The sequence below is a fragment of the Dyella sp. S184 genome (genome assembly GCF_009766065.1).
Lineage (GTDB): Bacteria > Pseudomonadota > Gammaproteobacteria > Xanthomonadales > Rhodanobacteraceae > Rhodanobacter.
Genome location: NZ_LMUE01000009.1, coordinates 339,500 through 452,801, shown reverse-complemented (window position 1 = coordinate 452,801; position 113,302 = coordinate 339,500). Strand labels below are relative to the sequence as shown.

The window sequence follows — 113,302 nt, the reverse complement described above, 5'->3', positions numbered from 1 at the left end:
CGCGTTCGGGTTCTGCGTCAACAGGGCGGGCGTAAGGCCCTGCACGGCTGGCGTCGATGGCTCTGCGGTGAATACCGGTTCGCCAGGCGGGTTCTGAGCCACCGGGTAGGTGCCGAAATAATGATCGAACGAGCGGTTCTCGCCAAAGATGACCACCAGATGCTTGATCGGCGTGGCAGTAGGTACGGCATCCTGGGGAGTGATGTGCGGCATGGGCCCGGGGATCACCTGGCCCGGGGAAAGAACCGTGCCCGCAGGTGGTGCCACCTGGGCGGAAACTGCGAATGCGAATCCCGTCGAGGCGATCGAAGCGCATAGCAATGTCTTGTGGAATAGATGAGGGCGGGACATACGAGAACTCCTGTTGATAGATGCAACGAGGACAGGGCTGACCGGAGAGGGCGAGCCGTAGCGAATTCAATGAATCGCCTTGTGGTTACGGCAAACCATTGCAGGGACGCGCGCGGCGAAGGCGATTTCACCATCCGGGTATGAACATTCCGAGACAGTTCGGCGCTTGAATGGCGTCCGTTTCAAATGGCGGAGTGAAACAGGCCATGCCGGTTCACCCGCAGCAAGAAACGGCGATGCACCCGGACACGTTGCTGGCAGTGAACATCCTGTCGCACGCTGCGCGACTACAAGATGGGTTCGCATCTCGCCCGGCTGCTGCGCGAAGCCGGCCACGACATACTGGCCCGTTTCTGCCGCCATCCCCCACTACCCGTCATCCCGGCGAAGACCGGGATCGCTTTTGTGCCTTCGTCGTGTATTTATGTCGAGCCAAGAGCTTTTAGACGCTAAATTGTGAAATGGATGGCGAAGGGCGCATCTTTCCTTCCGACGGCTAGAGTGAAGTAGACAGGCGGCATGCGCGAAGCAGCTCCTTGGTGCATCCGCAACAACAGGGGATATGGGACATGAAGATCAGTAGACGCTCGACCCAGGCCATGGTCGGCATGGCCACGATCCTGGCAACCCTGTGCGCGTCGCCGGCAATGGCGACCCGAGCAGACGATGTCGCTCTGGCTGCGCGCGTCGATCGTGTGCTCGCGAAGACGCCGTTGATCGATGGCCACAACGATCTGGCGTGGGAAATCCGCGAACGTTTCGGCAATGCGGCCGGCGTGGACCTCGGCGTCAGTACCGCAAACCTTCCGTCGAAACCGGAAGACGGTGAAATGCCGGCGCCGCTGATGACGGACATTCCGCGCCTGCACCAAGGCCATCTCGGTGCGCAGTTCTGGTCGGTGTGGATTCCGCCTACGGTCACCGGCCCGGCGGCGGTGAAGATGACGATCGAGCAGATCGATATCGTGCATACCATGGTGGCGCGCTATCCGAAGGAACTGCAGATGGCCTATTCGGCGGACGACATCATGCAGGCATTCAAGGCCGGCCGCGTGGCGTCGCTGATCGGCATCGAAGGCGGTCACCAGATTGACGACTCGTTGCCGGTGCTGCGCCAGATGTACGCCCTCGGTGCACGCTACATGACGCTGACCCACACGCTGGACAACGATTGGGCCGATTCCGCGACGGATGCACCGAAACATCATGGACTGACGCCGTTCGGACGCGCGGTGGTGCACGAGATGAACCGTCTCGGCATGCTGGTCGATCTCAGCCATGTATCCCCGGATACGATGCGCGCCGCCCTGAATGCCTCGGTCGCGCCAGTGATGTTTTCGCACTCCGGTGCGCGCGCGCTGGACGATCATCCACGCGACGTGCCGGACGATGTGCTGAAGATGGTGGCGCGCAACCACGGCATCGTCATGGCGACCTTTGCGCCATCCTATGTTTCGGCCGCACGCGCACGCTGGGAAGCTGATCGTGCTGCCGAGCAGACGCGCTACAACGCGCCACCTTACGCCGGCCTCTACATCGGTCAGCCCGAGCGGGCGCAGGCGGCGCTGGCCGAATGGGACCGCCAGCATCCCAAACCCGTCGTCACGCTGGCGATGGTTGCCGATCACATCGAACACCTACGCCAGGTGGCCGGGATCGACTGCGTCGGGATCGGTTCCGATTTCGACGGCATTCCCGACACGCCGCAGGGCCTGGAAGGCGTCGACAAGTACCCGGCTCTGCTCGTGGAGCTGGCACGACGCGGCTGGACCGACGAGGAACTCGGCAAGCTGGCCGGCGGGAACATGCTGCGGGTGCTGCGCGAAGCCGCCGCCGTGGCCACGCAGCTGCAGGCAAGCGAGCCGCCATCATCGGCAACGATCGGGCAACTGGATGCCGCTGCCACGAAGAAACCCTCCTGAAGCAATCCTCATGAAGCGACAGGCGGAGGCACCCTGCATGACCTTCGGCATATCCGGCGCCACGCCGCACGGTCTACGCTCGGGTATCTTCCGGGGAGGTGCATCCATGTTCAAACCACTGATCGCAGGTATTGCGTTGGCACTCGGCGGCGCTGTCGCCGCACAGGCTGCGCCCGCCAGTCCGACCACTACCGCTTCCGCTCCCATGGCCGCGCCGGCGTGGGTGGCCAAGAGCAACGCCGACGCCCAGCCACTGCTGAAGGTATTGGCCGATTTCAATCCCGAGTTCGCCTCGCAGTTCGGCTTCCCGGGCTATGACGACAAGGTCGTTGACCTGAAGCCGGACGTAGAGCAGCGCTCGCGTGCCGCGATGACGGCAGCGCGCGATACCTTGAAGAAAAAGCTGGCTGCGGAAACCGATGCGGACGTGCGCCAGGATCTGCAGATCATGATCAAGGCGGCCGATCGCAATATCGATGGCAGCCAGATCAACGAGCAATACCTGCTGCCGTACACCGATATCGGCCAGACGGTGTTCCAGGGCGAGTTCAGCCTGCTGCAGGACCAGGTCGCTGCCGCGCGTCGGCCATCCGCGCTCAAGCGCCTGCAGTGCTACGTCGGCATGACCGCCGGCTGTACGCCGGTGACCAAGGAGGCCGAGGCGCTGTTCCAGGCGAAGCTGGACAACCCGAAGCTGATCGGCCCGTACAAGGCCGAGGTCGAGCAGAACCTGGCCAATACCGCGCGCTATGTCGATGGCATCCGCAAGCTGTATGCCAAGTACAAGATCGACGGCGCCGGCCCTGCACTGGATGCCATGCAGAAGCAGCTGGACGACTACGACGCATGGGTCAAGACCACCGTGTTGCCGCATGCGCGTACCGACTTCCGCCTGCCGCCGGCGGTATACGCCAACAATCTCAAGCAGGTTGGCCTCGACATCAGCCCGCAGGAGCTGATCAGGAAGGCCGAGCTGGAGTTCATGGAAACCCAGGCGCAGATGCAGATGATGGCGCCGGATGTGGCGAAGGCCGAGGGCATCGATGCCACCGACTATCGCGGCGTGATCAAGGGTTTGAAGAAGCAGCAGCTCGACCGCGATTCGATCGAGCCGTATTACCACCAGGTCATCGGCAAGATCGAGGACATCATCCGCCAGCAGGGTATTGTCTCGCTGCCCAATCGGCAGATGATCATGCGCCTCGCCTCGGAAGCCGAGAGTGCACAAGAACCCGCACCGCACATGGACCCGCCACCGCTGATCAACAACCATGGCGAGCGCGGCAGCTTCGTGCTGCCGCTGGGCAATCCGCCGAACGGGAAGGGCGACAACCAGGCCTATGACGATTTCACCTGCAAGGTCTGCGCGTGGACGCTCACCGCGCACGAGGGTCGGCCGGGCCACGAGCTGCAGTTCTCGGCGATGGTTGAGCACGGCGTGTCGCTGGCACGCTCGCTGTTTGCCTTCAACAGCGTCAACGTGGAAGGCTGGGCGCTGTATTCCGAATACATGATGATGCCGTACGAGCCGAAGGGCGGTCAGATGATTGCCCTGCAGCTGCGCCTGCTGCGCGCGGCGCGTGCGTTCCTCGACCCGATGCTGAATCTCGGGCTGATCACGCATGACCGTGCGCACGACATCCTGGTCAACGATGTGGGCTTGTCCGAAGCGTTTGCCCGTGAGGAACTCGACCGTTTCACGTTCCGCTCGCCGGGTCAGGCGACGGCCTACTTCTACGGCTACTCGCGCTTGCTGGAACTGCGCGCGCACACGCAGATCGAACTGGGTAGCAACTTCAACCTGAAGCAGTTCAATGATTTCCTGATCGCCCAGGGCCTGCTGCCGCCGGACCAGCTGGCCGAGGCGGTGGATACGCAATTCATTCCCGCCCACGGCGGCAAGCAAGCGCAGTAAATCCGTCGGCATGGCGGCCCACCGAACTTCGGGTGGGCCGTCATGGATGGCTGTTGGGAAAGGCTGGGTCAGGCCATTTTCGCGCAACGACTCGACCTGGCCATTCGTGCCCGTGGTTCAGTTGAGTGTTGAACTGGCTTAAAGCCGGTTGCCAAACCTGCCTTCAATACTTTCCGTGGACAGTGGCAGGCGATGCGTGTGGGGCAGGTCTCGACGGCGTCCCATGCGGCGGCGGGGGGTGACCATGGTCATGATCATGGCCGCGACTGCGATTCCAGTACGACGGTAGGCCGCCCCAGTAGACAGGTGCATAGCCGTAGACAGGCTCGTCCTGCTGATCGGCGTACTGCTCGTTCTGCTGCAGTAGCGCATCGTTCTCGCCCTGCAGGCGGCCATTGTAGGCAGCCTGGTCGATGAGCGCCTGTTGCCGTGCTTCGATGTCGAGCTGCTTCGCTTCGTTGGCTTGCAGCATAGCTTCGGCCTGCATCTTTTCCTGGTGGGCTTCGAGAAGATCCGTGTAAAGCACGTCCAAGTGATGCGAATCCGCATAGTTCTTGGCGAGGCCATCCTGGCCCAGGTCGATATACTGGTGGATGATTTCGCTGTCGCTGGCCTGATGGATCAACTCGCTTTTGCCGCTGCGGCAGACATGATCGGTGTATTCGATCTGCCCACCGGCCTTGGTGCATTTGTAGATGCTTTGCGCACCGACCACGGGTGCTGCGGCCAGCAGCAGGATGGCAATGCACACGAGACGCTTTCGGGTGAGCTGAGTCTTCATGATGATGGCCATTCTGCGCCGATTAAAGCGATGCTGCGTGAGGAAAATGTTGAGGGAATCAGGCGGCCGGGTTGAGTTTCTGGATGGTTCAGCCTGCCACGGCTTGCCGTCCGCAGGTAGCTTGCTACTCTCGTCAAAGTCGGACGGACCCGGGATGGGATAAGCCTTCTAGCCGCATTCTGCCCTTTCTTGCCAGCGCCGGCGATCTCCACTAGCTTGCGGCGATTGTGGTTCGCAGGCCGACACGCTTGAAGGTTTCCATTGGCCACCGCTTGTTCTTTGCCGTACTGCTGTCCTTCCTGGCGGTGGCCGCGGTTGGCGTGGAACTGGTTCGCTGGAAGTTGTCCGACAATTTTTCGCAGAGCGCACCCAATACCGAACTGGAGCATGTGGGCGGTTTGGTCAGCACGCTATCGGCGCAATATAGGCAGCATCGCGATTGGTCGTTCCTGCCCGTCGATACCACAGCGCGCGAGGCGTGGTTGCGGGAAGCGTTGCTGCGTTCACAGCAGGATCAGCCGGGGATGCCTGGCGCCTTGTCATCTTCGCCAAGTCTGGCTTACCGGATCGGTTTGCTGGATCCGGACCGGCGCTACCTGGCGGGTGCCGTTGCCAGTCCGGCTCTGATCGCGGCGGCTTCCATCGATACAATTCAGCGGCCTCTCGTGGTCGACGGCAGGACGGTCGGATACCTCGTTCTTGCCAAATCACAAAATCCCGACGATGAGCTAGCGGTTGCTTTTCTGGTCGAGCAGCAAGGAAACCTCTTCGTCATCGCGCTCATCGGCGTTTTATTGAGCGCGCTGGCGGCAGCCTTGCTGGCTGGGCACTTTCGCAAGCCGGTCAGGCACCTAGTCGAGGGTGCGCGACGCCTTGGCAAGTCGCAGTTCGATACCCGCCTGAACATCAGCCGTAGCGACGAACTGGGCGAACTGGCCGATACCTTCAATCAGCTCGCCGCGAAACTCGAAGACACGGAACGTTCGCGCCAGCAATGGGTTGCCGATACATCGCACGAATTGCGCACACCACTGACCGTGTTGCGCGGGCAGATCGAGGCCTTGCAGGACGGCATCCGTACCGCCACACCCGAAAATATCGCGCTGATGCTGCGGCAAGTGTTGTCGTTGACGAAACTGGTCGATGAGCCGCATGAACTCGCGCGCGCAGACGTCGGGCAGTTGCCATACCACATGGTCGCCAGCGACGCATGGCAACCAGTGCAGAACGTATGGGACGGTTTTTCAGAAAAATTTCGCCTCGCCGGGCTGACCACAACGATTGGCGCGCCACCCACCCGGTCGATCGTGCACTGCGATGTCGACCGGATTGGCCAGGTTGTGACCAATCTGCTGGAAAACAGCGTGCGCTACACCGCTACGGGCGGCCGCATCGGGGTCGCCGGCGTAGTCATCGGCGATGAGCTGCACATTGTGATCGAGGATTCCGCGCCGGGCGTACCCGCGCCGTCGCTCGATCACCTGGGCGAGCGGTTCTTTCGCGTTGAAGCGTCACGCAACCGGCAGCTGGGTGGTGCCGGGCTGGGGCTTGCGCTCAGCCGGCAGATTCTCGAAGCGCATGCAGGCCGTCTGGAGTTCGGCCCATCGCCGCTAGGTGGCCTGCGGGCCACCATCATCCTGAAGCTGGAAGGTTGAGATGGTTGCAACAATACTCATCGTGGAAGATGAAAGCGATCTGTCAGCCATCGTTGCCGATTACGTCACAGCAGCAGGCTACCAGGCCGAGGTCGTCGCAGATGGCCGCGAAGCGCTAGCCGGCATTCAACGCAAGCCACCGGATCTGATCGTGCTGGACATCATGCTACCCGGCCTGGATGGTGTGGCGTTATGCAAGACGGTGCGCGAATTTTCCGAGGTGCCGATCATCATGGTCACTGCCAAGGTGGAGGAGATCGACCGGTTGCTGGGCCTGGAAGTCGGCGCTGATGACTATTTGTGCAAGCCTTTCAGTCCGCGCGAACTGGTCGCACGCATCAAGGCCATTCTGCGCCGCTCGCGCAAACCGGACGACGATGCGCGGCTGGTCGAGATCGACGATGCCGCACGCAGCGTTCGCATCCACTCGCAGTTGCTGGACCTCACGCCGACGGAATACAGCCTGCTTGCCGCGATGGTGAAGCGTCCGGGCACCATCTATTCGCGGGCGCAACTGCTGGACCTGGCCAGTCGTGACAATCTGGATGTTGCCGACCGCGCGATCGACAGCCACATCAAGAATCTGCGCCGGAAACTCGCCGCGGCGATGCCCGATGTCGAGGTCATCCATTCCGTCTACGGACTCGGCTACCGGTTCGAGCTGTAAGGCATCGCTGCATCCCCACAATGTCTCCACATTCCTTTGTGACGCTGGACTCATCGGTTACCGATGAAGATCCCAACGAGGAGTGCGCAGATGGATACAAAGCGAAAGACCAAGACGGCACGCGTCGCCATTCTGGCCGGTGCCGGTATGCTGGGTGTGGCAGGGTTCGCGCTGTTCGGCATGCCCGGCCATGCCCAGTCGGGGCCGCCGCAGAAAGACATGACCGTGGACAAGTCCACACGCAGCGAAGTGATCGACGGCATCATTGTCAATCTCGATCGCGCCTACGTCTTTCCCGACAAGGCCGCGGTGATGGGGAAGGACTTGCGCGCACAACTGCTGCACGGTGATTTCGACTCGGTGACCAGCGCCGAGAAATTCGCCGACACGCTCACCGACGCGCTGCAGCGCGATAGCCACGACCAGCACCTGGTGGTGCGCTACTTCGAAGACGCGATATCGCCGAAGTCGGATCAGGACGATTCGCCCGTCGACAAGGCTGCGGAACTGGCCGACGAGAGCCATTTCAATTTCGGCTTCAGCGGCGTCGACCGTCTCAAGGGCGATATCGGCTATATCGACCTGCATCAGTTCGGTCGGCCGCAGGGGGTGGCTACGCGGATCGCCGCCGCCATGACCTTGCTCGGCGATACCAAGGCCCTGGTCATCGATCTGCGTCACTGCAGCGGCGGAGATCCGGAATCCGTGATGCTGTTTGCCAGCTATCTGTACGACAAGCCCACCCACCTCAACGACGTCTACTGGCGCGACGAGAACCGCACCGAACAACGCTGGACCCAGGCCAGCGTGGCGGGCACGAAGTATGGCGAGGCGCGCAAGCTCTATCTGCTGACCAGCAGCGATACGTTTTCCGGTTGCGAAGATTTCGCCTATGCGTTGAAGAACAACAAACGTGCGACCTTGATCGGCGAGACGACCGGCGGCGGTGCGCATGCGGGCAGCCCGCATCGCCTGGATGCGCACTTCATGATGTTTGTTCCCTCCGGTCGACCGATCAACCCGATCACGCATACGGATTGGGAAGGGGTGGGCATCGTGCCGGATATCAAGGCTTCAGCGAAGAACGCACTCGACATCGCGCAGATAACCGCCTTGAAAGCTCTTATTCCCGCCGAGAAGGATCCCGACTGGAAAAAGAAACTGCAGGAGCGGCTGCACGAGCTGGATTGAAGCGCAGGGTAGTGCTCAAGCGACCTCTTGCGATGAAGCTCTGATCCTGCGCAAGCGCGGGTCAGAGCTTCGCAGGAGGGCTGAGTTCACTGATCGGGATAGGCCTGGCAACAGCCTGCTTCCAGCTGCGCAAGCCGATCACTGCCAGCACGATGAAGCCGGCATACAGCACCGAGGTGATCAGCAGCGACTTGTAGACGTACTCGCCCACATAGATCACGTCGACCACGATCCATAACCACCACGCGGCGATATGCCGGCGCGCCTGCCACCATTGTGCGACCAGGCTGTAGGCGGTCAGCGCCGCGTCCAGCCAGGGCAGGGCGGCATCGGTCCAGCGGTGCATGGCGAAGCCGAGCGCGAGCGCGCCAGCGGCACCTATCAACAGATGCGCGCTGGCCTGTGCGGTCGGCAGCGGCGCGACCTGGACCAGGCCGTCGTCGTCCAGATTCTGCAGCCAGCGGACCCAGCCATAGACGATCAGCACGCCGAACGCGACCTGCAGCAGCGCGTCGGAATAGAGCTTCGCGTCGGCGAAGATCCAGGTGTAGATCACCACCGACAGCAGGCCGATCGGCCAGCACCACGGCTTGCGCTTGGCGGTGAGCCAGACGGCCCAGGCGCTGATCAGGGCGCCGATGAGTTCGATCCAGGACATCAGAGGTCGAAGCTCACGGAGAGCCGTGCCAGTCGTGGCGCACCCGGGAACAGATAGCTGTCGCCTTCGGAGGTGCCGGTGTCGCGCCAGTAGAAATGGTTGAACACGTTGTCGATGTTGAATCGCCAGGTCATCGCGTGGCCGTTCCACGAAGTGACGTAACGCAGGCCGGTATCGAACACGTTATAGGCCGGCACGCTGACCAGGCCGTTCGGCGTGGCGGGATTGGAGCTGCTGTAACGCCAGCCACCGAGCAGGCTGAGGTCCGGTGCGAACGGCAGGCGGTAGTCCAGGTACGCCGACGTGCGCAGGCGTGGCACGTTGACGATCTGGTGGCCTTCGTAGCTGGGTGTGCCGGTGTCCTCGGCGCGGGCCTGGATCAGGTTGGCGCTGGCGGTGAGGCGCAGGTTTTCGCTTAGCTGGCCGGCGGCGTTGAGTTCCAGCCCGGTATGCACCTCGTTGCCCTGCTGCACGAAGGTGAAGCCCTCCGGGGTGTTGTCCGGTTGCGCGAACTGGTACGGCTGACGGATGCGGTAGAGCGCGGCCTGCAGGCTTAGTGTATCGCTCCATTCGTACTTGACGCCGGCTTCAGCCTGGCGCGCCAGCAGCGGCGCCAGCACGTCGTTGCCGTTGGATGCCCACCACGGCGCCTGGCCACCCAGTGACAGGCTTTCGCTGTAGCTGACATAGGCCGTCAGCGCGGCGGTCGGCTGCCACAGCACCGCCGCCTGCGGCAGCAGCTTGTTCTCCACGGTGTGGCGTTGCAGTGCGCCACTGTCGTCGAAGGCGCTCTCATTCAATGCCACATAGCGACCCCCGGCGAGTACCTGCCACTGCGAGCCGAGGTGCAGACGATCGAGCGCGAACAGCGAGCGCTGCCAGCTGTCCAGCCGGCGTGCCGATGGACCGGGCTGGTTCGGTGATGGTGCGAAGTAAGGCGGGTTGACCTCGTCGATGTTGGCGGTGCCGACGTAGTCGTAGACGTAGGGACGCTGGTTGAGCGTGCGGCGGAATGTGCTGGCGCCGACGCTGAGTTCATGCGTGAATGCGCCGGTGTCGAAAGTGCCCTTGAGTACCGCATGCAGCTCGTCGTTCTCGCGGTTGTCGTTGGGGCTGCGATAGTCGTAGACGTCGTAGTCGCCGTTCGGGGCGAAGAACCAGCTTGGGGTGGCACCGCTGGCGCAGTCCGGCGAGTACGCGCAGCCGTAGGCGAAGGCGACGTTGTCGTCGATCACCACATGACTGTGGCCGGCCGATACCTGCGCCTGCCAGTTGTCATCGAACTGGTAGTTGAAGCGCAGCGTGCTGTTGCTGGCGTGGATGCCGACCGGTTGCTGCCACGGCTCGAAGCCGAGCATGCGGCTGCGGCTGGGGTCGGGCGGAATCACCGTGCCGCCGAGCAGCTGGTAGCCGGAGACCGAGCGTTGCCCGCTGGTCTGGTAATCGGTGTCCAGCTGCAGCGTGGCGTTCGAGCTGATCATCCAGTCGGCGGCCAGCGAGAGGAAGCTGCGGCGGCCATCGGCATGCTGCACGTAGGAGTTCATGTCCTCGTGGGCGGCGTTCACACGCACGCCGAAATCCGGTGTCAGCCACGTGCCAACATCGAGCGCCTCATAACGCGAACCTTCCGAATCGGTGCCGACGGTGACGGTGTGCACATCGGCCGGGCGCTTGCTGACGTAATTCACCAGGCCACCGGGCTCGACGACGCCTGCTTCAAGACCAGCCAAACCTTTGAGGATTTCCACCTGCTGCTTGTCTTCCAACGTCATGTACTGTTCGCCGGCCATGCTGAGGTCGTTGAAGCGGAAGCCGCTGGCCAGATCCAGCGCGAAGCCGCGGATCGCGATCTCCTGGTAGTAGCCGACCGGCGCGTAGTTGTCGCCAAGGGCGGCATCGGCATGGGCCAGTTCGCTCAGCGTGCGCGGCTGGCGATCGTCGAGCTGGTCGCGGGTGATCACGGTGACTGCGGCTGGTGTGTCGTGCAGCGGCGCGTTGCCGAGGCCGCCAAGTTCTGCGTTGTTGGCGTGATAGCCCTGCGTGCTGCTTGCTTGCACATGGACCGGCGCCAGCGGCGTGGCTTGTGTCTGGGCAGTGTTCATGGTGGTGGCATTGTCCTGCGCATGGGCAATCGCCATGAGTGACAGGCAGGCAAGAAACAGGGAAGTGCGGGCGTGGAAAATACGGAGTGAAGCCATCGTCAATCGTCTTCTGTAATGCGGACGAAGCGACGGCGATCCGCACGTCCGGACGGACGTGCTGGATCAGCAAGCTCCCTACGCCGGTACTAACCGGATCAGGTTCCAAGGGACTCTCTCAGCCCGGCAGACACCGGGCACCCCCGCTTCAAGAACGTGTATTGAACCACGAATGGTTGTTGGCTGGGTCAGGCACTGTCGCGGATGGCTTGCAGCAGGGCCTGTCCCGGCGGCGTGCCAAACCATGCTGCATGGCCGATCAGGAAGTTGTCGTAGGCCACATCGGCGTTGGCGCGTGAGTGGGTAATGGTGTGGAAATACTCGACCTCGGACAGCGCGAAATCCACGTGCACCAGCGGCAGCAGGCCAGCCAATAGATGAATGTCTGCGGCATCCAGCCGCCGCTGTTGCCGATAGCCTTCGATCAGCGCGCGGGCGATGTCGAGGTGCACGGCCGCATCGCCGGTATCCAGCGCCAGCCATGCGATCGCGTTCCGCTCGATCGCGGTGGCCAGATCGAACAGCGCGTAGTTGGCGGCGGCGAGACCGAAGTCGAGCACGGCGGAAATACGTGCGTCTGCGCGGTCGTCACTCCAGCACAGGTTGGAGACATGCCAGTCGCCGTGCGTCCATAGTCGAGGCTGTTGCGCCAGCCGCTGTCGTGCAGCGGCATGCCAGGGCACGAGCAGTTGGCTTAGATCCGTTCTCCAGTCGCGATCACCAAGATAATCGGCCAGACCAGGTCGTTGCGGCAGTTGCGCCTGCAGCGTGGCGACCGGGTCGGATGAGGTGATCAGTTCGCTGCGTGCGACCAGCAGGTGGGTGTCGCGCTGGGTGGCCTGGTAGTTCGCTGCTGCGTCATGCAACGCAGCCAGCATGCGGCCAGCGCTGAGCGCGTGTTCACGGTTCGGCAGCGGCGACCATGAGAACGCCTCGCGATACAGATCGATGCCAGCGGCATGTTCATGTACCTCGTAGATCCAGTCGCCGATCGCCACCGCGGTTTGCCCTTGCACATCACGCAGCACCATCGGTATCGGCATGCCGTTTGCACGCAGGTGGGCGATGAAGTTGTGCTCCTCGCGGAGTGTGGCGACCGAACGCACGCTGTGGTGATGGCGCTTAATGAAGACGACGCCACGGGTCGTCTCAACCAGACAGGCGGCCGACAGCGGACGCGGGCTGTGCCAGTCGATGCGCGTGGGTGCGCCGAACTGCGGATAGCCGCGCAACAGCGTGTCGACCTCGGGGGTGGTCAGCGTGGGCCAGTCCGGTGGTGTGTTGTCACCGGCCAGTCCGTGCGCGAGGTGGATGGGATCGTTCATCGGCTGGCGGCGAGGGGCGGATAGCGATTATCCCCGAAAGGATGCAGGGCACGCTTCCGGACAAGTGTGGCATCGCGTCTAATGGGGTGCCTTTCCAACGGTGTGCTGTGTTCGATGAGTGCAATGCTGCTGCTGTTCGTCTGCCTGATCCTGGGCGTGCTGGTGGCGCGCTTTGCGAAGCCGCCATCGGGCATCGTGGCGGGGATCAACTGGTGGGTGATCAACGTGGCGCTCCCAGCGCTGGTGCTGGATCTGATCCCAAAGGTGAAGTTCGATCCGCAGCTTTGGTTTCCGGTGGCGGCAATGGTGCTCACGTTCGGCGGTGCATGGATGCTGTTCGGCCTGCTCGGACCCCGGCTTGGCTGGTCGAGGCAACGCACCGGCGCGCTGATCCTGGTCTGTGGTCTGGGCAATACCTCGTTCATGGGTTACCCGCTGATGCAGGCGCTGCACGGCCAGCAAGGACTTGCGCTGGCAGTAGTGGCCGACCAGCTCGGCGCGTTTCCGCTGCTCGCCTCGGCCGGTATCGTGGTGGCCTCGATCTATGCGGGACGCAGGCCGGAGCCGTTGCTGATCCTGCGGCGCATCGCGACCTTCCCCGCCTTCGTCGCGCTGATCGTCGGCATCGTGGCGGGTGCCTGCGGTGGCTGGCCGGAACTGTTGCACGGGGTGTTTGCGCCGATCGGCGCCACGCTGACGCCGCTGGCGCTGTTCTCGGTCGGCTTGCAGTTCAAGTTCCATCCCGGCGGGCGCCAGCTGGGCGCGCTCAGCTGGGGACTCGGCTGGAAGCTGCTCCTGGCGCCGTTGCTGTGCTGGGCGATGGGCGTGGCGACTGGCGTGGGCGGCCTGGTGCTTACCGTCGGCGTGTTGCAGGCGGCGATGGCGCCGATGGTCTCTGCGGCGATCCTGGCGGACGAGTACAACCTCGAGCCGGCACTGGCCAATACCGTGCTGGGCGCCGGGATCGTGCTGTCGCTGCTGACCATACCGCTGGGCAATCTATGGCTTGGGCAATAGGAACAATGCCAGCTTGCGCCGGATCGCCAGTACGCCGAGACTAATCGTCATCTCATGAACGGGTAAGGGGATCCTGTCATGGCAGGTTTTGAACTGATCCGGCGGCTCTTCGGAAATACCGGGCCCGCTGACCGCCGCGCGGCGCCCCGTCCGGGTGTGCCCAAGGGGGCCTGGGTGCTGGTAGTGGATGATTCGGCCACGATCCGCGCGGTGCTCGGCAAGATGCTGACCCAGGACGGCCACGTGGTGTCCAAGGCACCTGATGGCGAAACCGCGATCGAACTGGCGCGCAAGGAATGCCCCGACCTGATCTTTCTGGACATCGTCCTGCCTGGCATGAACGGTTTTGCGGTATTGCGCACGTTGCGACGCGATCCGCTGACCCGGCACATTCCGATCGTGATGATCAGTGGCAACCTGCAGGCGACCGAGCAGTTCTATGTACAGCGCTTCGGTGCCGACGACTTCATGAAGAAGCCGTTCGGTCGTGGCGAGGTGTTTGCGCGCATCCAGCACCTGACGAAAACCGGTCGCCTGGTGGTGCAGGAGCGTGCGTTGGAAGTGGCGCTACCGAGTGAGCCGGAACACACCGAGGCCGAGCACGCGGCGATCCCGGACATCGCCATGCCGGATCCGCATGACCTGATCATGCCGCCGCCCGGAAATTCCTGATCTGGCCAGCCAGCCGGATCCGGGCAAGGTGAAGGCTGATCCGATTTCGGAGCTGCGTGTCGATGTCTGGCTGTGGGCCGCACGCTTCTTCAAGACGCGCAGCCTCGCCAAGCAGGCAATCGACGGTGGCAAGATCGACGTCAACGATGCCGGCTGCAAGCCGGCGAAGATGCTGCATGCCGGTGATCGCCTGAGGATCAGTCGCGGCGAGGAACGGCTGGAAGTCGAAGTGCTGCTGTTGTCGGACCGGCGCGGCCCGGCCAGCGCCGCGCAAGGACTGTATTGCGAGACCGAAGTGAGCCGCATGGCTCGCGAAGCCGCACGTGAGCAACGTCAGCTGATCGGCATGAGCGGCCCGATCAAGCGCCCGGACAAGCATGCGCGCCGTCAATTGCGTCGGATGAAAGACTCACGCTGAGCAGTGCATCCCAGAATACCGGTCGGATCTGCGGGAGCATTGGCGCAAATCCACTGGTCGCGCCGGTTGCGCGACCTTCAACGACATGGGGGCTGACATGGACGGACTCGCACTGAGAAACGGCATCGGCTTCTTCAAACGCCTGCTCGGCGGCAAGAGCGACGAGCAGCGAGTGAATTTGCGGTTGCAGATGGCATCGGGCTCCCGAGTACTGGTCGTCGACGATTCACCCACCATCTGCGCCGTGCTGGGCAAGATGCTGGGCCAGGACGGCTACAGCGTGACCAAGGCACCGGATGGCGAGAGCGCGATCGAACTGGCACGCAACGAGCTGCCGGCGTTGATCTTCCTCGACATCGTATTGCCCGGCATCAACGGTTTCTCCGTGCTGCGCTCTCTGCGTCAGGATCCGCAGACCCGGCCTATTCCAATCGTGATGATCAGCGGCAACCCGCAGGCGACTGAGCAGTTCTACGTGCAGCGCTTCGGCGCCGACGACTTCATCAAGAAGCCGTTCGGGCGGAACGAGGTGGCCATTTGCATCGATCAGCTGATTCGTTCGGGTCGTCTGGCAGCCCGCGATATCGCGTTCGAGCAGATGCTTGCGCTCGCCATGATGCATGACGTCAAGCCAGGCAGTCTGCAAAGTCTGGCAATCTGAGCGATGCGTGTTTAGCCGACGATCCATACCCGGATCGTCGACGTGTTTCCATCCAGTCGCGTGGATCAGGGCCGATGCCCAGTGCCTTGGCCACACCCGCCGCGTAGGTCGGGTCGGCCTTGGCGAAGTGACCAAGCCGACGACGCACGATTTCTTCCGTCTTCCGGTACGCCCTGCATCGCGGCGGCGATATTGCCGAGCGGTGGCTGTTTCTGACTATCACTCATCAGCCGGAACGGCTCGTCGGGTCGCATGCAGCCGTGTGGATGCTTCCGATAGCAGTGACTATCGCCGGCCTGCCGCCTGCATCAACGGTGGCTGAACAGGCACCGGGGCAGTCGAGGTGGCGGTCAACGCGATTCAAGGTCACGCCGTTCCCCTTGTTGTGCCAGCCAGATGACTCGACTGTCTGGATCTACGCGGGGGAAGGGGTTCTCGGTATTCGACCGCGGATGATTCAGTCTGAGCTTGAGGCAAGGTACACGGATGCCGTATTTCCATCGGGGCGCCGATGCAATTCTCTTCGATACATGTCCAATCCTGCCAATTAACATGAACGAGGGTGTTACTCATGAATACAAAGACGACTTTGCGCTTCAGCTTGATGGGTCTGCTGGTGTCCGCCGCGTTTGCTTCCAGTGCGGCCATGGCGCAGGCGACACCGGACGCCACGGTTCCAGGGCATCCGCGGGTGAATGAGGTCAATCAGCGCCTCGACAACCAGCAGAACCGCATCCAGAACGGCGTGAAAGATGGCCAGATCAACGCGAAGCAGGAAGCGCGCGACGAAAAGCAGGACTCCAACATCGCACAGCGTGAGAGTGCCGATGAGGCCAAGCACAACGGCCACCTGACCAAGCAGGAGCAGAAAAATCTCAACAAGTCCGAGAACCACGACAGCCGCCGTATCCATCGGCAGCGCAAGGCGGGTTAACCTGCTGACCTGGAAGACGCGTAGGTTTATCCGCTGGTCTGAGCCTCCTCGTGCCTGCACGAGGAGGCTCATTGTTGGGCTGTCAAACCAGCAGTCGTTGGGGTTTCCGATAACCTGGGATTTCGTTTGAGCACACACCGGACAAACGGTCTCCTGCTGTCGCTGGTACTCGGCGCAGCACTGCTCTTGAGCGGCTGCCACGCCTTCCTGTTTGCCGGACTCAATACGACCGACGAGCACAAGGGCATCGACGCCGAACGCCACATCGTGTTCGACGCGCAGCATCATCTGGCGCTGGACGTCTATCGCCCCGCCCATGCGAAGGATGCGCCCATCGTGGTCTTTTTCTATGGCGGTGACTGGATGCGCGGCAAGCGCCAGTGGTATCGCTTCACCGGTGCCGCGCTGGCCGCGCACGGTGTGATTGTGGTGATTCCCGACTACCGCAAATACCCCAGCGTGAAGATGGATGGCTTCATGCAGGACGCCGCGCGCGCGGTGGCATGGACGCGCGATCACGCCGGGCAGCTCGGTGGCGATCCACAGGACATCTTCGTGATGGGTCACTCGGCAGGCGGCCAGATCGCCGCCCTGCTGGCGACCGATCCTGCGTGGCTGGAGGCGCAGGGCATGCAGCCTCGCGATCTGGCCGGATTCATCGGCCTGGCCGGCGTCTACGACTTCGTGCCGATCGCGGCGAAGGAAACGGACATGATCGGCATGTTCGGCAAGACAGCGACCGAGCAGCGTCGCGCACAACCCGTTTCGTTCGCGCACGGTGCCGAACCGCCCATGCTGCTATTGCACGGAACCGCCGATCACGAAGTCGATCCGTCGAACAGCAAATCGCTGGCGCGCGCGATGCAGGCGCAGCACGAGGACGTGACCTTGAAGCTTTACCCAGGTGTGGGCCACTCGGACTTGCTGTTTTCGATGTCCCGGCCGCTACGCGGGCATGCGCATACGCTGGATGACGTACTGACCTTTATCCAGGCGCACCGAAAAGCTGCATCCAGCGGTGGATCGCCTGCCGCGCTCTTGTAGCCTTCGTCCATCCAGCAGCAGAGCGTCGCGACATGCGCAATCCCTGCGCCAGGAACTTGGGTGAATTCAGGGCAGCGATTTCAGCCGGTACAGTGCGTCCAGCGCTTCGCGCGGCGTCAACGCATCCGGATCGATTTCTTCCAGTGCGCGCTCGACTGCTGATGGCTGTGCGGGAGCGAACAGGCCGAGTTGCGGTGAAGCTTCGGCAGCGGGTTTGTTGATTGACGCGTGGTTGTGCGTGCCACGTTCAAGCTCGGCCAGGGTACGTCGCGCGTCGGCGATCACCGACTTTGGCAGGCCCGCGAGCGCGGCGACCTGCAGGCCGAAGCTGCGGTTTGCCGGGCCGTCCTTCACTGCATGCATGAACACCAGTTGCTCGCCGTATTCCACCGCGTCGAGATGCACGTTCGCGATCGCAGGGAACTCGCCGGCCAGTTCGGTCAGCTCGAAGTAATGCGTGGCGAACAATGTGTAGGCGCGGCTGTTGCGTGCCAGGTGCACGGCGGCAGCACGTGCGAGTGAAAGTCCATCGTAGGTGCTGGTACCGCGGCCCACCTCGTCCATCAGCACCAGGCTGTGCTCGGTGGCGTTGTGCAGGATGTTCGCCGTCTCGCTCATTTCCACCATGAAGGTGGACTGGCCGCGCGACAGGTCGTCGCCGGCGCCGATGCGGGTGAAGATGCGGTCGATCGGGCCGATCACCGCACCACTGGCCGGTACATAGCTGCCGATATGCGCGAGCAGCACGATCAACGCGTTCTGCCGCATGTACGTCGATTTGCCGCCCATGTTCGGGCCGGTGATCACCAGCATGCGGCGCGCGTCGCCGAGCTTGAGATCATTCGGTTCGAACGGCTCGTCGCGGACTTTCTCGACCACCGGGTGACGGCCACGCTCGATCGCGATACCTGGCTCATCGGTGAGTTCTGGCGCGCCCCAGTCCAGCGCTTCGGCGCGTTCGGCCAGCGTGGCGAGCACGTCGAGTTCGGCCATCGCATCGGCAGCAGCTTTCAGCGTCTCCAGCTTTTCCGTGAGTGTGTCGAGCAGCGCCTCATACAGCGCGCGTTCGCGCATCAGCGAGCGTTCCTTCGCCGACAGCACCTTGTCCTCGAACGTCTTCAGTTCCTCGGTGATGTAGCGCTCGGCGTTCTTCGTGGTCTGCCGGCGCGTGTAGTGCGTGGGTGCCTTGTCCGACTGCGCCTTGGTGATTTCGATGTAGTAGCCGTGCACGCGGTTGTAGCCAACCTTGAGCGTGCTGATGCCGCTGGCAGCCTTCTCACGCTCCTCCAGTTCGACCAGATACTGGTCGGCGTGGGTGGATAGCCGGCGCAGCTCGTCGAGTTCGGCGTCGTACTGATCGGCGATCACACCGCCGTCGCGCTGCAGCACCGGTGGCTGCGCCACGATGGCGCGAGCGAGCAGGGCGGCTGTCTCGGCGTGATCGCCGATGCGCTCGACCAGCGCGTGCAACAGCGGACTGTCCAATGTTGCGATCTGTTCGCGCAACATCGGTGCGGCGGCGAGGCCGTCGCGCAGGGTGGACAGATCACGTGGCCGCGCTGAGCGCAATGCGACGCGGGCGAGGATGCGTTCCAGGTCGCCGATACCGCGTAATTGTTCACGTAGTGATTCGTAGCGGCGACTGTCGATCAGCGTGCCGATCGCCTGATGGCGTCGACGCAGCAGTTCGCGCGAGCGCATCGGGCGATTCAGCCAGCGGCGCAGCAGGCGCGCGCCCATCGGCGTCACCGTCTCGTCCAGCACACCGAGCAAGGTATGTTCGGTGCGGCCGCTGGGGTGCGTGTCAAGCTCGAGATTGCGGCGCGTCGCCGCATCCAGTGCGATCGTCTCGCTGGCGCTTTCGACCGCCATGCCGCTGAGGTGAGGTAGTGCGCTTTTCTGGGTTTCCTCGACATAGCCGAGCAGGCAACCGGCTGCCGCGATCGCCAACGGCAGGTTGTCCACACCGAAACCACCGAGATCGCGCGTGCCGAAGAAACGGTTGAGCTCACGCTTTGCCGCATCGCTGTCGAAATGCCACGGTGGCCTCTTGCGCAGGCCGGGCAGGCTGCTGACCAGCTTCGGCCACGCCACGTCCTCGCCAATCAGCGTTTCCGCTGGCTGTAGCCGCGCCAGTTCGGCGGCCAGCGCTTCGGCATTCGGCACTTCGCTGAGCAGGAAGCGGCCGCTGGAGAGGTCGACCCAGGCCAGGCCATACGCACCATTCAACCCCGCTGCGATCGCCAGCAGCAGGTTGTCGCGACGCTCTTCCAGCAGGGCCGCGTCGGTGACCGTACCTGGCGTCACGATGCGCACGACCTTGCGTTCGACGATGCCCTTGGCCAGCGCCGGATCACCGATCTGCTCGCAGATCGCCACCGATTCGCCCAGCCGCACCAGTCGCGCAAGGTAATTTTCTGCCGCGTGATACGGCACGCCGGCCATCGGAATCGGCGCCCCGGCCGACTGCCCGCGCTGGGTCAGCGTGATGTCGAGCAGTCGCGCTGCCTTGCGCGCATCGTCATAGAACAACTCGTAGAAATCGCCCATGCGGAAGAACAGCAGCACCTCCGGATGTTCGGCTTTGGCCGAAAGGTACTGACGCATGAACGGGGTGTGCTGGGTCAGATCGTCTTGGCTCATGCAATACAAGTCTTGGCGTGGTCGCGCGTAACGGGTAAAACAGTGGCCCTGCGCGCGGCGCAAAGCTCATTCAAGTCTGGGAGTCTCGCATGGAGTTGTCATCCGTTCCTACCGATGCCGAGTTGCTGGTGCTGGCTGGCGAGGTAGCGACCGAGGTCGAGCAGCGCAAGCTGATGCTGGTGACGGCCGAGTCCTGCAGTGGCGGCTGGATCGCCAAGACGCTGACCGATCTGCCGGGAAGTTCGGCCTGGTTCGACGCTGGCGTGGTGACCTACAGCTACGAGGCGAAGGAGGCGTTGCTCGGGGTCAATCCGCGTACGCTGGAGCATGCTGGTGCAGTCAGCGAGGAAACCGTGCTGGAAATGGTTTCCGGTGCGCTGGCGCGCTTTGGGGCAGGCGTGGCGGTGGCAGTGACCGGGATAGCCGGACCATCGGGCGGCACGCCGGGCAAGCCGGTGGGCACGGTATGGATCGGCTGGAAACGCCGCGGTGGCTACGGACATGCGCGGCTGTTCCATTTTCCGGGCGATCGCGAGGCAGTCAGGCGGCAGACCGTGGCGGCCGCGCTCATCGGCCTGAGCAAAACGCTGACGGAATGAGCTGGCACGGGCGGTCAGGCTGGCTTGACCGGTATGGGATACTGCCGGTGTCCAGCCGATCTGACAGATCGCAGCCCGTGAGACCCGCTCCGGGCATCATGCTCACCATTAACAGACCAACCGGAATTCAAGACGATGGATGACAACAAGCGCAAGGCACTTACTTCCGCCCTCGGCCAGATCGAAAAGCAGTTCGGCAAGGGCGCGATCATGCGCATGGGCGACCGCGTCAACGAAGCGATCGAAACGGTCTCCACCGGCTCGCTCGGGCTGGACATCGCCCTCGGCGTCGGCGGCCTGCCGCGTGGCCGCGTGGTCGAGATCTACGGGCCGGAATCGTCCGGCAAGACCACCATGACCCTGCAGGCGATCGCCAGTTGCCAGCGCGCCGGCGGCACCGCCGCGTTCATCGATGCCGAGCATGCGCTCGACCCGACCTATGCGGAAAAGCTGGGCGTCAAGGTCGACGACTTGCTGGTGTCGCAGCCGGATACCGGCGAGCAGGCGCTGGAAATCGCCGACATGCTGGTGCGTTCGGGCGCGGTCGACATGGTCGTGGTCGACTCGGTCGCCGCGCTGACGCCGAAGGCCGAAATCGAAGGCGAGATGGGCGACTCCCACGTCGGCCTGCATGCCCGTCTGATGAGCCAGGCGCTGCGCAAGCTCACCGCCAACATCAAGAAGTCCGGCACCCTGGTCATCTTCATCAACCAGATCCGCATGAAGATCGGCGTGATGTTTGGCAGTCCGGAAACCACCACCGGCGGCAACGCGCTGAAGTTCTACGCCTCGGTACGCCTGGATATCCGTCGCATCGGCGCGGTGAAGAAGGGCGACGAGATCATCGGTTCGGAAACCCGCGTCAAGGTGGTCAAGAACAAGGTGGCGCCGCCCTTCCGCCAGGCCGAGTTCGAGATCCTTTACGGCGAGGGCACCTCGCGCGAAGGCGAGATCATCGAGCTGGGCGTGGCCCAGAACCTGATCGACAAATCCGGTGCCTGGTACAGCTACAACGGTGACCGCATCGGCCAGGGCAAGGAGAACGTGCGCCAGTTCCTGCGCGACAACCCGGCGATCACCAACGAGCTCGACAAGCTGCTGCGCGAGCGCCTGCTGGTACCGGTCGGCAAGCCTGCCGCCGCGGCACCGGAAGAGGCGCTCGAGGAAGCGTGAGCGGTGACTTGTAGCAGTCTGTTGCGGAAAACATGGCCCGGCTTGCCCGGGCCATGTCCGTTTGCATGTTCATGAAACGCCCGCCCGGCAAGGACGACCCGGCCAAGCCGAAGCGCAGCGCCTACGACAAGGCGCTTGGTCTGCTGGCGCGCCGTGAACACTCGCGCAAGGAGCTGAAAACCAAGCTGCGTCAGGGTGGTTACGAGGGCGAGGAAACCAGCGCCGCGGTCGACCGTCTCGGCGAGCAGCATTATCAGGATGACGACCGCTTTGCCGAAGTGCTGTTGCGCGGCCGGATCGCCCAGGGCTACGGCCCGATGCGGCTGCGCGTGGAGCTGAAAAGCCATGGTCTGGGCGATGCGCGCATTCGCGAGCTGCTGGACGCAGCCGAGGTCGACTGGGACGCTTCCGCCGCCGCCCAGCTGCGCCGCCGTTATGGCAAGGCAGGTGTAGCCGATGCCGCCGAGCGCACCCGTCGGGCGCAATTCCTCTTGCGCCGCGGCTTTGCCGCCGCCACAGTACGGAGTGTTACCCACGCCGATGTGGACGAAGCTGCCGACGAAGATTCCTGAAATCCATCATCCAGGGATGATGGATTGAGCGGTCGGGCGGCTCGCCCGCGGTGTGGCCTTCTACTGTCTGCCACCACGATCCGCATGAAAACCTCCGAAATCCGCGCCACCTTCCTCGACTACTTCCGCTCCAAGGGACACACTATCGTGCCGTCCAGCTCGCTGGTGCCGTCCAGCGACCCGACCCTGCTGTTCACCAACTCGGGCATGGTGCAGTTCAAGAACGTATTCCTCGGCAGCGAGAAACCTGGATACGTCCGGGCAGCGGACGTGCAGCGCTGCCTGCGTGCTGGCGGCAAGCACAACGATCTGGATGCGGTGGGCTATACCGCGCGCCACCACACGTTCTTCGAGATGCTCGGCAACTGGTCGTTCGGCGATTACTTCAAGCGCGATGCGATCATCTATGCATGGGAGCTGCTGACCGGCGTATTCAAGCTGCCGGCGGACAAGCTGTGGGTCACCGTCTATCACACCGACGACGAGGCGTTCGACATCTGGAACAAGGAAGTCGGTGTGCCGGCCGAGCGGATCGTGCGGATCGGCGACAACAAGGGGGCGCCGTTTGCTTCCGACAATTTCTGGCAGATGGCCGACACGGGTCCGTGCGGTCCGTGCACCGAGATTTTCTTCGATCACGGTGCCGACATCGCCGGTGGGCCGCCCGGTTCACCCGACGAGGATGGCGACCGCTACATCGAGATCTGGAACCTGGTGTTCATGCAGTTCGATCGTGCACCCGACGGTTCGCTGTCGCCGCTGCCGGCACCGTGCGTGGACACCGGCATGGGCCTGGAGCGACTCGCCGCGGTGCTGCAGCACGTGCACTCCAACTACGAGATCGACCTGTTCGAACACCTGATCTGTGTGGCGGGCGAGCTCACCGGCATCAGGGATCTGGCGAACAAGTCGCTGCGCGTGATCGCCGACCATATCCGCGCCTGCTCGTTCCTGATCGTCGACGGCGTGCTGCCGTCCAACGAAGGTCGCGGTTATGTGCTGCGCCGGATCATCCGCCGCGCCCTGCGGCATGGCTGGATGCTTGGCGTGCGCGGTGATTTCTTCTGGAAGATGGTCGCGCCGCTGGTCGAGGAAATGGGCGTGGCCTATCCGGAGCTGGCTGCGAAACAGGCCTTCGTCGAGGAAGCGCTGAGTGCCGAGGAACAGCGCTTCGGCGAGACGCTGGAACACGGCATGCGCCTGTTCGACGAAGTAGCTGGCAAATCCGCCAAGATCATTCCCGGCGCGGATGCCTTTCGCCTGTACGACACCTACGGTTTTCCGGTTGACCTCACTGCGGACATCGCGCGCGAGCGTGGCCTTGAAGTCGACATGGACGGTTTCGATCGGTCGATGAACGAGCAGCGCGAGCGCGCTCGCGCTGCCGGTCGCTTCGAGGCCAAAGGCCAGATGCCGGCTGAGCTGGCCAGCCAGTTGAAGCCCACGGTTTTCCTCGGTTACGAGGCGCTGTGCAGCCAGGACAGCAAGGTGCTTGGCATCGTGCGTGGCGGCAAGCAGATAGATCAGCTTGGTGAGGGCGAGGAAGGTCTGCTGATCCTCGACCGCACGCCGTTCTACGCCGAGTCGGGTGGCCAGGTCGGTGATACCGGTGAGCTGCTCAACGCGGCTGGCCGATTCGAAGTCAGCGACACGCTGAAGATGGGTGGCGTGTTCTTCGGTCACGCTGGCCGCTGGCAGGGCGCACAACCGTTGCGCACTGGCGACGTCGTCGAGGCCAGCGTGGACGCCTCGCGTCGCCAGGCGATCATCCTCAACCACTCGGCGACGCATCTGCTGCATGCAGCCTTGCGCAAGGTGCTCGGCGATCACGTGGCGCAGAAGGGTTCGCTGGTAGCGCCGGAGCGTCTGCGCTTCGACTTCTCGCACTTCAAGCCGATGAGTCACGACGAGCTGAGCCAGGTCGAGGCGATGGTCAATGCCGAGGTACGCCGTAATGCGGCCGCCGAAGTGCACAACATGGCTTACGACCAGGCGATCGAGTTCGGTGCGATGGCCTTGTTCGGCGAGAAGTATGGCGATGAAGTGCGTGTATTGAAGATGGGCGACTTCTCCACCGAGTTGTGCGGCGGCACCCATGTCGGCCGTACCGGTGACATCGGTCTGTTCAAGATCACCAGCGAGGCCGGCGTGGCTTCCGGCGTGCGCCGCATCGAGGCGGTAACCGGTGATGGCGCGCTGGCCTATGTGGCCGACGAGGAGCGTCGTCTGGGCGAGCTGTCGCAACTGCTTTCCAGCAGCGGCGACGACGCGGTGGAAAAATTGCGCCAGCTGTTCGACAAGCAAAAGAAGCTCGAACGCGAACTGGATTCACTGCGCAGCAAGGCGGCCGGTTCCGCCACCGCCGATCTGGCCGGTTCTGCCAAGGATGTCGGTGGCATCAAGGTAGTCGCTGCGCGGCTGGAAGGCCTCGACGCCAAGTCACTGCGCGACAGCGTGGATCAGCTCAAGCAGCAGCTGGGCGACTGCGTGATCCTGCTGGCCGGTGCGGCAGATGGCCGCGTCTCGCTGATCGCCGGCGTGCATGGCAAGGCACTCGGGCGGATCAAGGCTGGTAGTGTGGTTGCACATGTCGCTGCACAGATTGATGGCAAGGGTGGCGGCCGGCCTGACATGGCCCAGGGCGGTGGATCGGACGCGGCTGACCTGCCGGCTATCCTGGCGGCATTGCCGGATTGGATTGCCGCTCAGTGAACACAGCCTGCATAGGCTATTTGCCAGTACCCAGGCGCATTGCGCAGGGGAATCAGGCTCAGTTAGTATCGACGCAGTGTCGACGCTGCCGATAACGGTGGCGTCGCCAGTCAGGACGCTCAGGAGTGTTTTGGCTGTGAGCCGGGAAGGCGGTAGGGCCTTCGACGGATCAATCGTCGAACTGCAGATGGATGGCCTCAGGGGTGAGGTGCCGCCGATCTGCAGGCCTGTGACCAACAGCATTAATGGAGTAGGAAATCATGTTGATTCTGACCCGCAGGGTCGGTGAGACTCTGATGATCGGCGACGAGGTGACCGTTACCGTTCTGGGCGTGAAGGGCAATCAGGTGCGTATCGGTATCAATGCACCCAAGACGGTTGCTGTCCACCGCGAAGAAATCTATCAGCGAATCAAGGGCGAAACCGAAGGTGGCAGTGTGCCGGAAGGCTCTGCCGAGCACTGATCACAGTATTTAAGACTTTACCTTGACCGCGCCGGTCAGTATCCTTGCCGGCTCCGCAGCAATGCGGGAAAAACCCCGGAGAGATGCCCGAGTGGCCGAAGGGGCTCCCCTGCTAAGGGAGTATAGGGTCAAAAGCCTTATCGAGGGTTCGAATCCCTCTCTCTCCGCCAGATATGCAGATAAGCCCCTGAAATACGGGGCTTTTTTGTGGACTGAATTTTTCTACCCATGACTCTACCCAGGAAGAACATGTCCTTTGGGGTGCGTCGTTGCTGGGCAGGTGAAGCCGATCAAATTTGGTCCTGGCTCAGTATCAAAGGATGATACGCCTGCGAGTTGCCTATGTTCTGGAAGCTTCGCAAAGCCGAGAAGGCCCCCAAAAGGCTGCTGCGCATTCCGTGTCGCTATCCACGCAGGTGGTGACGTTCATGAGCAAGTCTGGCTGAGCTCATTGTGTAACCATAAGGCAGTATCGTCCTGCTGTAGCGGATCACCAGAGGCGTCGGCGGGGTGTAAGTTGCCAATCAAATGCTATTGCTCTTGCTCTGCTGTGCTCTTGCTAGACCGATTGGTCAGTGGGGATAGCCCGAGCTAGACCCACACCGCTCAATGAAGGCTCTTGCTTCGCTGTTGCTTGGGGGGAGGGGGGGTTAAAGAGAGGGTGGAGGGAGAGAGCGCGAGAGGGGGAGGCGGGAGAGAAGAAGGGGAGAGGCGAGACGCTTTAACTATCAGTGCTGGCTACTAAGCCAGCGCTCGACAAGGGATCGGGTCAACACCCGAACTCCTCGCAAGAGAGAAAGTGTGCGCGAGGCCACAGGCGAGCCGTGCGCTTTTTACAGACCGCCGTAGGCAAGGGCTGACAAGTAACCTTAGTCGCCAGCCGAAGAGCTGGCGACGACCGGTTTTATGCTGGCAAGCAAAAATCCGAAGGGATGGAGACATCTCACCCCAATCAGTCAATCCTGACACTGCAGGGGAGGTTCATGAGCAGAGAGCCAAGCATCGAGCGTGCCGAGCCAGAAGTGATACGAGGCGATCATTTCGATGAACCGTTTCGCTGACTGCCTAAGAGGCAAGAAATGGACAGTATCGGGCCGATCTCTTTTGCTGACACGCCGAGCACTGGCAACGCATTGACCTAGCTTGCCAAGGTCAGCTTTTTTCGTAGCGATGGCTGACCCACGACGTTGCTCAGGGCGTCTGAACAAAACACGGCGCACGTCAGGTGGTAATCCACTGCAGCCTGAGGATCAACTGCTTCCAACTGATCAGCCACCTGTTTGACAGTACCCTGACGATTTCCCGCTGAGTCATGGCACTGACCATCTAGGCCACACAAAGCGTCGTAGATCGGAAAGCCATCCTGATTGATCCCGCTCACTGGGATATCCGAATTACCGTTTTCACGCTTCATGGCGGCCAAGACAGCCAGCGGCTGAGTAGCCGACTGGCTCCACTGCGACGGTGGGTAAGTCGAAGGACGGCCAATGATGTTGCCTGCCTTGTCCGTACAGATCACATCGCACTTGTAGCCGTAACGATGGATGTCGACTTGACGAACATCCGTCATAGCGACCGATACCTGTTGCACCGTGCCCTGGTCGCCCAGTGTTTCATTGGAGCAACGGCCGTTGGCACAGGTAAGTGCATAGACCGGATAACCTTCGTGGTTGATAGCGGTGACCGTCAGCATAAGCTTGGAGCCGTTCTTAGCAGCTATCTGCCAGGCCACCTTGCTGTCGGTGGTTGCGAACGACAGGGGATGACCGTCCACGCCTGTACCGTCGGCTTCGATAGCGGGTAGATCCATGTCCTGCGCTGAGTCGGCCGCTGCGGCGGTAGCAGTCGGCTGTCGAACCGCATCGGATTGCACGGGCACGTTTACTGTGCCGGCCAGAGTAGCGGCGACCTGGGCCCTAGCGTCTTGGTCGGTGGTCCCATTGGTAGCAGGGCTGTTGTCCACTGGGACCGTTACATCACCGGATGCCGAGTTGGAGTTGATACTCTGGTAGCCAAGGAAGGCAACGGTAACGCAAATGACGATGACACACAGGAGGCTCAGTGTCCTAGTTTTCATTAAACTATTTTCCTTCAATGAGTCATTGGGAATGGATCGAGCGGTAGGTAACTCCGCATGACCGCCTGGCGTCGAAGCGAACACCGCGATGAACAACATCCTTCTTCGGTCGGAGTCAGCTGACCATTTGCGAAAGTGCATCAACTGTATCCGTCGCCGAATTCACGGCGACGGATGTTTTCTTTCACAGAACGCCATTCGGATTTGCAGCTGGCCCATTAAACTCAAATTTGTGGTTCGTACTGGGAATAATTGTTCATTGAGTTTTGGACGATCAGCTGAATTGCAGTTCCGACAGAGTTGTAGCCGTATGCAATATCATCGGTGTGGCCATCTTTGTGAACCATCTCAGCGCCTGCGTAGACTAAGCTGGGTGTGTTGTCATCGGCGACTGTCCACTGAAACAACTCATCTCCTCTGACGACGGGGTTCAGACCAATCGCTTGAATCTGCGCGCCGACACTCTTTTCTAAGTTCCTGAAATAGTCCTCTTTGCCAGCCGTTTCTTTTGCAAGCTCGTCTTGGTCAGACTTGATGAGGGCAGACACATCAACAATCCGGTTCTGTATTCCTGCCGTGTCATTCTTGTCTTGCTGAATACTTGCAGCACTCTGAGCTATGCCTGACTGCAGCAGTCCGATACTTCTTTGCAGCTCGTAGATGGCACTTTGACTGGCTGATGTGATCCCGTTTTCGTCTCTCGTCAGTTCCGCCGACGGCGCGCCATTCTGGCCAGCCTTGGTGGATAGCGAGAGATGCTCACTCGCATCTCTGGCGATGGTCGATAGATCTGCGTCGTTGAACGAGTCTGTTGGAAGGCTGGCGCTTACTCGATTTGTCGTGCTTATGATTGAGGTCACGTCCCCGGACTTCAGTGCCAACAATTCTTCGGACTGGTCTTGCAACTTGATCTTGTCAGCATCAACGTTGGCTTGGGCATCGGGATTCACGATGCCTGCGTTGAGCTCGGTCAGTTTCTTTTGCTCGCCGTCAATCTTGGTTTGCAGGGATGTCATCCCAGCAATGTAATTGCCTTCGAGGCCCTGGATAGTCCCCTGCAAGGCGGCCAACTTCTTATCGTCAAGCGATTTGTAGTAGTCCGCCACACCGCTTAGTTCGCAGCGATACTCGACGATCAGTCGGCCCCTGCCATCTTTGACCGTATCCCACTTCGTAGATGTGCAGATTTTTCGATGGTCGAACGCCTGCCCGATTTTGTAAGAGGGATCGGCCGGGAGAACGGCATTCTGTACTGCCGCTACTTTTCCTCCGGAGCAAGCGGCCAACGTCGAGGCGATGCCGAACAATAGTGCCTTCTGGCTGACTCTCAAGAGGATCACCCTTCCGGATGGGGGGCGACCGTGGTTATGCGCTGTCATGGATGGAATTCCTTTGCGTTAGTTTTAGCTTGGCCTTGCGATCCTTCGGTGATCACGATGTGGCACAGACGTACCCTTCGACTGGGTGGCGAGGCGGTATCCCCGCATAGCGGCTACCCGCCCCCCCAGCCAAGTAAGGGAAGCCACCACAACCGTCAGTGCCGCCAACCCCAGCACACTGCTGCCGGGGTTGACGTTGTCGTTGAACCAACTGAACACCAGCCAGGAGACGAAGCCGCCGCCTGTTCACAGCTATCTCGCGCGGCAGGATGACGCGAGGGCCGAAAGGCCCCCGTTATGGGGTATTACGCACTCGGTGTGGCCGCTGCACGCGTAGCCAGCAGGTGCTTGGCGTCGGTATAGATGAAGATCTTGCTGACGCTATAGAGCACTGTGGCAAGGATCAGCAACTGATCGTCAGTGCTGATGGCCACGAATAGAACGACTGCCTGGACGAGCCATGTGATGTACTTGGTGTAGACATTGCCGCGCATGATGCCGTCGGCAGTGTTGTTCACGAACTTCTTGTAGAGCGAACCCAGCTTCGTGCTGGCGAATAGCTTGCGGCCAAGCAGGCCTACAAACGTGTAGACACATAGAGCGATGTAAACCCATTCGACGATCAAACTGATGGCGTTGTTGTCCATGATATTTCTCCGTAGCAAAGTTGATGGTTGGCTATGTCTAGTGCGGACTCGTTACAACGGCCCGCAACGAATACGTTCGCTTGAAACGATTCTTCATCGCTTCCCCCTGATTGATCTGCGACTTTGTGTTTGAGGTCATCTCAGCGCGATCCAAGAATACCTATTAAATAGATATAAATCCTGAATTACCTATAACCGTTACTCAGGTATAGCTTTATTGACCGTCCCATCCAGGTCCGGTCATGAAGCGAACATCTCTCTACAGTGAGCGCCACGCAGTGCTGGTCGAATACCTGCGCGAGCTGAGGGTGCTTCGCCACCTCACTCAAGCGGAGGTGGCTGAAGCCATCGGAAGACCCCAGACCTACGTATCCGATGTTGAGAAGGGCAAGCGTGGCCTGGACTTGCTGCAAATACTCGATCTTTGCGACGCCTACGACTTGCCGTTTCCCACGTTTTCAGCCGAGCTAGACGTGCGCTTGAAAAAGCTTGAGAAACCCTCCAAACGCGGACGCCACAAGGCGAGCAAGTCCTGAGCTGGCGCGAACCATGGGCTGACCAATGTTTGGGTGCCTCGCACAGATATGCGCCCGAGCGTCAGGCAGGTCACCCACTTCCTCTCAAGCGAGCAGTTTCAACGCTTCATCCCACGCCTTTTGCTTTAGCGCCGCGCCTTGGCCGAACCAGGCCGCGTCGAGGCGATGATCATCGCTGCGAGCGCGGCGATGGTGATCAACGAACTCCGTCACGCTGTTCACTAAGCCCCAGGCCGTACCAGTCGCCGAGGCGAGGTCCGAACCCTTCCCACGCCCTGCGAAGAGCTCCCGCACCGACTTGACCGCACGATCATTGACGACGGTGGCGCCGCGCTCTGCGACGATCGCTGCCGGGTAGGTCAGCACGCGCTGCAGGAAGGCCTCCGTGGTCTTCGCATTGACTCTGCACTCCGAGAGCGCCTTCATCTGAGTGATGAAGTCGTCCCACGACGCAATGGCAATGCCGAGCTGGCGCTTGACCGCCTGGGCGTCGAACTGACTGCGGTGTGGCACCTTCACGGCGCCTGCGCCGTTTGCCAGGGCGATGGCCAGAGTGTTGTTGCACACCACCCGAACTGAAGTGAATTGCGCTGTTGTTGCCAAGGTGCCGTCGCAGGCCGTGGCTAGCAACAGATAGCCGTTGACCTGGTCGCGGCCCTTGAGCGACACGGTCTGGCCGGTACGGGCGAGCGCCCAGAACTTTCGGCCCTCCTTCAGGACGCCAGCGGTCTCCAGTTCGAAGCCACCGATGTCTGTGAGGTCGCGATAGAACTCCAAAATCTCGGCCGGCTGCACTACCTGGTAGCGTTTGGACACGATTGCCAGCGGGGCCATGGTGTCAGAGCGGTACAAGACCTTTTGCTCAGGGAATGTGCGAATGGTACCGGCATCGCATGCGGCGAAACGCACGTCCGCCGCCTCAATACGCCAGTTCATGCCGGCCTGCTCGGCCCAGACTTCGAGCGGCTGATCGCGGGCCAGCTGTTGACCCAAGCCGTGCCAGGGAACTTCGTTGACGTAGGCCATGGTTTGTACGAGATGCATGACAAAACTCCTTTTTGGACAGATGAACGCATAGAGCCCGGCCGAAACCGGGCTCTATGCGTGATGGAAGGAAAAGAGAGAGGTGATCTGACTCGATGTCTCGGTCAGCTCAGGAGCCTGCTTGGTGCGAAGTCCGCAACGTCAAGCGCGCAATTCGTGGGATGCAGACAACGTCTTCCACAGCCCCGTGAAGAGCAGACAGATCCACCGTCTCGACACTTAGGCCACGCGCAGGCGTTGCTCAGATTGCCGACCCATATGAAATAGTGACCTACAGTTGGCCATCAAGAACACGCACGACCGTGAGCGCTGCGGGAGGTGGCCCAGCATGTTGCGACCGGCAGAAGTCGACCCATAGCGGACCTTTCGGGATGGCCTAAGTAGGCCAATAGCAGCAGGTGACCTGCACCAGCACGTTGTTCAGACCTTACCGGAAAGCTGTTCAGCCACCACCGTAATCCGCTCCCTGTCCAGAACCAACTCAGGTGCCAGCATCAACAGGCATAGGTGATCAGCTCAAACCGGCACGCTGTACATTCGCCACCGGCACCCGCACTGACCTTCAAAGGCACCCTAGGTGGTGTCCGTCGCCATTAGGCTGTCGGATGGAAGACAATGGCGACCACCGGTATGTATTTGGACAACCTACGGCAGCGCACATGAGCGTGGTCGGTAGCACATTGATAAAGGGATGCGATGGCTAACACGTTGCGCGTCGATGTCTGCTACCGACCTTTACGGATTGGGTGGGCAGTGCGGCAAGGGGATATGGGAGCTATTCGACAGGCCGTGAGGTATTCGCATGCGCTATGGGGCGGCCGGTTCAATCCCATCCTCGTGGTGGATCACGTCGAGGAGGCCAGTCAGGTAGTCGAGCTATTCCGGTTGGATTTGATCTGGCCACTTGGCAGCAGCCAGGAGGTCAAGGACTTCTGCGCGAAGTTTTCCCATCTCATCTCGCCGTTTCATAGCGACTCGATCTTCGTCAAACAAGCACAGTGGAAGAATTTCTCGTGGGTCCTTGATATTGCCAATGCGCTATCGCATTGGCACATGAAACCGGAATGGAAGTTCTTCAAAGACGAAGGGCTTCGCTCGTACGAATGGGAGGCAGGCGAGCCACTTGCGGACGTGTTTCTGATGCAGTTTGGAGGCTATCCAAGTGCCGAAGAAGTGGGGGTGGACTATGCCGCCATGGTTTCGAGGGTGGCCGAACCCATAACGGTCGCCTTGACACCGCAAACCAGTCTCCCCATGGACGTTATGGAACATCCAACCTTGGCGAGCCTTGGGCGATTTGGCATCGACCGGCATCATACCGTCCGACCTGGTTGGGACGCGCCTGGTTTCTTTATCGGCGACGCTAACGAACCCGATGATCTTGTGGCCTATTGGAATATTCGCGCATGCGACATTCCTCTATGGTTTATCGATCGTGCACAACAGCACCGCTATGCCGATGTGATTCCTCCTTTGGAACAGGCGATGCGCGGCATGGTAGAGCACCGGCACGAATCGAATCGCCATTTGGGCCTCTGGTCAAGACAGCAGATTGACACCGCAGGAACACCGTTTGCCGATATGCAGTTGATGCATTGCCAGATTCAAGATCATTTCTGGAGTGGAGGGGCGGTTCGGGCGCCGATGATGTATTTCGGACAGGTGTCGACATTGGGAGTCATGGGTGATTCCAATGGTGTTCCTCTCGTGAACTTTGCGCTCGCCGATAAGCCATTTGATGGTGATCCGTACTATCGCCAGCAGCACTTGGTTGCGTCGATTTCGTTTATTGGAGGTCTTTACGGCGACGAGCAGAATACGTTCGATGTGCCGTACGTGCCAGAGCTCAACGAGTTTTACGCGCGTACCATGCATTTCGAATACGACAAGTTTCGCATTGAACCGGAAAGGGTCGGCCTAGTCATTGGTGCTTCTGATAACGATTCCTTTCTTACGGCGATGCCGGTTGCCGACTTGCTGAAGCGTATCTTTTTGATGGCAGGATTGGAGAGCAAGTTGAGTAATAGTGGACGCATCGTGCGTCAGCTCTTGACTCAATTGGATGGCCTCCAGGGTGCGCGCGTTTTCAAGATTCCAGGCGTCAGGCAGTTGCTAAAAAAGTTCAGGTTACGTGACACGTTTTCCCGCAACACCGCACGCGACCTCATCATCGATAAGACACCGGAACAGCCGAACGGCACGTTTTCACCGCATGCGGATCTCTTTCTTGGCCCACGTCCACTGCACAGCAAGCTGACGCCGTATGGCGCATTCGATTTCATGGTTGGCAAAGGGTTATTCCGTATCGGTATGGATCTGGACTGCCCGAAGTGCGGCATGTCGAGCTGGATTTCGCTCGATATGCTCAAGCAAGAAATAGCGTGCGAACTTTGTGGCAACGAATACGACGCGACGCACCAACTTCTTGGCAGCAACGGCTGGCACTTTCGCCGGTCAGGCGTGCTCGGCGCCGAACGCAACGCTCAGGGAGCGGTGCCTGTGGCCTTAACTCTGCAGCAACTGGCCGCAAACCTTGATCATTTGCTGAATCGCGGTATGTATTCACCGTCGCTGGACGTGAAGTCAAATGCAGGTGCTGAACCACTGTGTTGCGAGGTCGATTTCGTTTGGCTAGAGAAAGGGCATCGTGCGGAAGCGGAACGAACGGCGGTAATTTTCGCAGAGTGCAAGGACCAGGGCCCGATCAAGCCCGACGAGTTTCAGCGTGATGTGGAAAACTTACGTCGTGTCGCCGGCGCCTTTCCCAAGGATCGATTCGAGGTCTTTCTGCTGTTTGTAAAGCTTGCGCCGTTTACGACTGGCGAAATTGCGATGGCACGTGCATTAAATGGACCCTTTCACCGGCGCGTAATTCTGCTGACTGCACGTGAACTTGAAACTCACCGTTTATTTGAGTGGCTCAAAGTAGAGCAGGGCAGGGAGGTCTATTGCTCGTCCCCTCAGGACCTTGCGAATGTGACGGCTCAGCTTTACTTCACAGACCCTCCAGTCAACGAAGATCAGCCAGGTGCTGCACCATAGCAATACCAAAGTCCTTAAATGCGTCGTCGCCGCCTGCTCTTCTCCCCCGAAATGCCGGTTTGGACACGCATGGCGGTAATCCCAACTACGCGATCCGGTGTTGTCGGATTGTTCGCGTAGCCTTGTCCTGCGACCTAATGGCTCACATGGACAAGGTGTCCCGTGGCGATGTCCAACGCATCTGTGAACGACCTATATAAACGGCAGTGGAGCGAATCCAACCATGCAATTCATCAAAAACGGTCCGGACATTCCTGAACGCCTATTGCAGGCCCATGAGGACGGTCGGGTTGTTTTCTTTTGTGGCGCGGGTATCTCCTACCCCGCGGGACTGCCTGGTTTCAAAGAGCTGGTTGATGACATCTACACGCATCTTGGCGCCACCCGCGATCCGATCGAAAAGGAGGCGTTCGATAGGGGCCAATACGACGCGACCATCGATCACCTGGAACGATATATCACCGGTCGACGCGCCGTGGTGAGGGCAGCACTTGCGAAGATATTGGGGAGACCGAAGCTGCGCCGTAAAGGGGCCACGGCGACGCACCGCGCCCTGCTGCAACTGGCCACTGATCGCGATAGCAACGTGCGGCTTATCACGACAAACTTTGATCGTATCTTCGAGTACGTGATACGTTGTGATCGCCTATCGATACCGACATATGCCGCTCCCTCATTACCCATCCCGAAGATCAGCCGATGGAATGGATTGGTTTACCTGCATGGCGTTCTGCCTAAAGGTCAAGACGAGGTTGCGCTCAACCGACTCATTCTCTCAAGCGGTGACTTCGGCCTTGCTTATCTGACGGAGCGCTGGGCAGCCCGTTTTGTCAGTGAGCTGTTTCGTAACTTCACCGTCTGCTTTGTGGGGTACACGATCAACGATCCTGTATTGCGGTACATGATGGATGCGTTTGCGGCAGATCGAACGCTCGGCGAAGCTTCACCTGAGGCCTATGCATTTGCCCATTGCGGCAACGTGGGCATGGAGCAATCGCGTATCGCTTGGGAGGCAAAGGGGGTGACGCCCATGCTGTATGGGATGCCTACGAATGAACGCGACCACGTCGCGCTTCATCAAACCATCGATGTCTGGGCGGATATCTACCGTGACGGTGTGCTTGGTAAAGAGCGAATCGTTGCGCAATATGCGGTTAACCCGCCCATTTCAAGCACGGTGGATGACGATTACGTCGGTCGTGTGCTCTGGGCAATTAGTCACGAAACGGGACTACCGGCCAAACGGTTCGCGGAATTGGATCCGGTGCCACCACTCAGCTGGCTTGAACCGCTGTCCCAAGATCGGTTCAATCATGATGACCTTGCGCGCTTCGGCGTTCCTGCCAAAGCGCGACGCGATGACAAACTGGCGTTTAGCTTATTGCTGCGGCCCGCGCCTTATCAACGTGCCCGCAAAATGGGGCTCGTCGAAGCCGACCAAGCGGGTCAGGAGTGGGACGATGTCATGCCTTATTTGGCAGTGTGGCTCACGCGGCACTTGAATAATCCGGATTTGCTCTTATGGATCGCCAAGCGCGGCGGACAGCTCAATGAGCGATTCGCGTTGATCATTTGGTATCGTATTGAAACGCTCGACAAGCTGCAGCGAGGTGGACGGGTCGAAGAGCTTGCCCGTATACGTACCGCCGCCCCCGATGCGGTGCCGGGACCGTTGATGCGCACGTTATGGGATCTGGTGCGTTGCGGAAGGCTCAAGTCGAACGCACTAAGCGCGAGAGGCAGTTTGTACGGCTGGCTACGCCGACTTCGCGACGATGGCCTAACGCTGGCATTGCGGTTGGAGCTGCGCGACATTCTTACTCCCCGCATTGTTCTTCGTGAGCGCTTTCGATTGGAAGGGTTGGCTGAGCGTGTCGATGACCCGACACGCATCAGGGACCTGGTGGACTGGGAAGTGGCGTTGTCGGCCGATCACGTGCATTTTGCGCTACGAGACTTTCGCAAAAGTGCTGAGGGTGACGCCGCCTGGCAGGTGGTGTTGGAAGCGATGCTCTTCGATTTCAATGCACTTCTGCGTGAAGCGCTTGACCTGATGTACACGTTGGATGGCCGGGATGAGTTAGTCGATCTAACCGCCGTTTATCTGCCATCGATTGCCGAGTTGGATCAGGCAAGTGAGCTCCACGATTGGATGGTGCTGGTCGCGCTTGTTCGCGACGCGTGGCTCTTATCGGCCGAAAAATCGCCGCCTCAGGCCGGCGCGCTGGTGAACATGTGGTGGCAGGCACCGTACCCGTTGTTGAAGCGAATGGCTTTCTATGCCGCGGCAAACGGCAGTGCCATCGAACCGGAGGTGAGCCTGTCCTGGTTGTTAGCCGAAGATGCGCATTGGCTGTGGGCAAGAGAAGGGCGCCCGGAGATGTTGCTATTACTCGTAGCTATCGCGCCACGTCTGAACGCAGCACAGTTGGAAAGATTGGAGGAGGCCATTGTTCATGGTCCACCCATGCCGCCGCTCCCTACGGATGCAGACCCGGCGCCACGGAACGCTGCCTTCAATGCCAACATCTGGTTGCGGCTTGCCAAAGTGCAGCAGTCCGGGACAGTCCTCGGCGGCGCGGCCGCAGCAGCACTTGCCACGCTATCGGAACACAATCCCGATTGGCAGCTCGCTGTGGAGGAGCAGGGCGATGCCTCGCCCTGGAGGGCCACGCCACTACAGCGGAATCAGGCGACATTGCCGCGAAAACGGCGGAATCTTGTTGTATGGCTAAAGCAGCATCCCGCTACGGACTTTTGGGAGCCGGACGATTGGCGCGAGCGGTGCGGCGACGACTTCCCCGCGACGGCAACGGCGCTCCTTGCACTAGCGGGTGAAAATGAATGGCCCTCTGTTCGGTGGCGGGATGCGCTCCAAGCGTGGTCAGAAGACAGGCTGCTAAAGCCGTCGTGGCGTCATATGGTGAAGGCAGTCGTCATTGCACCTGATGAGCTTATCGCGTCGAGAGCCAATGAGATCGGCTGGTGGATGCGCGCGGCGGCGAACATCGTGACGGATCAACGTGCTCAACTTTTCCGTCTTGCGCGGCGCATTTTTGCTCTTGACGACGTGGAGGAACAACCGCCGCCAGATTCCGTCGAGCGTGCGATTAGCCATCCGATCGGTAATGCGGTGGAGGCGCTCTTGCGTTGGTGGTACAGACAAGGATTGCAAGATGGCCAAGGCCTCCACAGCGACCTTGAGCCTATCTTTACCGAGCTTTGCGACCGAACGGTTCCCAAATATTGCAGCGCACGTGTGCTCTTGGCGGCTCACGCTATTTCACTGTATCGCGTCGACAGCCAGTGGACCTTCACGCATGTGCTTCCCTTGTTCGATTGGCGTGTATCGGAGTTGGAGGCGCGTCTCGCATGGCAGGGTTTCCTGATGTCGCCGCGCTTGTACCCGCCTTTACTGATTGCGATGAAGGATATGTTACTGGCGACAGCGGAGCACTACGCAAAGCTCGATAGCTTCGGTCGTCAGTACGCGGATTTCCTGACGTTCGCCGCCATCGAGTCACCCGATGTCTTTTCAAACGGTGAACTTCAGCAAGCGGTGCGCGCCTTACCGGAGAGTGGCCTGCGTCATGTCTCTGACGCGTTGGCTCGAGTGCTTGGTAGTGGAGGCGAACGACGTAAGGAGTATTGGGAAAATCGTGTGCAGCCGTTTCTGCATGGCATCTGGCCGAAGTCGCTCAGTCTCGTCTCTCAATCGATTGCACAAGGCCTCGCACTTCTCTGCATCGAGGCCGGGGACGAATTTCCGGGCGCGTTGGAGATGCTACGAGTATGGTTGATAGCGCTAGATCATCCGGATTACGTCGTCACTCGGCTGTCGCAACAGGGACTGTGTGGGAAATTTCCAAAGGCGGCATTGACGTTTATGGACAAACTTATAAGCGGCACCAATCAATGGCTTCCTACCGAGTTAGAGGAATGCTTGGAATCAGTGCGGCATGCTGATGCCGTCCTATCGGACGACAAAGCGTATAAGCGACTGGCGGAGTATGTACGGCGTTTTTTGAGAACTAACGGATGAGGTCGACCCGTAGCAGACATTTTTTTGAGAGACTGCATTGGTAGCTATCGGAAGGGGGTCCTATGATTCATCGCCTAATCGGTTGTGCCGTAGTGCTGGCGTGGCTATGGATGGTTTGCCACTTGTCTCAGGTGGTACCAAATCTTGCGGTCGCGGAGGCTTCCAGAATCTCTCGATCGGGACGCGGGGCCATGTACGTTTTGCTCATGCCACTCCTCGCAGCTGCCGTACTCATCTTTCCTAACTTCTTTGCGGATCGCTTCAGCCCTGTCTCCAGCATGACTGGCGAGCAGCTATTTGGGGCCGGCATTTTGCAACTCCTTGGGTACTTCGCCTTGCTGGTCAGCTGGGGACTTTGGGAGTTATTTCGTTCATAGCGACCTTGTGGCAGGCTGCTAAGGTCAGCTTTCGACCGATTCTGTTGAAAAACTCCGTTTTAACGAATGGACGTCCAAATTTTCGATCACGACGGCCGTGACAATTCGATTCTGTACAAATTTGCACGCGCAGGCCAATAGAAAGAGATTGCCGCGGCCGACTTTTCACGCAGCAGACGAGCTCAAATTTTCGAAGCGAGTTTTTCAACAGAATCGACCCGTACCAGACGTTAGTGATCTAGGATCAGTCGATGGACTACGTGATGGATATTCGATCCGATGAAGTACAGGTTCAGTGCGAATCCACCTTGCTTCGCAAGGAATTGGCGCTAGCCGGAGTGCTCGTAGGGGACGTTGCGTTGGTGCCCGTTGCCGATCGATCAGATCTCGCTAGAGTGCTTACATGGCTCCAAAGCTTAGGAGTTCCGTTCCTGGACGCTGGCCCTGGGTGCACGCCGGCTGACGTCTTTAAATTGATGCGGAGTGACGCCTTGGTGGCAGGTCCGATTACCGGCATCTATTGGACTGCACCGGGCTCGTCTTACCTCAGGGAGGTGTAGCCTTGCGCCGGCCGCTTACGACCCATTTGAGCCGGTCGCAAACGTCTGCTTTGGGGCGTCTAATTATCGGGTAATTATCGGGACCTGCCGACGCGAGCCATGGGCGTAGCGTTCGCTGCCCGAGGGGGCGGCATCGCCAGCCATTCATCGATCCAATGGACTCAGGACCCCACTGGCACTGCGATTGAGGACGTGGGTATAGATTTGGGTCGTGGCGACATCCCTGTGCCCGAGCAGCTCTTGGACGGTCCGGATGTCATAGCCCATTTCGAGCAGGTGGGTTGCGAACGAATGCCGCAACGTGTGCGCGCTCAGTGGCTTGAGGATGCCCGCACGAAGACGCGCAGCCTTTAGTCCACGCGCCAGGATGGCATCGTTGAAGTGATGGCGGCGCTCGATGCCATCGTCGGGATCGATTGAGCGCTGAACTGACGGAAAAACATACTGCCAGCCGAAGTCACGCGTTGCCGATGGATACTTGCGTGCCAGTGCGTACGGCAGGGACGCTGCGCCAAACCCTGCAGCCAGATCAGCAGCATGCAACATCCGCGCACGTTCGACTTCACGCTGCAACGGCTCGACCAACGATTTGGGCAATACGGTGTGGCGATCCTTGGCTCCTTTGCCACCACGGATCGTGATCTCGTTGCGCGCGAAATCCACATCCTTGACGCGCAGGCGCAGACATTCCATCAGGCGCATGCCGGTGCCATAGAGAAGGCTTGCCAAGAGCTGTGGCCGGCCTTCCATGTGTGCCAGAAGAGATCGCGCCTCGTCTTGCGATAGCACGGTCGGCACGTGCTTTGACCGCTTGGCGCGCACGACACCTTCCATCCATGGCAACTGGATCCCAAGGACCACCCGATACAGAAACAGCAGGGCCGACAGCGCCTGGTTCTGGGTGCTGGCCGCGACTTTTTCCTGGACGGCAAGGAGTGACGGGAACGCCTCAACCTCCGCCGCGCCCATCTCGCGCGGGTGACGCTTGGCGTTGGCCAAGATGAACCGCCTTATCCAGCCGATGTAGATCTTCTCGGTGCGTAAGCTGTAGTGTTTAACCCGCATGTGTCGACGAACTTCGTCGAACAAGCGGGGAGCAGGTGGAGTCGGAAGGGGTCCGGATATCCCCGCGGATTGTGGTGGATAAGACATAGCGCCCCGGATAAAAAGGTTTGTGTGGCAGCGTATCGACGATGCCGACTCCGGGAACATCAGATAAGGTCTTGATCTCGTGTAAGATTAAGGCGGAAAAGGGGTGCAGAGGGAAGCTGAACATCCCGTGCATATTGCGGAATCAAGGCACTACTGAAGCGTTCGGCATCGAGAGCGGCGGACTCGTTTCATTGGAAGACCCCTGCGTAAGAAAGCGGAGCATCCGGATTGACGAGGCATCGCGATCAGCAATACTCAGCAAAGCGCCTGCGGCGCACGGATAACTGTGTTGATCCGTGCGCCGCAGGCGCTTTGCTGTTTTCAGTCGCACCACCTCATCGCTGCGGTCCGCTATCAGAAGCCGAGTGCCTGAAACAAAGGAATCGCTACCCGCCACTCTCGCTCCCGAACTACGCGTTGAACCGGACTGCGGGTATAGAATTTCGCGACAACCGATTGCCGCTATCCGCAGCCGGTTAACTTGAGCGTTAGGCCCAACCAACCCTTGGCGACTCCAAAATTGTAAGATCCACGCTGTTTGCGAAGGCCCTAACAACGATACAAAAGGAAATTGATGGCCTCGTAAAAGCCTGGTTCCATCCAATCGACATCGACGAGCACTTCACTTTACTCGTCGAGTAGCAACTGTGGTGTCACTTTACGAACAGGGGATGTATGCATCGACTATCCGCGTCCATAGCTTGCGTTGTGCTTCTTGCTGGTTGTGCTGTAGAACCAGAAAAGGTGCCTCCTCATAACGCAGTACTGCCTCCTTCAATTATTCAAACGCAGTCCTCCCACGATCGGGATCCCACCTACCAAATTCGGACTCAACCGGTCTATCCAGGTTTCGAGGCGGTATACGGCGCAGAAGGTACGACGCTGTTGCTAATACTTGTTGGCAAGGATGGTAGACCGCTCGATATTAAAGTTGTTAGCAGCTCCGGATGGCGAAACCTGGACTGGGCCTCCATTAACGCGGCTAAGCAATGGCGTTTTTGGCCGAAAATAAAAAACGGGGTCGCAGTGGATGCCTATGTGCGGGTGCCGGTTAATTACACCGATAGCTTCAAGGAAGTTGACCCCTGGCCATTGGAGTACAGAGTGGCAACCTTCCATGTCGACAAAACCTCCATCCCCTATCAAACGGTCGGAGAGGCAGTTGCTGGCGTCGCCGCGATGGCACATGAGCCTGTATATACGGGTATTGGCCCACAACATCATACCTATGTGATCTATGACGATAAGCGAGTCATGCGCGAGCGTTGGTATTTCACTGATATTTCCACAGATCGAGCGATGGCGGTCCGCTATAGATTTTCCGGCACTGCGAAGCATCCAGTAACGAACGTTGCGGCGATTTGCGACAACGTCAAGGTATGCCAACGCCGAATGCAATCGACCATGGCTGGGCCTGTTTCGGTCCGAACTCCCACGACAGCCCCTTGAACTGCGTTTGAACTCGGAGGTTGAAGATCCTATCCGCCGGCAAAGCCTTCCAATAATGTTGGCGGCAATGCCTAACAATTCGTCCAAGCGGACGGGACAGTTCCTACGCTTTAGTGGACACCCTGAACTATCACTTCAGGAGTCCACACCATGCCAAAACCAGGCCCCCGAACCACCTACCGCTATACCGAGAATTTCAAGGCAACCGCTGTCCGTTTGAGCCAGCTACCTGGCGTGGCGGTGGGTGACGTCGCCGAGTCGCTTTACATCCATCCGTTCATGCTGTCTCGTTGGCGCAAACAGGCGCGTGAGGGTTTGATCGTGACAAAAAGTGTAGCCGTCGATAAAGAAGTGGCCGCGGAGCTCAAGGAGCTGCGCCGGGTGAAGAAGGCCTACGAGCAGTTGAAGATCGAGCATGACCTTTTAAAAAAAGCGATCGCGTTCACTTCCAGTCCAAGGCCGACATCTTCGCCTTCATCCGTCAGCAAATGCAGCACCCGGTGAGCCGGTTGTGCTGGCTCTACGGCGTCAGTGCAAGCGGGTACTACGCGTGGCGCGATCGACCAGCGAGCGAGCGCTCACAGGAAGACGCGCGCTTACTTGAGCGCATTCGCCAGGTGCATGACGAAGGTCGACAGACTTACGGCAGCCCACGTGTCCACGCCGGGCTTCAGCGCGACGGCGAATCCGTTGGGCGACGTCGGGTGGAGCGTTTGATGCGAAATCACGGTATCCGCGGCTGCTCTGCCGATCTGTATCGACGTTGCCCGGGCGTGGATCGCTTCTTCGCTAGCGTCGACAATCAGGTTCACGAGATGACTGTGGATCGGCCCGATCAGGTCTGGGTGACCGATGTGACCTATCTGAAAGTGTCGGGGACGTGGCGCTACCTCGCCACGATCATGGACCGCTACTCACGACGGTTGCTGGGATGGTCGCTGGGCACAGACCGGACAGCCAGCTGACATGCCGCGCATTGGCAGCAGCGTTGCGCCAGCGAAAACCTCAAGCGGGCACGCTGCTGCATAGTGATCGCGGCATTGAATTTCTGGCTGGCGACTTCAAACGTGTGTTGGCCAACGCAGGACTGGTGCAGAGCGTAAACCGCCCGCATCGCATGACCGACAACGCGCACATGGAATCGTGGAACAAGTCGATGAAATCGGACATGTATCACCGCCAGTGTTTCGACACCGAAAGCTCATTACGAAACGCCGTGCGCAGCTACATCGATTTCTACAACAACACGCGCTTACACTCCGCTTTGGGCTATCGTTCTCCCATCGAGTTCGAGGCACAATGCGGCTAACCATCCGGTGTCCACTTTTGCGTAGGAACTCTCCGGCTTCGCCGCCGCTTAACTCAAGCGTTAGGCACCACGGGGGACTACGCCATGAGGCGTTCAATTTTTCCTATCCTTGTCGTGTTATCAATTGCGGCTGTGCTCATATTTCTGGCGAGGCAGCGCATCTGGACAGAGTCAGGCCTGGAAGGCGCGTGTAAAGAGAAGACGCAGGCTTATTTTGTAGCAAAGAGAGGTATCCCCACAGACTGGACGCCGTCTATGCTAAGCAAGCTCGGTGAGGGTGTGATGAGTTTCTACGGTAGTTGGCGTGTAGGCACGAAACACTACGATGTCATGTGCTCAGCTCGATATGGCACTCCCATTGCAAGCGTTGGTTACGAGATCGGCGAGCCAAAATAGCAACTAAACGTCGAGTAAGTGCCTAACTACTCGTTCAAGGCGGACGGCTACGCCGCCGCTTAATTCCAACGTTAGCGCTCATGTAGACACTGCTCATCTACAGTTGGATTGCACTAGCCGCTGACATCGTGCTGTTCACGGCCATGTATTGTCTGTCGGGCATGCGGTACGGCTTCGCCGCCGGCTTGGCATTGGTCACGGCGGACGGCGTAAGCGGGTCGGCACGCTTCGGCATGGGAAGAACACTCCACGGGCTAGGGCGGTTCTTCCCAACGTTATTCCCAAAATGGGGGGATCAAAAGGGAAATCCGGGGTGCCTGCCGGGACGTCACCCAAAGAAAAACCGCGCCGTAGCGCGGTTTCCGGGGTCTTGCGTGACACTGGCGAAGCATTCCGTGGTGGAGCGGATGGGGATCGAACCCACGACCTCCACGATGCGAACGTGGCGCTCTCCCAGCTGAGCTACCGCCCCACAGAAGCGGGTGATATTAGCAGCGCATATCGGTTTTCGCCAAGAGTCCCTGATGCCGTAGGCGTGATCCGAGGCATGTTCAGCCAGGTAGCAGGCTGGCGAGGTGGTCGTGCAGTACGTCATGGCGCCAGCCATCGAGCAGATCGGGCCATTCGGCGGTAACCACGTATTCCTCTAAGGCCTTGCGTGGGCATAGCAGGCCGGGTGGCAAATCCAGTTCGCCAGCGAGGTTGTCGACCACCTGCTTCATTTCAGCGAGCGCCTTTTTCGCCTCGCCCTGTGGATGGGCAGGGATGCGTGCGGTCGCGGCGACCTCGTCGGCGCTGACCGCTTCGGTGACCAGCGCGAACAGTTCGCTGCGCTGGGCCGAGCGCAGGGCACGCTGGCCGCGGCTGCGCTGGTCGAGCTCGCTGAGGGTCGCAGGTGGTTGCTGCGCCAGGTTCAGTGCCAGGGTGTCGTCGATCAGCCAGGGACGCGGCACATCGAGCCTGCGTGCGCTGCGGTCACGCCAGAGCAGCAGGCGCCGCAGAAGGGCTTGTCGTGCGGCCGGCCATTCGGCGGCACCGCGCATCGCGCGCTGCGGCTGCGGGTCACCGTCGCGATGGCTGGCGCGGCGTTTCAGGCGCTCGCAATCCTCCGCGTGCCAGGCGCTGCGTTCGCGCTGGTGCAGGCGTTCGACCAGTTGTTCGTGGATGGTTTTCAGGTACACCACGTCCAGTGCGGCGTAGCTGCACTGCGAGGCTGTAAGCGGACGCTGCAGCCAATCGGAACGGGTCTCGCCCTTGTCCAGTTCCACCCGGGAGAGTTCGGCCACCAGCGCGCGGTAGCTGATGCCCAGGCCCATGCCGACGAAGGCGGCGGCGATCTGGGTATCGAACAGGATGTGCGGGCCGTCGGGCAGCAGTGGTGCCAGGGTTTCCAGATCTTCACTGGCGCTGTGCATCACGGTGACGGCCGGGCCGGTGCCGAGCAGCGGCTGCAGCGCATCGCCGATGTCGAACGCGAGCGGATCGATCAGCGCATGCCGGCCGTTCCAGCCCAGCTGCAGCAGCGCCAGTTGGGGGTAGAACGTGTTACGGCGCATGAACTCGGTGTCGAGGCCGACCGCCGCGTCCGCGGGCACGGCGGCAAGCCACGCCTGCAGCGTGTCGCGGTTGTCGATCCAGTCGGCGGGGGCCGTCTCGGGCAATGACATTAGGTATTCCTTTGAAGACGCAGGGCGTGCATTTGCCCTGTCGGCAGTTTGTGCCTATGGTGAGCAACGCACGATAACAGGCCACATCAAGGACGCCCATCCATGCCGAGCAATGCAACCCTTCACCGTCAGCGCACCCTTGGTGGCGCGTTGGGTGTGATCGTGCTGGGGTGTGCGCTGACCTATCATTTCTTTCCACGGGTATTCCACGTCAACCCGGCCGAGACACCGCGTCGATCGATGTCGATGGGAACCTCGGTGCCGGGCAGTGAGGAGCAGTCGGAGCAGGTGCCGGCGATCGCCGAACTCAATGCGGGGCCCCCGTTGACGCTGGCACCGACGGCGGTGATCGTTGCACTCAGCCACAAGAACGCGAACCTGCCCGAGCAGCTGAGCGCGGATACTCCGGCGGTGCAGGCCTTGCTGGTGCGCGCAGCCAAGGCGCTGCACGCAGGCCAACTGGCAGGTGACAAGGACAGTGCCGCCGCGTTGTTTGCGCAGGCGCTGAAAGAAAAGCCCGACAGTCGTCGCGCCGCGCAAGGCCTGTTCGATGTGCGTGCTCGGCTGGTGGCGGAGATCGATCAGGATATCGTCGTGGGTGATGCCGATTCAGCGCGGGATATGCTTGATGCGCTACGCACCCTGCCGAATGCAGCGGACGATGTGACACAACTGGAAGCGAGCCTGAAAACCCTGGCCCAGGTGCGACCGATGCTGGCCAAGGCGGCCGCTTTGCTGGCGCAGGGCAAGGTGGATCAGCCCGTTGGCGGCAGTGCGCTGGACATGTATCACGAGGTGCAGAAGCTCGATCCGCAGAACGCAGTAGCCGAGCAGGGCATCTTTCAGGTGCAGCGTGCAGTACTTGATCGCGCGCTGGCTGCAGTGGCGCAGAACGATTTCGCCGGCGCGGATATGGAACTGGCGCATGCGCAGACCATCCGTCCTGGCTCGCAGCAGATGCAGGACGTGCGCAAGCGCGTCGATGACATGCGCGAACAGCGCGCGAGCGGCGTGCTGGCGCAGGCGCATTCGGCGCTGGATGCCGGCAACCTCGCGCTGGCCAACAAGCTGGCGGCGCAGGCGCGGGCGATCGATCCCGATCTGGCAGCGCTGACGGCTTTCGACGAGCAGCTGACCAATGCGCGCCTGTACGCCAGCTACAAGCCTGGCCAGGTGTTCACCGATCGCTACGTCGACCTGCCGGGCAAGACGCCGGCGATGGTGGTGATCCCCACCGGCAGTTTCCAGATGGGCGCGTCCGACAGCGACAATGACCGCACCGATGCCGAGCTGCCACAGCATGCAGTCACCATCGACAAGGGCTTTGCGATGGCGCGCAGCGCGATCACCGTGGGCCAGTTCCGCGAATTCGTGCGCGCCAGCGGCTACGTACCCGACTCGGTGAAGCTGGGCGGTGCCAGCGTCTACGACGAGCGCAGCGGCGCGATGCGCGACGATTCGAGTGCAACCTGGCAGGACGATTACGCCGGCCACAAGGCCGCCGACAACCTGCCGGTGGTGAATGTCTCGTGGAATGATGCCAAGGCTTACGCCGACTGGCTGAGCCAGCGTACCGGCAAGGTCTATCGCCTGCCCAGCGAGGCCGAGTTCGAATACGCCCTGCGTGGCGGCACCATCACCCGCTATTGGTGGGGCGACGGCGTACCGACGCATCTGGTGGAAAACCTCACCGGCTCCGGCGACCGTTCGCACAGCGGTCGCCGCTGGAGCCACTCCTTCCGCGGCTATCGCGATGGTTACTGGGGCCCGGCACCAGTGATGAGTTTCGCCCCGAATCCGTTCGGCCTGTATGACATCAACGGCAATGTTTCGGAGTGGGGTGGCGACTGCTGGCATGACAACTACATCCGCGCGCCAGCCGATGGCACGGCGTGGCTCAACCCCGGCTGCACCGCCCACGTCGTGCGCGGTGGTTCCTGGGGCAGCTCACCGGAGCAGGTGAACTCGGCCTATCGACAAGGCAACAACGCCGATGTGCGTAGTGGCCGGGTTGGCTTCCGCGTGGTGCGCGAGCTGTAAGCGGACAAGAAAAACCCCGCACTAGGCGGGGCTTTTCGATTCCGTGGTACCGGTGATAGGACTCGAACCTACACGACATCGCTGCCAGCGGATTTTGAGTCCGCCGCGTCTACCATTCCGCCACACCGGCACAGAAGCTGCTGATTATGCCGGTTTCAGTGCACGCGGTCGAGTCCCAGTACGCGGACATCGCGCTCGTACCAGCGATCCTCCGGCAGTGGCTGGAATACGGCGCACTGGGTCATCGGGCCGGAGTAGATGTGCAGGCTGACCGTGACCGCGTTGTCGCTTGGGTTGCGGATGCTGTGGTACTCGTGTGGCGGGATCAGGCTGCCGGCCGAGCCGGCACCGGCCTGGATCGAGCCCACCGGCTGGAAACGGTAATGTTGCGCGTCGTGTTCCAGCAGCTCGTACTGCACGATCTCCAGCGCGCCGTTCCACACGCCCTCGACGCACCACATGCCGTCGTGATCGTGGATCGGCGTGCCCTGGCCGGGACCCCAGGTCATCGCCACCACGCAGTAGCCGTGCTCCTCGCTGCGGTACAGCTCGCGGCGGGCGTAGTGCTCGGCGCAGGCCTCGAACACGCAGTCGGGCAGCTTCACGGCATTGTCGCGGATCAGCTTGCACAGGCTGTTGCGCAGGCTGTCGGTGAGTTCGTAGGTGGTCGGTTTGACCACGGCGGCGTCGATCGCGTCGATCAGGGTGCGGCTGCCGGGGAAATCCAGGGTGAGCATGATGTTCTCGGGTGGTGCGTGATGCGGCTTATCTTACCAGTGCGATGGTTACGGGGCCGACAAACGGTTCAGGAAGCCGCCAATCGCGCGGCTGTAGTTCTCGATATCGACCAGGAAGGCATCGTGCCCCTGCGGCGAGTCCAGCGCCACGAATTCCACCTTGGCGCCAGCTGCCTGCAGGCCTTCGGCGATCTGCTCCTGTTGCTGCAACGGAAACAGGATGTCGGTGCTGACGCCGATCACCATTGCCTGTTCGATGTGGATGCGCTGCAGGCCCTCGTGCACATTGCCGTGACCGTATTCGGCCATGTCGAACCAGTCGCTGGCACGCGACAGGTACAGATAACTGTTGGGGTCGAAGTTGCGCACGAAGCGTTGCGCGTGGCCTTCGAGATAGGACTCGACCTGGAACTCGCGTCCAAACGGCTCGTCCTCGCGCTGTTCCGGGTCGAGCCGGATGCGCGCGAAGCGGCCATTCCATTCCATCGCCGATCGATAAGTGATCACGCCGAGCTTGCGCGCGATGCTCATGCCCATGTCAGGGTAATTGCCGCCATGGGCTTGATGGATGTCGTATTGACCGTCTTTCCAGTTCGGATCGAGCCGGATCGCCTCGCGTTGCAGCGAGCGGATCGCGATCGCGAACGGTTGCGCCTGCGGCGCGGTGTCCACGCTGATATGCGCGCGGACGCTGCCGGGATGCAGCAGCATGTAGGCCAGCGCGCTCATGCCGCCCATCGAGCAGCCGATCAGGCAAGCCAACTGCGTGATGCCGAGGCTGCTGACGGCGGCATGTGCGGCGTTGGCGACATCTTCCAGCGCCAGCTCGGGAAACGTCAGCCGGTAGGCTTCGCCGGTAGCAGGGTCGATCGAGGCGGGGCAGGTCGAGCCCTTGTCGCTGCCCAGCGAGTTCACACAGATCACGAACCAGCGCGAGGTGTCGATCGCCTTGCCGGAGCCCGCCATCTCTTCCCACCAGCCGGGCGTGGGATCGGTTTCGCAGGAGGTCATGTGCGCACTGGGTGACAGGCCGGTCAGCACCAGCACGGCGTTGTCGCGCGCGGCGTTCAATCTGCCCCAGGTTTCGTAGGCGACGTGCGCGCCGTGCAGTTTGCCGCCGCGCTTCATCGCAAACGGCGAGGGCAGGGTGAAATAGCGGCGCGCGTCGTGGCTCATCAATGCACCTTGTCGATACTGATCGTGATCGGCGTCTTGCTGTCCACCGCGACGACACCGGCATCGCCTTCGAGGTCGCCGGGCTGAGCGATTGGCTGGCCGCTGTGGCTGATCCGCGCGCCGACGAACACGCGCGCTACTGACGACAGTTTCATCGCCGGTGTCATCGCCATGGCATCGGTGAGGGTGACGCTGGTCGGCAACTGGCTGGCGTCGAGTTTGGCAACAGCCAAGGGCATCGGCGGTCCATTCTCGGCACGAGCGTAGACGAACAGCGTATCGCCCGCAGCGATCTTGTCCTTGAGCGCCGCTGCCAGCGAGACCTGAACCTGCAGAGCTGAGCCCTGTGGTGCGGCAGCAGGTGCGCTGCTCGATGCGCCAGCCGGCGCGCCACCGGCGCGGGTATCGGCAACCGCAATCTGTTCGGAGACAGCCTGGGCGACCTTCGAGCCCGGTTCCAGTTGCGGCTGCAGCACGCGCCAAGTGGCGGCCGCTGCCTGGTACTGACCATGCTGGAAATCGCTGATGCCGAGCAGCCACAGGCCACGCTGGCTGTCCGGCTGCAACTGCACGGCGCGCTTGAGCAGCTCCAGCGCACGGCCTTCGATCATGTGGTCGCTGCGCGTCATCGAATCGGTTTCGGCCCAGCCCACCATCGCCTCGGCGTTGTTGGCGTTGAGCTGCAGTACATGATCGTAGGCATCGCGTGCCGCAGTCGGATCGTGCTGCATGGTGCTGGTCTGCGCCAGCAGCATCCAGCCTTGCTGATCGTTCGGCTGCTGGGCCAGGTGGGCACGCAGCTCGTCGATCGCCTGTGGCAGGGTCAGTGGTTGTTCGGCCTCGGCGGTAACGCCATTGAGCGCGGCTGGTGTGCCTATCAGCAAATACAGGCCGGCAGCGGTCAACGGCAGCACGAAGGCGATCACGAGGGACAGTGCGAACACGCCACGTGAACGCCCCGCCTTGCGGCCCTGCCGTATCAACGGCAGCAGCAAGGCAGCCAGCGCCACAGCGATCATCACTGCAGCGGCGATGAAAAAAGCGGTCTTCACCAGTCGTCCCCGTTGTCGGTCGGTGTGTTGTCGGCCGACACGCTGTCAGCGGACAGGCTGGAGGTGCTTTCAGCGCGGCTGCGTTTGCGGATCGCGACCAGCACCACGCCGGCACCACCACACAGGATCAGCAGCGGGCCAAACCACAGCAGCCAGGTGCCGGGTTTCAGCGGTGGGTCGTACAACACGTAGTCGGAATAGCGGTCGACCAGGTACTGCTTGATCTCATCGTCGCTCTTGCCCTGCTGCATCAGCTGGAAGATCTGGTTGCGCAGGTCTCGCGCGATTGGCGCGTTGGAATCGGCCAGCGTCTCGTTCTGGCACATCGGGCAGCGCAACTGCTGGGTCAGGTGCTGGAAGCGCAGTTCCTGCGCGTGGTCGGCGAACGGCATCGGCTCGATCGCTTGCGCGTGGGTCACGCCGGCAAATACCAGCAAGGCCACCAGCAGCGCATGAAGAAACGCACGCATCATGGCTGCGCCTCACGCGACAGCGCCGCGATCGCCGGCTTCAGTTCGCTGGCGACCACGTCAGGCGTCAGCGGACCGATGTGCTTGTAGCGGATCACGCCCTTCGCATCGATCAGGAAACTTTCCGGGGCACCGTACACGCCGAAATCGATCGCGGTGTTGCCGGGTTCATCGGCAACCAGCACGTTGTACGGATTGCCATGTTCGGCCAGCCAGCGTTTCGCATCGGCCGGTGCGTCCTTGTAGTTGTAGCCGACCAGTTGCACGCCGAGGCTCGGGGCTTCGGCCTGCAACACGGGATGTTCAACACCACATTCCACGCACCAGCTGGCGAACACGTTGAGCAGGTAGGGCTTGCCCAGCAGGTCCGATTTGCTGACTGTCTGCGTGGGTTCGTACAGCTTGGGCAGCACGAAGGCAGGGGCCGGCTTGTTGAGCAACGGCGACGGAATCGCGCTCTGGTCGTGCTGGGTATTCCACCAGATGCCGAAGCCGAACAGCACCACCAGCAGCATGAAACCGAAGAACGGCAGTAACCGGTTCATGCGCGGTTTTCCTGCACCAGCAAGATTTCGACAGTTTCGCTTTCGGCGATGCGTTTGATCCTGAAACGCTTGTCGGCAGCACAGACGAAGCCACCCAACATCATCAGCAGGCCGCCACCCCAGATCCAGCGGATGAAGGGCTTGTAATACAGCCGCAGCGCCCAGGCGCCTTCGATATGGTTCGGGTCCATCGGTTCGCCCAGCGCCACATACAGGTCACGGGTGATGCCTGCGTCCACCGCGGACTCGGTCTGCACCTGGCCGCGCAGATAGGTGCGCTTCTGCGGATGCATCACCGCGACCGGATTGCCGTCGCGGGTGACCGTGACCACGCCCTGGTCGGCGCGCCAGTTCGGTCCAGTGGTGCGATGCACGCCATCGAACAGGAAGTCATAGCCGCCAATGTGCTGAGTCTGCCCGGGTGCCATCCGCACATCGCTGGTCACGCTGAGCGATTCGGACAGCAGCACGCCAGCCACGAACACGCCCACGCCCAGATGTGCCAGCAGCATGCCGGCCATCTCGGCTGGGTAGCGTCGGCCGCGCGGCACTTCGCGCCAGCGCTTGAGCGTGTACAGCAACACGCCGACGGTGAGCCATACCAGCGACGCCACTCCAGCGATGGCCTTGAGCTGGCCGTGGACGAAAAACGCCGCCACGATCGCGCAGGCCGCGGCAGCGATGCCGGCGCGCAGCAACACCTGCTTCAGCGCCGGCGTGTCGCCCTTGCCCCAGCGCAGGAACGGCCCGAACGGCAGCAGCAGGACGACCGGCAGCATCAGCAGCGGAAACAGGAAACCGAAGTAGGGCGGCCCGACCGAAATGCGGCCCATGTTCAGCGCATCGCCGATCAGCGGGAACAAGGTGCCGAGCAGCACCATCGCCGCTGCCACCGCGAACATCAGGTTACCGATCAGCAGCACGGTCTCGCGTGACAGCAGGTTGAACGCCTTGCCGCCGGCGACCTTCGGCGCGCGCAGCGCATACAGCAGCAGCGAGCCGCCGACCACGATGGTCAGGAACGCCAGGATGAATACGCCGCGGCGCGGATCGGAGGCGAATGCATGCACGGAGGTGAGCACGCCCGAGCGCACCAGGAAGGTGCCGAGCAGGCTCAGCGAGAATGCGAAGATCGACAGCAGGATGGTCCACGCACGCAACGAACCACGCTTCTCGGTGACGGCCTGCGCATGGATCAGCGCAAGGCCAACCAGCCATGGCATGAAGCTGGCGTTCTCCACCGGATCCCAGAACCACCAGCCGCCCCAGCCCAGTTCGGCGTAGGCCCACCAACTGCCGGCGACGATGCCGCAGGTGAGGAAGGCCCACGCGATGTTCGTCCACGGCCGCGCCCAGCGCACCCACGCCTGTTCCAGTTCGCCACCGAGCAGCGCAGCGATCGAGAACGCGAACGCTACCGAGAAGCCGACGTAGCCGGTGTACAGCACCGGTGGGTGGAACGTCATGCCCGGATCCTGCAGCACCGGGTTCAGGTCGGCGCCGTCGCCGGGCATAGGCAACAGCCGTCCGAACGGATCCGAGGTGAAGATGATGAAGGCGAGGAAGCCCACCGCGATCAGCCCCATCACGGCCAGCACGCGCGCGGCGAACACCTCGGGCAGTTTCTGGCTGAAGGCGGCCAGCGCCACCGTCCATACGTTGAGGATGAAGATCCACAGCAGCAGCGAACCTTCATGCGCGCCCCATACCGCAGCGATGCGGTAGTACCACGGCAGCGCCAGGTTCGAATTGTCGGCCACGTACTGCACCGAGAAATCGAAATGCACGAACGCCCAGACCAGGATGCCGAACGCCAGCGCCACGAATACCGCTTGGCCCGCTGCCGCAGGACGCGCCACGGCCATCAGCGCACGGTTGCCGCGCCAAGCGCCGAGCAGCGGCAGGATGCCCTGCGCCAGGGCCAGCAGCAGGGCAAGGATCAGCGCGAGCTGGCCGAGTTCCGGCGTCATGGCTGTATGCCGGGAATCGGGAATCGGGAATCGGGAATCGCAAAGCGAATCGAGGTGCGCATGGGCAATTTGCTCCGGAACACAGACGAGCGGTGAAGCGTGGCGTTCATGGGTCAGCGATTCTCCATTCCCGATTCCCCATTCCCGGCCTCTTCGACTTTCTTGTTCGCGTGCGCCTTCGCCATCGCGTCCTTCAGCTCTTTCGGCATGTAGGTCTCGTCATGCTTGGCCAGCACTTCGGTGGCGACGAAGCGCGCACCGTCCATGTGGCCGGTGGCGATCACCGACTGGTTGTCGCGGAACAGGTCGGGCAGGATGCCGGTGTACTCCACCGGCATCGCGCCGCCGGCATCGACCACGGTGAAAGTGACCTGGAGCGTGTCCTTGCTGCGCTGGATCGAGCCGGCCTTGACCATGCCGCCAAGGCGGAACGTCTTGTAATCGGCGGCCTGGCCCGACTGCACCTGGCTCGGCGTGAGCAGGTAATTCATGTTGTTCTGCAGCGCGTACACGCCCAGTCCGACCGCCAGCGCGGCGGCGGCGACAATCAGGACGACGATGGTGAGCCGGCGTTTGCGGGTGGGATTCATGGGCATGTCGTGATCCGTCGTCTCTTAGAGAGACGGTGGAGTGGTAATGGGGTTGCTGGCTGCGCGATCCTGTCGCACCCGATCCTGTCGCGAACTCTGTCGTGCAATGCGTGCACGAAGTTCGCGCAGCACGCGGCGACGGCGCAGTCGCGGAGCGATGCTGTCGACGATCAACACAATGAAGAACACCGCATAGGCCGGCCACACATAGACGGCATAACCGCCCATCGCCAGGAACGTCTGCAAGGCACTCATTGGCGCGACTCGCTTTCGGCGATCTTGCGTACCCAGTCCTTGCCGCCTTCCAGCGCCAGCAGGTCGGTGCGCACACGGCGGAACAGGCTGGCGATGTAATAGAACTTGGTCGCCAGCACCATGCTGAGCAGCGGCCACAGCATGTCCCAGGAAATCTTCGACTGGCCGAACACGTTGATGGTGCTGCCCTGGTGCAAGGTGTTCCACCAGTTCACCGAGAAATGCACGATCGGCACGTTGATGATGCCGATGATCGCCAGGAACGCCGCGGCGCGCGCGCCCTGGCGGCGATCCTCGAACGCGTGGTACAGCCCGATCACGCCGAGATAGAGGAACAGCAGCACCAGCTCGGAAGTGAGCCGCGCATCCCACGTCCACCAGGTGCCCCACATCGGTTTGCCCCACAGCGAGCCGGTGACCAGGGTGATGAAGGTGAACGCCGCGCCGATCGGCGCCGATTCCATCGCCACCACTTCCGCCAGCTTGAGCCGCCATACCAGCGCGATGAACGCCGCCACACCCATCACCGCATAGATGAACATGCTCATCCACGCGCTGGGCACGTGGATGAAGATGATCCGGTAGGCATCACCCTGCTGGTAGTCGGCCGGCGCCAGCACCAGGCCGCCGTACAGCGCGATCGCGCCAAACAGCAAGGCCAGTGCCATCGCCCACGGCCGCAAGCTGCCGGCAAAGCGGTAGAACGTCGGTGGCGAGCCAAGTTTGTGCAACCAGAGGGGAATCCAGCTAGACATGACCAATCAAGCGTCCAGAGCAATACGAAGGGCAGCTGCGCAGGCCAACGGCGCCAGCACCACGGCAAGCACCAGTGCGGCACCGAGCCAGGCGATCGGCGCGAGCCACGGCAGTCCCTGTTGAGCGGCCGCCACGGCACCCGCGGCGAAGATCACGGCCGGCACGCACAAAGGCAGCAACATCAAGGCGAGCAGCATACCAGAGCGCCGGGTGCCGGCCGTCAGCGCCACCAGCACGGCGCCCAGCAGACTGAGCAGGGGCGTGGCCAGCAGCAGCGCCAGCAGCAGCACCGGAATCACCGCGCCGGGCAGGTGCAGCATCGCGGCCAGCAAGGGCGCGATCACGATCAGCGGCAGTGCGGTGGTCAGCCAGTGGGCGAGGATCTTCATGCCCAGCATCAGCGCCAGCGGCTGCGGCGCCAGCACCAGCTGTTCCAGCGAACCATCCTCGATATCGCTGGAGAACATCGCATCCAGCGCCAGCAGCATCGCCAGCAACACGGTGACCAGCACCACACCGCCGGCGATCCGCTGCAGCAAGGTGTCCTCCGGCCCCAGCGCAAACGGGAACAGCATCGTCACGATCAGCGCGTACAGTACCGGCATCGCGATATCGCCGCGCCGGCGCCAGGCCAGGGTGAGGTCGCGCCGCAGCATCGCGGCACACGCGGTGAGTAGACCCGGATGGCTCATGCGTGCATCCGGATATGCCGGGGTTCGCCGCCATGGAAACTCACTGCGCCGTGACTGGTGACCAGCGCCGCACCACCGGTGGTGGTGTGCGTTTCCAGCAGTTGATTGACCAGTGCGATGCCGGTTCGGTCGAGGTTGGCGTAGGGTTCGTCGAGTAGCCACAGCGTGGCCGGCAACAACAGCAGTCGCGCGAGTGCTGCGCGTTTCTTCTGGCCGGCGGATAGCCGGCGCACCGGTTCGTCCTCGTAGCCGTTCAGGCCGATCTCCCCCAGCACGGAAATCACGCTGGTGCCGTCGCGGCAACCGAACAGGCCGGCGGCAATCTGCAGGTTCTCGCGTGGGCTGAGATCGGCCTTGAGACCGAGCTGATGACCGAGAAACAGGATCTCGCCGGCGCAGGTGTCGCGCTGCAAGGGTTGGCCGCGCCAGTTCAGTTCGCCTTCGCCAACATGCAGCAGGCCGGCGAGGATGCGCAGCAAAGTGGTCTTGCCGCTGCCGTTGTCGCCCTCGACCAGGGCCAGTTCACCCGCGTGCAGCTGGAAATCCAGCGGCGCGAACACCGGTTCGTCCTGGCGAAGAAAGCTCAAGGCCCGCGCTTCGAGCAGGGGCACGGGGGTGTGGGCGGCGGTCATTACCTCGATTGTCCGCAATGCCGATGGGGCTTGTCCATGCGGCGCGCTGCCGCTGGTTCAGGAGCGCAGCAGACGCAGGCTGGCAGCTGCCGCGCCTTGGCCGTGCACATAAGCGTTCTGTTCGTGGCGATGGCACAGCGCATCGAGTGCGGCAGTCTCCAGGCCGACGACGAACAGGCTGGGTTCGCTCCAGCCGCTGGGGCCGATCCCGATCGCCGGATAGATCGCCGCTTCCGGGCATGCGCGCAGCGCGGTCAGCAGCTCGCGTTGCGCGGCGAGGTTGTCCTCAGGCGGGCGCGTTTCTGAGCGGGAATTCCATGCCGTGATGAAACCCCATGAGCGGGTGCCGACCAGGGTCTGGAGTGACTCCGGTAGCGGCTGGTCGATGCGGATACGGGCCCACGCCGCCCATGGATGGGCCAGTGTCGCGGGCGCCCCAAGAGGGGACACCCAAAGAGCGGGCGCAGGATGCGCTGGAGCGACCTCCACTTCGTCGAGGCAGACGAGGTAGTCGGTGTCGCGAAACGCGTCGAGCAGTGCCTTATCCATGCCGTAGCGGTGGCAACGGCGGCAAGCTGGCTCTGATCAGATTTGCCGCTATGTCGAGATCGACGTCTGCCACGCGGGTCGCGCCGTGCAGCAATTGCTCCAGCAGCGCGTCCTGCGCCTGACCGCGTTCGAGTGCGTAGGCATAAGGCAAATGGGTGAACGTGACCATGCGATAGCGCGCCATGTAGTGCTCAGGCGCACGCGTGGCCAGCAGCGCACCCAGTTCGCGTTTGGCCAGATAGTGCGGATCGGCGACCGAGTCGCGCATCTCGATGTAGTTCTCCAGTGCCATCGTGGCGATCGCGTTGGCATTGGGCTGGCGTACGCGCTGGAATTCGGCGAACACTCCGGCGCTGTCGTTCGGCGCAGCAGCCAGCAGGTTCGCCAGTACCACGGTGTCCTCGAAGCCACAGTTCATGCCTTGGCCGTGGAAAGGCACGATCGCGTGGGCGGCATCGCCGATCAGCAGCGCACGGCCATCGATGTGCCAGCGATCCAGATAGAGCGTGGAGAGGGTGCCGACCGGGTGGCTGGCGTAGTCCTCGCTGAAGCGCGGGATGAGTGGCGGCAGGCCTGGAAACTGTTCGTTGAAAAAGGCCGCGGCAGCGGTTGCATCGGGCAGCGTGGCAAAGCTCGGCGCCGCACCTTGCGCAGGCAGGAACAAGGTGACGGTGAAGCTGCCTTCGGTATTCGGCAGCGCGATGCACATGTAGCCGCCGCGCGGCCAGATATGCAGCGCATGTGGTTCCAGCGCGAACTGGTCATGACCACCACTGAGTTGCAGCACGGCAGCCGGTAGCTCGCCCGCTGGCGGAATCTCCAGTTCCTTGTAGCCGTGGCCGAGCGAGTCGATGCGCTCACCCAGCGGACTGTGTGCATTCATCGTGGCGCGTACGGCTGAGCCGGCGCCATCGGCGCCGATCAGCATGCCGATCGAAAGGTCACGTTCCACACCTGATGCATCGGCCAGTCGGATGCGTTGCTGGTCGAAGTCGGCATGTATCAACGACTGGCCGAAATGAAACCGTACGCCGGCTGCTTCGGCGGCATCCAGCAGCAGCATGTTCAGCGCACCGCGCGAGACCGACCAGATCACCTCGCTGTCGTCGACACCGTAGCGTTGCAGGCCGCTGTCACCGTCGCGGGTGTGCACCATGCGACCGCGCATCATCACCGCACGCTGCAACACGTCTTCGGCAAGCCCGGCCGTGCGCAACGCCTGCAGGCCGCGTTCGGCTAGCGCGAGGTTGATCGAACGGCCACCCAGGAAACCGGCCAGCCGGGGATCGGGGCGCTTCTCGTAGACCTCGACGGCAAAACCATGCTGGGCCAGCTGCTGCGCCAGCAGGGCGCCGACCAGGCCGCCGCCGATAAGAGTGATGGGTTGCTGCGCCATGCTGCGATCCGTGGAGGGAATCCGCCCACTGTTCCGCAAGCGGCGCGTGACTGCAATCCCGGCAGTGCCAGGATGTGCTGAGACTCGCTCAGAAACTCATGAAGTAGCCGCCGTTGACCGGCAGGTTGGCGCCCGTGATGTAGCCGGCATCGTCGGCGCCGAGAAAGCTCACCGCACGGGCGATGTCGGCCGGAGTGCCGAGGCGTCCGACCGGGATGTCGGCAATTATCTGCTGGCGGATCTCGGCGGATACGGCAGCGACCATTGGCGTATCGCAATAACCTGGCGAAACGGTATTGACGGTGACGCCCTTGCGCGCGGTCTCGCGGGCCAGCGCCATGCTGAAGCCGTGCACGCCAGCTTTGGCGGCGGAGTAGTTGGTCTGGCCGAACTGGCCGGTCTGGCCGTTCACCGAACTGATGTTGACGATGCGACCGAAGCCGCGTGCGGTCATGCCTTCGACGACGTTGCGGCACATGTTGAACACGCCGTCGAGATTCACCCGCATCAGTTCATGCCATTGCTGCGGCGACATCTTGCGCAGGCTGGCGTCACGCGTGATGCCGGCGGCATTGACCAGGATGTCCACGCTGCCGTGCTGCTGCTCGATGCGCGTGGTCAGCTGCTGGCAGCTGTCAAAGTCGCTGACATCGGCTGCCTCGAACGTGATGGCGCCATCGAAACTGGCGAGTTCTTGCCGGAAGGCTGCAATGCGCTCGTCACGTGCGGCCAGGTCTACCGCAACCACCTTGCGGCCGGCCTGCGCCAGCTGGCGGCAGATTTCCGTGCCGAGTCCACCGATGCCACCGGTGACCACGGCTACACGCTGAAGTGCAGGCTGGCTCATGCGATTTTCGTCCGTTGGGTTCGATCATGTCGCAAGGCAGCACATGCTGTGCTGCAGCGACCGGAAGGGGATGTCGGCGAACGGCGCGTCAATACGCGCCGTTGCAACGGGCTGGTATCAGCCGGGTTTCTTGCTGCCGCGGCTGCTTGCGGCCGGCGTCGGGATGACCTTGGCGGCAGTGTCGATCAGCCCCCGCTGCATCGCCTGGAATGCCGCCATGTTGCGCTCGGTCAGGTCATTCAGCGTGTTCCATGGGGTTTGCCCCATCAGGCTGTTGAGCTGGCTGCGGAACTGGGTCTGCTGATCCAGGAACACCTGCAGGCTGCGCTCCAGGTAGGGCCCCATGAAGCCCTGCAACGAATCGCCATAGAAGCGGATGATCTGGCTGAGCAACTGCGGCGACAGCATCGGCTGCCCCTTGTCCTCGTGCTCGGAGATGATCTGCAGCAAGACCGAGCGGGTCAGATCCTCCCCGCTCTTGGCGTCGCGGACCTCGAAATTCTCGTTGTCCAGCACCAGCTGGCGGACTTCCTCCAGCGTGATGTAGCTGGAGATTTCCGTGTCGTAGAGACGCCGGTTCGGGTACTTCTTGATGGTGCGTTTAGTTTGTGCCATGCGGCGAACGCTAGCAGAAGATATTGCGCCGCACCAGCCGTGGTCGGGTATTCATGCTGCAGCCCGATGGCTGCAGCAAAACGCAACATTCGGTCAATGGCCCCCGGGACCGCCCGCACTTCCGAACGGTGGTTTGGCCAGCCACAGCAGCGGGATCATCAGGATGAAGATGACTGAGCACAGCCAGAACACATCGTTGACCGCCAGCGTGGCCGCTTCCCGGCTGATCAGCTGATCGACCACAGTCAGGCCGCGCTGGCCAGCTATCCCGGCAGCTTTCAATTGCTGCAGGAATCCGGTCGCCGCGGGTGCGGCAGCGGTTATGTTTTCGGTCAGCGAAGCGTGATGGAACTCGGTGCGGTGCTGCCACAGCGTCACGGTCAGGGCCGTGGAGACGCTGGAGCCGAGCGTGCGAAAGAAGTTGGCCAGGCCAGAAGCGCTGGCAATCTGGTCCGCCGGCAGGCCGGACAGGTAGATCTGGTTCAGTGGAATGAAGAAGAGCGGAATACCCAGACCCATCACCAGGCGCGGCCAGACCATGCTGATGTAGGAGGCGCTGCTGTCGTAGGTCGACAGCCAGAACGAGGTGCCCGCTAGTATCACGAAAGCCATCGTGATCATCGCGCGCAGGTCGAACTTGCCCAGCATGCTGCCGACCACCGGTGACAACAGGAATGCCAGCACGCCGACCCAGGCACTGGTCATGCCGGACCAGCTGGCAGTGAAGCCCAGTGTGGTTTGCAGCCACAGAGGCGACACCACGTTGATCGCGAAGAATGCCAGCATGCCGAATGACATGGCACTGACGCCAATGGTGAAATTGCGCCGCTTGAACAGGGTCAGGTCGATCACCGGATGTTTCGCGTTGAGCTCCCAGGCGACCAGAAAGCTCAGGCAAACCACGGCGATCAGCCCCAGGGTGAGGATCATCGGCGAGGCGAACCAGTCGTTGTCGTTGCCGTTGTCCAGCATGAACTGCATGCAGCCGATGCCTGCCACCAGCAGCACCAAGCCGATCACATCGATCGGTGCCTTCACCGTCTTTGATTCACGCTTGTGCAGCAGGAACCAGGTGGTCACGGCTGCACCGATACCGACTGGCAGGTTGATATAGAAAATCCACGGCCAGGAGAAATTGTCGGTGATCCAGCCACCAAGGATCGGCCCAAGCACGGGAGCGATCACGATCGTCATCGCCCAGATTGCCAGGGCGATGCCCTGCTTGCTCTTCGGGTAGTTCCCCAGCAGCAGCGACATCGACAGCGCCACCATCGGGCCGGAGCCGGCGCCCTGCATCAATCGGCCGATCACCAGCATCGGCATGCTGGTAGCCAGGCCGCACAGCATCGAGAACACCACGAACAGGAAGACCGAAAAGACGAAGGTGCGCACTTCGCCGAAGCGCTTGGCAATCCAGCCGGTGAGCGGCTGCATGATCGCGCTGGCCATCGAGTACGAACTGATCGCCCAGGTGCCCTCGCTCGGACTCACCGCCAGGCTGCCGGCGATATGCGGCACGGCCACGTTGACGATGGTCATGTCCAGCACTTCCATGAAGGTGCTGAATGCGATCGCGACGGTCATCAGGGCCAGCATGCCGCCCTGCAGTGGCTTCAGGGGAGCGGCATCGGCGGGTACGGCGTCGGAAGAAATGGCAGCCATGGGATCGGACTCAGCCTCAGTTCGAGTGGTTGCCGCCGGTATTGCCGGAGGAGCTCAGGTTGGCGCGGATCACCTGATCGGCTTCGGCATCGGCCTTGCTGGCCATCTGGTCGTAGACCGTGGTCTCGGCGACAGCCGGATGCTCGGTCTGCGGCGCCAGCACGGCGCCCCGATCGTCGGTGATGTCGATCGTGACGTCGCTGGAAAGGCCGATACGCAGTGGATGCTTGTCCAGTTCCTGGTTGTCCAGCGCAATGCGCACGGGCACACGCTGCACTACCTTGATCCAGTTGCCGGTGGCGTTCTGCGCGGGCAGCAGCGAGAACACGCTGCCGGTGCCGGCACCCAGGCCGATCACCTTGCCGTGGTATTCGACGCTGCTGCCGTAGATGTCGGTCTCGATCTTGGCCGGCTGGCCGATACGGATATGGCGCAGCTGGCTTTCCTTGAAGTTCGCATCGATCCACAGGTCGTGGAGCGGCAGCACGGTCATCAACTGCTGGCCTGCCTGCACGCTGTTGCCCAACTGCACGCTGCGTTGCGCCACATAGCCGGAAACCGGCGCGAAGATTGCGTTGCGCTGGGCCGCTACCCATGCTGCGCGGAAATTCGCGCGTGCCTGCAGCACCGCCGGGTTGTTGGCGATGTCCGTGCCTTCGATCGAGGCATGTTCAGCGGATGCCTGCGCCTGGGCAGAGGTCAAGGCGGCACGCGCCTGATCGACACCGTCACGCAGGTGCTGAATGGTTTCCGGTGCCTCGGCCTGTTCGGCGATCAACGGCAGGCGCCGCTTGAGATCGGCTTCGGCTTTCTTCAGGTCAATCTGACGTGCGGCGACGGCGGCATCGCTGCCGTTGGCAGAGTCGGTCTGCTGGCGTACCTGTCGTACGGCCTGTGCCAGCGCACTGCGCGCCTGGCTCAGGTGAACGCTGGCATCAGTGCTGTCCAGCTTGACCAGGATCTGGCCGGCGTCGACGTGCTGCGTATCGTCGGCAAGGATCGCCACCACGGTACCGGACACCTGGGCGGAGATCGCCACCTGATTGCCGCCCACATAGGCGTTGTCGGTGGTTTCGCGCCTGGAAAATACCAGCGTCCACAGCAGGAACCAGATCACGCCGATGACCACGAACACCAGCAGCATGATCAACAGGGTCTTGCGGCGCTTGGCCGGGTTCTTCGCTGCCAGGCCGCTGTCGTTGTCGGTAGCGGTCTTGTTGGCGGTCTTGTCGGACTCAGTGGCGCTCATCGGCGTCGTCTCCGGACGGATTTGAAAGGGAAGGGGATGTCGGGCTGGCGCTGCCGATCTCACCGGTAGTGTGGTAGCCGCCGCCGAGTGCCTTGATCAGGCCCAGGTCCGTGGAAACGGCTTGGGCCTGCAGGCTGGCGGCATCGTCTTGTTGTTGTATCAGCTGTGCCGCCGCCGCGAGACCCTCGCGTGCATCACGTACACCCTGATGGGCGCGTGCCTGTGCGGTGGCGAGCAGGCGCTCATTGGCGGTGATCTGCGCGGACTGTTCCTTGCGCCGTGCGGCGATCTGTTGCGCGGTGAGTGCCTGGGTGGCCACGTCGCGCGCGGCGCTGACCACGGTGCTGTTGTATTCCGCCACAGCAGCCGCGAGCTGGGCCTTGCTGACGCCATAGTTGGCCTTTAGCTGGCCGCCTTCGAAGATCGGCAGATGCAGCGCAGGAGTCAGCGCAAAGGTACGGCTGCCGGCCTCGAGCAGCTTGCCCATGTCGATGCTGGACAAGCCGGCCATGGCACTGATGCCGATGTCAGGGAAGAACTGCGCACGCGCCACGTCGACCTGTTTCAATGCCGCTTCGACCTGCCAGCGGCTGGCGGCGATGTCAGGGCGGCGTGCAATCAGGTCGAGTCGCGCGTTAGCAGGAATGCCGCTGTCCACTTCAGGTAGTGGTCGCGGCTGCAAGGCAGGCAGATCTGCCGGCGCAATGCCGAGCAGTGAGGCCAGCGCCACCTTGCGGATGGCGGCCGAGCCTTGCAGGGCAACACGCATCTCGCGTGCTGCGGCGAGCTGTGCCTTGGCCTGCTGCGCGGTATCGGCGAGGTCCACGCCCTGCGCTACACGCAACTCGGCAATGCGCACGAACTTCTCCTGCGCCGTGACCAGCCGGGTAGAGAGCACGAGGCGTGCCTGGTCTCCCTGCCAACCGAAATAGGTATCGGCGACGGCGTTCTGGATCGTCAGCGCAGCAGCACTGCGTTGCGCCTCGGCGGCATGCGCCTGATCGAGTGCCGCCTCGATGCTCGAGCGCTTCTTGCCCCACCAGTCGAAGGTGTATTTCGCCTGCAGGCCAAGATCGGTCTGGTTATACCAGGGGTCAATCGGAATGTTCGGCGGCAGCAGGCTGAGGATGCCGTTTTTGCTCATGCGCTGACGTTCGAACTGCGCATTGCCATTGACGTTGAGGCCTGCCTGGGCGGCGGCGAGTCGCACCGATTGTTCGGCATTGACCACGCGACTTTGCGCCTGTTCCAGATCAGGCGACTGCTTCATGGCGATGGCGATCAACTGGTCGAGCTGTGGATCGCCATAAGCCCGCCACCAGTCGGTATCCGGCCAGCCATCGCGGGCAGGGGCCTGCAAACCGGCAAGCGGCACGTCGTCGCGCAGGTTCGGATGATTCAGCCTGGCCGGTATCGCACAGGCGGCCAGCAGCAGGGTCGATGCCACTGCCATGGCGCTGCGATGAAGCGGAAAATGTCTCATCGGGACCTTCTTCATTTCGTGGCCTTCATGGCTGGGTGTCCGGATCCAGCTGATCGAGATTGTGGGCGAGCTTGCCCAACAGGCGACTCAGGTTGCGCTTGTCGGCATCGCTGAAGTCGGCAAACATCGCGCTGACGCGGGGGAACATCGGGGGCAGCATCTTCTGCACGAAGCGCTTCCCGGCGGCGGTGATGCGAATCAGCACCCGGCGGCGATCCTCCGCGCTGGCACCGCGGGTGATCAACCCGCGTTTGACCAGCGCATTGGTGATGCGCGTCATGTTGGTGGCGCCCTGGGTGGCGAACTCACACAGTTCGCCCGGCGTGGAACTGCCATCCGGACGGCTGTACAGGATCATCAGGGTGAGGAAGTCGCTGTGATTGAGCTTGTGTGGCTTCAGCTTGAACTCGAGTTCCTCTTCGAGACTGCTGCCCACCATCAACATCAACCGGCACAGCCGCGCCTCGACGGCGGGCATCTGCGGGATGATCTGGCTCACCCGTTCGATGCCTTCGTTCATCATCGCGATGCAGTTTGTCAGTTGAGCCATTTCACCAAATCATATTTCACTGATGAAGTAAAATGTAGCAAGGGCTAGCCGTTGTTAGCAAGTGTCGTCGGGGAATATGACGGCGGGGCTAGTTGCTGCGCCGATCCAGGTCGAACAGGCGACGCGTGTTGGCCGTAGTCGCTGCGGCAATCGCGGCCTCCGATTCACCGCGCAGCGTTGCGATACAGCGAAGTACTTCCACGATGCGCGCCGGTTCGTTGCGCTGGCCGCGATGGGCGGCATCCGGCTGGTCCGGTGCATCGCTTTCCAGCAGCAGGAACTCGATCGGCATTTGCGCCACGATGCGGCGCAGGCGCTGGGCGCGCTCGTAGGTCACCGGGCCACCAATACCGATGCAAAAGCCCATGTCCCACAAATGCCGTGCCTGTTGCTCGCTGCCGGAGAAGCTGTGCACCACGCCGCGCAGGCCGCCAGTTCGACGCAGGGTCAGTGTCACTTCTTCCAGCGCGGCGCGTGCATGAACGATCACCGGAAGGCTGCGTTCACGCGCCAGTCGTAACTGGTTGACGAAATAGTGCCGCTGAAGATCGTGATCGAGTCCATCCACATGGAAGTCCAACCCGATTTCACCGACGGCGATCACACGGTCGTCATCGAGCCATGCAGACAGTGCGTCGACATGTTCGGGTGCATGCTGCGCCAGAAACATCGGATGCAGGCCGTATGCCGGAAATAGCTGGCGATGGTTCGCACAGAGCGCCTTGATCCGTGGCCAGCTGGCGGCATCCACCGCCGGCAGGATCATCGTGTCGACGCCGGCGTTGATGGCGCGCCCGATCACGGCGTCGCGATCGGGCGCGAACGCATCGTCATCGAGGTGGACATGGCTGTCGACGAGCTTGGGCATGAGCAATTCCGTGCAGTGGCCGAGAGTTCCACGAACCAGGCGTGAAGATAATGTAACGAGGGTGAGCTAGCTCTGATTCAGTTGCAGGGCGGTTCAATGATGACGCAGGTAATTGCGATAACGGCGCGCCGCACCGGCATTACCGCAATGTATAAACAGAGGAGATGGTTGTGATGAACAGGTTGATGGTCAATGCACTCAATGTCGGCATCGCCGCGGCGCTCGCGATGAGCTTGGCGGCCTGCAATCGTAGTGCGGATGCCGGCACATCCAATATTGCGGCAGCAGCTTCCGCTGCGGCGCCCAATGGTGCGGCGGTGCAGTCAGGCGCGGCAGGCGATTCGGCTGCCGGCGCGGATAATGGCGTCAGGTACGCTCAGGTCGTCAGCGTCGATCCGGTGCGTGCCGGGCGTGTCTGTCACGATGAGACGGTTACCCATACCGCGCCGCCGAAGGATCAACACCGGATAGCTGGCACGGTGATCGGTGCCGTTGCAGGCGGCCTGCTTGGCCATATGGTAGGTGGCGGCAGGGGCAATACGTTGACCACCGTGGCTGGAGCCGCCGGTGGTGGTTATGTCGGTAATCGCATCGAGGCCAGTCATCAGCAGGGTCAGGTGACTTCCTCGGTGCAGCGCACGTGCAGCACGGCAAGCACTCCCGGCGGCTCGATCATTGGTTACGACGTGCGTTATGTTTACAACGGAGTCACCCGTACTGTACGCATGGATCACGACCCGGGTGACCGGGTGCAGGTGCAGGAAGGCGTGGTGGCGGTATCCGACGCTCGTTGAGTTGTCCCCTTGAATAAGGAAGTGATCATGAATGCATTGATACGCAAGTTTGTCCTGGCAGCGGCGGTGACGAGCAGCCTTGCGCTGGCCGGCTGCGTTACCCAGCCTTACAACAGTGGTTATGGTTACCAGGGACAGCCAGGCGGCTACGGCAACCGCCCTGTTCGCTGCCAGTGTGGTGTGGTGCAGGATGTACAGCAGGTCTACCTCAATAACGGCGGCAACGGCAACGGCGGCACGCTCGGTGCAGTCATCGGTGCGGTAGCTGGCGGCGTGCTCGGCAGCACGATCGGCAGGGGCGATGGCCGTACGGCTACTACCGTGGTCGGTGCGGTAGCTGGCGGCGTCATCGGCAACCAGGTTGGTCAGCGCAGTGATAACGCCAACAGCACGGCCTGGCGCATCGTCGTTCGACTGGATAATGGGCAGTACGCCACGGTGACTCAGCGTCCCAATCCGGGCGTGCGCAATGGTGACTACGTTGAGGTTCGCGATGGTTTGATTTACGCGCGCTGATATGTTTGTAAAATAGACGTCCATATGTATGGACGTCCAAAACAGAAAAGGCCATCAATTGATGGCCTTTTTCTTTGGAGTTACTGCGTGGCTTTCGTTGATCAATTCACCGCGTAAAACGCGTGTTCGCCGATCGTGACGCTGGGGCGATTGCGCGACCACGCCGGGCTGATTGCGGTGGTGGCAAAGTGATCGGCATGCGGTACAAACATGTGGCGCTGCGCCAGCGGCAACTGCCAGTTGGTGAGTGATCGTCCGGCAATTGCCCATGCCTTGCTAAAAGAATCCAGATTGTCGATCTCGAACGAACCTGACGTGGTGGTGGTTGCGAACTGATGCGGTGCGGTTACTACCTGGCACACCGAATTACCCCACTGACCGCGATCACGGCGACGCAGGGCAACTTCTGCCACGGCGAGTTGGCCGATGGTCGTTTCGCTGCGAGCCTCCAGATATACGGTGGTGGCAAGGCATGCGTGGTCTGCGACAGGCTGTGGCATCAGTGATGTCAGCCATAACAGCATGGAAAGTTTCATGGATCTGCCTCCAACGTGCTGTACGCGCAAAGCAGACTGCAAGCTTTGTGCGCCATTGCGGTGGACGGGCGGGCAGGCCGTTCCACCTGGATTGATCGCCGCAGCCGAAACTTGTGGCTGGACGCTTTGCCACGGGATTGTGGCGGGGTTATCGAGCGGCGGAGTCTGTGCCGATCTGGATTGAGTGCTGCCTTGGCGATGCGCGAGCCTGGTCGGCCGTGTTGCCTGCAACTTCTCCGCGCTCGTGTATGCGAGGCGGTATGCCATCCGGCGGATGCTGCTGCCGGGTCGCGCCGATGTCGGATTCTTCCGGTTCGTCGCGTACATCGACACCCCGTGTTCCGGATGTCGCGATATTCAATCGACGGAGCCTAGTGGCGGATCAATCCGCTGGCAAGTGCCGATGTGATGAAGTTTAACTGATGCTCATCTTGTGTTGACAAGTGCTGTGGAAAAATCTGTCGCCAAGATTATGCATTACTCATGCCGGCCATGTGTTGTTGATATGCATAACCAAGCCATCATCAAATGTATTCAGACGTCCATCGTTGGCCTGCGCCGCAACTTCATCACTCAATACAACCAGAGCCTCGATGGCTGTGTCTGTGCTGATGACATCGAGCAGGCAACCTACTTCACGCTCACCGGAGCGCAACACTTCACCGGCATTCGCTGCATGCGACAAGATGACGCTATGCAGATGTCGTTTATGGCCGCCGCGATAGTGCAGTCGCGCAACAATTTCCTGGCCTGGATAGCAGCCTTTGTCGATGGCGACGGCGTGCAAACGATGTAGCGACAGTGCAGGTGGCTGCAGTGCGTCCAATGCTTTTCCGGATAGCCACGGCCACCCCGCGCGTAGTTGCAACAGGCGCCATGCATCATTGCCGTGATTCGTTGCAGTGATCTGCACGCTGTGCGTGCCGCAACCGAGCGAAAGTGCTTCTGCCGCATCGTCGATCGCATGCATCGGCTGCGCGGGACCGGTGGCGAGTACGCGAGGTGGCAATGCCGTCAGTGTCAGCTTCGAGCGAAATACGAAACGTTGCAGCGCATCGACCATGCCTGCGGCACTGCCGCCGCGCAACAGCAGCAGCAGGCGATCATCGGCAAGCCTGACCAGATGAAACAGTGCGCGTACACGGCCTTGCGGATCGAGCCATGCGCTGAACTGCCAATGGCCCATCGTGAGTGCACTGACCTTGCTGCTGAACTGGGCTTGCGCAAACGCGATTGCGTCCGTGCCTTCGATTAGCAGGGTTTCCGCAGGATAAGGTGTCGGCATAGGGCGTTGAGGTTGGGGCGATCTGGTCCAAGCACAAGTAGTGTGCGCATGGGCGAGGTTGTGCTGCTTTGCCGCAAGTATTAACCTTCGACAGCTAACAAGACCATGTCCGATAACTCTTCCTCAACCAAGTCTCAACCTGCTTCCGTTCCAGCGGAAGTAGTTGCCGTGCCCTTAAAGCCGGTTCAGGACAAGGTGCCGGCGGAACGACCGGCGCCTGATCCCACCCGCTACGGCGACTGGGAAAAGAATGGACGCTGCATCGACTTCTGAGCGACCACCGCGGCGATCGTTGTCGCGTGTGGAAGACAGGGGCATGTGGCACGGACATCAGCGATTCCACACAGGATAGCCGCCATGGCAGATACGCAACGACCGCTCTCACCGCACCTCCAGATCTACAAGCGGCAAGTGCAGATGATGACTTCCATCGTCCATCGAGCTACTGGCATCGCCTTGGCTGTTGGCAGCCTCCTGGTGGTTTTCGGTTTGCTTCATCTGGCTGCGGGTGAAGACAGCTTCAACCAGTTCAAGGGCATCATCGGCAGTCCGGTCGGCATGGTGCTGCTGTTCGGCTGGAGCTGGGCGCTGTTCTACCACCTGTGCAACGGCATCCGTCACCTGATCCAGGATGCCGGTGCCGGTTACGCGATCCCCCAGTTCGTGCGCTCCAGCTGGCTGTCGGTGGCCGGCAGCATCGTTCTCACGGTGCTGGTGTGGGCTTATGTATTGACGGCCGGAGGTGCGGCATGACCGCGAAGGATTTGCGTAACCCGCTTAAGACCGCACTTGGACTGGGCTCGTCTCAATCGGGTGTGGGCCACTGGTGGACACAGCGCGTGACCGCCGCCGCGCTGGTGCTGTTGGGTGTGTGGTTTGTCGCCACCGTGCTGTGCCTGCTGCATGCCGATTACGCCACTGCACATGCGGCGGTGGCGAAGCCGTGGAACGCGCTGCTGCTGATCGCGTTCGTGCTCACCATGTTCTGGCATGCCGTGCTCGGCCTGCAGGTGGTGATCGAGGATTACGTGCATACCCGCTGGAAGGAAGTCTTTCTGCTGGTGGCGATCAAGTTCCTCGCGGTGCTGGGTGCGCTGGCGAGCGTGCTGGCCGTGCTGCGCATTGCGCTGACCCCATAAGACGCGAGGCCAAGAGTTCATGGAAAGCTACAAGATCCAGCAGCATCTGTATGACGTGATCGTGGTCGGCGCCGGTGGCGCAGGCCTGCGCGCCACCTTCGGCCTGGCCGAGAAGGGCCTCAAGGCTGCCTGCATCACCAAGGTATTCCCGACGCGCTCGCACACGGTGGCAGCGCAAGGTGGCATCTCCGCCGCGCTCGGCAACATGGGCGAGGACGACTGGCGCTTCCACTTCTATGACACCGTCAAGGGTTCCGACTGGCTTGGTGACCAGGACGCGATCGAGTACATGTGCCGCGAGGCGATTCCCTCGATCATCGAGCTGGAACACTACGGTGTGCCGTTCTCGCGTACCGAGGAAGGCAAGATCTACCAGCGTCCGTTCGGTGGCATGACCACGCATTACGGCAAGGGCACCGCGCAGCGCACCTGTGCCGCTGCCGATCGCACCGGTCACGCGATCCTGCACACGCTGTACCAGCAGGCGCTGGCACATGACGCCACCTTCTTCATCGAATACTTCGCGATCGACCTGATCTTCGACGCGGAAGGTGTCTGCCGCGGTGTACTTGCGCTCGACATGAACGAAGGCACCCTGCATTTCTTCCGCGGTCACGCGGTGGTGATGGCGACCGGCGGTTACGGTCGCGCCTACTTCAGCGCCACCTCGGCGCATACCTGCACCGGCGACGGTGGTGGCATGGTGCTGCGTGCGGGCCTCGCACTGCAGGACATGGAGTTCGTGCAGTTCCATCCGACCGGCATATACGGCGCGGGCTGCCTGATCACCGAGGGCGTACGTGGCGAAGGTGGCTATCTCACCAACTCAGAGGGCGAGCGCTTCATGGAGCGCTACGCGCCGAACGCGAAGGATCTCGCCTCGCGTGATGTGGTCAGCCGCGCGATGACGATGGAGATCCGTGAAGGTCGCGGCGTCGGCGAGCACAAGGACCACATCTTCATCAACCTGATGCACCTCGGTCCGGACGTCATCCACGAGCGCCTGCCGGGCATCGCCGAGTCGGCGCGCATCTTCGCCGGCGTCGATGTGACCAAGGAGCCGATCCCGGTCATCCCGACGGTGCATTACAACATGGGCGGCATCCCGACCAACTACCACGGCGAAGTCGTGCAGAAGAAGGGCGACGATGTCGACGCGATCGTGCCGGGCCTGTTCGCGATCGGCGAGGCGGCCTGCGTGTCGGTGCACGGTGCGAATCGCCTCGGCTCCAACTCGCTGCTCGATCTGGTGGTGTTCGGTCGCGCGGTGGCGCATCGCTGCGCCGAGCTGATCAAGCCGGAGACGGCGCATCGGGATTTGCCGACCAACGTGCTGGACAAGGCGCTGGCCCGTTTCGACGCGCTGCGCAACGCAAATGGCAGCAAGCCGACCGCGCAGATCCGCCTGGAGATGCAGCGCATCATGCAGAGCGATGCGGCAGTGTTCCGTACCGGTACGACGCTGAAGGAAGGTTCCGAGAAGATTTCTGCCGTGCGCGAGTCGTTCAAGGATGTCCGCGTCAGCGATCGCTCGATGGTGTGGAACTCCGACCTGATCGAGACGCTGGAGCTGGCCAACCTGCTGGATCAGGCCGTCGCCACCATGCACTCGGCCGAGCAGCGGCCGGAGAGTCGTGGTGGTCATGCACGCGAGGATTTCCCCGATCGCGATGACGTCCACTGGCAGAAGCACACGCTGGTGAAGGTGGACGAAGCCGGCAAGAGCAGCTTCGACTTCCGTCCGGTGCACATGTACACCTTGACCGATGAGGTCAAGGTGGTTCCGCCGGCGAAACGCGTTTACTGATCTTGCGGGAGCGGCTGCGGCCGCGAGTGGCGTCATACAATTGTTGCTTGCCGCGAGTGGCGTCATACAAGTATTGCTTGCCACAAGTGGTATCAAATCATTAGTTGTATGGTCGGGGCCGAAGCCCCTCCTGCAGAAGATTGAAGGGTTCAGGACATGGCAGAGTTTTCGCTACCGAAAAATTCCAAGATCCAGCCAGGTAAGCATTACCCGGCCAAGGATGCGAAGAAGCCGCGCACCTTCCGCATCTATCGCTGGTCGCCGGATGACGGCAAGAACCCGCGCATCGATACCTACGAGGTCGATCTGGCTGCATGCGGGCCGATGGTTCTGGACGCGCTGCTGAAGATCAAGAACGAGATCGACCCCACCCTGACGCTGCGCCGTTCCTGTCGCGAAGGCATCTGCGGTTCGTGTGCGATGAACATCGATGGCACCAATACGCTGGCCTGCACCCGGGCGATTTCGGAATGTGCGTCGGGCGACGTGAAGATCTACCCGCTGCCGCACATGCAGGTGGTGAAGGATCTGGTGCCTGATCTGACCCATTTCTACGCACAATTCGCCTCGATCAAGCCGTGGCTGCGCACACAGAGCCCGGCGCCGGATCGCGAGCGCTTGCAGTCGCCCGAAGAGCGCAAGAAGCTCGACGGCCTGTATGAGTGCATCCTGTGCGCGTGCTGTTCGACCAGCTGCCCTAGCTACTGGTGGAATGGCGACAAGTATCTCGGCCCGGCGATCCTGCTGCAGGCCTACCGCTGGATTGTGGACTCGCGCGATGAAGCCACCGGCGATCGCCTCGACGATCTGGAAGACCCGTTCAAGCTGTACCGCTGCCACACCATCATGAACTGCACGCGCACTTGCCCGAAGGGTCTCAACCCGGCCAAGGCGATTGCCGAGATCAAGAAGCTGATGGTGGAGCGGCGTTCGCCCTGATCACGCTGTACATTGTTCGACAACGACAGGCCGCCATGCGCGGCCTGTCGCGTTCGTGTGCAGCGGCTACACTCCGTGCTTATGGATACCGATCGAATCAGTGATGGATGAAGCACGTCTCAAGCGCCTGCGCTGGCGCACCCGTCGCGGTACCCGCGAGCTGGATGCCTTGTTCGGTGGCTGGCTGGACGAGCACTTTGCCACTGCCGACGAAGCGCAGCAGCAGGCATTCGACGAACTGCTCGATGCGCAGGATCCGGATCTGTGGGATTGGGTGATGGGCCATGCGCGCCCGTCGCGGGCTGACTGGCAGGTGATCATCGATGACATCCGCGCCCGCCATCGGCTTTGAATACCGACCGTCGCGACTGCTGCGACGGATCTTGATCGTCGTCGCCATCCTGGTCGTGCTGGCCGTCGTGCTCTGTGCATTGGCGCCATGGCTGAAGCTGCTGTTGGTCGCCGGCGTGTTGCTGGCGACATGGCAGTCCGTGCGCACGGTGACCGTTTCGTCGGTAGCGGCTGCAGGCTGGGGCGCCGACAACGACTGGACTCTGCACCTGAGCAGCCACGAGGATGTGCCTGCCGTGCTGGCGTCGTTCCGGGTCCTGGGCAGTTTCGTGCTGCTGCGCCTGAGTGCGGCCGGGCGGGGCATGCAGGTCTTGCTGCTGGCACCGGACAATAGTGACGCGGATATCCGCCGTCGCCTGCGCATGCGGCTTGCCGCGGTACAGGCGGGTGAGGCCGTGCCACGGCTGTGATCCCCATGATCTGGCTGCTCCGGCAACTTCGCGACTGCAGCGCGGTCTCATCGAATACCTGATAATGCCTGTCCGGGCGGCCCGCCCTGCGATTCTCACAAGCGACCCGCCCATGTTCCGACCGCTCGAACTTTTCGTTGGCCTGCGCTACACGCGTGCCAAGCGCCGCAACCAGTTCATCTCGTTCATCTCCACCGTGTCGATCGTGTGCATCGCGATCAGCGTGATCGCGCTGATCACGGTGATGTCGGTGATGAACGGCTTCGACTACCAGATGAAGTCGCGCATCCTGGGCGCGGTGTCGCATGCCACGGTCTCCGGCGTAGGCGAAAGCGTGCAGGACTGGCCGCGTGCACTGCAGATCGCCGAAGCGAACCCGCACGTGCAGGGCGCCGCACCGTACGTGGAAACCGAGGCGATGCTGATGGCCCAGCGCACCAGCGGTGCCCTGGTGCGCGGCATCGAGCCGGCGCAGGAGTCGAAGGTCGACGAGATCGGCCAGCACATGGTCGAAGGCAGTCTTGCCGATCTCACGCCAGGCAGCTGGAACATCGTGCTGGGCAAGGACCTGGCGATGACACTCGGCGTCGGCGTGGGTGACCCGGTGACCATGGTCGTGCAGGAAATGCGCGCCACCCCGATGGGCGGCGTGCCGCGCATGCGCAGTTTTCATGTGGTGGGCCTGTTCGAAGTAGGCATGGAACAATTCGATTCCGGCCTGGCGCTGATCAACATGGGCTCTGCCGAGAAGCTCAATTCGCTGACTGGCCCCACGGGTATCCGCCTGCGCCTGGACGACCTGTTCAACGCCCGTCCGGTCGCCACCGAATTGGCCGACAAGCTGGGGCAGGTGTACCGGGTACAGACCTGGATGGACACCAACGCGAACCTGTTCCACGCGCTGTCGATGGAGAAGATGGTGATGTTCATCATCCTCTCGCTGATCATCCTGGTGGCGGTGATCAACCTGATCTCGATGCTGATGATGCTGGTCACCGACAAGCAGGCCGACATCGCGATCCTGCGCACGCTCGGCGCCACGCCGCGCAGCATCATGGGCATGTTCATGGTGCAGGGTGTGCTGGTGGGTTTTGTCGGGATCGGTTTCGGCGTAGGGCTCGGTTCGCTGCTTTCGTGGAGGCTGCCCGGCATCGTCAAGTGGATCGAGCAGACCTTCCACGTTACCTTCCTGTCGCCGGACGTTTATTACATCAGCGAGGTGCCGAGCCTGCTGCTTTGGCACGATGTGCTCTGGGTCTCGTTGCTCACGTTCTCGTTCTCGCTGCTGGCCACCATCTATCCCGCGTGGCGCGCTTCGCGCACGCAGCCGGCGCAGGCGCTGCGCTATGAATAAGATTGCCATGAATCCGACCGCTACCCATCAAGCCGGCGAAAACGTGCTGCGCGCCAGCCATGTCGCCAAGACCTATGACGAGGGCGGCCTCCGCACCGAGGTGCTGAGCGACGTCAGCTTCACCCTGAAGCGCGGTGAGACGATGGCAATCGTCGGTGCCTCCGGCTCGGGTAAAAGTACGCTGCTGCACATCATCGGCGGCCTGGATACGCTGACCGCCGGCGAGGTGGAGGTGGATGGCCGCGTGCTGTCCAAACTCTCTGATGCCGAACGCGGTCGTGTGCGCAACCGCTCGCTCGGTTTCATCTATCAGTTCCATCATCTGTTGCCCGAGTTCACTGCGCTGGAGAACGTTTGCATGCCGTTGCTGATCCGCGGCACCGCGATTGCCGAGGCGCAACAGCAAGCGACGGCCTTGCTGGAGCGGGTGGGTCTGGGCGCGCGTGGTCATCACAAGCCATCGGAGCTGTCCGGCGGCGAGCGTCAGCGCTGCGCGGTCGCGCGCGCGCTGGTGACCAAACCGGCCTGCGTGCTGGGAGACGAGCCCACCGGCAACCTCGACGAAGGTAATGCGGCGCAGGTCTATGCCTTGATGCTTGAGCTGAACCGGGAGATCGGCACCAGTTTCGTCCTGGTCACTCACGACACGCGCCTGGCAGCAAAGATGGATCGAACCCTGGTGCTGCACAACGGCGTGCTGCAGGAAAACCAGAAGTTCTGAGAATCGCAACGTCAGTGATAGCCGTACACATACGGCGAGTGCCTACACGCTTTTCATCCGCGATACCGCAAAGGCCACGCTAGGCTCGACCTCATCCAGGATGGAACGGGGCGCGCGGCATGGCACGAGCAGCAGCAATCACCTGCGCACTGGCGTTGTTGTCCGGTGTGCTGCTGGTGCAATGGCTGCCGAGCTTGCCGCCACGCTGGTGTATGGGCCTGCTGCTGGTCGGAGCGTTGTTGCTGGCCTGGCGCTTGCCGCGCTGGCGTTGGCTGGCGTGCGCATTGTTCGGCATCACCTGGGCGGCGTGGCATGGTGCGACGGCGATGGAAGCGCGGTTGCCGCGAGCACTGGAAGGGCAGGACATCACGGTGATCGGCAACATCATCAGCCTGCCGCAGGCTGGTGACGATGCCAGCCGTTTCACGCTGTGGGTGGAACAGGCCACGCTGGATGGTAAATCCGTCGCGTTGCGTGGTCGCGTGACAGTGTCCTGGTATGACGATGCGCCGCTGTTGCAGCCGTGTACCCGTTGGCATCTGCTGCTGCGATTACGACGGCCGCGCGGCCTGCTCAATCCGGGCGTGGCTGACAGCGAGCGTTCGGCGCTCGAGCGGGGCATCCATGCCACGGGCTATGTGCGCGACGATCCCACCAACGCACAGCTGGCCGGTCCGCGCTGGTGCATCGATGGCGTGCGCGACGCGATTGCCCGCGGTATTGCTGCGCGCGTGCATGACCCGCACGATGCGACGTTGCTGCAGGCGTTTTCGGTCGGTGATACGCGCGGGCTGGATCAGCACGACTGGGAAGTGGCGCGTGCCAATGGTGTGTCGCATCTGATCGCGATTTCCGGATTCCATGTCGGCGTGGCGGCGGTGTCCGGTGTGTGGCTGGCCGTGCTGGCCTATTGGCTGTGGCCACGGCTTGGATTGTGGTTGCCCCGTCCGCAGGCACAGGCCGCCGCTGCATTGCTGGTGGCCGGCATCTACAGTGCGCTGGCCGGATTCGGTTTGCCCACGGTGCGCACGCTGCTGATGATCGCGGTGGTGGCGCTGGCACGTTGCAGCCGGCGCGGCAGCAGCGGCGGGCAGTCGCTGGCACTGGCGATGATCGCGATCCTGTTGTTCGACCCGCTGGCCGTGCTGGCAGCCGGCTTCTGGCTGTCATTCGTCGGTGTGTCGTTCCTGATGCTGTGCCTGCAGACACGCGGTCGCGGGTTGCGTGCATTCGTGCACGAGCTTTCGGCTGGCCAATTGGTGATGACGGTGGCACTGCTGCCGCTGACTCTGTGGTTTTTCGGCGAGGCTTCGCTGGTAGGTGCGTTGTCCAACTTGATCGCGGTGCCGATTGTCAGTTTCGTGATCGTGCCCTGTGCCTTGCTCGGCATGCTGATGCTTGGGTTGTGCCCGCCGCTGGCCACACCGGTGCTCTGGCTGGCCGCGCAACTGGCGCATGCGCAATGGTGGTTGCTGGAACAGATGGCGACCTGGCCCGGTGCGCACTGGTTCCTGCCGGCGGTGCAGCCATGGGCATTGCTGCTGGCGTTGCTGGGAGCGTTGTGGCTGTTCCTGCCGCGCGGCGTGCCATTGCGCTGGTTCGGCGTGCTGCTGTTCCTGCCGTTGCTGTGGCCACCGCGCCAGCTGCCGGCCAATGGTGCGTTCCAGGTATGGGTGCTGGATGTGGGGCAGGGCCTGTCGGTGCTGTTGCGGACCCGCGAGCATGCGCTGGTGTATGACGCCGGCGCGCGTTATCCGTCGGGTTTCGATCTTGGTGAGGCAGCGGTGGTGCCATCGATCCATGCGTTGGGCATCAACCGGCTGGACATGCTGATGATCAGCCACGGTGACAACGACCATGCCGGCGGCGCCGAAGCAGTCGTGACCGCCTTCCCGCAGGCGCTGCGCTATACCGGTGAACCGGTACGGATGGCACGGATGAAGTTGCCGATGCGCCAGTGCGTCGCCGGGCAGTCGTGGCAATGGGACGGTGTCCATTTCCGCGTGTTGAGTCCGGCCGAAGGCAATGGTGACCGTGACAACGACAGCTCCTGCGTGCTGCTGGTCGAAGGGCGCGGCGGCCGCCTGTTGCTGACCGGTGATATCAGTTCGAAGGTGGAGCCACAGGTGGCCGCCGCGCTCGATCCCGGAACGCGACCGGTGCTGCTGGTGCCACACCATGGCAGCAAGACCTCCTCCAGCATGGCCTTCATCGCTGCGCTGCAGCCGCCACTGGCACTGGTCTCAGCGGGCTGGCGCAACCGCTTCGGACACCCGAAGCCGGAGGTGCTGGCGCGCTATGCCGACGCCGGCGTGCCGGTGTTCAATACTGCTCTGGAGGGGGCGATACCGCTGGAATTTCCCGCCGATGCCCCGGCGCGGCGTGAGCCGGGCTGGCGCTGGCGGCAGCCACGCTACTGGCGGGAGTGACTTATGGTTTGCCACAAGTGGCGCGAGTGAGTACCTGCTGACATCGCCGGCTATCCCGGGGGAATGCCACGCGTGCCGCAGTACGGCGGGGCGGGACTGCTATCATGCGCGCTTCCTGACAGGTCGTGAGACGGGGTCGAAACGTGCTGGAAATCCTGATGGCTGGCGGTTGGGCGATGGTGCCCATCTTGATCTGCTCGGCGATCGCGCTGGCGATCGTACTGGAGCGTTGCTGGACCCTGCGCCGCAAGTCGGTGTTGCCGCCGGGTCTGGGCGATGAGGTACGCGAGTGGGCGCGCACGGGCCAGCTGTATCCGGCGCACCTGGAAGCGCTGACCAACGGTTCGCCGCTGGGTGAGCTGCTGGCCTCGGCGCTGGCGGTGCGCAACCAGCCGCGCGACATTATCAAGGAGCGCATCGAGGACACCGGGCGGCACGTGATCCACCGGATGGAGCGCTACCTCAACACACTGGGCACGATCGCGCTGATCGGCCCGCTGCTGGGTCTGTTTGGCACGGTGATCGGCCTGATCCGCATGTTCATGGAAGTGATGGCCGGCGGCATCGGCGATCCGGCCAAGATGGCTGGCGGCATCGGCGAGGCGCTGATCTGCACCGCATCCGGCCTGACCGTGGCGATTCCGGCGTATGTGCTGCATCGTTATTTCCGCTCGCGCGTGGCTGGTTATTGCGTGGAGATGGAAAAGCAGGCCACCGCGTTGCTTGACGACCTGACCCTGACGCAGTCTGCGGCGGCGGCGACACCCGCTCCGACACGGGCGCGCCGCACGCCGGCACCGTCCGCGCCGAGCGCAGGCTGAGCGCGCACCGATGCGTATCAGCAATGACCGCCGTGGGGATGATTTCGAGATCAACGTGATCCCGTTGATCGACGTGCTGCTGACCCTGTTGATGTTCTTCGTACTGACCAGCACCTTCGTGCAGCACTCGCGCTTGCAGGTAACGCTGCCCAAGGCCAGCGCGCAGGATCGCGACATGAATGCCCCGGCGCTGACCATCATGATCGACCGTGATGGCCGCTTCTACGTAGGCAGCGATGAAGTCATGGGTGAGGGCATCGAACCGCTCAAGCAGACCATCGCGCGCAACGCCGGCGATGATCGCGACCGTCCGGTGACGATCCGCGCCGATGCGATGACGCCGAACCAGGACGTGGTGACCGCGATGGACGCACTCGGCCAGCTTGGCTTCACCAAGCTGTCGATCGCCACCACGCCGAGCAAGCCGGGCGCGGATCAGTGAGCGAAAAGAAGACCACGATCTGGGATGCGGAAACCTGGCGGGTCTACCGGCGACTGCTCGGTTATACCCGGCGCTACTGGGTGATGGGCCTGATCTCGTTGACCGGCATGCTGCTGGACGGCGGCGGCATGGCAGTGTTCACGCAGTTGCTGCAGACGATGACCGACGGCATCTTCGTGAGGAAGGACGCGTATCTGATTTTCTGGATGCCGATCTGGATCATCGGCATTTTTTTTGTGCGTTCCTGCGGCACTTTTGCCAGCAATTACGGCATTTCGTACATGGGCCGCCATGTAGTGCAGGCGATGCAGAAGGATGTATTCGGCGCCTATCTGAGATTGCCTGCGGCATTTTTCGGTGCCGAACCATCGGGACAGCAGATTTCCCGTATCACCTATACCAGCGAGCAGGTGGCATCGGCCGCCACCGATTCGATCAAAACCGCGGTGACCGATGGGTTCACGGTCATCGCCATGTCCTGCGTGATGCTTTACAACAGCGCCTACCTCACGCTGTCCCTGCTGGTCATGGCGCCTGCGATCGCCTTGATCGCCACCATCGTCAGTCGGCGCTACCGGCAGATCAGCCGGCGCATCCAGGGTTCGATGGGTTCAGTGACCGGAACCGTGGAGGAATCGGTAGGGGCACATCGCGAAGTGCGCATCTACGGCGGCCAGGTTTACGAAAGCAACCGGTTCGATCACGTCACCCGGCGTACCCGCGGGCTCAATCTGAAGATTGCGGCGACCAATGCAGCATCCAGTTCCACGATTCAGTTTGTGGCGGCCTGCGCCATGGCCACGTTGGTGTTCCTGGCTACGCGACCGCACGTGCTGAACCAGGTGTCGCCCGGTGTCTTCCTGGCCGTGCTGACCGCGATGGGTACGATGCTGGTGTCACTGAGGCGGCTCGCCAATGTGCAGGCGACCATCCAGCGCGGAGTCTCCGCTGCCGAGGATCTGTTCGAGGTGATCGACATGCCGGCGGAGGTCGATCGCGGTAACGTCGAACTGGTGCGTACGCGAGGCGATCTGCGTTTCGAGGATGTCCGGTTGATCTATCCGCGCAACGATTTCGAAGCCTTGCGTGGCGTGGATCTGTATTGCGCCCCTGGCACGGTGACTGCATTGGTAGGTCGTTCCGGCAGCGGCAAAAGCAGCCTGGTCAGCCTGTTGCCGCGTTTCTACGCGCCGACTACCGGCCGCATCGTGCTGGACGATCACGATTGCGAGGACTACACACTGGCCTCGCTGCGCCGGCAGATCGCCTGGGTCGGACAGAGCGTGGTGCTGTTCGACGACACGGTGGCCAATAATATTGCCTACGGCGAACTGGCCGGCGCGAGCGAGGCGGACATCGTCGCGGCCGCCGAGGCGGCCAATGCGATGGAATTCATCGCGCGCATGCCACAGGGCATTCATACCCCGATCGGGCAGAGCGGCAACATGCTCTCCGGCGGTCAGCGCCAGCGCATCGCGATCGCCCGCGCGGTCCTCAAGAACGCACCGATCCTGGTGCTGGACGAAGCCACCAGCGCGCTGGATACCGAATCGGAACGACTGATCCAGCAGGCGCTGCAGCGTTTGATGAAAGACCGCACCACGCTGGTGATTGCGCATCGACTGTCCACGGTCGAGGGTGCCGATCAGATCGCGGTGATGGATCAGGGCCGCATCATCGAGCGCGGCACGCATGCCGAACTTTTGGCGCTCGGCGGTCAATACGCCGCGTTGCACCGGATGCAGTTCCACGATCACGCCGATCAACAGGCTGGCGACTGAGGATCAACCATGGCGCTGATCGACACACTCGAATCAGCCTGGTACGCCGGTGCACGGTCGCCCTGGTGGACGTGGCCATTGATGGTGCCGTACAGCGGCATGGTCCGCCTGCGTGGCTGGCTGTATCGATCCGGTGTGCTGCGCAGCGTGCGCCTGCCGGTGCCGGTCGTGGTGGTCGGTAACCTCAGCGTGGGCGGCACTGGCAAGACACCGCTGACCATCGCCATGGTCGAAGCCCTGCGCGCGCGCGGTTACCGTCCCGGTGTGGTCAGTCGCGGCCATGGCGGCAGTCAGCGCGAACCACTGTTGCTGGGTGATGCGCCTGATCCGGCACACGTCGGTGACGAGCCCTGCCTGATCCACGCCGGTGGCGCGCCGGTGGCGGTGGGGCGGGATCGTCCCGCCGCTGCGCGGCTGTTGCTCGATGCTGGCTGCAATGTGCTGGTAGCTGACGACGGCCTGCAGCATTACCGGTTGGCGCGCGATGTGGAGATTTGCGTGATCGACGGTATGCGCCGATTCGGCAATCGAAGGCTGTTGCCAGCCGGCCCATTGCGTGAACCGATGAGCCGGCTGCAGCGGGTAGACCTGCGCGTCTGCAATGGCGTCGCCGCCGAGACAGGCGAATACTTGATGCAACTGCGCGGTGGCGATGTCGTGGCGCTGGGCGACGGCCGGCGACAACCACTGGCCAGTTTCAGCGGTCAGCAGGTGCATGCGGTGGCGGCGATCGGCAACCCGCAGCGATTTTTCGACAGCCTGCGTGCGGTGGGCATCGAAGTCATCGAGCATGCATTTGCCGACCATCACCCGTTCGCAGCCGCGGATCTGGCCTTTGCCGATGACCTGCCGGTATTGATGACCGACAAGGATGCGGTGAAATGCCAGCGTTTCGCGCAGCCGAACTGGTGGCGGGTGCCAGTGCATGCTGAATTGCCGCCGGCATTTATCGACGCGCTGGTTCAGCGCATCGAAGCGTCAGCTCGTGACTGATTCGCCGCCGACGCAGACTTCGCGCACCAGCGAGCCACCAATCCAGTAGCACAGTTCAGCAGGTCGCTTCGCCTTCCAGACCACCAGATCGGCACGCTGGCCGACGGCCAATGTGCCGCGATCATGACAGCCGAGCGCACGTGCAGCGTTCACGGTGACGCCGCGCAGCGCTTCTTCGTGCGTCAGCCGGAATAGCGTGCAAGCCATCCCTGCAGCCATCCGCAGCGACAGCAGTGGCGAAGTGCCGGGGTTGCAGTCGGTGGCAATCGCGATCGGCACACGGTGTTCGCGCAGCAGTGCGATCGGCGGCAGTTTCGTTTCGCGCAGCGCGTAGAACGCACCTGGCAGCAGCACGGCAACGGTGCCGGCGGTAGCCATCGCCTTGATACCCGACTCACTCAGGTATTCGAGGTGATCCGCGGAGAGGCCGCCGTATTCGGCGACCAGCGCGGCGCCATCGAGGTCGGACAGCTGCTCGGCATGCAGCTTCACCGGCAGACCCAGCTGCTTCGCGCATTCGAACAGGCGACGGGTTTCCTCGCGGGTGAAGCCGATGCCTTCGCAGAACGCATCTACCGCGTCGACCAGGCCTTCAGCGACCAGCGCCGGCAGCATCTCGTCGCAGACCAGCGCCACATAGTCAGCGCGCTTATCCTGGTATTCGGGTGGCAGCGCATGCAGCCCGAGAAAGCTGGTGCGCACGGTAATGCCCAGTTCCCGCCCGAGCCGTCGCGCCACTCGCAACATGCGGCGCTCGCTTTCCAGCTCCAGGCCATAGCCGGACTTGATCTCCAGCGTGGTTACACCATCGGCGAGCAGGGCCTGTGCACGCGGCAGCGACTGTGCGAACAGCTGCTCCTCGCTGGCGGTACGGGTGGCATTGACCGTGGAAACGATGCCGCCGCCTGCGCGCGCAATCTCCTCGTAGCTGGCGCCGTTCAAGCGCAGGTCGAATTCCTGCGCACGATCGCTGCCGAACACCAGATGGGTATGGCAGTCGATCAGCCCCGGGGTGACCAGCGCAGCATCCAGCGATTCCACCGTCAGGGCCAGCTCGTTCGGCGCTGCCGGCAGCGCATCCATGTGACCGATCCAGGCGACGCGACCGTGATGCAGCGCGATGGCTCCATGCTCGATCAAGCCACAGGCGGCGTCGCCAACGAAGGTGGCCAAGGTGGCATTCAACAGCAACCGATCCCAGCGTGGCTCGCTCATGTCCCCGGTGACTCCGTGTTTGCGCTCATGGCTTGCTGGAGGGCTCATCGTCCACGTCATCCAGCGGAGCGGCGGGTTCGTCGAAGGCGCTGGTATTGCCGACGTGCTGCAATGCCTCGGCTTCCAGTCTGGCCTTCTCGGTGCTTTCCGCATGTGCGGCCTGTTGCCGCTCGAAGTCCTGCACCATGCGCTCGGCGAAATCCTTGTAGACCGGAGTCGGGCAGAACAATGATGCCGCGGCACGTGCCAGCAGGCAGGCGGCCATGATCGGTATAACCATGTCCTGGTTGTCGGTCAGCTCCATCGCAATCACCGCCGAGGTCAGTGGAGCGCCGGTGACCCCCGAGAGATAGGCACTCATGCCCAACAGCACCACGGTGCCAGCCGGCACGCTGGGCAGGAAGTAAGCAATGTTGTGGCCAAGTCCGGCGCCGACCGCCAGCGCGGGCGAAAAAATGCCACCGGGAATGCCAGCCCAGTAGGAAAAGACATTGGCTAGCAATTTGGCAATGCCGAAGGTCTGTCCCGGCGTGACGGCTGCTTCCTGCACGAAGGCGCGTGCCTGATCGTAGCCAGTGCCATAGACATTGTTGTGCGAGAACAGCCCGATAAGCGCCAGTGCCAAACCACAACCGGCGGCAAACATTATTGGCGCATGCGAGCGCAGACGACCTATGTAGGCCAGCGGCCCTTGTCGACTGAGCAGGATCAACCGCGCGAATAGGCCGCCCAGCAAGCCACAGATGACACCAGTGAGCAGCACGGCCAGCCATGCATGGCCCAAGGGTAGACTGGCCTGCACTTGGCCGAAGTAGGAGTAATTGCCCATGATGCCGAGCGAGACCACACCACCGACGATCACCGCAGTCAGCAGCAGGCCGCTGAAACGATGTTCGAATGTGCCGGCCAGCTCCTCGATCGCGAACACCACGCCGGCCAGTGGGGTATTGAAGGCGGCAGCAATGCCGCAAGCGCCGCCGGCAAGAATGAAACGCGAGGCTGCCTTGGGCTCGGTGAAACCAAAGCGGCGGCCAAGCGAGTAGAACAAGCCGGCACCCACATGCACGGTCGGTCCCTCGCGACCGATTGAAGCACCGACGGCCAGCGCGATCAGGGTAAGCACCATCTTGCCGACCGCGATCGGCAGCGCCAGCATGCGGGCACGGAAGTCTTCGTCTTCGATATGCAGGGTAGCGATCACCTGGGGGATACCGCTGCCGCGGGTGGCGCGCAGCCGTCCCTCGGTAACCCAGGCGAGCAGGCCGAACACGATCGGCGTGACGATCAGCGGGATCCATGCGCCATAGCTCAGCATTCGCTGAAACAGGTGGTAGGACCAGTCGCTGGCCTTGGCAAACAGGATGGCAGCAAGCGCCACCACGACCGCACCGACCCACAGCGCAAGGCGCCGTTTCCACTGGTGGGGAGCAAAGAACTCGTGACCGAGCAGAGCCTGCAGGCGCGGATTCGAAGATGGTGAAGCGGGCTGGGTTGACTCTGTCATTCACCCATTATCGCAGACCCTGCGCCGCGATCGGCAGGCAACCCGTCAACTAACGTGGCCGCCAGCGTGTCTCGTACAGGTCGAAGCGGCGATCCTTCAGGTTCTGCACCGCGCCAGCGTTGCGCGCACGGGCCAGGCTTTCCAGCCGCAGGTCGGCGAACAGCACGGTCTCGATGTTTGGCGTGGAGTCGGCGGCGATGCCGTCGCGTGCGAACGGGAAGTCGCTGGGCGTGAGGATGCAGCTCTGGCCGTACTGGATGTCGAAATTGTTGACGCCGGGCAGATTACCGACGTTGCCCGACAACACCACGTAGCACTGGTTCTCGATCGCCCGTGCCTGCGAGCAGTAGCGCACGCGCAGGTAACCCTCGCGCACGTCGGTGCAGAACGGCACAAACAGGATCAGCGCGCCCTGGTCGGTGAGATGGCGGGCGACTTCCGGGAATTCGGAGTCGTAGCAGATCATCACGCCGATCGGCCCGCAGTCGGTAAGCACCGTCGCGGCGCTGTCGCCACCGGTGATGTTCCATACATTGCGCTCGCTTGGTGTGGGATGCAGCTTCTCGCGCTCGTGGATCGAACCGTCGCGCAGGCACACGTAACAGACGTTGTGGATGTCGCCGTTCGGCTGCTCGGTCGGATGCGAGCCGGCGACGATGTTGATGTTGTAATGCACGGCCAGGTGGCTGAAGAGCTCCTTCACCTGCGGCGTGTACTGGCTGAGCTTGCGGATCGTGTCGAACGGCGAGAGCTCCTCGTTCTCGATCGACAGCAGCTGCAGCGTGATCAGCTCGGGGAAGGTGACGAAATCGGCGTTGTAGTCGGCAGCGATATCGGTGAAGTATTCCACCTGGGTGGCGAACTCCTCGAACGATTTGATGCGCCGCTGCTGGTACTGCACCGAGGCCACCCGCACCGAATCGGGCAGGCGTTGCGTCGAAGGGATCGACGGCATGTCCGGGTGATCGAGCAGGCGTGGATTGCGCCAGACGAGGTGCACGGCATAGCCGAGCGAATCGTAGTCGGACGGCACATAGGCGCGCAGCAGTCCGATCGCCTCGAAATCGTTGTTGAGCTGGAAACTCAGGGTGAGATCGCGCCGCTTGCCCTCCACCACCGCCTGCACGTATGCGTCGGCAGTTCCATAGCGTTGCATGTTCTTGGCCAGGCCTGGTATGCGTCCGCCGAACACGATGCCGCGCAGCTTCAGGTCGATGCACAGGCGCTTGCGTGCCTGGTAGAGCCGCTGGCCGATGCGCATGCCGCGGTAATCCGGATGCACCACCACTTCCATGCCGTACAGCCAGTCGCCGTCTGGCTTGTGGCGCGAACCCATGCCACCCCCGGTGATCTGCATCCAGGTGTGCGGAGCCAGCGCGGTGGCCTCGTCGATGCGGAACGTGGCGCAGTAGCCGACAATCACGCCCTCGTACTCCACCACGAACTGGCCTTCGGGGAAGTGCGTCTGCTGGGAGCGCAGCATCTCCGCCGAGTGGCCCCATTCCAGGGTGTAGATTCGCCCGGTGAGTGTCACCAGGGCCGGCACGTCGGCAGGAGTCGCCTGCCGTAACAGCAGTTTGGGTGTGTGCTCATTCGTCTTCTTGGCCATCACACGATTATGCATAGGGCGGCGGAGGCTCGAGTGAAGAGGATGTCATCAGCCCGGTTACACTGCGCGGCATCAGAACGGGAGCAAGTCCATGAGTGATAGCGCAGCCATCCGCAGCTTCAAGGTCGGCCAGCTCTGGCAACCCGGCGGCTGGCAAGCTGATGCCATGCTTGGCGTCGATGCAGGTGGAAGTCTGGTCAAGCCTGCGGCCACTTCAGTCGAACCACTGGGTGTGTGGGTACTGCCCGGTATGCCAAACCTGCATTCGCATGCATTCCAGCGTGCGATGGCCGGGCTGGCCGAACGCAAGGGCAGGGTCGACGACAGCTTCTGGAGCTGGCGCGAGACCATGTACGCGTTCGCCGCTGCGATCGGCCCGGACGAACTCAAGGCGATCGCCGCCCAGCTCTATGTCGAGATGCTGAAGGCGGGCTACACCCAGGTCTGCGAATTCCAGTATCTGCATCACCAGCCGGACGGCATGCCGTATGCGCAGCCGGAGACGATGTCGCTGGCACTGATCGAGGCGGCACATGAAGCTGGCATCGCGCTGACCTTGCTGCCAGTGCTGTACATCAGTGGCGGCTTTGACGGTCGCGCGCTCGCTGCGCGGCAGCGCCGCTTCGGTCATGCGGTGGACGGCTATCTGCGCCTGCTGGAAAAACTGCGCCAATATGAGAGTGAGGACGTGCACGTCGGCATCGCCTTGCATTCATTGCGCGCAGTGCCGGAGCAGGCGATGCGCGAAGTACTCGCCAGCGACATGGCAAAAAGCTGCCCGATCCATATCCATATCGCCGAACAGATCGGCGAAGTGCAGGACTGTCTCGCTACGCGGGGCGCGCGTCCGGTGGAATGGCTGTTCGATCACGCTGAAGTCGATGCGCGCTGGTGCCTGGTGCATGCGACTCACCTGACCGAGGCGGAAGCCACGCAGATTGCTCGCAGCGGTGCAGTGGCGGGGCTATGTCCCACGACCGAAGCGAATCTCGGCGACGGCCTGTTTCCGCTGGCCGATTACCTCGATGCAGGCGGCGTACTCGGCATCGGCTCGGACTCGCACATCTCGATCTCGCCGGTGGAAGAGCTGCGCTGGCTGGAATACGGCCAGCGCCTGCTTACGCGCCATCGCAACATCGCTGCGCGACATGAAGGTAACAGCGTGGGCGAGACACTGTGGCGTGCCGCGTTGCATGGCGGTGCACAGGCGTCCGGTCTGCCGATCGGTGAGTTGCGCGAGGGCGCGCGTGCCGACCTGATCGTGCTGGATGAAGCTTCGCCGCTGCTGGCTGCCCGCGATGCTCGCTCGATGCTCGACAGCTTCCTGTTCGCGGGCAACACGCCGCTGGTGCGTGACGTGATGGCCGGTGGGCGCTGGCAGGTGCGCGACTTCCGGCATCATGACGAGGAGCGCATTGCCGCCCGTTACCGCGGCGTGGTGGCACGACTGGCTGGTAGCTGACCCACGGTTCTGTTCAGTGTTTCGCGCTGGGTTGATTGGGCGAGCCTGGTGGCTGCGCGCTGAAACTGACAGTTTTCCTGTTCAGCTCCCAGTGATCGAGATGAACGCCAACCATCGCCAGGCCAGCGCTCGGGTCATCGCGGAAATGACGCACGCGTTTTCGGTGACACATCCCCAACAGGAGTGTTCCCATGCGCCGCATCATCTCGATCCTGCTTGTTTCCGCACTGCTGCTGATCGGCAGCGCTTCCCTCACCGGTTGCGTGGTGGTGCCAGCCCGCGGTTACCCGGCGCGTGTCTGGGTGCCTGGATACTGGGGCCCAACGCATGTCTGGGTCGGTGGCCACTGGGGTTACCGCTGAGCAACAGGCTGCTCACTGGACCACCAGCCATCACGAGTTAAAAAGTTGCGCCAGCCCTGCCGCTGGCGCAACTCCCTGCCGCTAACTGCTTAGTTTGTTGCCTGCGAGGTCGAGGACACCGGATGCTGTGCCTTGAACTGCTGCCACTGCGCCTTGCGGGCCTGCTGCTGTGCCTTGAGGGTGGCCAGCTGCGCCTTCTGCGGCGCGGTCAGTACGGCGTAGACCTGTGCAGTGATGGCGGCGCGCTGCTGCACGCGTGCCTGGGCAGCACTGCCTTCAGCCTGTGCCAGACTGGCGGCGGCGGCTTGGTAGCCGACCTGGTCCGGGGTCATCGATTCAAACGCGCTGCGCTGCTGGCCGAGTGCCTGGCGTTGTGTCTTGTTCTGGGCAAAGCTCGTCTGCATGATCTGCTTGATGCTGGCACGCTGGGCATCAGTCAGATTGAGTTTGCTCAGGGCCATCAGTTGGCCATGTCCGTGGGAGTGCCAGCCGCCGTGCCCGCCGGCGGTCTGTGCCGTGGCAGCGAAGGTGGTGACGGCCACGGCCGACGCCAGAATCAGGCCTAGAGAGATGCTCTTGCGCATGGGTAGTACCTTTGGTCGTTGTGGGAGGTGATGTCTTGCACCTATTAGACGACCATCTTGCGTTTATGTTCTTTGCCAAAGGGTAAAGATGGGTAAAGACCGTGGAGTAAGTGCTCGCACACGGTTTGAATGATTGGAAACCAAGCGGCCACCATGTCCAGAATCCTGATTGTCGACGATGACCGCGCCCTGTGCAGCCTGCTGGCTGAATACCTGCAGCGTGAAGGCTTTGTCGTGGATGTCGCCCACGACAGCGAAACGGCTTTGGCGCAACTGCAGAACCAGACAACGCGACCGGACCTGTTGATCCTCGACGTGATGATGCCGGGCCGGGACGGTCTGGATACCCTGCGTGAGCTGCGGCTGCAGTACCGGTTACCGGTCATCATGCTTTCCGCACGCGGCGAAGCGGTGGATCGGGTGATCGGATTGGAACTGGGCGCGGACGATTACCTTGCCAAGCCTTGCCTGCCACGTGAATTGCTGGCCCGGGTGCGCGCGCAGTTGCGGCGCAATACGCCGGTCGCGGCTGGAATGCTGCAGGTGGGAACGTTGCGTCTGCAACCCGGCGAAAGGCGCGCGTATGCCGACGAGAAGGAGTTGTCGCTGACCGGCGCCGAATTCCTGCTGTTGCTGGCGCTGGCGCAGCGCGCCGGCGAGCTGGTCGACAAGGCCGCGTTGACGCGTATCGCACTTGGCCGCGAGCTGGAGCGTTTCGATCGCAGCGTCGACGTGCATGTGAGCCGGCTGCGCCACAAGCTGTTGGAGGCCTCGGCACAATCGCCGCGCATCGAGTCAGTGCGTGGCGCAGGCTATGTCCTGCTCGTGGGTGCGGCGTGAATCCATTCAGGAGCTCGTTGTACTGGCGCCTGCTGATCTGGTTCTGCGTGGCCAACCTGCTGGTGCTGCTGCTGGGTGGTCTGCTTACGCGGGGTTTCATCGAGTACACCACGGCCAGGGAAATCAACTGGGTGGCGCTGGCGCAAGGCGCCGACCAGGCCTATGAAAGTGGCGGCGCGGCGGCCTTGGCGGACTGGTCCGAGCAACAGCGGCACGAAGGCATCGAGGCGACCCTTTACGAAAAGGGAGCCGCGTTGTATCCGATCCACCTGCATGCGTCCATCGAAAGCTCTCTGCCGGGCTGGCTGGATGCGAACCGGGACATCGTCCTGCAGCCATGGCCAGGCATCTACGTCGCGGTGCAACAGGTCACCGGCGACGACGGCCAGGTCAGGCAACTGGTGGCCTTCAGCAGGACGCATACGAGGCTGAACCCGCAGGCCCGGCAAACCATCCTGTTGAGCATCCAGCTGGTGTTGTCCCTGTTGTGCATCGGATTGCTGGGCTGGTGGGTCGCGCGCAGTGTGGCCAAGCCGGTCGAGGCGTTGCGCGACGCGACGCGGCGCATGGCTGCCGGCGAGCTTTCGACCCGGGTTGGCCGCCAGGGTGGCATGGCGCACGATGAGATCGCGCAACTCGCCTACGACTTCGATGCCATGGCCGAACGCATCGAGGCGCTGGTGGCGCACGATCGTGGTGTATTGCAGGATCTCTCGCACGAGCTGCGCTCGCCGCTGGCGCGGCTGCATCTGATCCTCGACTTTGCCCAGCGCAGCAGCAGTGCGGCAGAGGCGGATTCGTATTTCCGCCAAGCCGAACAGGAGATCGGACGGCTCGATCGCATGACCGGGGAAATGCTGACGCTGTCGCGCCTGGAAGGCGGCATTCCTGGCATGAACCGCGAGCGCCTGGAACTGCTCGAACTGATTCGTGGCTGCATCGCGCGGGCCGAGCTGGAGGCTGGCGCGCGCAAGATACAGTTGCACCTGGTATCGAGCCAGCCAGTTACCGTGCTTGGCAGTGCGCTGCTGGTGGAGCGCGCGCTGGATAACCTGATCGCCAACGCCATCAAGTTCAGCCCGGAAGGCGGCAGCGTGGAGCTTGCCGTGCGCGAAGGGAGGAATGTGGCCGAACTGTCCATCAGCGACCGTGGCCCTGGCGTGCCCGATGGCGAACTGGAATTCCTGTTCAGGCCGTTCTTCCGCGGCAGCAACGCGGCGCGTGCCGACGGCCATGGCATGGGCCTGGCGATCGTGCAGCGCGTGGTACAGGTGCATGGCGGCGACATCTACGCCTGCAACGGCATGCGTGGCGGACTGGAAGTGCATCTGCAGTTGCCGCTGGCAGGGTCCGCCTAGACCAGGGTGTACCACCCACGCCAAGTTCGAACCTGCCATGCGTTTGGCTGACGGGTTTCAGCCTGCACCGGTTTCGCGCGCAAGGTGCAAGTCATTGAACTTGCGCCGTTCGATCAGTTCGGTGACATGGCCGGCGGCATCGCGACGGAAGATCAGCAGGTTCCTTTCATCATCTGTGCCCATGAATACGTCCCTGGCGATCGGCTCGATCCGCTGGAACGGCCGCCCCGTCTTGGTGACGTAGCCGAGCACACCATTCTTCACGCTGACCGACCATGCACGGTCCGGTCCATACCGATAGCTGCCGATGTAGTCGTCGAGTTTGAGTCCGTTGACCTGCAGTTTCGGCGGCGCCGTCGGGATCGTCACGTCCTCGGCGCCGGCCAGTTTCCACGCGCCATCCTGCTTCACGAAGGTGAGCAGCGACTGGTAGCGCACCACCAGCTGTTGCCCGAACACGCTCTCGCGCTCGTACCACTCGACTTGCATTAGGGCCGTATCGCCATATTGCTGCACATGTGGATCGCGCAGCTCGATGCTGCCGGACAAGCCGCGCGGAAGCGGTTGCAGCGATGCCACCGCATCCTGTTTGTGCTGGATACGACCGAACTCGTCGATCAGCACGGCATCAGCGGCCAGCGTGCGCTGCCACACTTCCTGCCTGCCCAACGGAATCGCATCCACCCACGCCTGCGTGATGGCCAGCAGCTGATTGCGTAACGCGATAGGCGCCTCGGCCGCGTGCAGCGCCGGTACTTGCAGGACGGTGAGCCACACCAGTGCGGAGGCCAGCCGAAACGTCGGCATGATCGTTTCTCCATGATGGATGGTCGTGAGTCTGGATCCGGTACGGAGCCGCGGCATGTGCATCAAGTCATGCAAAGGTCTGCAGCAACGCCACAAGCTTCGCATTCGATGGCTGATTTGCAACACTGCGGCCTTGCCGTGACCGTCACCGGATTTTTCATGCGCTCGTCTTCGCTTGCTGCCGTGGGTCTGGCGCTGTGTGCAGCACTGTTCTTCACACTTACCTATGTGCTCAACCGCAGTCTGGTCGCCGGCGGCGGCCATTGGGCGTGGGCGGTGATCCTGCGCTACCTGATCACGCTGCCGTTGCTGGCCATGGTGCTGCCACTGCAGGGCGGACTCGGTGAGTTGCCGCGCGAACTGCGCCAGCATCCACGCACGTGGCTGATCTGGAGCAGCGTCGGTTTCGTGCTGTTCGGCATTCCGTTGACCTGGGCAGCGAGCAGTGGGCCGTCATGGCTGATTGCCGGCAGCTTCCAGACCACCGTGCTGGCCGGGCCGCTGCTGGCGCCGTTGATCTATCGCGATGAGCGGCGTCGATTGGCGTGGCGCACGCTGGCGATCGGTACGCTGATCGTCGCCGGTGTGTTCGCCTTGCAGTGGGGTCATGCGCACGGCCAGCTGCATGCGAGTGACTGGTGGGCGATCGGCGCGGTGGTGCTGTCCGCGTTTGCTTATCCCCTGGGCAATCGCAAGCTGCTCTTGCACCTGGAGCATGGCGTGAGCCATATCAACGCCGTGCAGCGCGTGTTCGGCATGACTTTGTGCAGCTGGCCGCTGTGGCTGCTGTTCGCTGTCATCGCCTGGTGCACGATCGGACCGCCGACCCTGCGCGAGGCGTTGTTGGCCGGTGGCGTGGCGCTGTCGTCGGGCACCATCGCCACGGTGCTGTTTTTCCGCGCCACCGACATGGTGCGGCGCGAGCCGACCGCACTGGCTGCGGTCGAGGCGATGCAGGCGGCCGAGCTGCTGTTCGCCACCTTGCTCGGTGTGCTGTTTCTCGGCGAGACGCGACCACACGGCTACGCGCTGTTCGGCGCGCTGGCGATCATTGTCGGCATCGCGCTGTTCGGTTGGGTCAGTGGACGTGGTGCCGCGGGGAATGACGAGGCGTTGCGCGCGTTGCGTAGCGATCGCGGCGCCTGAAAACACTTCAATTTATTTCTATTGCATTCATTTGTTTGCGTATCTTGATTTATAAGGTTACATATTGGTTTCGAGCAAGATCGCAAGAGTTTACGAAGACCATGAGCAAACGACGATTCCCATGCCTGTTAGCGTCTGGCCTGCTTACGTGTGCGCTGCTGGGTGCAAGCGCCGCGCCGTGGGCGCAGCCGCAGACCCTCAGTTCCAGTGCGAGTCTGCGCTGGGACGCGGATCGCTATGGCAATCATCGCTACCTCGTACAGGTCGACAAGCCGGCCGACGCGGTGCACGTCGTCATCCCCTGGCGTCGCCGCGATGCGCAGCCGGAACAAGTGGCGGTCATCGTCACCGCACCGGACGGCAGTGTGGTTGCCAACGTGCTGCGAGGCACGATCGACCAGGCCTCCGGCGAACTGGTATTTGCGGCGAAACAGGCTGGCACCTATGCGGTTTATTACCAGCCCTATCTCAGCAACGGCCGCAGCAATTACCCGACCGTGACCTATCTGCCGCCGAAGGACAGCGCCGATCCGGCCTGGGCGCACAAGTTTGCTGCTGCCACATGGCAGCGACTGCCGCAGGCACAAGTGTTGCGCTACGAGGCGGTCGATGCGTTCGACGCCTATACCGGGATGGAGCGCACCGCCACGCCGCAGGAACTGCAGCAGTTGCTGGCGGCGAATCCGCAGGCATCGTTGCTGCTGTTTCCGGAGACGCGCGCGAATCCGGTGCGCATGTTCGACCAGATTCCCGAACGCTGGGCCATGCGCGGTGCCGGTGGCGAGTTCAGCGACAGCGCGTTGCGTGGTGAATACCTGAGCTTTCAGGTGGGGCTGTGGGCACCGCACTTGGCCGTGAGCGAGGTGCATGTGGTGGCAGCCGACCTGCACGGTCCGGGCGGCGCGGTCATTCCCGCGAGTGCCTTGACCTGCTTCAACCTCGGAGGCGTTGACTATGCCGGTCAGCCGTTCACCACCCGTGTGGATGTGGCGCAGGGGCGAGTACAGCCGCTGTGGATGGGGCTGGATATTCCGGCCGATGCAAAGCCGGGCGTGTATCGCGGCGAGCTGACGATCAGCGCCGATGGCGTGCCGGCGCAAAAGGTGCCGCTGGTGATTACCGTGGGCACGGGCGAGGCGGTCGCGCATGGCGACGACGACCCGACGAAGCTTACCCGCCTACGCTGGCTCGACTCGCGACTGGCGCAGGACAATAACTTGGTCAAACCGTTTACCGCAGTGACGGTACACGGTGCGCAACTGGGCATCCTGGGTCGCCAGGTGCAGCTGGCCGCGAATGGCCTGCCTGCGCAGATCGAGAGTCGCTTCGACGAACGCATGACCGGATTTGCGAGACAGCCACTTGATCTGCTGGCGGTGCCAATGCAGTTGGTAGTCGAGGATGCAGGTGGCGCTCACTCTCTGGAAACTGCTGATGTTTTGAACCCTCTGAATCCGAAGGGGGCTAAAGCGCAACGAAAGCTTACGCTTGCTGAGGCATTTGCTTTGATGGATGCGCAAGGTGTCACAGACGCAAAAAATGCCCCCAAGGTCGAGCGGGATGGACCTGATCGAGTGCACTGGCGCGTTGTTGGCGTCGCAGGTCCGTTGAAGAGCGATGTGCAAGGTTCACTCGAAGCTGATGGGACGCTGAGCTACACCATCGCGTTGACTGCGACCAAAAGCGCCACGTTGAAGGATATTCGCTTGGAAATACCGTTGCGGCATGAAGTGGCGCAATACGAGCTGGGTTTGGGGCGTCAAGGCGATTACGCGCCGAAAGAATTTGGTTGGAAATGGAACGTCGAGAACAATCAGGACGGTGCATGGATCGGCGCAGTGAATGCCGGGCTGGAATTCCACCTGCGCGATGAACACTACCGGCGTCCACTCAATACCAACTTCTACCACCAGCAACCGCTGCTGATGCCGAGTTCATGGGATAACGACGGGAAAGGCGGCATCACCTTCGTTCGTGATCAGGAGGACTACTTCGTCAAAGCATTCAGCGGCCCGCGCACGATGGCGGCAGGGCAGACGTTGCACTACGACGTGGTCATGCGCGTCACCCCGTTCAAGACGATCAAGCCGGCCGAGCATTTCGCCGAACGCTACTTCCACAAGTACGACGACCTGGACACGATCAAGGCCGACGGCGCGAACGTGGTGAACATCCATCACGCCACGCCGATCAATCCGTGGATCAACTACCCGTTCCTCACCGTGGACGCGATGCGCGCCTACGTCGATGCGGCGCACCAGCGTGGCATGGAGGTGAAGATCTACGACACCATCCGCGAACTGTCCGACCGCGCACCGGAACTGCCGATGCTCGAATCGCTGGGGCATGAGGTAATCAGCGGCGGCAAGGGCGGCGGCTTCTCCTGGCTGCAGGAGCATCTGGACGGCCACTACATCGCCGCCTGGCACGTGCCGGAAAACCGCGATGCGGCGGTGATCGACGCCGGCCAGAGCCGCTGGCACAACTACTACATCGAAGGGCTGGACTGGCTCGCGCGCAACGTCGGTATCGACGGCCTGTACCTCGATGACGTTGCCTACGATCGCACCACCATGAAGCGCGTGCGCAAGGTACTCGAAGCGCATCGGCCGCATCCGTTGATCGACCTGCACTCGGCCAACCAGTTCAATCCGCGCGATGGTCATATCAACAGCGCGCTGCTGTACATGGAGCTGTTCCCGTATATCGACCGGCTGTGGTTTGGCGAAGAGTTCGATTACGAAAAGACCTCGCCCAGCTACTGGCTCACCGAGATGTCCGGCATCCCATACGGACTCATGGGCGAGATGCTGCAGAACGACGGCAACCCCTGGCGCGGCATGCTGTTCGGCATGACCGGCCGGCTCGGCTGGTCCAAGGGCAGCGATCCGCGCCCGCTGTGGAAGCTGTGGGACAGCTTCGGCATCGAGCGGGCGCAGATGATCGGCTGGTGGGTGCACGATGCACCGGTGAAAACCGGTCGTGACGACGTGCTGGCCACCAGCTATGTGCGCGATGGCAAGACGCTGATCGCGCTGGCCTCATGGGCACCGCAGACGACCGCGGTGAAACTGCAGATCGACTGGAAGGCGCTCGGGCTCAAGCCCGGCAATGCAACACTGGTGGCCCCGGCGGTGGACGGCTTTCAGCCCGCCACCAAATTCAAGCCGGGCGACGCGATTCCGGTGCAGCCGGGCAAGGGGTGGCTGCTGCTGGATTAATCAGGTGACGATGGTATTGAAGTGCAGGGTGTCCGCTTTCGACGGCGATTCAGCCGGCCGAGCTCGTCATCGACGCAACAGGAGCATGGCTGGTTGCAATGTTCGTCGTGGTCGTGTGTGACGTGAGCATGGCGCCCAGGGTCAGCAGGCAGACCAGCAGGCAGGCGAGGAAAAGGCTCTGCAGCATCAGGGTTTCGAATTTCATGGGGTTTCTCCGCGAGTGAGTTAGGAAGCCTTCGATAGGTATTGAGCAAGGCCCATGCCAAAGGTCCGAATCGCCAGGAAACCGCATTCGTAAGCCATCTGATCCGTCGCCTCTCGACAAGGACGACTGTCCGCGGACGGTGCCGGTGTGTCCGGACATGGCGCGGACAACGGGCAGTGAGCATCCGCAATCCAAAATCGAACATTGCCTGCTCCTGATCAGAACCATCAGCCTGTGTTCATCGCACAGGGTTGGCTGTCAGCAATGGGAAGGTTGCTACGGCTGGCGTGACTGCCGGCACATGCAGGGAGTGCGGAGGCGGGGTATTCCAATACCTTTGCGAAGTGCAGGTGAATTGACCCGGCCACATCGATAGATCCAACCGATACAGGTAGCGACAAGTGTGGCTGGTACCACCGTGGCAACCTGGACACATCTGAATATGGAGATCGTCCATGACGCATACACGCTCATCCACACTGATCGCGATCCTTTATGGCGGATTCGTCGCCGGCACGATCGACATTGGTGCCGCTTCGTTGATCAACGGGATCAGTCCCTTCATCATCCTGCGCGCCATTGCCAGCGGGCTGCTGGGCAAGGCCGCGTTCCAGGGTGGCATGCCAGTCTCGTTGCTGGGGCTGGCGCTGCAATGGGCGATGTCACTGCTGATCGCGGCCATCTTCGTCTTTGCCGCGCGGCAGCTGGCGTGGTTGAACCGGCGTTGGGTGACGGCTGGCGTGCTCTACGGCGCGGTGGTGTTCGTGGTGATGGAATACGTGGTCGTGCCACTTTCCGCCGCATGGCCGAAAGTGCATTTCACCACCCATGCGTTTATCGAGAATCTGTTGGCGATGCTGCTGTTCGGGCTGATCGTGGCGTTCTTTGCCCGCAGTGCCGATACGACGTCGAGATAACCGTCGGTTACATCATCGATGCTCAGATCGTCATGGAGAAATGACTGCTGTGGCACAGAGGTATGCCGTTCTCGTGTGTCTTGGCATACTGCCTCGGCGCTTGAGCGGATCCTTGCCATGACTGTTGATGCCATACCGACGATCCACCACGGCACGCCTGAGTTCCGGCGTACCAACCTCGCGCTGTTCGCCGCCGGTTTCGCCACGTTCGGGCTGCTGTACTGCGTGCAGCCGCTGATGCCGGAGTTCAGCCACGACTACGGCGTGAGCGCGGCGGTCAGCGCGCTGTCGCTGTCGCTGACCACCGGCGTGCTCGCGTTCGCGATGCTGTTTGCCGGCGCGCTGTCGGATGCATGGGGGCGCAAGTCGGTGATGGTGGCGTCGCTGCTTTCATCCGCGTTGCTCGTACTGGTAACCGCAGTGATGCCCAGCTGGTCGGCACTGCTGGTCGTGCGCACCTTGCTCGGGCTGACGCTGAGCGGCTTGCCGGCGGTGGCGATGACCTACCTCAGTGAGGAAATGCACATCGAATCGATCGGCCTGGGCATGGGGCTGTACATCAGTGGCAGTGCGGTCGGCGGCATGGGCGGACGTCTGATTACCGGTGTGCTGACTGACTTCGTGGGCTGGCGCATAGGCGTGACTGTGGTTGGTGTGATCGGTGTGCTGGCGGGTCTGATCTTCTGGCGCGCGCTGCCACCGTCGCGGCATTTCGTGGCGCAGCCACTGCGCTGGCGCTTCCTGCTGGGTCGTTTTACCGGCATGTTCCACGACCGCGGTCTGCCGTGGCTGTTCGCCGAGGGTTTCCTGCTGCTCGGTGCCTTCGTCACCGTCTACAACTATCTTGGTTATCGCCTGCTGGCGCCGCCGTACAACCTGAGCCAGGCGGTGGTCGGACTGATCTTCGGCATCTATCTGGTCGGTACCTTCAGCTCGGCCTGGATGGGCCATCTGGCCGGCCAGCTCGGGCGTCGCAAGGTGCTGTGGACCGCGTTCGCACTGATGCTGGTCGGTGTGGCGTTGACGATGACGAGGCCACTGCTGCTGATCATGCTCGGCATCGTGGCGGTCACGTTCGGCTTTTTCGGTGGCCACTCCATCGTCAGCAGCTGGGTGGGACGTCGCGCCGGCGTGGCGAAGGCACAGGCGTCCTCGATGTACCTGTTTTCGTACTACATGGGATCGAGCGTGGCCGGTGCCAGCGGTGGCCTGTTCTACGCGGCACACGGCTGGAATGGCGTGGCGCTGTTCGTCGGCGTGCTGGTGCTGGCCGGTCTGTTGATCGCACTGCGCCTGTTTACGCTGCCACCACTGGTGAACGTGGCGACGCCGCCGACGCCGATGAGCAAGGGAGCGATGCCGTGAAGATCGATGCGCTTGATCACCTCGTGCTTACCGTGGCTGACGTCGGTGCCACCTGTGTGTTCTATACGCGCGTGCTCGGCATGCAGGAGATCAGTTTCGGTGCCGGTCGCAAGGCACTCGTGTTCGGTGTGCAGAAGATCAACCTGCATCAGTACCGGCACGAGCTGGAACCGAAAGCCGAACGGCCCACGCCCGGGTCTGGCGATCTTTGCCTGATCACCTCGGTGCCGCTGGATGAAGTGATCGAACACCTGCATGCCTGCGACGTGCCCGTACTCGAAGGCCCGGTGCCACGCACCGGTGCGCGCGGGCCGATCATGTCGGTGTATTTCCGCGACCCCGACCAGAACCTGATCGAGGTCAGCAACTATCCCGGCTGAGCGGGGCTCAGCGGTCCGCCGGCTTCAGCATGTCCTTCACCGCGTCGTAATCGCCATCGTTCGCGGCAGGCGGCAGGCCGAGCAGATGTGTCATCAGCGGATAGACGTCCACATTCGGGAACGCGGCCACTTTGGCATCCACTCTAAACGCCGGTCCGTGCGCCACGAACAATGCCTGCATCAGCGGATCGGCATTGTCGTAACCGTGTTCGCCGATGCTGATGTCGCCCTTGTGGCTGGCGAGATAGTCGGTGGTGGTGACGCGCCAGCCGACATTGGCCAGGCACAGCAGCTGCGGCACGCGCGGATTGCTGCCGTAGTGGAGGCGTGCCGGCACGCGGGTCTTGTCCCAGCACTGCATGTGCGGCTGCGGTTGTTCGAGCTGGTGCTCGATCGTGGCGAAATCACCGATGGCCTTCGCACTGCCATCCTTCGGATTGAAGCCGGCCAGGATGCCCATGCTCACCGTCTGCACCTGGTCGAGCGGGATCAGCCGGTCGATCAGCACGCTGTTCGGCAGCGGGTTGCTGGCCATGCCGTGATCGGCCAGCACGATCAGGTTGATCTTGTCGAACAGGCCGCGTTGCTTGAGTCCCTGCACCAGCCGCGTCATCGCTTCATCGGTTTCGCGCAGCGCATCGTTCACCTGCGGCGTATCGGGCCCGTATTTGTGGCCGGCGTGATCGACTGCATCGAAATACAGGGTGAGGAACGTCGGTCGCTCACCGACTGGCTGGTCCAGCCATGCCAGCACCTGGTCCACCCGCTGATCCGGTGTCACCTTGCCGTCGTAGGGCATCCACTCATCCGGGTGGTGGTCGTGGATGTTCGCCTCGGCGCCGGGCCAGAACATCGTCGCGGTACGCAGGCCATGTGCATCGGCGTTCTCCCAGATCGGCGTGCCCTCGGCCCACCAGCGGCCGTCGCTGACGGCCTTGCGATTGCCCAGCGAGAACTTGCCCAGTTGCGCATCGAACATCGTGTTGTTGACGATGCCGTGGTGATCCGGGTACAGGCCGGTCACGATGGTGTAGTGGTTCGGGAACGTCAGCGACGGGAACGACGGCTGCATCGACGCGGCGTGCACGCCGGTCTTCGCCAGCATCGCGAGCGTGGGGCTGAGGCCACGGTCGATGTAGTCGTAGCGATAGGCGTCGATCGAGATCAGCAGCAGCGGTGTGGGCGAGCTGGCCGTCGTCGCGATGGGCGTCGGCGCAACCGGTTGCTGGGTGGCGCAACCAGCGCTGAATGCCACCAGAGCGCACAGCAGCAGGCGAAACGGGAATTTCATACGTGTGCTCCTACGATGCCATTACCATCCCGCATGATCGCGCACTGTCATGACCATTACATGTGTCATCAAACATTTTCCCGTGACGCATACGCTGCTGATCGGAACCCTTGCACTGCTGCCACTCGGTGTGGCTTGTGCTGACCAGTCCACGCAGGCACAGGCTGCGCAGTTCCAGCAGACCGTGCAACAGCAACAGACGCGCGACCAGTTGCAGAAGAGCCAGCAGCAACAGCAGCTGCATCAGAACGTGTCGGACAACGCCAAGCTGCCGCTTGCCGGCAATCCGCAGGCACAGCAGCAGATCGAGCAGGCCGATCGCGCGCAGCAGGATCGCGATCGTGCGACCCAGCAGGACCTGCTGAATCGCCAGCAGAATGCTGCCGACTTGCCGCGTGTCGTGCCGCCGCCACAGCCGGCGCCGACCAGCGGCGGTTGAGTCACTGCATCAACGCATCAACTCTGAGTCGTCATTCCGGCGCAGGCCGGAATCGCTTTATAAACCGTGAAGTCGGTCATCCATCAGCAATGAATTGAATAAGCAAGCAAGTGCGATTCCGGCCTGCGCCGGAATGACGAGTAGGTGTCATGCGGGGCAGGTGTCATGTGAAGCAGGTGGCGAATCTGCGATCTATGGCGGACAGACAAACAGATCGCCTCGCACCACACGATCTTCCATCGCCAGCAGGAAACGCTTGATCGGCAGGCCGCCGCCGAAGCCGGTGAGGCTGCCATTGCTGCCGATCACGCGGTGGCAGGGCACGATGATCGGCAGCGGATTGCGACCGTTCGCGGCGCCCACGGCGCGTACGGCGGCAGGTTGGTCGATGCGCCGGGCCACTTCGCCGTAGCTGATCGTGACGCCATAGGGAATCTGCTCGAGTTCCTTCCACACCGCCAGCTGGAATGGTGTGCCGAGCGGGTGCAGCGGCAAATCGAATACTTGCCGTGCGCCGGCGAAATATTCCTCCAGTTGCACGCGTGCGAACGCCAATGCCTTGGACGAATGCACCCATGACGGTGGCGCTGCCTTAGGGTGCCGATTGGTTTCGAACCACACCTCGCGCAGGCCCTGCGCATCGGCGACCAGGCGCAGCGTGCCGATTGGCGTGAGCATGTCGTCGTAATGGATTTTTTCAGTCGTCATGGTTTGCTCCGTTTCGCCGACGCTGCATCGCTGGCGCTGCGCCATAGATGCATCACCGCGTAGGCGCGCCATGGGCGCCACGTCTCGGCCAAGGCAGTGAGTGCCTTCGTGCTCAGTTCGGGTGCATCGCCGGCGGCGACGCGGCGCAGGATCAGGTCGGCGGCGGGGAATGCATCCGGATGACTCATCGCGCGCATCGCCATGTAATGCGCGGTCCATTCGCCGATCCCGGGCAGGGCGACCCAACGCTCCACGAATTCGTCCAGTGGCTGCTCCGCACGGAAATCGATGCGCCCGTCCAGCAGTGCTTGCGCGATGCCACGAATCGTCGCGGCCCGCGCGGTAGTCACGCCGATCTCGCGCAGGTCGGCTTCCGCCAGCCGTTCGGGCGTGGGGAACAGGCATTCGAGTCCGGGCAGCAGCGGCACGGCCAGCGGTTCGCCGTAACGATGCACGATCCGCGTCGCCAGCGTGCGTGCCGCCGCCACGCTGACCTGTTGGCCGAGCACGGCGCGTACCGCGATTTCGAAACCGTCCCAGCCGCCGGGCAGGCGCAAGCCGGGGCGCTTGCGCAGCAGCGGTTTCAGCACACCGCCGGCACCGAGCGTGGCGGCGATCGCTTGTGGCTCCGCATCAAGGTCGAACATCCGCCGCAATCGCGTCACCACCGGCAACAGCTGCGCCGGCTGCGGGCAGTGCAGCTCCAGTTTCAGTGCATGCTCGCCTTTGGGCCATGCACTCAATCGCAGCCATCCCGGCGCATCCGCTACGCCGAACACGCGCATGTAACTGTGCTCATCGACCAGCTCCACGCCCGGCAGCGAACGTGTGCGCAGGAACGCCAGCAAAGTCTCGAAGTCGTATGGCGGCCGATAACCGAGCCGCAGTACCAAGGCGTCGCCGACGACCGCACGAGGATGCCGGCGCAGCTCGCGCGGTGGAATGCGGTTCGCCTGCAGGAATGCGGCATTGAAGCGACGCAGGCTGCCGAAGCCCGAGGCGAGCGCCACTTCAGTCACCGGCAGCGCCGTCTCGGTCAGCAGCTGCTTCGCGAACAGCAGGCGACGCGTCGTGTGCACGTCGATCGGTGGCGCGCCGAGATGTTCGACGAACAAGCGCCGCAATTGCCGCGCACCGATGTCAACGCGTGCTGCCAATTGCTCCAGCGAATGATCCACAAGCAGGCCGGCATCGATCAGCTTCAGCGCACGCGCCACCACATGCTCGCCGCGCTGCCACACGGCATTGCCGGGTGCCAGCTCCGGGCGACAGCGCAGGCACGGCCGGAACCCCGCGGCTTCTGCGGCTGCGGCGCTCGCGTAATAGCGGATGTTCGTCGGCTTCGGCGAGGGTGCCGGGCACACCGGGCGGCAATAGATGCGCGTGCTGGTAACGGCCGTGAAGAACAACCCGTCGAAGCGCGCATCGCGGCTAAGGCGAGCCTTTTCGCAAACCTTGAAGTCGGGCAGGGTGGCGATCGACGGTTCGGACATGCCCGCAGGTTAGCACCGGGCCGGAGGCCAGACTCGCCGTTTTCGGACATCAATGCCTGACCCGCTTCTTGCCGGTATGCATACAAGACTCCCGTGTCCCAGCTAAGCTGCACGGCATGTATACGGATGAAAGCAATGGAATGTCGATGAGCCGGCCGATTGCGGCCGACGTGGCGGCGATTGGACGCCTTGGCTCGGTACCCACGATCCTGCAGACGGTCGCGCATACGACCGGCATGCGCTTTGCGGTGATCGCCCGCGTTACGGATACGAAATGGACAGCCTGCGCGGTCCATGACCTGATCGACTTCGGCCTGAAAACCGGCGGCGAGCTGGTGCTGGAATCCACGATCTGCAACGAGGTCCGGCAGCACCATGAGCCGGTGATCTTCGGCGAGGCCAGCCGCGATCCGCGATTTTCCCGGCATCCGGTGCCGAAAATGTATGGTTTCGAAAGCTACGTCTCGATCCCGATCTTCCGGGTCGACGGCGAATTTTTCGGCACGCTGTGCGCGCTCGACCCGTTGCCCGCCAAGCTCGATGATCCGAACGTCCTCAAGACGCTGCAGCTGTTTGCGAAGCTGATCGCTACCGAGCTCGAGTCCGAGGAACGTCACGAACAAAGCACGAACGCACTGCTGGATGCCCAGCAGACGGCGAAGCTGCGCGAGCAGTTCATCGCGGTACTCGGGCATGACCTGCGCAGTCCGCTGAGTGCGATCCGGGTAGGTGCCGACATTCTGCAAGCGGATTCGGATAAGCGCAGCCAGCGGGTTGCCCTGCATATCCAGCGCAGCTGTGACCGCATGACCGAGATGATCGAGAACATCCTCGACTTGGCGCGGGGACGCCTTGGCGGCGGCATTCCGGTGGCGCTGCAACCGGTGGACAACCTTGCCGTTGCATTGAACCACGTCATTGCCGAGGTGCAGGAAAGTCACCCCGGCCGGGAGCTCCGGGTGACGATGGCCATCGATCGGCCCGTCAATGCCGACGCGCATCGCATCGCACAGTTGCTGGCAAACCTGCTCAACAACGCGATTACCCATGGTGCGGCCGACCAGCCGGTATCCGTCACGGCGATGAGCGACAAAGAGGGCTTCGAGCTGTCCGTGGCCAATGCAGGGCCACCCATCCCCCCCGAGAAGATTGACCGCCTTTTCCAGCCATTCAATCGTGGCGGGGAAGAGGCTCCGCAACCAGGGCTTGGGCTTGGTCTGTATATCGCAGCCGAAGTGGCGAAGGCGCACCACGGTTCCCTGGATGTTTCATCGACCGCGCAAGACGGCACCTGCTTTGTTTTCAGGATGCCGATCAACGCCTGACCAGGGCGCAGCTTTCCGCGCAACCGATCAGTTCGGCGTGGCCTTTTTCAGCGCATCGAGCAGCGCATTCAGTCGGAACGGTTTTTTCAGTACGGTGCAGCCGGCATAGGCGGGCGGCAACTCATCCGCTCCGGTCAGGACGCAGATCGGTATGTGTCGGGAGTTGAGCGTTGGCAGCAGTTTCTCGGTCGTCGTCGTGGCCAGCCGGTAGTCGATAAGCGCGATGTCCGGTTCGGACGTCTCAAGCAGGCGTTGAGCCTCCTCCACGGTCGAAGCCGGGCCGAGCATCCGGTACTCCCTCGACTCCAGCGCGATCTCCAGCGTTGCCGCGATCAGCATGTCGTCTTCCACCACCATGACAAATGGCCCGCTCGGCGATGCAGTACTCATGTGGGCATCCTCTTATGTTCTGCATGGAACTCATGCAGGGGATTGAACGGTGGGTTGCCGCGCTTGACTCAAAGCGTGAAATAGTTAGTCGCAAATCATCCTCGCCCATCAACCTCGCAAATCGACAACGTCTGACTTCACTACGAACCACTTCGTGCGAAGGTGGCGCGAAGACGCCGTTTCAGCACTTGATGCATATCGCCGTCGCTGTCCGGGATGGCGTGCGTGACAAAAGTCCATCGACTTGCATATCGCGCATGCCGGCAAACCCGGCAGACATCGGCCCCAGGCCGGTGCTACTGTCGCGACTCATCTGCCTGGGGGAGGCACGACATGGGTTCAGGTCCACGCTGGCTGCTGATTGTGGCGATCGCCCTGCTTGGTGTTGGCGAGTGGGCCTGGGGTATCTGGTCGGGGATGACGCAGATGACCCAGCTGCATACCCAGTTGGTGCGGCAGCAAGCGGCATTCCACCTGCCTGCTGCCAAGCGCCACCTTTTCACGCGTGACGAGGTGAAGACGTTTCTTGCCGCCGCGAAGCAGGCCGAAGCTATCAAGGACCCACTTCAGCGCTGTCTCGCCTATCCCGATCCACCCCGCAGCCACTGGTCACCTGATGCAGTCGCCGCCTACTGCCATTACCGCCTGCAACCGGTCATCTCATTTGCCGAAGCGCAGGCGTTGATCCAGAGCGGTAAGGCCGCAGAGCTCGACGGGCGTCTTGCGCAGGCATTGCACGATCAACAGACACAAGCGGGTTCACCCGGGGTTCTCAATCAGATTTTTTACCAGGATTTCGGGAACGGGTCGTTCGATATCCGCCCGACCCTGGATGCGTGGAAACGTGACTCGCCGACGAGTGCCTTCGCGTACGCAGCCAGTGGCTTTGCCGATGTGGAAATGGCGGCCAATGCACGCGGAAGCGCCTACATGAGCGATACGCCGCAAAGCAACGTGGACGCCATGAATCGGTTGCTGTCTCAGGCCGATACCGATCTGCGGCGAGCCATCGAATTGAATCGGCAGGTCACGCCGGCCTATGTAGCCATGATCAATGCCGGAAAGATGGGGCCGGGCCGTACGTATATCGACGAGGCTGCTCGACGCGGGCTGGCAGTAGCGCCCGCTGATTACTCGATTTCCAGCGCGCTCATGGTGGCGGAACAGCCGAAATGGGGTGGTTCGCTGTATGCCATGACAGGACTTGCCCGCAGAGCGCAGACTCACGCCAAGGACAATCCTCTGTTGGTGCTGTTGCTCGCAGAGGTACCCGCGTATGAGTACGACGTCTGTAATTGCGAATCCAGAGCAGACTGGGCGGCTTATCCGACGGTGTTCGACAACGTCGCCAGCTTGAACCTACTGTCCAATGCAGGATCCGCCGCCGCGTCAAACAACCATCCCGAACTGTCGGTCGTCTATCTTTCCGAGGCATTGCGCTTTCAGTCAGCGACAGATGCCATTCGTCGCAAACGTGCCTCCGGCCTAGCCGCCTTGGGTGAATCCAAGATGGCGCTCGACGATGCCAACAGCCTGATCGCGGCCGATCCAAAAAATGCCGATAACTACCAGATGCGCGGCATCGTTTACATGGACATGGCGGACAATCGCCATGCGGAGCAGGACCTTGAGACCGCACTTGCACTGAACCCTGACGATATCGACGTGCTCAGCGAACTTGGCAACATCTACACCAACGTAACGTACGAGTGGGACAAGGGCTGGGATGTCGCCGATCGCATCATCCGTAAATACCCCGACAGTCCTGGTGGCTGGGTGATGCGGGCGACCATCCAGGAAAACCAGCCGCGCGCAGGCTTGAACGAAACCTACCAGTATTTCGTCAACCACTTTGGTAATGATCCCGGCATGCAATGGCAGATCACTCACATGCGCGAGCTTCTCGCCAAGGCGCCGCAGGGCGATTCAGCCAAGACCGTGTCGAAGTAGTCCCGTTAAGCTCTTGCCGGTCAGCACGGCTGGTGTGTCAGGAATCGTCGGTGCCTGCTTCTTGGGTCAGTGAGTAGAGTTCTTCACCAGCCTTCTTTTCACCCCGAACCATGCTCGACAACACCCCGTCGCGGCGGATCAGGCCGTGATACAGCGCCGCGCCCATGTGTGCGAGAAACGTCAGGAACAGCAGCATCGCGAACCAGCTGTGCATGTGACGCAGCACGGCGAAGGCGACGGGGCTGGTCGGGAAGATCGGCGGCAGCCGCAGCGAATCGCTCAGCATCACCGGGTAACCGCCGGCCGAAAGCATGGCCCAGCCAATCAGCGGCATCGCCAGCATCAGGATGTAGAGCAGCCAGTGCGAGGCATGCGCCGCCAGTTTCTGCACGGCGGGGAGATCGGCCGGCAACGCGGGCGGCGGATGACGCAGCCGCACGGCCAGCCGCACCACGGCCAGGATCAGGATCGCGATGCCCAGCGGCTTGTGGACGCGCAGCAGCCATTCATGGCGCTCGGACACGGAGGCCACCATGCCGACGCCGATGAACAGCATCGCCAGGATCATGGCGGCCATCAGCCAGTGCAGTATCCGGGCGGGCAGGGAGAAGGTCTTCGCGTCGGATTTCATGGTTTGGCCTCCGGCTTCGGATGCGCGACGGCGGCGCCGGGCAGATGGGCTTCCTCGCTGGTGCGGCGCAGGTAGGAGTCGGCATAGGCTGCCGAACGCGCGGGCAGCAACGGATCGTCGGAGGCCTCGATGCCGTCGGGCAGCACCAGCGGGTCATAGTTGATGTCGCGGCAGGGGCCGCTTTCCTGCGGCTCGGTGTGCTCGAGCACCAGCGTGCCGGCGTCGATCGTTTGGCGGTCGGCCGGCCATTCCTTCGTGGCGTCATGGGTCGGGTCACCCGGCTGGGCGAGCGTCACCAGCAGATGCCAGTGCAACGGCCCCTGCGACAGGCGTTGCGCCAGGTCGCTCGCCAGATAGTCCGGGTTGCCACCGCTGCCAGCGTCGCTGCCGGTATCGGTGGCTTCGGGCACCATGCGCCAACGCACCGCCTGCCGCTTGCCGGCGCTATTGGTGAAGACGAAGGCGTCGAGGCTCCAGTAGTTTTCGGTCGCGAAGCTGGCGGACGGTTTCGCTGTCTTCGCCCACGCACGGAACGCGGCCGTTTCCGGATGCGCGGCAAAGAAGGCCGCCACTTTTGCCGGATCGGGTTTGCCGGTGGCCGGGTCGGGTTGCTGCGCCTTCAACTGATCGTAGAAGGCTTGCGGCGTCGACACCGGAAACACCGGCATGCTGTTCATGCCGGTGCGCCACTGCTGCCCGTTGGCCTGCGCGAAGCGCAGCGCCATGCTGCGGATCGGCACACTGCTGTCCGGCGCATACGGATTGCCGCCGGGGATCGCGAAGCGACCGACCAGCGGGGTGCGGCCGGGTGCGAATACCTGCGCGTCGGAATAAGCCTGCGCCTGGCCGTTGCTCTGGAAATAGCCCACCACGCACACGCCCTTGGCGTGATTGCGGCGATAACCGGCGAACGTGCCGGCGTTGTCCTGCAGTTGGTCAACAATGCGTTTTGGGGTGAGCCGGTGTGGCGCCAGCCAGCCACCGACGTAGCCGAAGGCGGCCACGACGAGTGCGATCACGGCAACGATCAGCGCCCACGAACCCATGTTGCCTTTACGTCGTTCGGGCGCGGAAAGTTCTTCTTGCATGCTGTGACTCCTGGAAGATGCACGCCGAATCAAGCGCGGCAGGTCGTTGCGCCGGATTTCCCGCCGATGCAAAACATTCGCCCGGCCATGGCGAGCGGTTACATGTGTGGGGAGAGGCTACACCCGGCAATTCCGCGGGACGCACTCCATTGGGCCGATTCGTGCACATGGCGCGAATCGGCGGACCAGAATCCATGCACACCCTGGCGATCGGCGCGGATTACCTGACCGGTGCCATCAAGTGCTGATACGGCGTGCCGGCCCACATCACATACGGCGCTGACGTGTCGGGGACTGCGTTCTTCGGGTAATTGTCGTAAAAAGCCGGGTCGGCACCCACGATCATGAAATGCGGCCCGGTCCTGATCCAGTGGTTGCCGTTTTCCGGTTTCTTCGCGTACGGGTCCGTGTTGCTCGCATCCGTGCCGCCTTCCAGCATGTACATCAAGCCGATCTTGCCGACCGGCGGCGGCTGGTGCCCGACATACGCCTGTACCCAGGCCATCGCGTTCTTGTCCATGCACATCGAATCCGGTCCCGGTACCCCCGGGTTGTCCGGCATGCAGGTGAAATCATTGCTGCCCTTGCGCAGCGTGCGCATGGTTCCATCCGCTCCCATCGCCATGATCGTCGCGTCCCTTGCCACCCGTGCCGGTGCGGCGCGCATCGCGCTCGCGATCATTTGCGCATCGGTCGGTGCCTTCTTGTCGGCCGCCTGCGTGGAGCCCATGAGAACAAGCATCGCGGCGACAACGGTAAACCGGGTCATCGAGCCAGTGGCATGCATGACAGCCTCCTCGGAGTTTGTTGTGGCGGTTTCCCCTGGATCCCCTTGACCAGTTTCTGCCGCTGTCCCGGCCCCGGCAATCGGCCATAAGCCCGAACGCAAGCGGGGCGACCTAGGCCGATTGGCGGTGGCCGCGCGCGCGCCGCATAATCGGTGCTTGTGCCTTGTCTCACCGTCTTCGAAGGACCTGCCCATGAACGCCCCCACCCGCATCGACACCACCCGTACCATCCGCGCGCCGCGCGGCACCGAGCTTTCCTGCAAGAGCTGGCTCAGCGAGGCGCCGTTCCGCATGTTGCAGAACAACCTCGATCCGGAGGTGGCGGAGAACCCGGCGGAGCTGGTGGTGTACGGCGGCATCGGTCGCGCCGCGCGCAACTGGGAGTGCTTCGACGCGATCTTGAGGTCCCTGCGCGAGTTGAACGACGACGAGACCCTGCTGGTGCAGTCCGGCAAGCCGGTCGGCGTGTTCCCCACGCACAAGGATGCGCCGCGCGTGCTGATCGCCAACTCCAACCTGGTGCCGGCGTGGGCGACCTGGGAGCACTTCAACGAGCTCGATAAGAAGGGCCTGATGATGTACGGCCAGATGACGGCCGGCTCGTGGATCTACATCGGTTCGCAAGGCATCGTGCAAGGCACCTACGAGACCTTCGTCGAGATGGGTCGCCAGCATTACAACGGCAGTCTCAAGGGCAAGTGGATCTTGACGGCCGGCCTCGGCGGCATGGGCGGCGCGCAGCCGCTGGCCGCGTCGCTGGCCGGTGCGTGCTCGCTCAACATCGAATGCCAGCAGAGCCGCATCGACATGCGCCTGAAGACGCGCTACGTCGACGAGCAGGCCACCGACCTCGACGACGCGCTGGCGCGCATCGAGAAATACACTAAGGCCGGCGAAGCGAAATCCATCGCCTTGCTTGGTAATGCGGCCGACGTGCTGCCGGAACTGGTCAAGCGCGGCGTGCGTCCCGATGCCGTCACCGACCAGACCAGCGCGCACGATCCGGTCAACGGCTACCTGCCGCAAGGCTGGACGCTGGAGCAGTGGTTCGCGCGCCGCAAGAACGATCCGCAGCGCACGCGCGATGCCGCCAAGCACTCCATGCGCACCCACGTCGAAGCGATGCTCGCCTTCCACGCGCAGGGCATCCCCACCTTCGACTACGGCAACAACATCCGCCAGATGGCCAAGGACGAAGGCCTCGCCAACGCGTTCGCCTTCCCCGGTTTCGTGCCGGCCTACGTGCGCCCGCTGTTCTGCCGCGGCATCGGCCCGTTCCGCTGGGTCGCGCTGTCCGGCGATCCGGAAGACATCTACAAGACTGACGCCAAGGTCAAGGAACTCATCCCCGACGACCCGCACCTGCACAACTGGCTCGACATGGCCAAGGAGCGCATCAGCTTCCAGGGCCTGCCGGCGCGCATCTGCTGGGTTGGCCTGGGGTTGCGCGACAAGCTCGGGCTCGCGTTCAACGAGATGGTGCGCAATGGCGAGCTGAAGGCGCCGGTGGTGATTGGGCGCGATCACCTCGACTCTGGGTCGGTCGCCTCACCGAACCGCGAAACCGAGGCGATGAAGGATGGCAGCGACGCGGTCTCCGATTGGCCGTTGCTCAACGCCATGCTCAATACCGCCGGTGGCGCGACCTGGGTGTCGCTGCATCACGGCGGCGGCGTAGGCATGGGCTACTCGCAGCACTCGGGCGTGGTGATCGTCTGCGACGGCACGCCGGAAGCGGACAAGCGGATCGCGCGGGTTTTGTGGAACGATCCGGGCACCGGCGTGATGCGGCATGCGGATGCGGGGTATGAGATTGCGGTGGAGTGTGCGAAGGAGCAGGGGTTGAAGTTGCCGATGGTGTAAAAACACTGGTTGTGATTAAAATCCGAAAACTATAAATGGGGGATGTCTCATGGACGAAAATTATAAGAAAATTCTCGTTTCAAAACGTTTTAGGTCTAGTTCAAGAGGAAATAAGGGCATCCTTCAAGAGTCGGAGAGCGACCGAGCGCGCGTACTATATTCTGCGGCGTTTAGAAGATTGCAACGTAAGACACAAGTCTTCCCTCTCGAAGAAAATGCAGCTATTCGCTCAAGGCTAACGCATTCGCTAGAAGTTGCTCATGTAGGGAGATTTTTGGCAACGAGCTTCATCAAAAAGGTAATAAATACATCAGATAATCGCTCTGCGAAAAAATTGGGCATTGATGGAGAGGTCTCCCTCGCCATTCCAAATATTGTCGAAACAGCGTGTCTTCTTCATGATATTGGCAATCCACCCTTTGGCCATTTTGGGGAGTCCGCAATTGCGAACTGGTTTAAGGGCTATTGGTCTCGATGTGACAAGGGGATAAAGAGCGAGGTAAAAAGTCTCGAGCTAGAGAAAGATTTGGCAGCTTTTGATGGTAACCCTCAAGGGTTCAGGATAATTACAAAATTGTCGGGTGTTGATGATCACGGGATGAATCTTCTTCTGCCGCAGATTGCATCGACAGTAAAATACCCTATCAATCCTGGTGGAATTGATAAGTCTGTGCCCCTCGAGAAAAAAGCTGGCCTCTATTACACGGAGGCAGGCTTGTGGGACAGGATTTGCGATGATCTTGGAATGAATAAGGGGCAACGCTTCCCGCTGGCTTACATGATGGAGGCTGCGGACGATATTTCGTACTGTCTCAGTGACATAGAGGATGGAATAGAGAAGGGCTTCTTTAGCCATAAAGATTTTGTCAGGGAAGTTCTGTTGGGCGTAAAAGGTAATAAGAAAGCAAAGTCGCTAGTAATTGATGCACGAGATTCGGCATCTAGATCAAAAAGTTTTGTCGAAGAGAATGTTTCTTTCAGGGCAAAGTTGGTCAATTACTTAGTTAATGAAGTTTCTTCGGTATACATTAAAAAGCATGCCGAAATATTTAGTGGTGAACTTCCTGGGCTAATAGAGGCTTGTCCGGTCGCTGGCGCGTTGCTAGACGCAATCAAGAAAGCGGTGTTTAAGCTTTTGTATGGGAGGCGTTCATCAGTAGAGCTTGAGTTGACCGGCCTTGCGGCTATAAATGGAATTCTTAGAAACTATGAGGCGCTCCTCGATTTAGAATTCAAAGATTTTGAGAAGATAGTGCGAGGAAGGCGTTGCGAACGTCATCTGGACGCTGAGGTAAAAATGTTTTCTTTGCTGGCAAAGAAGCATGTTGCGGCATATGAGCGTTCTCGTGATTTGGAAGGGGAGCGGCTTGCGCGAGTGCGCCTGGTAGTGGATTTTGTGGCAGGTATGACGGACGTCTTTGCACTACGCACGTATCAGATATTTTCTGGGATACGAGTCTGATGAATACCATTTATCACCCAATATCAATAATTTATGACTTAATTGAAAGCTTGGGTGAGGACTACACATTTAAATTTTCAAAGTATTTCTATCGCCCTCAAAATCCTTTGGATGAGCGCGAAATTTTCAGCGTGATTGGCGCAGAGATCAACGACGATTGGCTCGAAAAGCAGATTGGTCAGTTGTCCCCTGGGTGGGAGCTTGCACTCAATTCAGAGGTTGTCGACCCACGGAATAGACGGTATCACATGCCGATGATTGATTTTTATGGACGAGAAACAGATTTCTTATTTTCTCCATATTTTCGATCCATGGTTGGCGGGCGCTTTCACAGTTCGATGAGTATTTTTGATAGTGGTCGCAGTTATCACGCATATTCGCCAATGCTCATGAGCAACAAGGAATGGATCGGATTTATGGGAGCGTTGCTCTTGTTGACCCTACCAAACTCTCCTCCCGTTGTTGACGCCCGGTGGGTTGGACATCGGCTTATTGGCGGGTATTCGGCCTTGCGATGGAGTTGCAATAGCGCAAACTACCTTCAATATCCTGAGCTCGTTCCTTTATCTACCATTATTCCAGGCAGGAAGTAGGTGGCCTAGGTAGCGTTCGAAGGAGGCTACTGAGGTATGCCATTTCTGTTCGTGCGGGTGATAGGTGCACTTTTTTGTGATTGCTATTGCCTTTAACGGGGAAACTTTCAATCTGCGTGGATTTGCTTAGGCGTTATTTACGGCGTCGTCTCTCATAAGAAGTTCTTGTACTCCGTCCCAAGCAAAAACCATCGCAAGTGTGTCTAGTTCGCAATAACGTAGGAGCTGCGCACGTAGCTTTTGTGAGGCGGCGAGATTGAGTTGCCCATTTTGCAAGAGCCCGTACGCCACCATGGCAGCACCGCCATCGGCTACAAAAGCCCCGTCCTCCTCAAGCCCCTCAAGGTCTGAAAGATCTGGATCATCCGAGCGCTTGTCGAGCAAGAGGTAGGGATCAACGAGGCTGCCAGAGTCATCCATCCGCACCCATGTATGGTCCGTAAAATTCAAGCTTGGAATGCCACCTTGACTGCCATAGATCGGCGCCGAGTATTTGGACTGTAACTTGGGCGTGATCGCGAGAATGGCCGGAAGTAGCTTCTTTATGGAGCTGCTGCCACGCGTGTTTGGGAAGAATGCCGTGTTGTGGATTAAGCGCCCCAGAT

Annotated in this window: 103 protein-coding genes, 3 tRNA genes and 1 riboswitch (2 of these 107 cut by a window edge); of the genes, 56 read left to right on the top strand and 50 right to left on the bottom strand. The window is 61.8% G+C overall.

Features of this window, described 5'->3' with window-relative positions:
- Positions 1-351, bottom strand: the start of a protein-coding gene (locus tag GSQ75_RS14250) for an alkaline phosphatase family protein (RefSeq protein WP_158755519.1). It extends 1,434 nt beyond the left edge of the window; 351 of the gene's 1,785 nt are visible here — the first part of the coding sequence; it begins with the start codon at positions 349-351; its stop codon lies beyond the left edge, outside the window.
- A gap of 569 nt (positions 352-920) precedes the next feature.
- Here GSQ75_RS14250 and GSQ75_RS14245 point away from each other — a divergent pair.
- Both GSQ75_RS14245 and GSQ75_RS14240 read left to right on the top strand, forming a co-directional pair.
- A complete protein-coding gene (locus GSQ75_RS14245) occupies positions 921-2,273 on the top strand; it encodes a dipeptidase (protein ID WP_216840691.1) in 1,353 nt (450 codons plus the stop codon).
- Positions 2,274-2,379: 106 nt separating this feature from the next.
- The gene (locus tag GSQ75_RS14240; protein ID WP_158755518.1) at positions 2,380-4,188 is read left to right on the top strand and encodes a DUF885 domain-containing protein; all 1,809 of its coding nucleotides are present in this window, start codon (positions 2,380-2,382) and stop codon (positions 4,186-4,188) included.
- 163 nt (positions 4,189-4,351) lie between these two features.
- On the opposite strand, the gene GSQ75_RS14235 is transcribed toward GSQ75_RS14240, so the two are convergent.
- Positions 4,352-4,981 carry a DUF4124 domain-containing protein gene (locus tag GSQ75_RS14235; RefSeq protein WP_158755517.1) on the bottom strand — a complete coding sequence of 210 codons (630 nt, stop codon included), beginning with the start codon at positions 4,979-4,981 and terminating at the stop codon, positions 4,352-4,354.
- Positions 4,982-5,217: 236 nt separating this feature from the next.
- Between GSQ75_RS14235 and GSQ75_RS14230 the strand changes: the two genes are divergently transcribed.
- From GSQ75_RS14230 to GSQ75_RS14220, 3 genes are all read left to right on the top strand, one after another.
- Positions 5,218-6,624 (top strand): ATP-binding protein, encoded by a 1,407-nt coding sequence (locus GSQ75_RS14230; RefSeq protein ID WP_158755516.1) that lies wholly within the window; start codon positions 5,218-5,220, stop codon positions 6,622-6,624.
- A 1-nt stretch (position 6,625) separates the two neighbouring features.
- Positions 6,626-7,291 carry a response regulator gene (locus tag GSQ75_RS14225; RefSeq protein ID WP_158755515.1) on the top strand — a complete coding sequence of 222 codons (666 nt, stop codon included), beginning with the start codon at positions 6,626-6,628 and terminating at the stop codon, positions 7,289-7,291.
- 90 nt (positions 7,292-7,381) lie between these two features.
- Positions 7,382-8,482: a S41 family peptidase gene (locus tag GSQ75_RS14220; RefSeq protein WP_158755514.1), complete on the top strand. Its 1,101-nt coding sequence runs from the start codon at positions 7,382-7,384 to the stop codon at positions 8,480-8,482.
- Positions 8,483-8,543: 61 nt separating this feature from the next.
- Here the strand turns inward: GSQ75_RS14220 and pnuC are convergent, their stop codons facing one another.
- The 3 genes from pnuC to GSQ75_RS14205 all read right to left on the bottom strand — a co-directional run bounded on the left by pnuC (position 8,544) and on the right by GSQ75_RS14205 (position 12,663).
- Complete coding sequence (gene pnuC / locus GSQ75_RS14215) at positions 8,544-9,140, bottom strand: nicotinamide riboside transporter PnuC (protein ID WP_158755513.1); 597 nt, start codon at positions 9,138-9,140, stop codon at positions 8,544-8,546.
- On the bottom strand, positions 9,140-11,338 hold the full coding sequence (locus tag GSQ75_RS14210; protein WP_158755512.1) for a TonB-dependent siderophore receptor: 2,199 nt from the start codon (positions 11,336-11,338) through the stop codon (positions 9,140-9,142). Before GSQ75_RS14210 ends, pnuC begins: the two co-directional genes overlap by 1 nt.
- A gap of 58 nt (positions 11,339-11,396) precedes the next feature.
- Positions 11,397-11,493: riboswitch (TPP riboswitch) on the bottom strand.
- A gap of 33 nt (positions 11,494-11,526) precedes the next feature.
- Positions 11,527-12,663, bottom strand: coding sequence for a phosphotransferase (locus GSQ75_RS14205; RefSeq protein WP_158755511.1), 1,137 nt, complete (start codon positions 12,661-12,663; stop codon positions 11,527-11,529).
- A gap of 123 nt (positions 12,664-12,786) precedes the next feature.
- Between GSQ75_RS14205 and GSQ75_RS14200 the strand changes: the two genes are divergently transcribed.
- The 6 genes from GSQ75_RS14200 (at position 12,787) to GSQ75_RS14175 (ending at position 17,409) form a co-directional block, all read left to right on the top strand.
- Complete coding sequence (locus GSQ75_RS14200; protein ID WP_158755784.1) at positions 12,787-13,680, top strand: AEC family transporter; 894 nt, start codon at positions 12,787-12,789, stop codon at positions 13,678-13,680.
- Between the two features lie 78 nt (positions 13,681-13,758).
- Positions 13,759-14,352, top strand: a complete 594-nt coding sequence (locus tag GSQ75_RS14195; protein WP_158755510.1) for a response regulator — start codon at positions 13,759-13,761, stop codon at positions 14,350-14,352.
- 28 nt (positions 14,353-14,380) lie between these two features.
- Entirely contained in the window at positions 14,381-14,770 is a 390-nt protein-coding gene (locus GSQ75_RS14190) for an RNA-binding S4 domain-containing protein (RefSeq protein ID WP_254058585.1), read from the top strand.
- Positions 14,771-14,867: 97 nt separating this feature from the next.
- Positions 14,868-15,431 (top strand): response regulator, encoded by a 564-nt coding sequence (locus GSQ75_RS14185; protein WP_158755509.1) that lies wholly within the window; start codon positions 14,868-14,870, stop codon positions 15,429-15,431.
- 571 nt (positions 15,432-16,002) lie between these two features.
- Positions 16,003-16,365 (top strand): hypothetical protein, encoded by a 363-nt coding sequence (locus GSQ75_RS14180; RefSeq protein ID WP_158755508.1) that lies wholly within the window; start codon positions 16,003-16,005, stop codon positions 16,363-16,365.
- Between the two features lie 126 nt (positions 16,366-16,491).
- On the top strand, positions 16,492-17,409 hold the full coding sequence (locus tag GSQ75_RS14175) for an alpha/beta hydrolase (RefSeq protein ID WP_254058584.1): 918 nt from the start codon (positions 16,492-16,494) through the stop codon (positions 17,407-17,409).
- Positions 17,410-17,475: 66 nt separating this feature from the next.
- Here the strand turns inward: GSQ75_RS14175 and mutS are convergent, their stop codons facing one another.
- Positions 17,476-20,052 carry a DNA mismatch repair protein MutS gene (mutS, locus tag GSQ75_RS14170; protein WP_158755507.1) on the bottom strand — a complete coding sequence of 859 codons (2,577 nt, stop codon included), beginning with the start codon at positions 20,050-20,052 and terminating at the stop codon, positions 17,476-17,478.
- Between the two features lie 89 nt (positions 20,053-20,141).
- On the opposite strand from mutS, the gene GSQ75_RS14165 reads away from it, so the two are divergent.
- The 6 genes from GSQ75_RS14165 (at position 20,142) to GSQ75_RS14140 (ending at position 25,742) form a co-directional block, all read left to right on the top strand.
- Positions 20,142-20,651, top strand: coding sequence for a CinA family protein (locus GSQ75_RS14165; RefSeq protein WP_158755506.1), 510 nt, complete (start codon positions 20,142-20,144; stop codon positions 20,649-20,651).
- A 135-nt stretch (positions 20,652-20,786) separates the two neighbouring features.
- On the top strand, positions 20,787-21,824 hold the full coding sequence (gene recA, locus GSQ75_RS14160) for a recombinase RecA (RefSeq protein ID WP_077517076.1): 1,038 nt from the start codon (positions 20,787-20,789) through the stop codon (positions 21,822-21,824).
- A 32-nt stretch (positions 21,825-21,856) separates the two neighbouring features.
- Positions 21,857-22,396, top strand: coding sequence for a regulatory protein RecX (locus tag GSQ75_RS14155; RefSeq protein ID WP_158755505.1), 540 nt, complete (start codon positions 21,857-21,859; stop codon positions 22,394-22,396).
- Positions 22,397-22,480: 84 nt separating this feature from the next.
- Positions 22,481-25,108 (top strand): alanine--tRNA ligase, encoded by a 2,628-nt coding sequence (gene alaS / locus GSQ75_RS14150; protein WP_158755504.1) that lies wholly within the window; start codon positions 22,481-22,483, stop codon positions 25,106-25,108.
- A gap of 260 nt (positions 25,109-25,368) precedes the next feature.
- Positions 25,369-25,572: a carbon storage regulator CsrA gene (gene csrA, locus GSQ75_RS14145; RefSeq protein WP_158755503.1), complete on the top strand. Its 204-nt coding sequence runs from the start codon at positions 25,369-25,371 to the stop codon at positions 25,570-25,572.
- Positions 25,573-25,649: 77 nt separating this feature from the next.
- Positions 25,650-25,742, top strand: a tRNA-Ser gene (locus tag GSQ75_RS14140).
- Between the two features lie 968 nt (positions 25,743-26,710).
- On the opposite strand, the gene GSQ75_RS14135 is transcribed toward GSQ75_RS14140, so the two are convergent.
- From GSQ75_RS14135 to GSQ75_RS14125, 3 genes are all read right to left on the bottom strand, one after another.
- A complete protein-coding gene (locus GSQ75_RS14135) occupies positions 26,711-27,790 on the bottom strand; it encodes a hypothetical protein (protein WP_158755502.1) in 1,080 nt (359 codons plus the stop codon).
- Between the two features lie 83 nt (positions 27,791-27,873).
- Complete coding sequence (locus GSQ75_RS14130) at positions 27,874-29,028, bottom strand: hypothetical protein (protein ID WP_158755501.1); 1,155 nt, start codon at positions 29,026-29,028, stop codon at positions 27,874-27,876.
- Between the two features lie 305 nt (positions 29,029-29,333).
- Positions 29,334-29,675 (bottom strand): hypothetical protein, encoded by a 342-nt coding sequence (locus GSQ75_RS14125; protein ID WP_158755500.1) that lies wholly within the window; start codon positions 29,673-29,675, stop codon positions 29,334-29,336.
- A gap of 242 nt (positions 29,676-29,917) precedes the next feature.
- On the opposite strand from GSQ75_RS14125, the gene GSQ75_RS14120 reads away from it, so the two are divergent.
- Positions 29,918-30,211 (top strand): helix-turn-helix transcriptional regulator, encoded by a 294-nt coding sequence (locus tag GSQ75_RS14120; RefSeq protein ID WP_158755499.1) that lies wholly within the window; start codon positions 29,918-29,920, stop codon positions 30,209-30,211.
- A gap of 84 nt (positions 30,212-30,295) precedes the next feature.
- Here GSQ75_RS14120 and GSQ75_RS14115 read toward each other — a convergent pair whose 3' ends face one another.
- Positions 30,296-31,255: a DUF932 domain-containing protein gene (locus GSQ75_RS14115; RefSeq protein WP_158755498.1), complete on the bottom strand. Its 960-nt coding sequence runs from the start codon at positions 31,253-31,255 to the stop codon at positions 30,296-30,298.
- A 696-nt stretch (positions 31,256-31,951) separates the two neighbouring features.
- Between GSQ75_RS14115 and GSQ75_RS14110 the strand changes: the two genes are divergently transcribed.
- Together GSQ75_RS14110 and dsr1 are read left to right on the top strand one after the other, a co-directional pair.
- Positions 31,952-34,297, top strand: a complete 2,346-nt coding sequence (locus GSQ75_RS14110; RefSeq protein WP_158755497.1) for a hypothetical protein — start codon at positions 31,952-31,954, stop codon at positions 34,295-34,297.
- Positions 34,298-34,520: 223 nt separating this feature from the next.
- On the top strand, positions 34,521-38,339 hold the full coding sequence (gene dsr1 / locus GSQ75_RS14105; protein ID WP_158755496.1) for an anti-phage defense-associated sirtuin Dsr1: 3,819 nt from the start codon (positions 34,521-34,523) through the stop codon (positions 38,337-38,339).
- Between the two features lie 1,081 nt (positions 38,340-39,420).
- Here the strand turns inward: dsr1 and GSQ75_RS14100 are convergent.
- Positions 39,421-40,428: an integron integrase gene (locus GSQ75_RS14100; protein WP_158755495.1), complete on the bottom strand. Its 1,008-nt coding sequence runs from the start codon at positions 40,426-40,428 to the stop codon at positions 39,421-39,423.
- A gap of 675 nt (positions 40,429-41,103) precedes the next feature.
- Between GSQ75_RS14100 and GSQ75_RS14095 the strand changes: the two genes are divergently transcribed.
- The 4 genes from GSQ75_RS14095 (at position 41,104) to GSQ75_RS14080 (ending at position 43,186) form a co-directional block, all read left to right on the top strand.
- Positions 41,104-41,877, top strand: a complete 774-nt coding sequence (locus tag GSQ75_RS14095) for an energy transducer TonB (RefSeq protein WP_158755494.1) — start codon at positions 41,104-41,106, stop codon at positions 41,875-41,877.
- Positions 41,878-42,027: 150 nt separating this feature from the next.
- A complete protein-coding gene (locus GSQ75_RS14090; protein ID WP_158755493.1) occupies positions 42,028-42,381 on the top strand; it encodes a transposase in 354 nt (117 codons plus the stop codon).
- A complete protein-coding gene (locus tag GSQ75_RS19300) occupies positions 42,366-42,842 on the top strand; it encodes an IS3 family transposase (RefSeq protein ID WP_256369805.1) in 477 nt (158 codons plus the stop codon). Before GSQ75_RS14090 ends, GSQ75_RS19300 begins: the two co-directional genes overlap by 16 nt.
- Before the next feature lie 23 nt (positions 42,843-42,865).
- A complete protein-coding gene (locus GSQ75_RS14080; protein ID WP_254058582.1) occupies positions 42,866-43,186 on the top strand; it encodes an IS3 family transposase in 321 nt (106 codons plus the stop codon).
- Positions 43,187-43,978: 792 nt separating this feature from the next.
- Here the strand turns inward: GSQ75_RS14080 and GSQ75_RS14075 are convergent.
- Positions 43,979-44,054 (bottom strand) — tRNA-Ala (locus GSQ75_RS14075).
- Positions 44,055-44,133: 79 nt separating this feature from the next.
- A complete protein-coding gene (rnd, locus tag GSQ75_RS14070; RefSeq protein ID WP_158755490.1) occupies positions 44,134-45,249 on the bottom strand; it encodes a ribonuclease D in 1,116 nt (371 codons plus the stop codon).
- A gap of 102 nt (positions 45,250-45,351) precedes the next feature.
- On the opposite strand from rnd, the gene GSQ75_RS14065 reads away from it, so the two are divergent.
- Entirely contained in the window at positions 45,352-47,289 is a 1,938-nt protein-coding gene (locus tag GSQ75_RS14065; protein ID WP_158755489.1) for an SUMF1/EgtB/PvdO family nonheme iron enzyme, read from the top strand.
- 44 nt (positions 47,290-47,333) lie between these two features.
- Here the strand turns inward: GSQ75_RS14065 and GSQ75_RS14060 are convergent.
- From GSQ75_RS14060 to GSQ75_RS13960, 21 genes are all read right to left on the bottom strand, one after another.
- A tRNA-Leu gene (locus tag GSQ75_RS14060) sits at positions 47,334-47,419 on the bottom strand.
- Positions 47,420-47,444: 25 nt separating this feature from the next.
- Positions 47,445-48,026: a cysteine dioxygenase family protein gene (locus tag GSQ75_RS14055; protein WP_158755488.1), complete on the bottom strand. Its 582-nt coding sequence runs from the start codon at positions 48,024-48,026 to the stop codon at positions 47,445-47,447.
- A gap of 48 nt (positions 48,027-48,074) precedes the next feature.
- Positions 48,075-49,202, bottom strand: a complete 1,128-nt coding sequence (locus GSQ75_RS14050; protein WP_158755487.1) for a homoserine O-acetyltransferase — start codon at positions 49,200-49,202, stop codon at positions 48,075-48,077.
- On the bottom strand, positions 49,202-50,254 hold the full coding sequence (locus GSQ75_RS14045; protein WP_158755486.1) for a hypothetical protein: 1,053 nt from the start codon (positions 50,252-50,254) through the stop codon (positions 49,202-49,204). Before GSQ75_RS14045 ends, GSQ75_RS14050 begins: the two co-directional genes overlap by 1 nt.
- Positions 50,251-50,724 (bottom strand): cytochrome c-type biogenesis protein, encoded by a 474-nt coding sequence (locus GSQ75_RS14040; RefSeq protein WP_158755485.1) that lies wholly within the window; start codon positions 50,722-50,724, stop codon positions 50,251-50,253. Before GSQ75_RS14040 ends, GSQ75_RS14045 begins: the two co-directional genes overlap by 4 nt.
- Positions 50,724-51,269, bottom strand: a complete 546-nt coding sequence (locus GSQ75_RS14035) for a DsbE family thiol:disulfide interchange protein (RefSeq protein WP_158755484.1) — start codon at positions 51,267-51,269, stop codon at positions 50,724-50,726. Before GSQ75_RS14035 ends, GSQ75_RS14040 begins: the two co-directional genes overlap by 1 nt.
- The gene (locus GSQ75_RS14030) at positions 51,266-53,239 is read right to left on the bottom strand and encodes a heme lyase CcmF/NrfE family subunit (RefSeq protein WP_158755483.1); all 1,974 of its coding nucleotides are present in this window, start codon (positions 53,237-53,239) and stop codon (positions 51,266-51,268) included. The genes GSQ75_RS14035 and GSQ75_RS14030 overlap by 4 nt, the downstream gene beginning before the upstream one ends.
- A gap of 113 nt (positions 53,240-53,352) precedes the next feature.
- Positions 53,353-53,829, bottom strand: coding sequence for a cytochrome c maturation protein CcmE (gene ccmE / locus GSQ75_RS14025; protein ID WP_174236743.1), 477 nt, complete (start codon positions 53,827-53,829; stop codon positions 53,353-53,355).
- 24 nt (positions 53,830-53,853) lie between these two features.
- Positions 53,854-54,075, bottom strand: a complete 222-nt coding sequence (gene ccmD / locus GSQ75_RS14020; RefSeq protein ID WP_174236742.1) for a heme exporter protein CcmD — start codon at positions 54,073-54,075, stop codon at positions 53,854-53,856.
- A gap of 5 nt (positions 54,076-54,080) precedes the next feature.
- Entirely contained in the window at positions 54,081-54,839 is a 759-nt protein-coding gene (locus GSQ75_RS14015; protein ID WP_158755480.1) for a heme ABC transporter permease, read from the bottom strand.
- Positions 54,840-54,845: 6 nt separating this feature from the next.
- Positions 54,846-55,532, bottom strand: a complete 687-nt coding sequence (ccmB, locus tag GSQ75_RS14010; protein ID WP_158755479.1) for a heme exporter protein CcmB — start codon at positions 55,530-55,532, stop codon at positions 54,846-54,848.
- Positions 55,529-56,164, bottom strand: a complete 636-nt coding sequence (ccmA, locus tag GSQ75_RS14005; protein ID WP_158755478.1) for a cytochrome c biogenesis heme-transporting ATPase CcmA — start codon at positions 56,162-56,164, stop codon at positions 55,529-55,531. The genes ccmB and ccmA overlap by 4 nt, the downstream gene beginning before the upstream one ends.
- 57 nt (positions 56,165-56,221) lie before the next feature.
- Complete coding sequence (locus GSQ75_RS14000; protein WP_158755477.1) at positions 56,222-56,713, bottom strand: DUF3293 domain-containing protein; 492 nt, start codon at positions 56,711-56,713, stop codon at positions 56,222-56,224.
- Entirely contained in the window at positions 56,706-58,109 is a 1,404-nt protein-coding gene (locus GSQ75_RS13995) for an NAD(P)/FAD-dependent oxidoreductase (protein ID WP_158755476.1), read from the bottom strand. Before GSQ75_RS13995 ends, GSQ75_RS14000 begins: the two co-directional genes overlap by 8 nt.
- An 88-nt stretch (positions 58,110-58,197) precedes the next feature.
- Complete coding sequence (gene phbB, locus GSQ75_RS13990) at positions 58,198-58,956, bottom strand: acetoacetyl-CoA reductase (protein WP_158755475.1); 759 nt, start codon at positions 58,954-58,956, stop codon at positions 58,198-58,200.
- Positions 58,957-59,073: 117 nt separating this feature from the next.
- Positions 59,074-59,571: a polyhydroxyalkanoate synthesis repressor PhaR gene (phaR, locus tag GSQ75_RS13985; RefSeq protein ID WP_158755474.1), complete on the bottom strand. Its 498-nt coding sequence runs from the start codon at positions 59,569-59,571 to the stop codon at positions 59,074-59,076.
- Between the two features lie 93 nt (positions 59,572-59,664).
- The gene (locus GSQ75_RS13980; protein ID WP_158755473.1) at positions 59,665-61,233 is read right to left on the bottom strand and encodes a DHA2 family efflux MFS transporter permease subunit; all 1,569 of its coding nucleotides are present in this window, start codon (positions 61,231-61,233) and stop codon (positions 59,665-59,667) included.
- A gap of 16 nt (positions 61,234-61,249) precedes the next feature.
- Positions 61,250-62,482 carry an HlyD family efflux transporter periplasmic adaptor subunit gene (locus tag GSQ75_RS13975; protein ID WP_158755472.1) on the bottom strand — a complete coding sequence of 411 codons (1,233 nt, stop codon included), beginning with the start codon at positions 62,480-62,482 and terminating at the stop codon, positions 61,250-61,252.
- Positions 62,469-63,965: an efflux transporter outer membrane subunit gene (locus tag GSQ75_RS13970; protein ID WP_254058581.1), complete on the bottom strand. Its 1,497-nt coding sequence runs from the start codon at positions 63,963-63,965 to the stop codon at positions 62,469-62,471. Before GSQ75_RS13970 ends, GSQ75_RS13975 begins: the two co-directional genes overlap by 14 nt.
- A 25-nt stretch (positions 63,966-63,990) precedes the next feature.
- The gene (locus GSQ75_RS13965) at positions 63,991-64,515 is read right to left on the bottom strand and encodes a MarR family transcriptional regulator (protein WP_158755470.1); all 525 of its coding nucleotides are present in this window, start codon (positions 64,513-64,515) and stop codon (positions 63,991-63,993) included.
- A gap of 88 nt (positions 64,516-64,603) precedes the next feature.
- Complete coding sequence (locus GSQ75_RS13960) at positions 64,604-65,383, bottom strand: TatD family hydrolase (RefSeq protein WP_158755469.1); 780 nt, start codon at positions 65,381-65,383, stop codon at positions 64,604-64,606.
- A 173-nt stretch (positions 65,384-65,556) separates the two neighbouring features.
- Between GSQ75_RS13960 and GSQ75_RS13955 the strand changes: the two genes are divergently transcribed.
- Together GSQ75_RS13955 and GSQ75_RS13950 are read left to right on the top strand one after the other, a co-directional pair.
- Positions 65,557-66,177, top strand: a complete 621-nt coding sequence (locus GSQ75_RS13955) for a glycine zipper 2TM domain-containing protein (protein WP_158755468.1) — start codon at positions 65,557-65,559, stop codon at positions 66,175-66,177.
- Between the two features lie 27 nt (positions 66,178-66,204).
- Entirely contained in the window at positions 66,205-66,693 is a 489-nt protein-coding gene (locus GSQ75_RS13950; RefSeq protein WP_158755467.1) for a glycine zipper 2TM domain-containing protein, read from the top strand.
- 101 nt (positions 66,694-66,794) lie between these two features.
- On the opposite strand, the gene GSQ75_RS13945 is transcribed toward GSQ75_RS13950, so the two are convergent.
- Together GSQ75_RS13945 and GSQ75_RS13940 are read right to left on the bottom strand one after the other, a co-directional pair.
- Positions 66,795-67,229, bottom strand: a complete 435-nt coding sequence (locus tag GSQ75_RS13945; RefSeq protein WP_254058580.1) for a cell wall hydrolase — start codon at positions 67,227-67,229, stop codon at positions 66,795-66,797.
- Positions 67,230-67,710: 481 nt separating this feature from the next.
- A complete protein-coding gene (locus tag GSQ75_RS13940; RefSeq protein WP_158755466.1) occupies positions 67,711-68,514 on the bottom strand; it encodes a folate-binding protein in 804 nt (267 codons plus the stop codon).
- A gap of 105 nt (positions 68,515-68,619) precedes the next feature.
- Here GSQ75_RS13940 and GSQ75_RS13935 point away from each other — a divergent pair, with 105 nt between their 5' ends.
- The 14 genes from GSQ75_RS13935 to lpxK all read left to right on the top strand — a co-directional run bounded on the left by GSQ75_RS13935 (position 68,620) and on the right by lpxK (position 81,701).
- Positions 68,620-68,787, top strand: coding sequence for a DUF1674 domain-containing protein (locus tag GSQ75_RS13935; RefSeq protein WP_158755465.1), 168 nt, complete (start codon positions 68,620-68,622; stop codon positions 68,785-68,787).
- Positions 68,788-68,871: 84 nt separating this feature from the next.
- Positions 68,872-69,267, top strand: a complete 396-nt coding sequence (gene sdhC, locus GSQ75_RS13930) for a succinate dehydrogenase, cytochrome b556 subunit (protein ID WP_158755464.1) — start codon at positions 68,872-68,874, stop codon at positions 69,265-69,267.
- A complete protein-coding gene (sdhD, locus tag GSQ75_RS13925; protein WP_158755463.1) occupies positions 69,264-69,653 on the top strand; it encodes a succinate dehydrogenase, hydrophobic membrane anchor protein in 390 nt (129 codons plus the stop codon). The genes sdhC and sdhD overlap by 4 nt, the downstream gene beginning before the upstream one ends.
- Before the next feature lie 19 nt (positions 69,654-69,672).
- Entirely contained in the window at positions 69,673-71,460 is a 1,788-nt protein-coding gene (gene sdhA / locus GSQ75_RS13920) for a succinate dehydrogenase flavoprotein subunit (RefSeq protein ID WP_158755462.1), read from the top strand.
- 156 nt (positions 71,461-71,616) lie between these two features.
- Positions 71,617-72,399 (top strand): succinate dehydrogenase iron-sulfur subunit, encoded by a 783-nt coding sequence (locus tag GSQ75_RS13915; protein ID WP_158755461.1) that lies wholly within the window; start codon positions 71,617-71,619, stop codon positions 72,397-72,399.
- A gap of 103 nt (positions 72,400-72,502) precedes the next feature.
- Complete coding sequence (locus GSQ75_RS13910; protein WP_158755460.1) at positions 72,503-72,751, top strand: succinate dehydrogenase assembly factor 2; 249 nt, start codon at positions 72,503-72,505, stop codon at positions 72,749-72,751.
- Complete coding sequence (locus GSQ75_RS13905; protein ID WP_158755459.1) at positions 72,723-73,160, top strand: protein YgfX; 438 nt, start codon at positions 72,723-72,725, stop codon at positions 73,158-73,160. Before GSQ75_RS13910 ends, GSQ75_RS13905 begins: the two co-directional genes overlap by 29 nt.
- A gap of 112 nt (positions 73,161-73,272) precedes the next feature.
- Positions 73,273-74,514, top strand: coding sequence for a lipoprotein-releasing ABC transporter permease subunit (locus GSQ75_RS13900; RefSeq protein ID WP_158755458.1), 1,242 nt, complete (start codon positions 73,273-73,275; stop codon positions 74,512-74,514).
- Positions 74,507-75,235: a lipoprotein-releasing ABC transporter ATP-binding protein LolD gene (gene lolD, locus GSQ75_RS13895; protein WP_158755457.1), complete on the top strand. Its 729-nt coding sequence runs from the start codon at positions 74,507-74,509 to the stop codon at positions 75,233-75,235. The genes GSQ75_RS13900 and lolD overlap by 8 nt, the downstream gene beginning before the upstream one ends.
- 119 nt (positions 75,236-75,354) lie before the next feature.
- Positions 75,355-77,664 (top strand): DNA internalization-related competence protein ComEC/Rec2, encoded by a 2,310-nt coding sequence (locus GSQ75_RS13890; RefSeq protein ID WP_158755456.1) that lies wholly within the window; start codon positions 75,355-75,357, stop codon positions 77,662-77,664.
- Between the two features lie 158 nt (positions 77,665-77,822).
- On the top strand, positions 77,823-78,485 hold the full coding sequence (locus GSQ75_RS13885; protein ID WP_158755780.1) for a MotA/TolQ/ExbB proton channel family protein: 663 nt from the start codon (positions 77,823-77,825) through the stop codon (positions 78,483-78,485).
- 10 nt (positions 78,486-78,495) lie between these two features.
- A complete protein-coding gene (locus tag GSQ75_RS13880) occupies positions 78,496-78,927 on the top strand; it encodes a biopolymer transporter ExbD (protein WP_158755455.1) in 432 nt (143 codons plus the stop codon).
- Entirely contained in the window at positions 78,924-80,708 is a 1,785-nt protein-coding gene (gene msbA / locus GSQ75_RS13875; protein ID WP_158755454.1) for a lipid A export permease/ATP-binding protein MsbA, read from the top strand. The genes GSQ75_RS13880 and msbA overlap by 4 nt, the downstream gene beginning before the upstream one ends.
- Positions 80,709-80,717: 9 nt before the next feature.
- Complete coding sequence (gene lpxK, locus GSQ75_RS13870) at positions 80,718-81,701, top strand: tetraacyldisaccharide 4'-kinase (RefSeq protein WP_158755453.1); 984 nt, start codon at positions 80,718-80,720, stop codon at positions 81,699-81,701.
- Here lpxK and hutI read toward each other — a convergent pair.
- The 3 genes from hutI to GSQ75_RS13855 are packed head-to-tail and all read right to left on the bottom strand — an operon-like array spanning position 81,687 to position 86,029.
- Complete coding sequence (gene hutI, locus GSQ75_RS13865; protein ID WP_158755452.1) at positions 81,687-82,916, bottom strand: imidazolonepropionase; 1,230 nt, start codon at positions 82,914-82,916, stop codon at positions 81,687-81,689. The two genes, lpxK and hutI, sit on opposite strands and share 15 nt — an antisense overlap.
- Positions 82,917-82,941: 25 nt before the next feature.
- Positions 82,942-84,420 carry a chloride channel protein gene (locus GSQ75_RS13860; protein ID WP_158755451.1) on the bottom strand — a complete coding sequence of 493 codons (1,479 nt, stop codon included), beginning with the start codon at positions 84,418-84,420 and terminating at the stop codon, positions 82,942-82,944.
- Positions 84,421-84,469: 49 nt separating this feature from the next.
- Positions 84,470-86,029 (bottom strand): bifunctional GNAT family N-acetyltransferase/carbon-nitrogen hydrolase family protein, encoded by a 1,560-nt coding sequence (locus GSQ75_RS13855; protein WP_158755450.1) that lies wholly within the window; start codon positions 86,027-86,029, stop codon positions 84,470-84,472.
- Between the two features lie 91 nt (positions 86,030-86,120).
- Between GSQ75_RS13855 and GSQ75_RS13850 the strand changes: the two genes are divergently transcribed.
- Both GSQ75_RS13850 and GSQ75_RS13845 read left to right on the top strand, forming a co-directional pair.
- Positions 86,121-87,491, top strand: coding sequence for a formimidoylglutamate deiminase (locus tag GSQ75_RS13850; RefSeq protein ID WP_158755449.1), 1,371 nt, complete (start codon positions 86,121-86,123; stop codon positions 87,489-87,491).
- Positions 87,492-87,682: 191 nt separating this feature from the next.
- On the top strand, positions 87,683-87,853 hold the full coding sequence (locus tag GSQ75_RS13845; protein ID WP_158755448.1) for a hypothetical protein: 171 nt from the start codon (positions 87,683-87,685) through the stop codon (positions 87,851-87,853).
- A gap of 89 nt (positions 87,854-87,942) precedes the next feature.
- Here the strand turns inward: GSQ75_RS13845 and GSQ75_RS13840 are convergent, their stop codons facing one another.
- Positions 87,943-88,437 (bottom strand): Spy/CpxP family protein refolding chaperone, encoded by a 495-nt coding sequence (locus GSQ75_RS13840; RefSeq protein ID WP_158755447.1) that lies wholly within the window; start codon positions 88,435-88,437, stop codon positions 87,943-87,945.
- Between the two features lie 153 nt (positions 88,438-88,590).
- Between GSQ75_RS13840 and GSQ75_RS13835 the strand changes: the two genes are divergently transcribed.
- The gene (locus tag GSQ75_RS13835; protein WP_158755446.1) at positions 88,591-89,277 is read left to right on the top strand and encodes a response regulator; all 687 of its coding nucleotides are present in this window, start codon (positions 88,591-88,593) and stop codon (positions 89,275-89,277) included.
- A complete protein-coding gene (locus tag GSQ75_RS13830; protein WP_158755445.1) occupies positions 89,274-90,635 on the top strand; it encodes a HAMP domain-containing sensor histidine kinase in 1,362 nt (453 codons plus the stop codon). Before GSQ75_RS13835 ends, GSQ75_RS13830 begins: the two co-directional genes overlap by 4 nt.
- Before the next feature lie 57 nt (positions 90,636-90,692).
- On the opposite strand, the gene GSQ75_RS13825 is transcribed toward GSQ75_RS13830, so the two are convergent.
- The gene (locus tag GSQ75_RS13825; protein WP_158755444.1) at positions 90,693-91,442 is read right to left on the bottom strand and encodes a nuclear transport factor 2 family protein; all 750 of its coding nucleotides are present in this window, start codon (positions 91,440-91,442) and stop codon (positions 90,693-90,695) included.
- Between the two features lie 159 nt (positions 91,443-91,601).
- Here GSQ75_RS13825 and GSQ75_RS13820 point away from each other — a divergent pair, with 159 nt between their 5' ends.
- Together GSQ75_RS13820 and GSQ75_RS13815 are read left to right on the top strand one after the other, a co-directional pair.
- Complete coding sequence (locus GSQ75_RS13820; protein ID WP_158755443.1) at positions 91,602-92,588, top strand: multidrug resistance efflux transporter family protein; 987 nt, start codon at positions 91,602-91,604, stop codon at positions 92,586-92,588.
- A gap of 101 nt (positions 92,589-92,689) precedes the next feature.
- Positions 92,690-95,809 (top strand): glycoside hydrolase domain-containing protein, encoded by a 3,120-nt coding sequence (locus GSQ75_RS13815; RefSeq protein ID WP_158755442.1) that lies wholly within the window; start codon positions 92,690-92,692, stop codon positions 95,807-95,809.
- A gap of 49 nt (positions 95,810-95,858) precedes the next feature.
- Here the strand turns inward: GSQ75_RS13815 and GSQ75_RS18970 are convergent, their stop codons facing one another.
- Complete coding sequence (locus GSQ75_RS18970) at positions 95,859-96,014, bottom strand: hypothetical protein (RefSeq protein ID WP_174236735.1); 156 nt, start codon at positions 96,012-96,014, stop codon at positions 95,859-95,861.
- Positions 96,015-96,469: 455 nt separating this feature from the next.
- Between GSQ75_RS18970 and GSQ75_RS13810 the strand changes: the two genes are divergently transcribed.
- From GSQ75_RS13810 to GSQ75_RS13800, 3 genes are all read left to right on the top strand, one after another.
- Entirely contained in the window at positions 96,470-96,931 is a 462-nt protein-coding gene (locus GSQ75_RS13810; RefSeq protein ID WP_158755441.1) for a hypothetical protein, read from the top strand.
- A gap of 117 nt (positions 96,932-97,048) precedes the next feature.
- The gene (locus GSQ75_RS13805; RefSeq protein ID WP_158755440.1) at positions 97,049-98,296 is read left to right on the top strand and encodes an MFS transporter; all 1,248 of its coding nucleotides are present in this window, start codon (positions 97,049-97,051) and stop codon (positions 98,294-98,296) included.
- A complete protein-coding gene (locus GSQ75_RS13800; protein ID WP_158755439.1) occupies positions 98,293-98,676 on the top strand; it encodes a VOC family protein in 384 nt (127 codons plus the stop codon). The genes GSQ75_RS13805 and GSQ75_RS13800 overlap by 4 nt, the downstream gene beginning before the upstream one ends.
- Before the next feature lie 7 nt (positions 98,677-98,683).
- Here GSQ75_RS13800 and GSQ75_RS13795 read toward each other — a convergent pair whose 3' ends face one another.
- A complete protein-coding gene (locus tag GSQ75_RS13795) occupies positions 98,684-99,967 on the bottom strand; it encodes an ectonucleotide pyrophosphatase/phosphodiesterase (protein WP_158755438.1) in 1,284 nt (427 codons plus the stop codon).
- A 49-nt stretch (positions 99,968-100,016) separates the two neighbouring features.
- Between GSQ75_RS13795 and GSQ75_RS13790 the strand changes: the two genes are divergently transcribed.
- Positions 100,017-100,406 carry a hypothetical protein gene (locus tag GSQ75_RS13790; RefSeq protein WP_158755437.1) on the top strand — a complete coding sequence of 130 codons (390 nt, stop codon included), beginning with the start codon at positions 100,017-100,019 and terminating at the stop codon, positions 100,404-100,406.
- Between the two features lie 192 nt (positions 100,407-100,598).
- Here the strand turns inward: GSQ75_RS13790 and GSQ75_RS13785 are convergent, their stop codons facing one another.
- Positions 100,599-101,114: a methylated-DNA--[protein]-cysteine S-methyltransferase gene (locus GSQ75_RS13785; protein WP_158755436.1), complete on the bottom strand. Its 516-nt coding sequence runs from the start codon at positions 101,112-101,114 to the stop codon at positions 100,599-100,601.
- Positions 101,111-102,607, bottom strand: a complete 1,497-nt coding sequence (locus GSQ75_RS13780) for a DNA-3-methyladenine glycosylase 2 (RefSeq protein ID WP_158755435.1) — start codon at positions 102,605-102,607, stop codon at positions 101,111-101,113. The genes GSQ75_RS13785 and GSQ75_RS13780 overlap by 4 nt, the downstream gene beginning before the upstream one ends.
- A gap of 146 nt (positions 102,608-102,753) precedes the next feature.
- Between GSQ75_RS13780 and GSQ75_RS13775 the strand changes: the two genes are divergently transcribed.
- Positions 102,754-103,932 (top strand): GAF domain-containing sensor histidine kinase, encoded by a 1,179-nt coding sequence (locus tag GSQ75_RS13775; RefSeq protein ID WP_158755434.1) that lies wholly within the window; start codon positions 102,754-102,756, stop codon positions 103,930-103,932.
- A 27-nt stretch (positions 103,933-103,959) separates the two neighbouring features.
- Here the strand turns inward: GSQ75_RS13775 and GSQ75_RS13770 are convergent, their stop codons facing one another.
- Positions 103,960-104,322 carry a response regulator gene (locus GSQ75_RS13770; RefSeq protein ID WP_158755433.1) on the bottom strand — a complete coding sequence of 121 codons (363 nt, stop codon included), beginning with the start codon at positions 104,320-104,322 and terminating at the stop codon, positions 103,960-103,962.
- Positions 104,323-104,655: 333 nt separating this feature from the next.
- On the opposite strand from GSQ75_RS13770, the gene GSQ75_RS13765 reads away from it, so the two are divergent.
- On the top strand, positions 104,656-106,272 hold the full coding sequence (locus tag GSQ75_RS13765) for a hypothetical protein (protein WP_158755432.1): 1,617 nt from the start codon (positions 104,656-104,658) through the stop codon (positions 106,270-106,272).
- Positions 106,273-106,309: 37 nt separating this feature from the next.
- Here GSQ75_RS13765 and GSQ75_RS13760 read toward each other — a convergent pair whose 3' ends face one another.
- The 3 genes from GSQ75_RS13760 to GSQ75_RS13750 form a co-directional block, all read right to left on the bottom strand.
- Positions 106,310-106,903 (bottom strand): cytochrome b, encoded by a 594-nt coding sequence (locus GSQ75_RS13760; protein ID WP_158755431.1) that lies wholly within the window; start codon positions 106,901-106,903, stop codon positions 106,310-106,312.
- On the bottom strand, positions 106,900-107,991 hold the full coding sequence (locus tag GSQ75_RS13755) for a catalase family peroxidase (protein WP_158755430.1): 1,092 nt from the start codon (positions 107,989-107,991) through the stop codon (positions 106,900-106,902). The genes GSQ75_RS13760 and GSQ75_RS13755 overlap by 4 nt, the downstream gene beginning before the upstream one ends.
- A 220-nt stretch (positions 107,992-108,211) precedes the next feature.
- Positions 108,212-108,778: a hypothetical protein gene (locus GSQ75_RS13750; protein ID WP_158755429.1), complete on the bottom strand. Its 567-nt coding sequence runs from the start codon at positions 108,776-108,778 to the stop codon at positions 108,212-108,214.
- A 193-nt stretch (positions 108,779-108,971) separates the two neighbouring features.
- Between GSQ75_RS13750 and hutU the strand changes: the two genes are divergently transcribed.
- Genes hutU through GSQ75_RS13735 form a run of 3 tightly spaced genes read left to right on the top strand, consistent with a single transcriptional unit; the run spans position 108,972 to position 112,697 of the window.
- Entirely contained in the window at positions 108,972-110,642 is a 1,671-nt protein-coding gene (hutU, locus tag GSQ75_RS13745) for a urocanate hydratase (RefSeq protein ID WP_158755428.1), read from the top strand.
- A gap of 49 nt (positions 110,643-110,691) precedes the next feature.
- The gene (gene dgt, locus GSQ75_RS13740; RefSeq protein ID WP_158755427.1) at positions 110,692-112,104 is read left to right on the top strand and encodes a dGTPase; all 1,413 of its coding nucleotides are present in this window, start codon (positions 110,692-110,694) and stop codon (positions 112,102-112,104) included.
- Positions 112,104-112,697 carry a hypothetical protein gene (locus GSQ75_RS13735; protein ID WP_158755426.1) on the top strand — a complete coding sequence of 198 codons (594 nt, stop codon included), beginning with the start codon at positions 112,104-112,106 and terminating at the stop codon, positions 112,695-112,697. Before dgt ends, GSQ75_RS13735 begins: the two co-directional genes overlap by 1 nt.
- 126 nt (positions 112,698-112,823) lie before the next feature.
- On the opposite strand, the gene GSQ75_RS13730 is transcribed toward GSQ75_RS13735, so the two are convergent.
- Positions 112,824-113,302: the final stretch of a DUF2779 domain-containing protein gene (locus GSQ75_RS13730; protein ID WP_158755425.1), read on the bottom strand. The gene runs 1,489 nt beyond the window's last position; the window shows 479 of its 1,968 coding nt (coding positions 1,490-1,968); its start codon lies beyond the right edge, outside the window; its stop codon occupies positions 112,824-112,826.

Excerpts from the sequence above, each read along its gene's own strand:
- GSQ75_RS14065 (WP_158755489.1), top strand. The coding sequence starts at position 45,352 with ATGCCGAGCAATGCAACCCTTCACCGTCAGCGCACCCTTGGTGGCGCG.
- GSQ75_RS13825 (WP_158755444.1), bottom strand. The coding sequence starts at position 91,442 with ATGCCGACGTTTCGGCTGGCCTCCGCACTGGTGTGGCTCACCGTCCTG.
- GSQ75_RS14115 (WP_158755498.1), bottom strand. The coding sequence starts at position 31,255 with ATGCATCTCGTACAAACCATGGCCTACGTCAACGAAGTTCCCTGGCAC.
- sdhD (WP_158755463.1), top strand. The coding sequence starts at position 69,264 with ATGACCGCGAAGGATTTGCGTAACCCGCTTAAGACCGCACTTGGACTG.
- GSQ75_RS13735 (WP_158755426.1), top strand. The coding sequence starts at position 112,104 with ATGAATACCATTTATCACCCAATATCAATAATTTATGACTTAATTGAA.
- GSQ75_RS14125 (WP_158755500.1), bottom strand. The coding sequence starts at position 29,675 with ATGGACAACAACGCCATCAGTTTGATCGTCGAATGGGTTTACATCGCT.
- GSQ75_RS14050 (WP_158755487.1), bottom strand. The coding sequence starts at position 49,202 with ATGAGCCACGACGCGCGCCGCTATTTCACCCTGCCCTCGCCGTTTGCG.
- GSQ75_RS13845 (WP_158755448.1), top strand. The coding sequence starts at position 87,683 with ATGCGCCGCATCATCTCGATCCTGCTTGTTTCCGCACTGCTGCTGATC.
- GSQ75_RS13835 (WP_158755446.1), top strand. The coding sequence starts at position 88,591 with ATGTCCAGAATCCTGATTGTCGACGATGACCGCGCCCTGTGCAGCCTG.
- GSQ75_RS14110 (WP_158755497.1), top strand. The coding sequence starts at position 31,952 with ATGGCTAACACGTTGCGCGTCGATGTCTGCTACCGACCTTTACGGATT.
- GSQ75_RS14055 (WP_158755488.1), bottom strand. The coding sequence starts at position 48,026 with ATGCTCACCCTGGATTTCCCCGGCAGCCGCACCCTGATCGACGCGATC.
- GSQ75_RS13780 (WP_158755435.1), bottom strand. The coding sequence starts at position 102,607 with ATGTCCGAACCGTCGATCGCCACCCTGCCCGACTTCAAGGTTTGCGAA.
- ccmA (WP_158755478.1), bottom strand. The coding sequence starts at position 56,164 with ATGACCGCCGCCCACACCCCCGTGCCCCTGCTCGAAGCGCGGGCCTTG.
- GSQ75_RS14225 (WP_158755515.1), top strand. The coding sequence starts at position 6,626 with ATGGTTGCAACAATACTCATCGTGGAAGATGAAAGCGATCTGTCAGCC.
- GSQ75_RS13880 (WP_158755455.1), top strand. The coding sequence starts at position 78,496 with ATGCGTATCAGCAATGACCGCCGTGGGGATGATTTCGAGATCAACGTG.
- GSQ75_RS13795 (WP_158755438.1), bottom strand. The coding sequence starts at position 99,967 with ATGAAATTCCCGTTTCGCCTGCTGCTGTGCGCTCTGGTGGCATTCAGC.
- GSQ75_RS13890 (WP_158755456.1), top strand. The coding sequence starts at position 75,355 with ATGGCACGAGCAGCAGCAATCACCTGCGCACTGGCGTTGTTGTCCGGT.
- GSQ75_RS14100 (WP_158755495.1), bottom strand. The coding sequence starts at position 40,428 with ATGTCTTATCCACCACAATCCGCGGGGATATCCGGACCCCTTCCGACT.
- GSQ75_RS13960 (WP_158755469.1), bottom strand. The coding sequence starts at position 65,383 with ATGCCCAAGCTCGTCGACAGCCATGTCCACCTCGATGACGATGCGTTC.
- GSQ75_RS13785 (WP_158755436.1), bottom strand. The coding sequence starts at position 101,114 with ATGACGACTGAAAAAATCCATTACGACGACATGCTCACGCCAATCGGC.
- GSQ75_RS14205 (WP_158755511.1), bottom strand. The coding sequence starts at position 12,663 with ATGAACGATCCCATCCACCTCGCGCACGGACTGGCCGGTGACAACACA.
- GSQ75_RS14135 (WP_158755502.1), bottom strand. The coding sequence starts at position 27,790 with ATGCACTTTCGCAAATGGTCAGCTGACTCCGACCGAAGAAGGATGTTG.
- GSQ75_RS14095 (WP_158755494.1), top strand. The coding sequence starts at position 41,104 with ATGCATCGACTATCCGCGTCCATAGCTTGCGTTGTGCTTCTTGCTGGT.
- GSQ75_RS13900 (WP_158755458.1), top strand. The coding sequence starts at position 73,273 with ATGTTCCGACCGCTCGAACTTTTCGTTGGCCTGCGCTACACGCGTGCC.
- GSQ75_RS14130 (WP_158755501.1), bottom strand. The coding sequence starts at position 29,028 with ATGACAGCGCATAACCACGGTCGCCCCCCATCCGGAAGGGTGATCCTC.
- GSQ75_RS14235 (WP_158755517.1), bottom strand. The coding sequence starts at position 4,981 with ATGGCCATCATCATGAAGACTCAGCTCACCCGAAAGCGTCTCGTGTGC.
- GSQ75_RS13790 (WP_158755437.1), top strand. The coding sequence starts at position 100,017 with ATGACCATTACATGTGTCATCAAACATTTTCCCGTGACGCATACGCTG.
- ccmB (WP_158755479.1), bottom strand. The coding sequence starts at position 55,532 with ATGAGCCATCCGGGTCTACTCACCGCGTGTGCCGCGATGCTGCGGCGC.
- GSQ75_RS13940 (WP_158755466.1), bottom strand. The coding sequence starts at position 68,514 with ATGCCGACACCTTATCCTGCGGAAACCCTGCTAATCGAAGGCACGGAC.
- lpxK (WP_158755453.1), top strand. The coding sequence starts at position 80,718 with ATGGCGCTGATCGACACACTCGAATCAGCCTGGTACGCCGGTGCACGG.
- lolD (WP_158755457.1), top strand. The coding sequence starts at position 74,507 with ATGAATAAGATTGCCATGAATCCGACCGCTACCCATCAAGCCGGCGAA.
- hutI (WP_158755452.1), bottom strand. The coding sequence starts at position 82,916 with ATGAGCGAGCCACGCTGGGATCGGTTGCTGTTGAATGCCACCTTGGCC.
- GSQ75_RS13995 (WP_158755476.1), bottom strand. The coding sequence starts at position 58,109 with ATGGCGCAGCAACCCATCACTCTTATCGGCGGCGGCCTGGTCGGCGCC.
- GSQ75_RS13755 (WP_158755430.1), bottom strand. The coding sequence starts at position 107,991 with ATGCAAGAAGAACTTTCCGCGCCCGAACGACGTAAAGGCAACATGGGT.
- GSQ75_RS13950 (WP_158755467.1), top strand. The coding sequence starts at position 66,205 with ATGAATGCATTGATACGCAAGTTTGTCCTGGCAGCGGCGGTGACGAGC.
- GSQ75_RS13905 (WP_158755459.1), top strand. The coding sequence starts at position 72,723 with ATGACATCCGCGCCCGCCATCGGCTTTGAATACCGACCGTCGCGACTG.
- GSQ75_RS13815 (WP_158755442.1), top strand. The coding sequence starts at position 92,690 with ATGAGCAAACGACGATTCCCATGCCTGTTAGCGTCTGGCCTGCTTACG.
- GSQ75_RS13760 (WP_158755431.1), bottom strand. The coding sequence starts at position 106,903 with ATGAAATCCGACGCGAAGACCTTCTCCCTGCCCGCCCGGATACTGCAC.
- GSQ75_RS13935 (WP_158755465.1), top strand. The coding sequence starts at position 68,620 with ATGTCCGATAACTCTTCCTCAACCAAGTCTCAACCTGCTTCCGTTCCA.
- GSQ75_RS14180 (WP_158755508.1), top strand. The coding sequence starts at position 16,003 with ATGAATACAAAGACGACTTTGCGCTTCAGCTTGATGGGTCTGCTGGTG.
- sdhA (WP_158755462.1), top strand. The coding sequence starts at position 69,673 with ATGGAAAGCTACAAGATCCAGCAGCATCTGTATGACGTGATCGTGGTC.
- GSQ75_RS13915 (WP_158755461.1), top strand. The coding sequence starts at position 71,617 with ATGGCAGAGTTTTCGCTACCGAAAAATTCCAAGATCCAGCCAGGTAAG.
- GSQ75_RS14165 (WP_158755506.1), top strand. The coding sequence starts at position 20,142 with ATGGAGTTGTCATCCGTTCCTACCGATGCCGAGTTGCTGGTGCTGGCT.
- dgt (WP_158755427.1), top strand. The coding sequence starts at position 110,692 with ATGGACGAAAATTATAAGAAAATTCTCGTTTCAAAACGTTTTAGGTCT.
- GSQ75_RS19300 (WP_256369805.1), top strand. The coding sequence starts at position 42,366 with ATGCAGCACCCGGTGAGCCGGTTGTGCTGGCTCTACGGCGTCAGTGCA.
- csrA (WP_158755503.1), top strand. The coding sequence starts at position 25,369 with ATGTTGATTCTGACCCGCAGGGTCGGTGAGACTCTGATGATCGGCGAC.
- GSQ75_RS13980 (WP_158755473.1), bottom strand. The coding sequence starts at position 61,233 with ATGGCTGCCATTTCTTCCGACGCCGTACCCGCCGATGCCGCTCCCCTG.
- phbB (WP_158755475.1), bottom strand. The coding sequence starts at position 58,956 with ATGAGCCAGCCTGCACTTCAGCGTGTAGCCGTGGTCACCGGTGGCATC.
- pnuC (WP_158755513.1), bottom strand. The coding sequence starts at position 9,140 with ATGTCCTGGATCGAACTCATCGGCGCCCTGATCAGCGCCTGGGCCGTC.
- GSQ75_RS13885 (WP_158755780.1), top strand. The coding sequence starts at position 77,823 with ATGGCTGGCGGTTGGGCGATGGTGCCCATCTTGATCTGCTCGGCGATC.
- alaS (WP_158755504.1), top strand. The coding sequence starts at position 22,481 with ATGAAAACCTCCGAAATCCGCGCCACCTTCCTCGACTACTTCCGCTCC.
- GSQ75_RS13775 (WP_158755434.1), top strand. The coding sequence starts at position 102,754 with ATGAGCCGGCCGATTGCGGCCGACGTGGCGGCGATTGGACGCCTTGGC.
- GSQ75_RS14090 (WP_158755493.1), top strand. The coding sequence starts at position 42,028 with ATGCCAAAACCAGGCCCCCGAACCACCTACCGCTATACCGAGAATTTC.
- GSQ75_RS13910 (WP_158755460.1), top strand. The coding sequence starts at position 72,503 with ATGGATGAAGCACGTCTCAAGCGCCTGCGCTGGCGCACCCGTCGCGGT.
- GSQ75_RS14210 (WP_158755512.1), bottom strand. The coding sequence starts at position 11,338 with ATGGCTTCACTCCGTATTTTCCACGCCCGCACTTCCCTGTTTCTTGCC.
- GSQ75_RS13955 (WP_158755468.1), top strand. The coding sequence starts at position 65,557 with ATGAACAGGTTGATGGTCAATGCACTCAATGTCGGCATCGCCGCGGCG.
- GSQ75_RS13975 (WP_158755472.1), bottom strand. The coding sequence starts at position 62,482 with ATGAGCGCCACTGAGTCCGACAAGACCGCCAACAAGACCGCTACCGAC.
- recA (WP_077517076.1), top strand. The coding sequence starts at position 20,787 with ATGGATGACAACAAGCGCAAGGCACTTACTTCCGCCCTCGGCCAGATC.
- sdhC (WP_158755464.1), top strand. The coding sequence starts at position 68,872 with ATGGCAGATACGCAACGACCGCTCTCACCGCACCTCCAGATCTACAAG.
- GSQ75_RS13855 (WP_158755450.1), bottom strand. The coding sequence starts at position 86,029 with ATGGCCAAGAAGACGAATGAGCACACACCCAAACTGCTGTTACGGCAG.
- GSQ75_RS14000 (WP_158755477.1), bottom strand. The coding sequence starts at position 56,713 with ATGGATAAGGCACTGCTCGACGCGTTTCGCGACACCGACTACCTCGTC.
- GSQ75_RS14015 (WP_158755480.1), bottom strand. The coding sequence starts at position 54,839 with ATGTCTAGCTGGATTCCCCTCTGGTTGCACAAACTTGGCTCGCCACCG.
- GSQ75_RS14155 (WP_158755505.1), top strand. The coding sequence starts at position 21,857 with ATGGCCCGGCTTGCCCGGGCCATGTCCGTTTGCATGTTCATGAAACGC.
- GSQ75_RS13965 (WP_158755470.1), bottom strand. The coding sequence starts at position 64,515 with ATGGCTCAACTGACAAACTGCATCGCGATGATGAACGAAGGCATCGAA.
- dsr1 (WP_158755496.1), top strand. The coding sequence starts at position 34,521 with ATGCAATTCATCAAAAACGGTCCGGACATTCCTGAACGCCTATTGCAG.
- GSQ75_RS14245 (WP_216840691.1), top strand. The coding sequence starts at position 921 with ATGAAGATCAGTAGACGCTCGACCCAGGCCATGGTCGGCATGGCCACG.
- GSQ75_RS13805 (WP_158755440.1), top strand. The coding sequence starts at position 97,049 with ATGACTGTTGATGCCATACCGACGATCCACCACGGCACGCCTGAGTTC.
- rnd (WP_158755490.1), bottom strand. The coding sequence starts at position 45,249 with ATGTCATTGCCCGAGACGGCCCCCGCCGACTGGATCGACAACCGCGAC.
- GSQ75_RS14185 (WP_158755509.1), top strand. The coding sequence starts at position 14,868 with ATGGACGGACTCGCACTGAGAAACGGCATCGGCTTCTTCAAACGCCTG.
- GSQ75_RS13765 (WP_158755432.1), top strand. The coding sequence starts at position 104,656 with ATGGGTTCAGGTCCACGCTGGCTGCTGATTGTGGCGATCGCCCTGCTT.
- GSQ75_RS13750 (WP_158755429.1), bottom strand. The coding sequence starts at position 108,778 with ATGCATGCCACTGGCTCGATGACCCGGTTTACCGTTGTCGCCGCGATG.
- ccmE (WP_174236743.1), bottom strand. The coding sequence starts at position 53,829 with ATGAATCCCACCCGCAAACGCCGGCTCACCATCGTCGTCCTGATTGTC.
- GSQ75_RS14040 (WP_158755485.1), bottom strand. The coding sequence starts at position 50,724 with ATGCGTGCGTTTCTTCATGCGCTGCTGGTGGCCTTGCTGGTATTTGCC.
- GSQ75_RS14030 (WP_158755483.1), bottom strand. The coding sequence starts at position 53,239 with ATGACGCCGGAACTCGGCCAGCTCGCGCTGATCCTTGCCCTGCTGCTG.
- GSQ75_RS14220 (WP_158755514.1), top strand. The coding sequence starts at position 7,382 with ATGGATACAAAGCGAAAGACCAAGACGGCACGCGTCGCCATTCTGGCC.
- GSQ75_RS14120 (WP_158755499.1), top strand. The coding sequence starts at position 29,918 with ATGAAGCGAACATCTCTCTACAGTGAGCGCCACGCAGTGCTGGTCGAA.
- GSQ75_RS13945 (WP_254058580.1), bottom strand. The coding sequence starts at position 67,229 with ATGAAACTTTCCATGCTGTTATGGCTGACATCACTGATGCCACAGCCT.
- GSQ75_RS13850 (WP_158755449.1), top strand. The coding sequence starts at position 86,121 with ATGAGTGATAGCGCAGCCATCCGCAGCTTCAAGGTCGGCCAGCTCTGG.
- GSQ75_RS14200 (WP_158755784.1), top strand. The coding sequence starts at position 12,787 with ATGCTGCTGCTGTTCGTCTGCCTGATCCTGGGCGTGCTGGTGGCGCGC.
- GSQ75_RS13770 (WP_158755433.1), bottom strand. The coding sequence starts at position 104,322 with ATGAGTACTGCATCGCCGAGCGGGCCATTTGTCATGGTGGTGGAAGAC.
- GSQ75_RS14195 (WP_158755510.1), top strand. The coding sequence starts at position 13,759 with ATGGCAGGTTTTGAACTGATCCGGCGGCTCTTCGGAAATACCGGGCCC.
- GSQ75_RS13810 (WP_158755441.1), top strand. The coding sequence starts at position 96,470 with ATGACGCATACACGCTCATCCACACTGATCGCGATCCTTTATGGCGGA.
- GSQ75_RS18970 (WP_174236735.1), bottom strand. The coding sequence starts at position 96,014 with ATGAAATTCGAAACCCTGATGCTGCAGAGCCTTTTCCTCGCCTGCCTG.
- GSQ75_RS14240 (WP_158755518.1), top strand. The coding sequence starts at position 2,380 with ATGTTCAAACCACTGATCGCAGGTATTGCGTTGGCACTCGGCGGCGCT.
- GSQ75_RS13840 (WP_158755447.1), bottom strand. The coding sequence starts at position 88,437 with ATGCGCAAGAGCATCTCTCTAGGCCTGATTCTGGCGTCGGCCGTGGCC.
- GSQ75_RS13860 (WP_158755451.1), bottom strand. The coding sequence starts at position 84,420 with ATGACAGAGTCAACCCAGCCCGCTTCACCATCTTCGAATCCGCGCCTG.
- hutU (WP_158755428.1), top strand. The coding sequence starts at position 108,972 with ATGAACGCCCCCACCCGCATCGACACCACCCGTACCATCCGCGCGCCG.
- GSQ75_RS13970 (WP_254058581.1), bottom strand. The coding sequence starts at position 63,965 with ATGAGACATTTTCCGCTTCATCGCAGCGCCATGGCAGTGGCATCGACC.
- mutS (WP_158755507.1), bottom strand. The coding sequence starts at position 20,052 with ATGAGCCAAGACGATCTGACCCAGCACACCCCGTTCATGCGTCAGTAC.
- GSQ75_RS13820 (WP_158755443.1), top strand. The coding sequence starts at position 91,602 with ATGCGCTCGTCTTCGCTTGCTGCCGTGGGTCTGGCGCTGTGTGCAGCA.
- phaR (WP_158755474.1), bottom strand. The coding sequence starts at position 59,571 with ATGGCACAAACTAAACGCACCATCAAGAAGTACCCGAACCGGCGTCTC.
- GSQ75_RS14035 (WP_158755484.1), bottom strand. The coding sequence starts at position 51,269 with ATGAACCGGTTACTGCCGTTCTTCGGTTTCATGCTGCTGGTGGTGCTG.